Origin of the sequence: Streptomyces sp. NPDC047315 (genome assembly GCF_040643215.1) — a bacterium.
Classification (GTDB): domain Bacteria; phylum Actinomycetota; class Actinomycetes; order Streptomycetales; family Streptomycetaceae; genus Streptomyces.
The window spans coordinates 1-115,343 of sequence record NZ_JBEYTZ010000020.1; the positions used below are offsets into that span (position 1 = coordinate 1).

Sequence of the window (115,343 nt, forward strand, 5' to 3'; positions counted from 1 at the left end):
GCTGAAAACGGCCGCGGGCACCCCCGCTACACCCCTCCCGTTTACAAAGAAACCGGGGGTGCCCGCGGGCCCCCCCCCCCCCCCCCCACAGCCATGTGTACGGGCAGTGGCTACCAGGATCCCTCGCCCGGCACCAGCCGCCCCGCCTTGCGGTACTCGCGACGCGCCCCCTGGAGCAGGTCCGCGGCCGTCACCAAGCCGTCGCGGCCCGCGGCGAGATACGCCGCCGTCACCACGGCGCTGCGGATGGAACCCCCCGCCAGCTCGAACCCGCCCGCCAAGGGCGCCAGGTCGATCTCCCCGGCGCACGGCACCCGAGACAGGCTGTGCCGCCACAGCGCGCGGCGCTGCTCGGCGTCGGGGAACGGGAAGTCGACGATCATGTCCAGGCGACGGGTGAACGCCTCGTCGACGTTGGCGCGCAAATTGGTGGTGAGCAGCGCGATCCCGTCGAAGGACTCCAGGCGCTGGAGCAGATAGGCGCTCTCCATGTTGGCGTAGCGGTCGTGCGAGTCCTTCACCTCCGACCGCTTCCCGAACACGGCGTCCGCCTCGTCGAAGAGGAGTACGGCGTCGGTGCGGTCGGCCTCGGTGAAGACGCGTTCGAGGTTCTTCTCCGTCTCGCCCACGTACTTGTCGACCACCGACGACAGTTGGACCACGTAGAGGTCGAGGCCCAACTCGGCCGCGATGACCTCCGCCGCGAGCGTCTTGCCGGTGCCGGAGTCCCCGGCGAACAGACCGAGGACGCCCCGGCCCCGCCCGCCGCCCGCGCTCAGCCGCCAGTCCCCCAGGACCCGGTCCCGGTGGCGGGCGCGCAGGGCGAGCTCGTGCAGGTTCTCCAAGGGCGGTCCGGGCAGGACCAGGTCCCGCCAGTCCACGGCGGGACGGATCCTGCGGGCGTGCCGCTCCAGCCCCGACGTCGACTGTTGACGGGCCGCGAGCCGCACGTGAAACGGGGCGAGCGGAACGCCGTCGAAACGGGCGAGGTCCTTGGCCGCGCACGCCGCACGGGCGATCGCGTCGCCCCCGAGGTGGTACGGGGCGACCGTCGTCGCCAGGTCGAATCCGGGCTCCTCGCCGAGCGCGGCCGACCAGGCGCGCACCGCGTCCCGCGTCCGGCCCGGTGGAGTCTCCAGGACCAGCGGGTCGCGGTCGCACCACTGGGGGTCGTACGGCAGCGGGCTCACGATCAGCACGGGCACGTCGCTTGCCGCGGCCAACCCGCGCACCACCCGGCCCGGTTGCTCGCCCAGGTCGTCGACGACGACCGCGCGACCGCGCAGCCGGGCTTCCAGCAGCAGGTCGGGGATCCGCTCCGCGGGACCCGAGAAGCACAGGGCCGCCACGTCCGCGGCGTGCAGGGCCGCGGTGACCGCGGCGAACGCATCGCCCGCCCGGCCCTCGCGGACGTAGGCGGTCAGCGCGGTCCCCGTGGCGAGTCGCGCCGCCAACCGGTCCACGAACCGGGCGAAGTCGGCCTCCCGGCCCGCCCCCTCTCCGTCGGACTGCTCCTGGGGCGCGGGCAGCGGGCGCAGGTGCCCCGCGAGCGCCGCCTCGGGGGTGTCGTCGCCGAGGAGATGCGCCACGAGCCGATCGGGTACGCCCAACGACCTGCTCAAAAAGGGGCGCTCCAACTCCGCCACGTCCAGCAGGCCGAACGCGCGCAGCGGGGCCGTGGGGTGCAGCCGGGCGCGTGCCCCGGCCTGGTGCCCGGGCACGCCGCACAGGTCCAGAGCGAGGGCGACGGTCGCTCGCCGCCTGCTGACGTCGTCGTTGAGATAGCCGTACAACGGCTCGAAATCGCGCTCAAGATCGGGCGCGAGGGCGATCAGCAGCACCTCGACGTCGAACGCCGTCAGTCCCAGGCGCGCGGCGAGAAGGGCCAACCGGTCCATCCGCTGCCCCGTGTCCTGGTACGGCGGGAGGCGCTGCGGCGGCGCGGGCCGCAACAGACGCTGCACCGACTCGTGCGACAGATAGAGCCCGCGCAGCGGATCGCCCGCCGTCGGGTCGTCGGCGGCACGGCGGTCGACGAGCAGCGCGGTGCGCTCCCGCAAGACGCCGAGCCGATCGAGGAGGTGGACGGCCGGCTCGGACTCCGTGCTCCCGTCCGCAGGGGCCGTGAGCGTCACGTCGCCCTGCCCGGGCGTCGGTTGCGGCGGGCCGCGGAGCGGACCTCCCGGGCCGCGCTCACCTGCCGCGGCCGGTGCGCCCGCTCCTCCTCCGGCGGCGGATCGCCGCTCAGGGCCCGCAGCCGGACCGCCGCGCCCTCGGTGACCGGCGGGCCCGCGTCGTACTCGGGGCCCGCCGAGAACGGCGCCGTGACCACCAGGTCGAGCGACGGCTTCAACTCGCCGCCGAGCGCCGACCAGATGTCCGCCAACGACCGCGACTCCACGTGACCGACGGCCACCGACAACTGCACCGTCAGCCCCAGCGCACCGAGGGAGCCCGGCAGGTCGCGGGGGGCCAGCAACTCGCGGGGCAGCAGCGTGGCGAGCACGGCCGACAGCAGCCGGTGCTCGTCCTGCGGCTGCCGCGTCCACGCCGTCAACAGATACGACAGCCGGAACCAGCGCGGCGCCTGACGGTGGCGCACCGTCACGTCGCGTTCGTCGCGGACCGGGAGGTGGCCCCGCTGACGGCGGCCCACGTCCTCCCTGATGTCGTACAGATACGCGTTGATCGTGGGCGCGTTGCGGCGGGCGGCCCAGTCCCGGGTGGGGGCGTCGAAGGCGACATCGATCCCCGAACCCGTCAGCGCACCCCCACTCAGCAGCCCTTTGAGGACATCGTCCACCTCGTGGATCACCGTCGAGCTCCCCGCATCGCCGAACCGGGGTCGACCCCCGCGCACCGTTCCTTCGCCGCAGTCGATCCTGCCCTGCGCCCCGCCCGCACCCGCAGGCACGCCGGGGACGGCGCCGGGGCACATCCGCGTGCCCCCGTGCGCCGCTGAATTGCCCCTCCGGTCAGATGTAGCCTTCACGCAGGGCATGTGCCACGGCGTGCGCGCGATTGCGCAGGTGCATGCGGGTGGTCAGCCCGTGGATCACGTTCTTGACGGTGCGTTCGGAGTAGGACAACTTGCCAGCGATCTCTTTGGTGTCCAGCCCCTCGGCGACCAGTCGCAGGACGTCCACCTCGCGCGGGGTCAGCCCGGACAGAGGTGCAGCGGCCGTACCCCGGTGCAAGGTGCCCACCCGGTTGATCAGCCTGCCCAAGAGGTCCGCCGGCAGGTCCCCGTCGCCGCGGGAAGCCGCGAGCACCGCCTGCACCAGCCGGGTGGAGGTGGCCTCGTGCCGCCACACGATGGCACCGACGCCGCATTCGATCACGTCGAGCAACTCCGTCTCCCGCAGCGCCCCCACCACGAGCACCGCCTTCGTGCCCTCGCTGCGCACCAACTGGCGCAGCCGGGTCAAGGCGCCCTCGTCCAACGAGTCCTCGACGAGCAGCGCCACCGTGCCGGGGCCCGAAGCGGCCCCCTCCCGGATCACGACCTCCGGGAACAAACGCAGTTGGCTGAGCGCCCCGGCCCGCGAGAGCGGGTCCCGGGAGTGCACCGCCACGGGGATCGCATCCGTGGGATCCACCACCCCGAAGCGCTCGGGAACCGAGGTGCGCGATGAGTTGAACAACCGTCCCCCCTGGGTCGTACTGCCATACAGGTGCGCGCCGCGCCGGCCGAGCAGGCGGACAGGCGCGCCCACCACGTTCCTCGGGGGCACGGGAGCGATGCAACCGTCAGCTACCACGAGCAGCACCACGAGATCGGGACCGCAGGCAGTGCAATCGGCCCGAAACCACCGCCTCTCGCCCATCGACGCACCCGACCGTGCGCGACGCCCCGTGCGGCGTCGCGCACGGTAGAAGGAGGCAGCAATGCTCGAACCGCGGCGTGACCGGCCGCGTGAACACCGGGAAGCCGCCGCGCTGTTGGCGGACGGGGCGGCCCGGGCGAGAGCGGGGGAGGGGGGCCTCGTGCTGGTGCGCGGGGCCACCGGCACCGGCCGCACCACCGTCCTGGACGCGACGGTGCAGGACGCCGCCGCCCACGGCATGCGGGTCTTACGCGTCCGCTGCGCACCCGGCGACACCACCGCCCCCTTCGCCGCCGCCCTCCAACTCCTCGCCCCGCTCCCGGGGTTCGAGAGCCCGGACGCGCACGGCGACGAACGGGAGCGGGCCGCCCAGCTGTGGCGGGCGCTGTGCTCGTACGCGGAGGCGTCCCCGCTGCTGCTGGCCGTGGACGACGTCCACCTCGCCGACGGCCCGTCGCGCCGCTGGCTGGTGGAGGCCGCCCGGCAGGCGGACCGGCTGCGACTGCTGCTGGCCGTCACCGAACGCAGCCAGTACGACGTCGATCCGCCCGCGCCCGGCTTCGCCCACACCCTGCCGCCGGCCCGCGTGCGCACCCACACCCTGCCCCCGCTCGACCCCGCGGCGGCGGCCGGGCACGTACGCACCGCGTTCCCGACGGCCACCGACGCCTGGGTCGACGACTGCGTGCGCGCCGCCGCCGGAAGCCCGCTGCTGCTGCGCGCCCTCCTCGACGACCTCGGAGCCCTCGGGGCTCCCGGCCGGCACTCGACCGTCCCCGACACGGCCGCGGAGCTGTACCCGGGGGCGTACGCCGCTGCCGTCCAGTGGTGGCTGGACAGCGCAGGGCCCGGCACGAAGGAGGTCGCGCGCTCCCTGGCCGCACTCGACGAGGGGTGGGACCGCGCCACGGCGGCGGGCGCCGACTCCGGCTGCCCCACCAAGGGACTCGGCCCCCTGCTCGCCGAACGGGCGGGCGCCGACCCGGCGCGGGTGACGGGCTGGCTGACCGCCGCGGCCCACCTGGGCGTACTGAACGTCGGCCCCGGCGCGCCCGCCGGGCCCACCGCGGCCCTCGGGGTCGGCCACCACCTGCCCAGACAGCGCGAGTACGGCGCGGACCCGCAGCACGCCCGGGGCGGCGCCCGTCAGCTGCGCTACGCCCACCGGCTGCTGCGGGACGCGGTGCTCAGCGGCGTGCCCACGGCACGACGCCGGGCGACGCACCGGGCCGCCGCTGAGGCGATGGTGCACTGCGGTGCGTCCACCGGGACGGTGGCCAGGCAACTCCTGCTGGCCGCCCCGGTGGGCGCCACCTGGACGCCGACCGTGCTGCGCGACGCCGCCTCGCACGCCGTGCGTGCCGGACGCGACGACGACGCCGTCGCCTTCCTGCGCCGGGCACTGGACGAACCCCTCTCCGGCGGCCAGCGGCAACGGCTGCTGACCGAATTGGGCTCCCTGGAGTGCGCGGGCCGGGAAACCGCCGCCGGCATCCCCCGGCTCCGCGAGGCGCTGCGGCTGCCCGGCACCCCGCAGGACAAGGTGCGCGCGGCCGTGGCCCTCGGCACCGCGCTCAGCTGGCGCGGCAGCACCCGCGCCGCCGTGGAGGTGCTGCGCACGGTGGACGGCGAACTCGCCGGCCGCCCCGAGGTCATCGGCCCCCTGCGGACGGCGTCCATCGTGCTGTCCGACCAGGACCAGACGGTCCGCGAAGAGGTGCACCGGTGGCTGAACGAAACCGACGACCACTCGCCGGAGCCGGCCGGCCCGGCGAGCCGGGCGCTGCGCGTACGGTACGACGCCACCGCGGCCCTGACCTCGGCCGACGAGGCGATGCGCCGGCTGCACGCCCTCCTCGCCGAACCGGCCGACCCGGCGACCGAGCCCTTCTTGCTGGGGACGGCCGCCGCGGTCGCCCAGTGGGCCGACCGACTGGACGAGGCCGAACGCCTCGTGGAGCGCGGACTGGCCGGCCAACGGCGCGACGTGCTGAACCCGATGCACCATGCGCTGCTCAACGTACGGGCCGACATCGCGGCGGCCCGCGGCGAGTACGGGCGACTGCCGGACGAACCCCTGGTCGACGGCCCCACCGGCCCGACGAACGTGCACGCCCACACCCTGATCGCCCTCGTGGAGACCGGCCGCCCCGCGGAAGCCGCCCGGCTCGCCGACGGCTTCGACCTGGGGGCGGCCCCCGACTCCTGGGAGCTGAACCGCTTCTTGTACGCACGGGGCGTGCAGCGCGCCGCCGCCGGGGACGCGGCCGGCGCGCTGCACGACTTCCTGGAGTGCGGTCGACGCCAGTCGGCCCGTGACGTGGTGAGCCCGCTGGTCACCCCCTGGCGCTCGGCCGCCGCGGAGTGCCGCCTCGCCCTCGGCGGCCCCGGCGAAGCCCGTGAACTGGCCGAGGAGGAGCTGCGTCTGGCCCGGGTGTGGGGCACGCCCCGCACGGTCGGCCGTGCCTTGCGGGTCCTCGGCACCGTCACCGGCGGTCGCCGGGGGTGGGAGTTGACGGAGGAGGCCGTGCTCCTGCTGAGGGGCGCGCCCGCCGCCGAACGGGAACTGGTGGCAGCGCTGATCGCCCAGGGCCGGCTGCTGACCGCGGTCACGGACGGCCCGGGGGGACGCTCCCGGGCCCGCGACAGCCTGCGGGAGGCGGCCGACCGCGCCGAACGCCTCGGGGCGCCGCGGCTGCGGACCCTCGCGGAAGCAGCCCTGCGCGACAGCGGCGCCCGCCGCCCCACGACCGCCCGCACCGGCTCCCGGTCCCTGACCCCGAGCGAACGCCGCATCGCCGGCCTCGCCGTCGACGGCCTCACGAACACGGAGATCGCCGGCCGGCTGTACCTGGCCAGACGTACCGTGGAGACCCATCTGACCAGCACCTACAAGAAGTTGGGCATCCGCCGGCGGTCCGAACTGAAGGAGGCCCTGGCCGCCGGGTGAGTGACGGCGAGCCCGCCGCCCTCGGGGAAGGTGACGCGGGCGGCGCGGCGCTCGTTGTCACGACATGAGAACGATGACCCGGCGCGCCGGCCTCCGGTCCGGACTGACGACGGCAGCGGCGGTGCTGGCCACCTTCACGCTGGCCGCGCCCGCCGCTCCTGCAACCGCCCCCACCTTCGACCAGCAGGTGCTGGAGCGGACCAACACCCTCCGCGCCCGACACGGAGTGCCCCCGCTCGCCCTGGATGCGACGATCACCCGCTGGGCCCAGGAATGGGCCGACCACCTGGCCTCGATCGACGACTTCGAGCAGCGGAACAACAACAAGTACGGCGAGAACGCGTACTACGCCTGGGACTCCACCGGCGCCACGCCGAGCGGAGCCGACGTCGTCGAGGGTTGGTACGGCCAGATCAACGAATACGTCTACTTCGGCCGTGAACCCGACATGAACACCTTCTCCCGGTGGGGCCAGTTCACCCAGGTGATCTGGAAGAAGTCCGCCAAGATGGGCGTGGGCAGGGCGAAGGCGGCGAACGGCGGGACGTACGTGGTCGTCAACTACGACCCGCCCGGCAACTACCGCGGTCAGTTCGCGGCGAACGTCCCCGCGCCGAAGTGATCGGGTGATGCCCGGGTGCGCCCGAAATGCGGCACGTGATCGACGATCCCGATCACGTGCCGGACGACTTTCCTGCACAGGAAAGTGCTGCACACGGGGAGTATCGTACGAAGTGTGCGCTCCATGGAGACGGCATCCCCTGTCATGGCTCTAGGCCAGCCCCGCCGGGCCCGGTGATCAGGTGATCAGGTGATCAGGAGGAAGACGATGAGCGCCACCCCGACAACGACTCAGGAATGGTATCTGGCCGGCGTCATCTTCGGGTGGGAAGCACCCCAGTGCACCGCCCAGGCGCCTGCACCACTCGATGATCAGACCCTGAGCTCCTACTTCCAAGGAGTTCAGGACGGCGGCGTCGCCCGCCTTGACTTCGAGGACCAGAAGGCCGCCGAGGCGGACAATCCGCCGCCGGTCTCCTATCCGACGATCGGGCCCATTCCCGGTGGAAGCGTGTCCTTGGACGACTACGTCAAGGACAATCGGGAACTCCTCGAAGGGCTGTTCCACCAGCACATGCCCCATGTGGATCTGCCGGAATACGAACCGTGGTATCCGCCGATGGGCGGCATGACGCAGCAGCCCGTTCCCTGACGCGTTCCCGACGGCGACTGCACACACCCGGATCGACTGGGGCACGACGATGGACGGCGCCTGGACGTGCGACTACTGCGGGGCGGACGCCCCGCAGGACGCACAGCGCTGCCGCGAGTGCGGCAGATGGCTGGCGGCGTACGACGAGTCCGAGGACGGAGCGACGAGGGTGCACCCCCGGCCGCGGAAGCCTTACATGCGACCGGAGGCACCACCGCCGAAGACCCGGCCCGACGAGCCGGCACCACCACAACCGCCTTGGCGACCGCCCGAGCGGCCTCGCGAGCCCGAGCGGCCCCCGCAACGACCCCCGCCCCCTTCGTATCCGCCGCCGGTCGAACCCCAGCCGTCGGGCCCCGGTCACGTCGAAGGCGTGGCGCGCAACGTACAGATGCGCACCGAGACCAGGGGGAGCAGCGGAAACACCAGCACCACCGTCGTCTGCAACTTCCGAGTGGAGGTGTACGACCGCGAGGGCCGCCCCGTGCGACTGGTCCCCGTCGAGATGAGCGGCAACTCGTTCAGGGGAGCCGTCACCGAAGGGGACCGGGTACGCGCCGAAGGCAAGGTCAAACGCGGAACGCTGCGGGTCAACCGGCTGTACAACCTCACCACCGGCGCCGAGGTCACCACCGGAAACCCGCACTGGGCCCTGGTCACGCTCGTCGTGCTGCTCTTCGCCGCCTGGGTGCTGATCCTCATCTTCGTCCTGTGAGCCCTGATCCGTAAGACGCTTCCTAGCGTCGTTGCCGCAGCGGCACCCGTAGGTCCACCAGCCGGAAGTCGCCGTCGTGGGGATCGACGTAGGCGAGCGGGGCGTAGTGGTAGGCCACCCCGTGCGGGCGACGCCGCAGCGGCTCCCCCTCGCGGTCGCGCGGCCACTCGACGCCACCGGTGAGCACCCGCGCCGGAATGAGCCAGTAATCGCCCCGCCGGTAGACGCGGGGCCAGTCCTGGCCACGGGAGAAGCGGATCTGCACCCCCTCCTCCAGCGTCAACCACCGGCCCTCCTCCACGGGAACGCCCGCCTGACCGCCTCCGTACGCATCGTCCCCATCGCCCGAGCCCTGGTCCCAGCGGCGCAGGAAGGGGTGCAGCCCGCGGCGCCGCCCCGTCCTCGACTGGCACGGATCGTCCGCGGGGTCGGCGTCGAGCTCGACCCGGTAGCCCGCGTAGTCGACCGAGCAGACCCGGTACAGCCGCCCGCAGTCCGTGTCGGGCCGGTCCGACGCCCCGCGGCACGCCTTCGCGTCGTCGACGAGCTCCACCACGTCGCCGACGTCCACCCCGAGCTTGTCGTCCCGGCCCAGCGTCTCCAACTCGACCTCGACGCCGGAGATCCCCCGGACGGGCAGCACCACCGAGCCGTTCTCCCGCGACCACTTGAACGTCGCCGTGTCCGCCGTGCCGCCCCGGTGCACCTCGACCCGGTACAGCTGGTTCTCCGGGCCCCGGTAGCCGAAGGACGAGGACGCGACCTCGCCCTCCGGGGTCTCGTCGGGGCGCTGCGTCCGGGCCGCCAGCAGCGCCCGCGGCTCGAAGTCCGCCCGGATGCGCTCCCGCAGGAAGCCGGCGGCGCTGCGCATGTCCGGCGTGGAGGAGTCGCGCTCCAGGGGCAGTCGGCACACCTGCCAGACCACGCGGGTGCGCGCGGTCGTGTCCGGTCCGCCCGGCCCGAGCGCGACCTCGCGGATCCAGGGCGCCTCCACCGCCGTGATCAACCGCTCCCACACCCGCAGGTACACGAGGAACGGCCCGGACGGCAGCTGGTCGTCCTCCTCCTCGGGGTCGAGGTGACCGTCCGGCTGGTCCCAGTAGTCCGTGCCGTCGCACTCGCACAGGATGCCGTCGACGTACATGCGGCCCGGCGCCACGCTGAAGGTGTCCCCGTCGAAGCCGTCGACCCCGAACCCGCCGAGGGCGTCCTCGTCCGGGTCGGGCGGGTACGCGGCCGGCCCCAACAGGTCGGTCGCGAGCGTGCGCACGTAGTGCAGCAGGATCGCCGTCTGTTCGTTGATCTCGGCGTCGAGTTGCACGCGCCCCTGCTGGGAGAGGACCGCGGAGAAACGTCGGGCGGGGTCGAACAGTACGCGGGAGAAGTCGCCGTGCATGGTTGCTTCCTGCCTGGGCCGAAGGGAGGGGTGGGGGCGCCGGCCGGCGCGGTGCGGCCGGGTTCACGTGACGAAGAAGAGTCCCGCGTCGCAGCCGGCGGGGGTGTACTCCGCCAGCCGGGTGCGGAGGTTGTCCTCGCGCTGCGGCTCGAAGAGGTCGTGGAAGGCGCCCGGCTCGCAGCCGTGAGCGGCGCCGCGCCGGATCTGCGTGGCGCATCCGTCGGCGAGTCGTGCGTAGTTCGGCGAGCCGTACCGGGTGGCGGCGAAGCGCACCACCACCCGTTCGGCGTCGCCGCTGTGTTCGGGCTCGCAGTGGAACCGGGACGGGGTGCGCGAGTGCAGGGGCAGCCAACAGAACCGGAGGGACCCCTCGTCGCACCGTCGGACGTGCACCTCGCCGTCCAGCAGACAGTTCTCCAGCACGTCCACCGCGCGGGCGTGCACCGCACCGAGGACGGTGGTGCGGCGCGCGGTGAGGACGACGCCGGCGGGCCCCTCGCCAGGACCGCCGATCGCCGTCGCGTCGCGCCGGGTGGCGTCCACGACGCTGTCGCAGATCTCGACGCGGTTGTCCCCGCGCCCGTCGACGTGCAGCGCGCCGACGATGCTGTGCTGGATCTCCGTGTGCACCGGGCTGTCGGCGATGTCCAGCCCGGGCGCGCCCGGCGCCAGCGGCGTGCCGCCGGACCCCAGCAGCCAGCCCGGTACGAACGTGCAGTGCCGGACGACGAGACGGGCCACCCCGCCCCGCACCCGCACGGCGCCGCCGGACACCAACAGCCCGTCGAGGACGATCCGCGCCGTCGGGGCGCCGCTGCCCGTGATGGTCAGGGCGCGCTGACGGTCCTCGCCGCGCCGCCCGGACAGCCGCACGACGGGCCGCACCCCGTCCGCGGCCCGCAGGACGAGGTGGTCGCCGGGGTCGAGGAGGATCTCGGTGAGGTCGTCGTACACCTCGTTGGCGGTGATCTCCACGATCGCCGCCGCCTTCTCGGGGTGGGCGCGCTTGCCCGCGCGCCAGTGGTCGAGCGCGTCGGCGATGCTCCGGTGGGGCTCGTCCGGCCCCACCCGGTAGCGCTCCGCGCCGGCGGGCGGCGGGGGCTCGGGGCGCGGGTACTCGCCGCCGCCGAGGTCGCCGGAGAACGCGTGGTGGTACGTCACCCGGACCTCGCCGGCCGGCGCCGCGCCCGCCGGCAGCAAGAGCCGGCCGAGGACCGGATCGATCAGGACCCGCCCCCGTGCACGGCCGGGGTTCCAGTCGGACAGGTCGGCGGCGACGATCCGGTCCGGCGGCACCACGTCGGCCTCGACGTCCGGACCGGTCCACACGCACAGGCTCCGGCCCGGCCCGTAGAAGTCGTACAACCGCTCGGCCAGGGCTCTGCGGCCGATGGGCTGCGGCACGTTCGTCGCGTCGGCGACGTGACCGCTGGAGGGCTCGGGCACGGGGGAGGTGTACAGGGGGGTGTCGACGGCGAGCACGTTGAAGGCGTAGCAGGCCCGGTCGCGGTCCAGGCAGTGGGCCGGGGCCCGCGTCACGGACTGGGCGCGCAGCCGCCACAGGTGCAGCCCGACGGAGTGGACGCCGTACTGGCCGGCGCGCCGGGTCGAGTCGGCGCGCGGCACCTCCACGGTGCGGGCGACGTCGTCGAAGGGGCCGCCGAACTCGGCCAGCGCCCCGGCGCGGCGCACGTCCACCAACCCGCCGCGGGCCGCCCTGCGGCGGGCGTCCCCGCCGTCGGTGGAGTAGCGCCGCACCGGCTGGGTGAGGCAGAGCAGCCGGTGGTACTCGACGACCCGCGCCGGCCACCCCGTCACACCGGACGCCAGGTCCTCCAGCAGCGCCAGGGACCCCTTGCGGCGTCGGTTCGCGACCGTGTCGGCGACGTCCCGGCGCGGCACCGCGGCGGCCGGCAGCCCGGTGGCGCGGGCCGTGTCGTCGGACAGGGCGGCGGCGATGTGGGGGAGCGTCTCGTACCCGACGAGGTCCCCCAGATAGGGCACGACCCAGTCGTCGCAGGTCTCGATGAACCAGTTGTCGTACAGCCGATCGATGTCCTCCTGAACCACCGTCACCTGCTCGGCGACGATCGCCAACAGCGCGCGCAGCGGACCGCCCTGCTCCGCGTCGCGCCTGCGGTGCACGGCGGGCAGCAGCGCGTACAACTCGTCCGGGGTCATGGAATCCTCCGCAGGATCAGCGTCCCGGGCACGGCCGGGTCCAGCAGCACGAGTTGGGCTGGGCGCAGCACCAGCGGCGGGGGCTGCCGCCGGGGCCGGTCCGGCGCGCCGCCGCGGCCGGTGAGGACGACCGTCGGGGCGTGGTCCGCGCTGACTCCGGGAGCCGGCGCCGGCGGCGCGGGCCGTCGCTCCGCCCGCGGCCCGGCCGGCAGGGCGGGTACGCAGGAGAGAACGGAGGAACCCGCCACGACGCGCGCCACCTCGCCCGGGTCGGCGTCCTCCCGGACGCCGTCGAAGGCGTCCACCCGTACGAAGTCGACACCGGTGACCGTGTGCGCGGCGGCGACGACGGCGCTGAGGTACACGGGCTGCGCCAACTGCGCCCCGGCGAACCCCAGCCGGGCGAGCAGCGCCGCGCGGACCCGGCGTTCGACCTGCTCCGGCAGGTGGTCGGGGGCCGTGCGGACGCCGAGCACCACCACCAACCGGACCCGTTCGCAGGGTTCCACCCGCACCGGCAGCGCGGGGTCGCCGTAGCGCCGCAGCGCCGCACGCAACCCGGCGAGCAGCGCCGAGGCGGCGTTCAGCGGGGCGTCGTCGGCCGCGGCGAGGGTGACGTGCACGACCGGACGCCCGCCGTCCAGACAGCGCAGGGCCGCCGCCTTGTCGACGCCGGCGAAGGCCAGCGTGAAGGACTCGTAGTCGCGCACCGACACCAGCCGGTCGAACGCGGCCAGCCGCAGGGGGATCGAACGCCGCAGCTGATCGGGACCGTCCGCATCGGCCCCGCCGGTCGCGGGCAGCGGATTGCCGACCTGACTGACCCCGGGCGGCCGGCTCACCACCTGGCCGATCCGCCCGGCCGCCACGTTCCCGGCGCGTCCGCCGCCGCCGACGCGGTAGCGCGCGGTGACGTTCTCGATCCCCGACGGGAGCCGGGCGCCGCGCACGCCGTCGCCGAACTCCACGACCGCCCTGCCGTCCGGACCCGCGCGCAACTGGAACACCTGGGCGGCCGGCCCCGCGTCGCCCAGATCGGGGGTGCGCTGCCACGCCACGCCGTCGACGCGTACGGTCAGCGCCTCCTCACCGCCGTCGGCCGTGGTCGACGGCAACCACACCAACGGGCCCTGCCGCAGCGGCAGGGCCTGCCCCGCCCGGCCCGAGTCACCGCTGCCGAGGACCTCGTCCACCGTCTCGCCCGCGGTCGCCGCGACGACGTTGCCGTAGACGACGACCGTGGACCGGCGGTAGCGGTGCGCGAGCGGCGCGGTCAGCGACAGCGTCGTGCCCGAGCCGTCGTGGTGCAGGCCCCCGAGGACCGCGAGTTCACAGCCCGCCGCGCCGCCCGGAGCGGCCCCCTCGGCGACGTCCGTACGCTCCCCGGCGACGATCAGCAGCCGTCCGGGGGCGAGCCCGTCGCGCACGCCGTCCAACACGAGGGCCGCGCCCGTCACATCGGAGGGGTCGGGCGCCGCGGCGAGGGCGATCGGCTCGCCCGCGGCCCACACGGTGGTGGCGCGCCGGGTGGCCACGTCGTCGCAGTCCTCGATCCACGGCCCGGCCAGCCGCAGCCGCGTCACCCGTACGCCGTCCACGTCGTTCGCCACCGACAGTTGGTCCACGTCGACGACCCGGACGACCCGGACGCGCGGGCGGCCCACCATCCGCACCGCGAGCCAACTGCCCGGCTCGATCTCCTCGTGCACCGCGTCGAGCAGCAGGACGTTCGCCGCGAGGGGGGTGCTCCCGTCCGACTGCGGCCGTACGGCGGCGCGCAACAGCCGCCGCACCCGCTCGTCGTCCGGGACGGAGGCGCCCAGCGGGGCTGCGGTGACCCGGAAGCGCTGGACGTCCGGACGGGCCACGGTCTCGGGGACGGCGGCGGGGGCAGGGACGACGGATGGTGCCTCCTTTTCGGCGGGGCTCTTGGCGAGCCGGCGCACGGCGTGCTGCACGGTCGCGAGCCGCACCGCGGTCCGATCGGCCAACGCGTCCGCGTCGGCCCCGCCGCCGAGTTCGGCCAGGCGCTCCCGCAGCCGGTGCAGACCGCGGTCGAGCAGCGGCGCGAGCGTGTCCGGGTCGCGCAGGTCCTCGACACGGCCCCGCAGGTCGCGCACCAGACTCAGCAGTTCCTCGAAGGGGCCGCGGGAGTGCGCCCGCCGGGCCGCCTCCTCCATGTCCTCCTGCAACGCCTCCACGGCACCGTCCAACTGCCGCGTCGCGTCCGGCACCCGCAGCCGTACGAGCGTGCGCGCCCCGGCAGGGTCCGGCTCCGTGCCGCCCACCACCCGCGTCAGGTTCAGCCGGGCGTCGGGATAGGTGAACAGCAGCCGGTCGCCGGGGCGCAGGGCCGATGCGACCCCGTCGACGGTCACGGACGCGGTGCGCACGGCGACGTCCGCCGGGAGCCCGGCCGGGCCGGTGGTGCGGACCGGCAGCCGGTTCCACTCGGCACGCGCCGTGAGGTCCTTGACGGTCTCGAACACCAACGGCAGCCCGCCGGGCTCCGGCTCGCTGCGTACCTGGGAGCCGGCCGGCACGACGCACGAGGCACCGGGATCCAGCGCGTACGCCAGATGGGCGGAGGCCGCCAGCGCCGGACGCGGCCGATGACCCACCAGGCGGCCCAGCCGGACCAGGGACTCGTGCTCGGTCGCGGTGCGCAGGAACCCCTCGTTGGCGATCCGCTCCTGATAGAAGGTCAGCACGTCGCCGACCACGGCCCAGGCGTCGAACAGCGCGATCGCCGGGTCGTCGGGCTCCCGCGTCGTCAGCGCGGCCAGCCGTCCGGCGTCCAGCTGGGACAGCCGGGCCAGCATCACGTCGAGGAACTGCTGGTGAGTACCGACGAGATAGGCCAGCGCGGGCAGCCCGGGACGGTTCCACACGGGTGTCGCGTACGACTCCGGTTCGCTCATCGACCACCCCTCAAGCGCAGCACCAGCTGACCGTTCTCCGGGCGGGTGACATCGCCGTCGAGCCGGGGGACCTCCAGCGGACGCATGCGCAGCTCACCGGAGGGCGGCACGTCGCCGTCTGCAGGGCGGTGCCCGGCGCCCGGCTCGCCCGTGTGGAGCCTGCGCAGCCGCGTCACCTCGGCGTGCCGTACACCGGGCACCGCCATACAGGCGGCGACCAGCGCACTGGTGCGCACGGGAGTGCCGAAGGTGAGCGCCGCCGGGTCGAAGAAACCGCCGTCCCCCGGCAAGAAGCGCCGCTGGAGCGCGTCGCGGACGTGTTCGGTGACGTGGTGCGGATCGACCAGGACGTACACGGCCACATCCAGCGGCACCAACTGCGCGGGATGGGTGACGACCTCGTGGCCGATGCGACGGTACGGGCGCAGCGCTGCGCGTACGTCCTTCAGCAGGTCCGGCGACGGCACCGCACTGCCCTCCGGGTCGACGGCCACGTCCGCCTCGTACCAACTGCCGTTCCAGCGCAGCGTGGCAGCGGCCCGCTGCACCCCGGGCAGGGCCTGCGCGAGCACGGCGTAGTCGTCGGCGGTGACCGCGCGCAGCAGCGTGCGGAAGGGGGCCCGGGGCGCGGCCAGTCGCACCTCGGCCACCGGCTCCGGATCGGTTCCGCCGGTCGCCGGCACCGGATTGCGCACCCGGACGACCACGCCGTCCAGGGCCCCTTCGCGGTGCACGACGCGGTTCACCGCCTCGCTGCCCGCGTTCCCGACGCGCCCGTTGCCCACCCGGTAGTCGGCGCGCAGCGACGAGTCGGGGCGCGGCGCCCGCCCGTAGCGGTCGTCGCCGAAGCGCAGGGTGAGCACGCCCTCGTCGTCGCTCTCGCACACCACGTGCCGATCGCGCGGGCCGCTCTCCAACAACGTCCGGCGCGGCGCCCACCGGGCCGTCTCGTCGTCCGCCTCCACCAGATCCAGCACGGGGAGCGCTTCGCGGGCGTCGGGGCGCAGGGCCGTGCTCACCGGACCGTGCAAGGCGGGGTTGTCGGGGTGCAGTTCGGCCGCCGCGCCCGCACCCCAGGTGTGCTGGATCTCCCAGCCGACGTCGTCGGGCGTGAGCACGCTCCCGCCGGCGGCGCGGCGGGCGAGGACGTTCAGCCGGCGCAGTTGGGGGGCGAAGACGTCGTCGAAGCGGGCGAAGAGGCGGGTGGGTCCGCCGAGTTCGTCGAGATCGTCGAGGTCCACGGTGCCGAAGAGCGCCAGCAGCAGCTCGCGGTCCTCCTCGGCGAGCGTGTCCGGCCCCTGGTAGAGGTCGCGCAGCAGTTCACGGGCGCGGGTGGCGAAGCCGATCAGGTGCTGTGCCTGCGCTGCTGCCAGGTCGGTCGGGCGGGGGTGCGGCGGTGACCAGGTGACGGGGGAGCCGTCCAGCGTCGTCGTGAAGGGGCGGGCCGTCCGCGACACCGCGATGCTCTCGCCCCCGTCACCGTCCGGCAGCCAGCAACTGTCCAGGCCGTGCTCGACCAGGAGAGCGTTGCCGCGGGCCACCACGGTGGAGCCCGGCCGACCGTCGGGACCGGGCGGATTGCCCACCCACAGCGGGAAGACGAGTGCGTCCTCCTCGGCCCAGGCGACCTTTACCACCGGGGTGCTGGTGTCGGCGTCGTGGTCGCGCATGACGCGGGTGAGCCGCACCGCCTGCCGGTGGCCGGGGTCGGGCGCGCCGCCGGCACCGTGCTGCTCCTCCAGGACGAGGAGGTCACCGGGTGCGAGGCGCAGGCTGCGGTCCTCGTCGAGGAGCGCGGCGCGGGTGGTGCCGACGGGCAGCGGAAAGGGGTCCTGGCCCCACCCCCACAGCGGGATGCCGTTGTGTTCCGGCCGCAGCCGCACCGTCCGCCGCTCCAAGGGCCGGTAGACCGTCTGCACCCCCGGGGCCAGCGCGCCGACGGGCAGCACCGGTCCGCCGTCCGGCCGGAGCGGGTCCTGCGGCAGCGCGACGAACGCCACGTCGTCCGTCTGCACCTCGCAGCGCAGGCACGTCTCCACGCACACGACGGTGCGGGCCGCGCAGCCGTCGTGCATCGGATAGCCGACCAGCCGCGCGTGCCGCCGCACCGAGGTGCGCAGCCGGGCGGTGTCCAGGTACGCCTCCGTGGCGACGGCGTCCTGCTGATAGCTGAGCCGGTCACCGACGTGGGCCAACAACTCCACCAGGGTGATCCAGAGGTCGGGGGCGTGCTGCTCGCGCCAACGCGGCAGGGTGAGGGACAACCGCTCCAGGATCAACCGGCGGAAGCTGGCGTAGTCCTTCGCCAGGTAGTCGACGACCGCAGCCGCGGGAGCCGGCGGCCGGGGCGGCGTGGACGGGACCTCCGGTCGGCCGCCGGTGGGGTCGAAGGTGAAGGCGGCCTTGTCGTACGCGCCGTGGAATCCGGCGCCCAGGACGCACAGCCGATAGGTGGAGTCGTCTCCCGGCCGGTCCAGGAACAGGACGAACCGCTGTGTCGGCGCGCCGTCCTCGGCGTGCTCGCCGCGCTCGCGCTCGACCCGCAGCACCCGGATCCCGACGACCTGCTGTCCGCCTTCGATCACGAACCGCGTGCGGTCCACGACCTGCGGCAGCTCACCGACGAAGGTGACGGTCAGGGTGCGCCGGTCCGGGTGCGCCCGGACCCCTTCGATGCGGGCGGGACCCCGTCGGCGCTGCTCCGTCACGGTCATCGGCCGCTGCCTCCGCTCACGGTGAGGGTGTGGTTCTCCCCGGTGGCGTTGAGGGCGTACGCCACCCGCACGTGGAGCGTCGCCTCGTCGGCGGACACGGTGAGCGACTGGACGGTGAGCAGGTCGCCCAGCCACCGCTGCAGGGCGGCCCGGGCCGTCATCTCCAAGGTGGCGGCGAGTTCGGGGCTGTTCCCGGCGAACACCAGGTCCAGCAGGCCGCAGCCGAAGTCGGGCCGGTTCACCCGCTCTCCCGGGCTGGTGAAGAGGACCAGTTCGGCCATGTCCCGCACGTGATCGGCGTGCGGGGTCGTCGCCGTGCGGCCACGGGCGTCGACGCGGTACGGGAAGGCGACGTCCACCGCGCTCACATCCCCTGCACCCGTGGCTGCACGGACAGCACCAGCGGGGGGTTGGGCGGTGGAGTGCCCACGCCCATCGCCGGCGCCGTGCCGGTCGGCGTCGGCTGGAGCAGCACCGGCAGACCGCCGACGAACACCCGCGCGGAGGTCTGCAACCAGACGACGCCCGTGCACGGGGGCGCCCCGGCCGAGGCCGCCGGGAAGCTGCACCCCGCCACCAGGAACGTGTCGGCGCTGGTGAGCACCGGGTTGGCGCCGACCAGGACACGCTGCTGCACCGGCGCGGGCACGGTCACCAGGCCGGGCGGATGGGCGCACATCATGGACGCGCCGAAGTGGAGCAGCAGTCCGGGCATCGCGTCCTCACAGCACCCTCAGGGCGTCTTGGTTGACGGTGGCCATGGGCCCCTCCAGCCGGATCGTGGCGAGCCCGGGGCCGCAGGAGATCTCGATCGACGTCTCCGTGATCTCGATGAACGGCCCCTGCCCGCCGCTCAGCTGCAACTTGATGCCGCCCAGCGGACCGGGCGCGTCATTGATGACCAGGGCGTGCCCGGACGGGGTGGCCAACACGATCTGCGGAACGCCCGGCAGCGCGGAGCGCGCCACCGGCGGCACGTCGTCCGACCCGCGCCGCCGGAACCCGACGCACACGGCCCGCTCGGGGTCCCCGTCGAGGAACCGCACCCACACGCCGGAGTCCTGCGGCGGCACCACGTACATGCCGCAGTCCGACCCCGCCAGCGGCGTGAGCGGGGCGGCCCACACCTGCGCCTCGTTGCCGAGGACCTCAGGAACCCGCACCTGGAGCCGGCCGACCCCGGTCGGGTCCACCGCGCAGACCACGACGCCCTCGTACAGACCGTGCCATCCGGGCACGTGCGTTGCCGTCATGCGGTCACCACCTGGGTGTCGGCGCCGAGCCCGTCACGGGCCAGCGCGAAGTGCTGCTTGAACGAGTCCCGGGTCAGGTCGTGGGTGACCTCGGCCACCAGATAGCGCCCGTCGTACGCCGGCCCCGCCCCGCGCACGCCCACCAGGGAATGAGGGGTCAGGACGTGCCCGTAGCGCAGCACGTCGAGGCTCCCGCGCCCGGTGACGGCGTCCGCGGCGACCTCCCGGCCGAGCCCGGCCAACAGGGTCCGGTTCAGCGGGCGGCCCGTCTGCCCGGTGAGCGCACGCTCGCACAGCGCCTGGGCCGGGCTCGCGGCCAGGGGGCCACGCAGCACCGTCGGTTCGGGCGCGACCACCTCGGACGCGGTCGACGACGGCGGATCGAAGCGGTACGTGCCGTAGCGGGCGGCTGCCAGTGCGTCGAAGGAGAACGTCAACTCCGCCACGTTGTCCGCGGCGCCGCACCCGGTCGTCAAAGCGGGCTGGAGCGCCCCCTCGCGACGCTGCGGACCCCAGTACGCGGTGCTCACCCCCGGACTGGGCCCCGGTACGAGATGGAAGACGTGCCCGACGTCCGCGGCCGTCGCCCGCAGATAGGCGAGGTCGGTCGCCGCCTGCACCGGCACGTCGACCAGCGGATTCGGCAGGTCCGTCAGCACCGGTGCCACGGCCTGCGGCGCGATGCCGTACTGCGCGTACGCGGCACAGATCGCCGTCGCCCGCAGGTGCGGCGCGAGCCCCGGGAACGCCCGCCGGACGTGCCGCAGATCCATCAGCAGCGACAGGTCCTCGCCGGTGACGACGAGGAACGACGCCCCCGGGGCGCGCGCCGCGTGCACCTCCTGATGCGTGATCACCCCGTCCACCAGCACATGGCACCGGCCCACGAAGACGACGGCGACCACGACCCGCTTCTTCGCGTACAGCGCACCGCCCGGTCCGACCGCCCGGGCCACCGGTGACCCCGCGGCCAGCGAGAACGTCAACTGGAAGCCGCTCGTGGCCCCGCTGGCGGAGGTGATCCGCACCCCGCGCAGGGCGTCGAGGAACGCCGCTGGGGCCGGCGCCGGCACCGTGTCGCCGAGGAGCAGCATCAGCTGCGGGCCGTCCGCCATCAGCGGGTCCGCTCCCCGCCGGCCGCCGACGCCTCGGCGGGCAGCGCGATCCGCAGCCTCCGGCCGGGCACCGCCGTCAAGTCGTCCGGCCGCACCGCCCGGTTCGCGTCCGCGATCCGCCACGACTGCTCCGGGTCGCCGTACCGCCGCGCCGCGATGTGGTCGAGCCGTTCGCCGGCGGTGACCACGTGCTCGCCGACGGCCGTCAGCTCCTCGGGCTGCGGCAGGAAACGACGGCGCAGATGAGTGACGGTCCGGCCGTCCGCGAGGGTGCGGGTCGCCGTGGGGACCGCGTGGTACCTGCTGCTGGGCTCGAACAAGCCGACCTCCTCCGGCTGGTGGTGGGTGCACGGCACTCGGGCGGCTCAGCCGCCGGAGTAGCCGATGGTTCCCGGGCCGTACGTGACCGCTGCCGCGAGCCGCTCCCGGTCCTGCTGGTACTGCAGGTACAGGCCGCCCGCCTTGTGACCGAACCCGACGTCGTCGACGGTGAGGATCCGCACCGTCAGCACCACCCGGGCCCGGATGGGGTTGAGCTCCCCGTCGTACGCCTCCTCCGTGACGTCCACGTCCTGTATCCGCACCGGCAGGACCCGGTGCTGCCCGAGGACCAGGACGGACAGCGGCGACTGCGCCGGGGCGATCTCCAAGATCCCCTGACCGGCCAGGTCGTTCTGCCGGGTCAGCTGCGCACTCGTGGGGGTGACGGCGCTCTCCAGTGCGGCGAGCGTCGCGAAGAGGCCCGAACCCGCGGGCGGCGCCGGCACGGCTTGGGAGGCCGACTGGTCGACCGCGTCGAACTCCACGTCGATCCGGAACGTCTCGCGCGCCGGCCCCTGCAACCGGAGCGCCTCCAGCCGGTCACCGCCGCCGCTGCCGCGCGGCTGGACGGTGCGGACGATGCCGTCGGGGTTGTACTGGAACGGCATGACGCGCAGGACCCGGCCCTGCTCGGGGTCGAGGAAGACGAAGCCGCCGCGGCGGGGGACGGGGCTGGTCACGGCGCCGGCTCCGCTGGCTGCGAAGGGGTGGCGCCGGTGTACGGCGCAGGGCCGGCCCGCAGCGCCGCGTGGACGGCGCGGGCGATGCGACGGGCGTGCACGGCCACCGCGGGATCCGTCGGTACGGGCCGCTCGGCGGTGGGGCGGATGCCGAGCGCCACGGCGAGTTCGGCCTCGACGGCGGTGCGCAGCCCGGCGCGCGCGGGCGGATCGGCTGCCTCCCACACCAGCCGGCGGATGTGCAGCTCGAACCGAGGAGTCGCCGTCATGTGATCACCACCGCCGCGTCGGGGTCGAACCGACCCGCTTCCGCGTCGATCGAGGGGCTGTCCACCCCGTCGACCCGCAGCCGCAGGAGGTAGCGCCCGGGAGATCCCGCGGGCAACCGGAACCGCAGCGCGCGGGTCACCCGCGCGAACGGCTCGGCGGGCACGGGCAGGTCAGCCACGAGCAACTCGACCCGCTGCCCCGGGTGCACGGCGGGCACGCACTCCACGTCCAGCACCGCCACCCCGCTCCTGTTCCGCGCGGCGGCCATCGGCAGGGCGCTGGTGATGCGCGGGGCGATGAGGAAGCGGCCCGGCTCGGTCGTCCGCTCGCCGCCGTCGGGCGTGGCGAGGACGACGACGGCCGACCACTGCCCCGCGCCGAGTTCCCCGTCGAGCGCGGCCCGCAACGAGGTCGTCCCGTCCGGCTCCGAAACCGTGGTCACCGGCAGCACGACCGGACCGCCGAGCAGGGGGTGCGTCAGCCGCAGGCTCGGCGTGCCCGCGTCGAACCCGCTGCCGCTGACCACCACGTCGGAGCCGGGGGCCGCGACCGACGGCAGCACGGACCGCAGCACCGGCCAGTCCGCCGCGGTCGGCAGCGCCGTGGGGCCGGTGTCCGCCGCTCCGCGCCGCAGCACCGGCAGGGGCGCTCGTCCCGGCGCGGCGGCGTCGATCAGCACGATGCGCGCCTCGTACTCCACGGACAGCCGGTAGCCGTGGCCGATGGCCGCCCACAACCGGCACAGCTCGTCGGCCGTCGTCAACGCGGGGGTGACCTTCACCGGCTCCTGTTGCAGGTGCAGATCGCTGAAGCCCGCGGCGCCCTTGAGGTCGTCGGCGCGCAGCTCCGGCCGTTCGTGCAGCGCCGCCATCGCGGCGCCGAGCAGCCGTTCGGGAACGGTGGAGTCCTCCCCGGCGGGAGAGTGCGCGGTGAGCAGGTAGTGGAGGACGAGCGGCAGCGCGGGGTGCCGGCTCTCGCCCGGGTGCGCACCGTCGGGATCCGCGTTCCGCCAGGCGGGGTCGATGGCCGTCCGGTGGAGGAAGAGGTTGAGCACGCCCTTCTTGGCTTGCGCGGCGCTGGCCGTGACGTCCGCGGGGTGGCGCGCCATCACCTTGGCGCCGGGCGCGACCTTCTGCACGGCGGCGTCCAGGACGGCCCGCAGGGTCTCGGTCACGGCGGCCAGCGCCAGGGCATCGCTCACGCCCGCCCCCTGGTTCGCAGGTACTCCGCCAAGTCCAGCAGGGGTGCGGGGCGCGCGGCGGGCTGCTCGTCGACGGCGCGGGGCGGGGCGGAGCGGACGACCAGGTGGTCGATGGTGACGCGGACGACGGGCGAGGACGGCGGGGGCTCCGCCGCACGGACGCGGGGCGTCGGAGCGGATCCGCCCGACGAGGCGGCGTCGGCCGCGGGCGGCGGCAGGAACGGTGCAGCACGCGCGGGTGAGGGCGAGTGGGAGTGGGAGGGTGCCGGCTGGGCGTTGGGGCCCGGAGCCTCGGCGTGCACGACGTCGACGCGCGTGCCGTCGATGTGTACGCCGTCGATGTGGACCGGGCGGGCGCGTGGGGCATCAGGTGGTACCGGGGGAGGAGCCGCGGCGGAGCCCGGGGCGGGGTCGTCGCGGTGGCTTTCGGGCTGTTGTGTGACGGAGGCGTCGGGGTCGACCCCACGGTTCTCGGGCACTTCGCCGGCCCCTGCCGAGACGCGCCGGTGAACTGCCGGGAAGGCCGCCGGTCGCTCCTGCGGCGTCGGGGTCGCTGCGCGAGGTCCGCCACCGGTGGGACGCCGTGGGCCGTGGTGAGGTCGTACGGGTGAGGCTTCGGGCGACCGGCTCCTGCTGGGGCTCGCCGGGGGCGGGCCGACCGGCGGCACGGTGCGGCGGTCGACGGCTGGCTCTGCTGCCCGGAGCTGCGATTCCGGTCCCCCCGACGCTTGTCGCGCGCCCGCTGCGGGCCGTGGCCCGACGCGCTCTGCACGGCGATCGAGGTGACGGGACACCGCTGCTGCCGCCGTCGCTGTCGTGGCCGCGGCTCGGGAGGTGGCATCGGCGGCCGGCTGTGGTGACGAGTCGGCCTGAGGACTTGCCCCGACCGGCCGTCTGTCCTTCCCGCCCACGGATCGCTTCGCAGGGGCCTTCTGACGGCCCGGCTCAGGGCCGCCGCCGACGGTGAACGCGCTCGCGGCCTCGGCGGTGGGAGCGGCAACAGCGTCGAGAGCGGGGCCTGCTTCGGCGTCAACGGCTTCAACGGGTTCATCCATCGCAAGAGCCGCCTCGGCGTCGAGAGCGGCGCCGGCCTCGGCTTTGGTCCCTACGGCCTCGGCCTCGGCGTCTACGGCTTCGGCTTCGGTTTCGGTTTCGGCGACTTCGCGCTGCGCGACCTCGACCGGTCGCGCCCGCTGAAGCCCGGTCGCAGGTGTGCCGCCGTCGGCGCCCGCCTCGTACGGACGTGGGCTTCTGCCGGTGCTCACGCTCGGGCGAGGCGCGCGGCTGCCGGCACCGGGGCCGCCTGGCCGAACGCCCTCGCTTGCGGCGGCCCCCCAAGCCGCTCCACCGACCTCGTCCGTCACCACCGCCCCGACCCCACCCGCGCCCCCGACTCCGCCCGCGACCGAGTTCGATCCGGGCCGGAGCGTCGGCGCCTGCACTGCTTCTTCGCCCTCTTCCTCGTACGACAAGGGCTCCAGCACGTCTGCCGGCAGGCGCGGTGCACCCGGGTCGAACACGTTCGGCGCGAGCGGCCTCAACCTCGGCCCCGGCGCATGGAGGAGGCGGTCGACGAAGTCGTTCATCCGGTGCTCGCCTCCAAATAGAACCGCCGCCGCGTCGGACTGATCGCCAGCACGTCGGCCTCCGTCCAGCCGAAGGCCCGGGCGAGGGCGTGCACTTCGTGCAGGAGGCGGTGCGCGTACCCGCAGACGTCGGTCCACAGGTGATCGGCGAGATCCAGCGCGGCGTCCCAGTGGTGCTCGCACTGCGGGCAGTCCAAGGTGAGGACGGAGTCGGCCCCGGGGTCGAGTTCGGCGAGGTGCCGGGCCACGTCCTCCAGGACCTCGTCGGGCACCTCGCCGTCGGGCGGATCCACGCTCAGGACGCTGCGCCGCAGCAGGGTCTGGCGGGCGCGCGGCGCCTCGGGGTCGACGGCGCGCACGTCGCGGCCGGTCAGCGCGCGGTACGTGACCGTCCTGCCGTACGACACCAGGGTCGCCGTGGCGATCGCCGCGGCGCCGCCACCGGCGGGCAGCAACTCGTGCGACGCCACGGTGACGTCGAGGCTCTCGCCGCACCCGGGGCAGTCCGCCGTGCACGGCAGCGCAGCGCCGAAGGCGTCCCGGCGCAGCTCCAACAGCAGGGAGTTGAGCGCGCTCAACGGCAGGTCCGCAACGCTGCGCGGGCTCGGCGCCGCCATCGAGGCGAGGAGGAGCGAACGCGCCGCCGAAGGCCCGGCCAGCCCGCTCTCCCACACGTCGAGGACGTTCGACTCCGTCAGCAGCCGCGGCACTCCGCTCACCCCGCGGTGTCGGTGAACTGCGGCTCCTGCGGCGCGTTGGTGTGCTCCCGCACCCAGCCGTGGTGCTCCACCTTGATGTGCTCGAACGCCACGGCATTGGACCCGGCGTCGAGTTCGGGCAGGCCCTGGTACTCCGACACCCAGCACTCGTGCACCGAGTACGACAGCACCTGCTGTCCGCCCTCGTCGAAGACGTCGATGATGAGGTCGCGCCGGAAGTCCTTCAGGGAGGTCTCCAGCCCGCCGGAGGAGTTCTTCAGGCTCCAGACCCGGTTGGCCCACTCCTCGAAGGTGGTGTCGACGGTGCAGCCGCGTTCGAGGGTGATGGCCTCGTACTCGGTGCGGCCGGGGAGCTTGCGGCTGGTGCCCGGATCGCCGCCGTCGCGGTGCCGGATGACCTCGGTGGTGCGCTTGAGCCCGGTGACCCTGCTGATCCCCGCGATGTAGTCGGTCTGTCCGCTGAACTTCACCCGGAAGCGGAAGTTCTTGAACGGGTCCCGACGCTTGACTTCGGGCATCGGTCGTCCTCCTAGACCTGGATCTGGCCGGCCAGCTGCTGGATGTGCACGATCACGAACTCGGCGGGCTTGAGCGGGGCGAAGCCCACCTGGATGTTGACGATGCCGCGGTCGATGTCGTTCTGCGGGTTGGTGTCCTTGTCGCACTTCACGAGGTAAGCGTCCTGGGGCGTTCGCCCCTGGAACGCGCCCGCTCGGAAGAGGGAGTTCATGAAGGCCCCGACGTTCAGCCGGATCGAGGCCCACAGGGGTTCGTCGTTCGGTTCGAACACCACCCACTGGGTGCCCCGGAACAGGCTCTCCTCGATGAACAGCGCCAGCCGCCGCACCGGTAGGTACTTCCACTCGCTGGCGAGCCGGTCGGCTCCGTTCATCGTGCGCGCTCCCCAGGCCACCGGGCCCGCGGCGGGCAGCCGGCGCAGACAGTTGACGCCGACCGGGTTCAGCCGACCGATCTCCAGGTCCGTGAGCGGCACTTCCAACTCGCTGACGCCGTTCAGCGACGCGTCCGTGCCGGCCGGCGCCTTCCACACCCCGCGCTGGACGTCGGTGCGGGCGAGCACACCGGCCATCACCCCGCACGGCGGGAAGGTCCTCAGGGCGCCGTCGAGCAGGGGGTCGGGAGCGAGCAGCCGGGGGTAGTACACCGCGGCGTTCTTGCCGGGGTCGCCCATCGCCAGGTTCGGTAGCTGGGCCAGGACGTTGTCCAGGGCGCCGGTGTTGTCGTCGGCGCCCGACGGCACGGCGGACCAGGACGCGGGCGGGTCGACGAGCAAGACGGCCCGCCGCTGCCCGCAGAGGTCCAACGCCGCGTCCCGCAGGGGCTTCACGTCCTTCCCGCCGGCCTGCAACTGCGCGTCGAGCCAGTCGTTGTCGGGCAGGCACAGGATGTTGAAGATGTCCGTCTTCAGGAGCTGGTACAGGCCGGTCTTCGTCGGCGCGTCGCCCAGGTACGGCGCCAGCTCCTGCGGACGCTCGTCCCCGGGGCCCTGACCGCCGTTGACGTCGTCCGGCGCGTAGCAGTAGGGCGGCTGAGGCTCGTCCTTGCCCTTGGGCTGGTACGTGAAGGGGTCCGCGCCCTCCTTGGGATCCGTGCTCGCCTGCGGCACCGAACGGAGCGGAGCGTCCGGCACGCCGCGCACGAGCTGCGAGGCGGCCAACAGGTGGTCGAGGGTGCGCGGGCTGCCGTCCTCCACGCTGACGTTGAGGTAGCGCTCCTCCGCGCCGGTCTCCAGGTCGCGGACCGTGAGGTTGAACAGCTTGCGCTGCCCGTCCGGAACGTTCCCCTCGGAGGTGTCGTAGTCGACGCGGGCCCGCAGATTGAGCGCCCACCGCCCGGGTGCGGCGGCCAACAGGGCCGGGCCCGAGGCGTTGGTCCCCGCCGAAGCGGAAGCCGCGGACTTCTTGGCGGCGCCGCCGGACTCGTGCGCGGCGGCCCCCTTCTTCTTCGGCTCGCCGCCGGCGTCCTGAGCGTCGCCGGCGCCGGCCGCGTCACCGCCCTCATCGCCCGCCGCGGGAGGGGGCTGGGGAGGGGGCTGGGCGGCGGTCGCCCTCGCGGGCGGGGCCGTACTCGTACTGAGGGGCAGTCGGACGACGACCTCGCCGTCCTTGACCACCCTGACGATCTCGGCCTCGCTGCCGCCGTTCAGATAGAACTGGTAAACGGCGTAGCTCAGCGGGCAGTTCGTCTGCAGCCCGCCGAACACCGCTGCGTAGTCGCCCCAGCCCGTGATGTGCACCGGCCGGTCGACCGGGCCGCGCGGTGCGTAGCCGACGAACGCGGCCACAGAAGTGGGAACGCCCGTGATCGTCCTGACTGAGCTCCTGACCTCGTCGACGTAGACGCCTGGGTAGGTGACGTTTACCGGCATGCCGGTTCCTTCCGACGCTGCACACGATCGCGATCAACGTATGCGGACGTCGTCACATCCGGCACTCGGGGCGCAGGGCGGGTGCGTCGTTGGGATTACCGGGATCACCCGAGGGCAGGCAGGCACGCCGTCAGGTCGGTGCAGAGCCGCCCTCGCCCGGGGTCAGACGCCCTGAGCCCCCTCGCGGTCGGGCCGCGGTACGGCCAGGACGCGGGCTTCGGCGTCGCGCAGCAGTCCCGGAGCGAGCCGCCGGTGCACGGCGGACAGCGGCGGCCACAGCGCGCGGCCCGGGTGGCGGCGGTAGTGCAGAAAGGTTCCGAGGGCCACCCGGCCGCCGGGCGAGTGGACGACGAGGTTGCCGGCCAGGAACCAGGACGCGGCCTCCAACCGGATCCAGTCCTCACCGCGCCCGGCGATGCGCCAGCCGGCCACCGTCGCCGGCGACGGCCCGCCGCTGAGCCGGAGCCCGAGCAGGCCGCGCCAGATGAACCGTTCGGTGGGGCTCGGCAGGTCGCCGAACATGGCCCGGGCCCATTGCTCGGGCGAGGCGGCGGCGTCCGTCCGCAGGGTGAAGCGATCGGCGTAGTCGAGTGTCGGCAGCGCACTGAGGACACGGAAGGACTCCGGTATCCGGCGCACGCCCACCACGCCTTCCACGCCCTCCGCACCCGCCGCACCTACCGTGCCTTCTACGGGGTGGGTCGTCGACTCGCTGCGGCCCGGCTTGCGACACAAGAGAGGCATGGCGCCCTCCGACTTTCTATACGATGGCGTATAGAGCAACGCTAGCCGATGTATACGCCGCCGTATAGCGGGCGTGAGTGAGGTGGGAAACGGGTGCGTGCGCCACAGACGCCGCGGGAGAGATGGATCGAAGAGGGGTTGCACGCCTTGGCCGCCGCCGGCCCCGACGCCGTCCGCATCGAGGCGCTCGCCAAGAGGCTCGGCGTCACCAAGGGCGGCTTCTACGGCTACTTCGCCGACCGGAACGCCCTGTTGGAAGCCATGCTCGACACCTGGGAGCGGGAGAGCACCCACGAAGTGATCGACCGCGTCGAAGCGGAAGGCGGGGATCCCAAGTCCAAGATCCATCGCGCGGGGATGCTCACCTTCACCGAAGACCGACTGCTCCCCATCGATCTCGCGATCCGCGCCTGGGCCCGGCACGACGAGGCCGTCGCGCAGCGACTGCGCCGGGTCGACAACCGCCGCATGGACCTGCTGCGCGAAATGATCGGCACCTTCTGCCCCGACGCCGAGGAGGTCGAAGCCCGCAGCCTGCTGGCCTTCTGTGCGGCGATCGGCGCCAACTTCCTCGCCGCCGACCACGGAGGGTTCACCCGCCCCCAGGTGCTCGCACGTGCGGCGGATCTCCTCCTGGACCGCCCGGGCCCGGCCGGCGAGGGCGCTCAAGCGCCCTGAGCGCGGCGTCCGCCGCGTTCCGGACGCAACGCACCGGATCGCGCCGCGCCACGTCCTTGAGCCGCCGCCGTGCGTCGCGCGACCCGATGCGGCCGAGGGCCGTGGCGGCGCGGGCCCGTACGCGATGACACGGGTCGCCGAGCACGTCGAGCAGCAGGGGCACGCAGGCGGGGTCGCCGACCAGGCCGACGGACGCGGCGGCACGGGCCCGTACCCCCGAGTCCCGGTCGGCGAGCAGGTGCGCGGCGTGCCGCGTCAGCTGCCAGGTGGCCACGTCGACCTGACCCAGGATCCAGGCGACGGCCCGGCGCTGCGCCGTTCCCGCCTGCCGATTCCGGTACGCGCCCGGAGACAGCTCCTGATACGCGTGTTCGCCGGCCGTGGCCAGGGCGCGGGTCGCCGAGTAGCGCAGGGCTCGGTCGTCGGCCGTCTGGAGTACCTGGATCAACGCGGGCACGGCACGGGCCGTCGCGACCCGTTCGAGGCCGAGCAGCCCTTCCGGCCGCCGCGGCCCGGCGAGGAGTTCGACGAGGAACGGTACGAACCGCCGGTCCGCCCGCTGGGCGAGCGCCCGGGTCGTCGGCGTGTCCCACAACTCGCCCATGACGCCGGTGAGTGCGAGGGTGACGTCCACGGTCCTCGCCGTCCCCACCGCACACAACCCCTGCACGAGGCGCTGCAGGTAGAGGCACTCGTCCCCGTGCGGGTCTTCCGCCGCGACCTGGGCCTGCGCCGCGGCCACGAGGGCGTCCACGGCCTCCGGGCTGCCGATCCGAGCCAACGCCGTGACCGCGTCGAGGCGCGGCGGGGCCTGGTGCCACGCCGGGAGCGCGGGATCCGACAGACACCCGACGAGCGCCGGTACGCCGCGCTCCGCGCGGGCCAGGCCCAGGAGCACCGCCGCGTGACTCGACCACCGCGGATACGGCGGGGTCAGGATCCGCAGGGCCGCGTCCACCCCGGCCGGATCGCCGCTCGCCCCCAGCCTGAGGGCCGCCCGATGGGCGAACGTCCCGATCCGCGCTGTCATCGAACGCTCGAAGTGTGCTGCGAGTTCGTCGACCGACAACCCGTCGATGTACCGCGCGACGGCGGCGTGCTCGCCGCCGAACGGGGTGTACTCACCGGGGTCCATGACGAACGATTGAACAGGAGGGGACCGTCGGACACCAATGGTTCGGCACAGCCTTGTTGGCCCGTCCCCCCGGAGGAACGGCGCGGCCGACCGGACCCGCGCGATGGAGCCTGGTCGCCGGGTGTTCAGCAGCAGGTCCCGCCGCCCTCCGGGACCGTTGGCTCCGTCCGGCAGAAGCAGGACGCCTCGATGGGCACGTCCGCGACGGCCGTCGCCAGCTTCAGTTGCTGCGCGACGATGCGGGCCTCCGCGGTGCGCCCGAGCCGTACCAGGCACTCGTGGAAGCCGTGGAGGGACCACACGTTGCCCGGATGCTGGCGGGCCCGCGGCAGGGTGTCGTCGAGGCCGAGGTCCGCGCGGTAGACCGCCTCTGCCTCCGCGACCCGCCCCTGCTCCAGCAGCAGCGCGCCGTACGCGTGCCGCGTCGGCTGCATCCAACCCCAGGGCTCGTCGTACGGCAGGTCGTCGTCGAGCTCGATCGAGCGCTCCAGCGCGGCGAACGCGGCGTCGAAGTCGCCCTTGCGGTACTCCAGCTCCCCGTCCAGCATCGCGGCGGCGATGGCGAGGATGTCGCGGCAGGTGTTGTTGAAGAGCATCCGGGTCTCCTGGACCCGGCCCGCCGCCTCGCGGAACCGTTCGCGCTCCGCCTCGGCCTCGGCGACCCGACCGGTCGCGGACAGGGCGACGCCCCGCGCGTAGTGCCGCATCGCCGTCGTCGTGCTGTACAGCTCCCGGTCCTGGTCCTTCGGCAGCGGCAGCTCGAGGATGTCCGACCAGCGCCCGAACCGGATCAGCACGTGCACGCGCATGGCCAGGAACGACTCCAGCCAGTCCGCCATGGGCGGGCTGTCCACCCGCAGCAGCTCGTCCGGAATCGACGCCTCCAACTGCTCGGCCGCCTCCAGCGCCACCTCGCGCTGCCCGAGGAACATCGCACCGTAGATCTTGAAGTGGATGTTGTGGCAGCGGTACAGGGTGTAGAAGTTCATCGCACCGGACCGGGCGAGGGCCTTCGCGTCGACGGCGATCGCGGCGTCGTTGTCGGACACCACCCGCCGGTAGTCCCCGCACAGCACCTCCAGGTGCGAGGGCATGTGCGCCAGGTGCCCGGCGTCCGGCACCAGCCCGCGCAGCCGGTCCGCGACGGGCAGGGCGCTCTCCGGGTGCGGGGACATCTCCATCAGGTGCACGTACAGGTGCAGCACGCCGGGATGCCTGAGCCCGCCGGCCGTCGCGAGCGCCCGATCGAGCACGGCCTTGGCCTCGACGGTGCGGGCCCCCTCGGCGGGCCCACCGGTCCGCAGGTCCCACAGCTGCCACGGCGTGAGGTTCATCAGCGCGTCCGCGTACAGCGTCGCCACGTCGAGGTCGTCGGGGTCGACCTCGTAGGCGCCGCGCATGCTCTGGGCGTACGGCTCGTTCCACACCGAACAGTCACCGACGGGCCTCGCCTGCGGATAGCGGGCGCGCAGCGCCCCGATCAGCGCCCGCTCGACGGCGGTGGCTCCGGCGGCCTTCTCGTGCGCCTGCTCGACCGCGGCGTGGGTGCGCTCGACGGTACGGCTGAGGTCCGTCGCGTCGAAGGACTCCCAGGGCTTGTTGTAGTTGGGGCCCAGCGCGTACGCCAGACCCCAGTACGCCATGGCGCAGTCGGGGTCGGCCTCGGCCGCCCTCTCGAAGCAGCGGGCGGCCTCCTCGTGGTGGAAGGAGTACGTCCACACGAGGCCGCGGTCGAACCAGAGTTGGGCCTCGGGGGAGGAGGTGGTCACCCGGCGGGCGTGGGTGCCGAGGTCGAAGTAGGCGTCGGAGACTGCCTCGTCGCCTGCCTGAACATCCATGTGTACCTCTGTGGTGCGTGCGCCGTGCCTACGCCCGGTCGGGCGCAGGCGGTGTGGTGGTGGCCGGTTTGATGCGGTGGCGTCCGATGGGAAGTATCAGCGGCCGGCCCGAGACGGGGTCCTCGATGACCCGGCTGTCCAGGCCGAACACGGCACGGACGTTCTCCTGCGTCAGGACCTCGTCCGGCGTGCCGCTGGTGTGCGGGCGGCCGGGCGTGAGCGCGATGAGGTGGTCGGCGTAGCGCGCGGCGAGGTTGAGGTCGTGCAGGACCATGACGATCGTGGTGCCCCTGGTCTGGTTGAGGTCGGTGAGCAGGTCCAGTACTTCGATCTGGTGGTTGGCGTCGAGGAAGGTGGTCGGCTCGTCGAGGAGGAGGACGTCGGTCTGCTGGGCCAGCGCCATGGCGATCCACACGCGTTGGCGCTGGCCGCCGGAGAGTTCGTCGACGTTGCGGTCGGCGAGGTCGATGGTGTCGGTGGCGGTCAGGGCCGCCGCGACGGCCGCGTCGTCGTCGGCGTTCCAGCGGGAGAATATCCGCATGTGCGGGTGGCGTCCGCGGCTGACGAGATCCGTCACGGTGATGCCCTCCGGCGCGACCGGGGTCTGCGGCAGCAGCCCCAGCGTGCGGGCGAGTTCCTTCGACGGCGTGCGGTGCACCTCCTTGCCGTCCAGGACGACGCGGCCCGCGCGCGGCGCGAGCAGCCGGGACAGGGCGCGCAGGAGCGTCGACTTGCCGCAGGCGTTGGCGCCGACGATCGCGGTGATCCGACCGGGCGGCACGGCGAGGTCGAGGGAGTCGATGACGGTGCGGTCGCCGTAGCCGAGGGTGAGCCCTTCGGCGGCCAGGGAGTGGGATGTGGTCACAGGGAGCTTCCCGCCCGGTTGGTGCGGATGATGAGGTAGACGAGGTAGGGCGCGCCGAGGACGCCGGTGACGACGCCGACCGGCAGCCGGGTGTCGAAGGCGTACTGGCCGGTCAGATCGGCGACCAGCACGAGCAGGGCGCCGACCAGCCCGGCGGGGACGAGCAGCGAACCGCTGGTCCCCGTCAACCGCGCCGCGATGGGCCCGGCGAGGAAGGCGACGAACGCGATGGGCCCGGCGGCGGCCGTGGCGAAGGCGATCAGTCCGACCGCGGCGACGATCGCCGTGATGCGGGTGCGCTCGACCCGGGTCCCGAGGGCGGCGGCGGTGTCGTCCCCGAGTTGCAGCGTCGCCAGGTTGCGGGCCTGCGACAGCACTACGGGCCCCAGGAACGCCAGCGCTGCCGCGGCCGGTGCCGTCTGCTCCCAGGAGGCCCCGTTCAGGCTGCCGGTCAGCCAGCGCATCGCCTCCTGGAGGTCCCACTGCGCTGCTTGCGAGAGCACGTAGGCGACGACGCTGTTGAGCATCGCGGCGATGCCGATGCCGATGAGGATGAGGCGGGTGCCGACCACGCCGTCCTTGAACGCCAGGGCGTACACGAGCAGCGCCACGGCGAGCGCGGCGACGATCGCGATGACGGACACCTCGGTCGCACCCAGGGAGAGGGTGACGATCGCGATCGCCGCCGCCGCGCTCGCCCCGGAGGAGATGCCGATGACGTCCGGGCTGGCGAGCGGGTTGCGGAGCATCGTCTGGAAGGTGACGCCGGCGAGGCCGAAGCTGAAGCCGGCCACCACGGCGAGCACGGCCCGCGGCAGCCTGAGCCGCCCCACGGTGAACGACGCGCCGGGCACCTGTTCGCCGAGGACGACCCGTAGGACGTCGTCGAACGGGTAGTACGTGTGCCCGACCATCAGGGACACGCTGAACGCGACCGCGACGAGCACGGCGAGCAGCCCCGTGAGGGCCCGGCGCCGCAGCGCCCGACGGAGGCGCCCGCGGGCCACGACCGCCGCGGAGCCGGAGGCCGCGAAGGGTGGGGGAGTGCTGGTCTTCACAGGGCGCGCACCTTCTGCCGGCGGACGATCCAGACGAAGAACGGGGCGCCGATGAGGGCCGTCACGATGCCGACGTCGATCTCAGCGGGCCGGGCCACCACCCGACCGACCACGTCCGCCGCGGTGAGCAGCGCCGCGCCCACGACGGCGCAGAACGGCAGCAGCCAGCGGTGGTCCACGCCGACGAGGAGACGACAGGCGTGCGGGACGACGAGTCCGACGAAGCCGATCGGCCCCGTGACCGCGGTGGCCGCGCCGCACAGCACGATCGAGCCGAGCGCCGCCCCGCCCCGGACCACGGCGACCCGGGTTCCGAGCCCCGCCGCGAGTTCGTCCCCGAGCGCCAGCGAGTTCAGCGCCTTGCCGGACAGCAGGCAGATCGCGAAGCCGACCGCGAGGAACGGCAGGACGTGGCCGATGCGTTCGAAGGAGGCGCCGCCGAGGCCGCCGACGTGCCACAGCCGCAGGCTCCCGGCGATGTCGCCGCGCGGCAGGGTGATGGCGGTGACGAGGGAGACGAACGCGGCCGAGGTCGCGGCCCCGGCGAGCGCGAGCTTCAGCGGCGTCGCGCCGCCCCGCCCGAGGCTCGCGACGCCGTAGACGAAGGCGGCCGACAGCGCCGCTCCCGCCATGGCCACCCAGATGTAGCCGATGGGCGACACGAGGCCGAAGTACGCGACGGCGATGGCGACGGCGAGGGAGGCGCCCATGGTGACGCCGAGGATGCCGGGATCGGCGAGCGGATTGCGCGTCACCCCCTGCATCACGGCGCCGGCGAGGCCGAGCGCCCCGCCGATGAGCGCGGCGAGCAGCGTTCGGGGGATCCGCTTGCTGGCGGCGGCCTGCTCCAAGGTGGCGTCGGCGCCGTGGAGCGCGGCCCACACGTCGGACCAGGCGACGTCCCGGGAGCCGAAGGCGAGGGAGGCCAGCGCGAGCGCCGCGAGGACCAGCACCGCGGCGACGAGCCAGAGGGCGCGTGCGCGCACCGGACGCCGCCGCGGCGAGTGCACCGCGGCGGCGTCCGGTCGAGGGTGTGCGGAGGTCGTCATGCGACCTTGTCCGCGGCCTTGGCGAGCGCGGCGACGTAGTCCTCCAGCACCCACGAGATCGACAGCGGCGTCGGGTTGGCCGCCGTCGCCAGGGGCGCGCTGCCGGGCAGCAGGTAGGTGGAGCCGCGCTGGATGGCGGGGAGCTTGGACACCAGCGGGTCCTCGCGCAGCGCCTTGGCCAGCTTGCCCTGCTCGTCGCCGTAGCCGGTGACGATGTCGACGTCGTTGAAGAGGTCGATCTGCTCGGCGCTGCGGGTGAGGGCGAACTTGTCCGTGCCCTTGGACGCGGCGGCGATGCTGGCGGGGGTCTTCAGCCCCAGGTCCTCGAAGAAGAGGGTCCTGGTGTCGTGCGCGGTGTAGAAGCCGATCTGGCTCACGTCGCCGGGGTCCACGTGCGTCATGAACATCGCCGACTTCCCCTTCAACTGCGGGTACTTGGCGACGGTCCGCCCGATCTGCCCCTCCAGGTCCTTGATCAGCTTCTCGCCCTTGTCGGCCAGTCCGATCGCCTTGCTGTTGGTGCGGATGATCTCCCGCCAGGGCGTGGCCCACGGAGCGTCCGGGTACGCCACGACCGGGGCTATCTGGCTGAGCGTGGCGTAGTCCTGCTTGGTGAGGCCGGAGTACGAGGCGAGGATGATGTCCGGCTTGGTGTCGGCGACGGCCTCGAAGTCGATGCCGTCGGTCTCGTCGAACAGCACCGGGGTCTTCGCGCCCAGTTCGCCGAGCTTCTCCTCGACCCAGGGCAGCACCTTGTCGCCGTCGTCGTCGCCGAAGGTCGCGGCGGCCATCCCGACGGGGACGACGCCGAGCGCCAGCGGCACCTCGTGGTTGGCCCAGTTGACCGCGGCGACGCGCTCGGGCTTCTTGTCGATGGTCGTCTTCCCGAGGGCGTGCTCGATGGTCATCGGGAACGTGCCCGAAGCCGACGAGGAACCCTTGTCGCCGCCGTTGTCGCCGTTGCCCTCGGACGAGGACGGGCCGCCGCAGGCCGCGACGGCCACGAGGGCGGCGGCTGCGGTGAGCAGCCGCAGACGAAGTGAACGCATGATGGTCGAACCCCCACTGATCCGGATGCCACAGGGTGCTGGTTCTCGCACGCCCGGGACCCGGGATGCCGTCGTGGAGCGTGTGCACCGCACTGGAACGCAAGCGCTTAGGTAAGGCTTACCTTTGCACTCTAGGAGGGGATTGATCAGTGTCGCAATCGACCTTTTGGGACAGTCGATGTAGCAATCGGGACAGGCGTCCCGTGGTGAAGCGCTTCTCGATGCAGGTGGAGGGGTGCTTCAGTCGATCCGGAACGTCCCCGGAGTGAGCCCGGTGGTCCGTCTGAAGGCGGCGCCGAAGGCGCTCGCCGACCGGTACCCCACTTCCTCGGCGACGGCCTCCACCTCCCAGCCGCGACTGAGGAGGGCCACCGCGTGCTGCGCCCGCACCGCGGCGACCCAGCGCGCGAAGCTGGTGCCGGTCTCCGCGGTGAACGCCCGACTGACCGTGCGGGCGCTGACCCCCAACTGCGCCGCCCAGTCGGCGAGCGTGCGCTGATCGCCCGGGTCCTCGTCGAGCGCCCGCGCGATCGGGCGCAGCAGGGCCGACGTCGGCGCGTGCACGAGGAGTTCCCGCGGCGACGGCTCCAGGACGTCGAGCACCATCGCCTCGGTGGTCGCCCGGGAGGCGGGGGACAGGCGTGCGTCGCCGAGCCGCTCCAGCAGCAGCCGCAACAGCGGGGTGACCTCGACGGCCACCGGAGCGTCGGATACGGGCGGGGTGCCGTGGTATGCGAAGAAGGTGGCGCGGAACCAGGTCCCGGCGACCGCGGACCCCGAATGCAACGTGCCGGCGGGCATCCACAGCCCCAGTGCGGGCGTGACCGTCCACACCCGCGCGCCGACGACGGCCGTCGAGGCGCCGCGCTCGTTCCACAGGAGTTCGTGGAAGGGGTGGGAGTGCTCGCCCCAGACGGTGTCGTGCGCGACCACCTCGTCGTACGGCTGGATCGCGAACGGCATGACCTCGGCGCCGGCGGCGACCACCGGGAGCTCGCGCCTCTCGCGCACCGTCTGTCGGGGTCGTCCGTCCGCCCTGCCGGCTTCCCCCCTGTCGGCTTTCCCTCTGTCGGGTTCCCCGGGAGGGCCCGGCGCGACCGGGCGGGGTGTGAGGCGGGGACCGGTCGGCGACATGCCTCCACCCTACGAGGGGTGCCCGGCTCGAAGCGTCCGCCCGCGATGCGCACCGACCGGAGGCGCCGAGGGCGCGCCACCTCACCATCAAAGCAGACAAAACGATAATTTTGTGTCATATGCGAGTAGCGTCAGGCTTCGTGCACTCACGCCACGGAGGCCGCATCGCCTTCGGATCGGAAAGGGTTCCCATGCGCCCCACCCTCAGCCCCGCCACCCTCGCCGAGCTGCGCCGCCCCCGGCCGTATCCCGCAGTGTCGATCGTCATGCCCACGCACCGTCGCGAACCGGACAGCGAGCAGGACCCGATCCGGCTGCGCGGACTGCTGGCCGAAGCGAAGGAGAAGATCGAGGCCGACCCCGAGGTCTCCCGCAGCGACCGGATCGACGTCCTGGAGCAACTCGACCGAGCCCTGACCGAGGTCGACCTGGTGCACGCCGAAGACGGCCTGGCGATCCTCGCCGCACCCGGCGAACACCACATCTGGTCCTTCGGACGCCACGCCCCGGCGCGGGTCGTCCTGTCCGACACCTTCCTCACCCGCAACCTGGTCGCCGCCCACGCCTTCGAGCGCCCCTACTGGGTGCTGGCGGTCGCCGCCGATCGGGTGGTGCTGTGGAGCGGCGACCAGGCGCGGGTGACCGAGGAGAAGGACCACGGCTTCCCGGTGGTACGCGTGTACGACGAGCCCGACCCCGAACGGCGCGAGCAGATCGGCGACGTGCCGAGCACCTTCCGCGACGAGGAGACGAAGACGTTCCTACGGGAGGCCGACACCGAGGCCGGCAAGGTCCTCGCCGTCGATCCCCGCCCGCTGTACGTGGTCGGCGAAGGCGCCGCCCTCACCCTGCTGGACGCCGGTGGACCGATCGCCCGCGCGACCACCGCGCAGATCCCGCACGCCGGCCTCGCCGGCGCCGACCCCGCCACCGTCCACCGCGTGGTCGAGCCCGCCGTCCGGGCCCACGCCGAGGGCGAGATCGGCGACGCACTCCGGCAACTGGACGCGGCCCGTGGCCGCAAGGCGTTCACTTCCGGACTGGACGACGTCCGGCAGGCCGCGGAGTCGGCCACGATCGCCCACCTCGTGGTCGAGGAGAACTTCCGCACCACCGTCCGCGACGCCGCCGAACACCTCGTCCCGGCCGAGCCGGGCGACCCCGGCGCGCGCGAGGACGTCGTCGACGAAGTGATCGAACGCGCCCTCGACACCGGCGCCCAAGTCAGCTTCGTCCCTGACGACACCCTCACCGACGAGGCCCGGATCGCCGCCGTGCTGCGCTACTGACCCGCGGTCGGTCGACGTTCCGTCGACGCTCTTCGGCCGGTTCGCCCCCCCCGCCGACTCACACCGTGCTGGCGATCCAGCCGATCGTCTCGGAGGTGTGTGGTCCGTCGGAGAGCGCTCTGCCGGTGCCCACCAGTTCGTTCATGCGGATCTTGAAGCCGGTCGGGGTGACGTCGGCGATGCGCAGGCCCGGGGTGTCGGGCCCGTTGAAGGTCTGGACGAAGGGAACGACGATCACCGTCGCGTTGTTCGGGAAGGGTGAGGGGAACGTGACCTGCGTGAACGTCGAGGTGGCGCCGCCGGTCACCTCCGAGGCGTTACTGGAGCTCAGCTGCAGCTTGCCGGTCTGGATCAGGCTCATGGCTTGTGCCGCCTCTCGGTCGATGGGTGCGGGCCCGCGTCCGGCCGATGTCTCTGAGCTCGGCGGCGGACTGCTCCCATACGAAGAACTTGGGGGTGAGTTGCCCGTGTTGGCGGATGTTTAGTGCGGAAGTCGCTGATGCGGGGTAACTCTTCCTGAATGCCTTGGCCATGCCTTGGTGATGACTCATCAGGGGGCAGGGCGCTGGAGACGAGATGGCACCCAGGGCCGAGGTGGTGGACCGCAACCCGGGGCGTACGGCTGAGAGGTCGGCGTACCACCTCAGTTGCGGCGCACTCGCAACTGCCGGCCGATGTTCGCCTGCCGCGACTGCGGCAGTGTGAGAGGCATCCACTCCCTCCCCGGTGCGGGCCTCGCACCGGAGACATCACAGGGAGCCTCTTGAGGGGAGCGCAAGAACATGCCGAGTCGACGAAGCCTTCTCCTGGCCGGAGCCGCCGCCATCGGAGTCGGACAGTGGTCCGGCGTGCCTGCCGCACAGGCACGGACACGGGACCGCCCGCGATCGGCACAGGTGCTGCACATCGTCACCGGCGAGGACGGATTCACCTCACCTGCACACGCGTTCGCCGGCCCCGTGGCCTTCCAGTTGAGGACCACCAGCATGCGCACCGGGCATGTCGGCGTCGCCCGGCTGCGGGCCGGGGCGACGGAAGCGCAGTTCCGAGCCCGGCTCCGACGGGTCTTCGCCACCGAGGGCCAGGACACCATCAAGGCCGCCCGCGCCCTGATGGCGACGGCCGAGTTGTACGGCGGGGGCATCACCCACCCCGGCACGGACACCCGCTTCACGGTGCCGCTGCCCCCGGGCCGGTACCTCGTCTACGAATACCTCGACTTCGAGGGCCCCCGTGGCCGCGACCCGCAGCCCGGCCAAGAGCACCTGCGCCCGCTCACGGTGCATCCACCGACGGCCGCTGTTTCGCGGCCTCCCTGCGCCACCCTCACCGCCGTCGACATACCCGACCAGGGCCCGCGCTTCCTCCTGGACGGCCACGCAGCCTCAGGCGCCCCACTGCGCTACGTGAACCGCATGCAGGACCAGGTCGACGAAGCAATGTTCTGCCCGGTCACCGACGACTCGGTGACCGAGAAGGACATCCAAGCCTTCTTCGACGGCACCGGCGGCGCACCCCCGTTCGACCTGAGCAAGTGGCTGGGCACACCACCGCTGTCACCCGGACGCGAGGTGCTGCTCACCATGCCGCTGCCCCCCGGCCGGTACGCGGCGATCACCTGGGTCTCCAGCATCCACGACGCCCGTCCCCTCAGCATGCACGGACAGCACCGCATCGTGGTGGTCCGCTGAAGGCGAGCCGACCCGTCGCCGAAGCCGCTGCCCCTTGGAGCACCCCGATGTTGAGTGGAGTGTCAGTGCAGACGTCTACTGTGCGGCCCATGGAGACGATCTACCAAACATGGGCGGAGACGGTCGCGCTGTTCGAGCGGCGTGGCTTCCCGCAGGAGACGTACAACACCCTGGACGAGGAGGAGTACATCCTGCACCCGGGGCCCGCGGCGCTGCCCGGCTCCCTCTGGTTGGACGACCACCAGTACCGGCACCAAAACCCCTGGATCAAGGCGGGCGGTCGACCCGAGTACGAAGGAATCGACGGAGCCGTCACCGGCTACGTCATCGACGGCGACCTCCACGTCGGCGGAAACGTCCTCAACCTGGACTACGGCAGCCCGTCATTGATCGTGCTCGGAGACCTGAAGGTCGCCAACCTCGTCCTGACCGGCACCTCACACCTCCTGGTCCAGGGCAACATCGAGGTCGAGACCTTCCTCGGCAACTCCACCGAACAACACGTCGAAGTCCTCGGCGACCTGCGTGCCACGCTCGCGATCATGTGGGACGAGTTCCTTCCCGAGATCGCCGGACGCCTACACGGTCGGGCCCTCCTCCCCGACTACGTCGACCTCGACGGCTGCGGCCTGACCGTCGAGGACCCGACGCCCCACGCCGGCCTGGCCGACCTCCTGCTGCCGGAAGTCCTCCTCGCCGCCGGCCAATCCCCCGGCGAGGACCTCTACCTCGCCGACGCGGGCCTGCGCTACGACCACATGATCGACCGCATGGTGCAGGGGCTCCCCGTAACCCGCGGTGGGCGCACCGTCGCCCCGTTGGAGGAACTGCCGCCACGGGGATAGGAGTTCACGAAATGAGCCGATCGAAGGGCCGCGACCAACTCGATGCGCGACGTCACACGGCCCCGTCGTCCTTCGGCTGCGGCGCGGTGCTGAGCTGTTCGTCCAACTCGTCGAAGACCAGACCCTCCCGGCCCGCATACCCCGTGCGGTACGCCACCCGAGCCACCAGGTGCGCCGCCACCGGCCCGGTCAGCAGTTGGAAGAAGCCCACCAGGCCCAGGGTGCCCAGGTCGATGCCGCTGCGCAGCCGGAGCGCCACCCCCATCAGCACCAGCAGCATCCCCAAGGCCTGCGGGTTGGTCGCGGCATGGCTGCGGGAGAGCACATCGGGCATGAGGACCATGCCGAGTGCGCCGAACAGGCTGACCGCGGCCCCCACGAAGAGCAGCACGGCTCCCGCGGTGTCCGCGGCCTGGGCCCAGTTGTTCATCGCCTTCCCTTCCTGCTGCGCGGCTGGTCCGGTGCACGGTCTCGGACGGCGATGAAGCGGGCGATGCCCACCGACCCGGTGAAGCCGAGGAAGGCCAGCACGAGCATCGCGGGAAAGTAGAAGGAGTCCCGACTCAGGGCCGAGCGGACGCCGATCCCCGCGATCATCAAGGCGGCGCACACGTCGAGGGCCATGGCCCGGTCGAGCATGGACGGCCCGCGCCACACCCGGTAGAGCACCAGCGCCCCGGCGATCAACAACAGTGCGGCGGCGGCCACCAGCAGGACCCGGTCCACGGTCTGTGCGGGCGTCATCGAGGGCTCCGGGGCTGAGGCGGCGGCTGGCGCACCCGGGCGATCTCCGCCCGGTCGCCGAAGGCGCGAACGACCAGTTCCTCCATCCGCCACACCCCCTGCCGTGCCCGCTCGGGCGTCGCGGGATCGTCGGCTTCGAGGACGTGTACGAACAGCGTGGCCTGTGAGCGGTGCACCTCGACGACGGAACTGTCGGGCACGTTGGACACGGCGATGGCGGTCGCGGTGAGCATCAGATCGCCGCGGCAGCGCAGCGGAACGGCGAGCACTCCCGCTCGAAACGGCCGGCGGTCCACCATCTGGTGCGACACCTTGACCCCGGCCGTGTACATCTCCCACAGCAGTCGGAGCGTCAACCGGGCGATGCCCACGGGATGCAACCGCAGCCCGATGTTGACCTGCGGCAGCGGGAACACCAGACACACCACGACCGCCACCACCACTCCGGTGATCGCGTTCGGGAGGCTGAGCGTGCCCCACAACAACATCCACACCACGGTCAGCCAGGCGATCAGGGGCAGGTCGAGGACCCGGCGTCGGCGCCCCACCACCACACAGCTGAAGGGAGGCAGGTTGGGGTCGCGAAAACGCAGCGAGATCACGGGAGCTTCATGGGCCGAGCACCGCCTCGATGTAGGGGGAGCGTTGCAGGAGTTCGGCTGCCGCCCGCTCGGTGAGGGCAGTGAAGGGATCGCCCAACACCGTGTAGGCCAGCGACAGCACGACCAGGGCGAAGGTCGCCCACGTCATGCTGCGGGGCAGCCGGTCGGTGGTCGTCGTGATGGTCCGCCCGGACAGCGTCGCCGTGACCGCCTGCCCCGCGGGCGCCGGCCGCCGCGCGGACGCCCCGTCACCCGAGCCGGCGTCCGTGTCGGCGTCCGTGTCGCCCTGGTCCTCGTCCGGGTCCACCTCCTCCAGCACCGTGCCCCGGGCGGGCCGGCCAGGGGGAGCCGCGCGCCAGAACGCCAGGTTCCACACCTTCGCCATCACGTACAGCGTCAACAGGCTGGTCAGGGACGCCGCGGCGACCAGCAGGTACGGCAGGACCCCGCCGTCCGCGACGCCCGCGCGCAGCAGTTGCAGCTTCCCGATGAACCCGGACATCGGCGGAATGCCCGCGAGGTTCAGCGCGGGCACCAGGAACAGCGCCGCCAACGCGGGCGCAGCCCGGGTCAGCCCGCCCACCCGGGTCAGCTCCGTCGTCCCCGTACGACGTTCGATCAACCCCGCCACCAGGAACAGCGCGGTCTGCACGGTGATGTGGTGGACGACGTAGACGATCGCTCCGCCGAGTCCGGCGCGGGTACCCACCCCGATGCCGAAGATCATGTAGCCGATGTGGCTGATCAGCACGAAGGACAGGACCCGTTTGAGATCGGTCTGCGCCACCGCGCCGAGGATGCCGATCACCAGCGAGGCGAGGGCCGCCCACATCAGCAGGTTCGCCAGCTGGTTGCCGGGGAACAGGAGGGTCTCGACGCGTAGGACGCAGTACACGCCGACCTTGGTGAGGAGTCCGGCGAACACCGCGGTGACGGGCGCCGGCGTCGTCGGGTAGGAGTCGGGCAGCCACGCCGCGAGCGGGAAGACGGCGGCCTTCACCGCGAAGACCGTCAGGAGCGTCGCTTCCAACAGGGTGCGCACCCCGATGGGGAGTGCGGTGAGGCGCTCGGCGAGTTGGCCGAGGCTGACGGTGCCCGCCGCCGCGTAGGTGAGCGCGACCGCGGTGAAGAACACCATCGAGGAGACCAGGGACACCAGGACGTAGGTCGCGCCGGCCCGCAGGCGTGCGGCCGTGCCGCCGAGGGTGAGCAGGACGAAGCTCGCCACCAGCATGATCTCGAAGCCGACGTAGAGGTTGACGAGGTCGCCGGCGAGGAAGGTGCAGGACACTCCGGCCACGAGGACCATGTACGCGGGATGGTAGATCGCCAGTGGCGACTGTTCTTCCCGGTCGGCCATGCCCTGGCCGATGGAGTACACCAAGACGCACAGGGTGACTGCTGCCGACACCGTCAGCATGAGTGCCGAGAGCCGGTCCGCGACGAGGGTGATGCCCACGGGCGGGGCGAAGTCTCCGAGGTGCATGGCGAGGGGGCCGTTGCGGTCCGCCGCGATGAGCATGGCCAGGGAGAGACCGAGGACGGCGCTGAGGACGAGGACGCCGACCGCGCGTTGCGCCCGGGGGAAGCGGGTGCCGAGGGCCAATTCGAAGCCGGCCGCGAGGAGCGGCAGGAGCACGGGCAGGGGGACGAGCGCGTTCACCGGTCGGCCCCCTCGGACGTCTCACGGTCGGCGGGGTCTTCGCCGAGGATGTCGTTCCACAGGTCCCCCGACGCGTCCCGGGCCCGTGCCTGCAGCGCCCGGTCCTCGCGGAGCACCCCCCTCAGCCGTCGGCGCTCGGTGCGGTAGGCGTCCCGGTCGCCCTCTGGCCCCCGCCCCCGGGGGCCGTGCTGTTCCCGCAGCGCGGAGCGTTGCTCCTGGACGTCGGCGCGCAGCGCGATCCGACGGTCTTCGATGTCGTCCATGACCTCGTCGGTTCCGTTCACCCGCTGGCTGCGGTAGGCGATCGTCAGGAGGAACGCCGTGGTGGCCAGGGTGATGACGATGGCGGTCAACGCGATGGCCTGCGGCAGCGGGTCGCTGACCCGCGTCGGATCGATCCTGGGGTAGAGCAGTGGCGCTGACCCTGCGGGCCCGCTGGCGGCCAGGAGGAGCACGTTGATGCCGTTGCTCAAGATCACCGCGCCGATGAGGATGCGGGTCAGCGCGCGCATCAGCAACAGGACGCCGCCCACCGCACACAGCAGGGCCCCCGTCACCAACAGGGTGAGGCTGACGCTCACCGGCCGGACTCCTTCGCCTTCTCGCGGGCCTCCCGCTCGATCTGTCGGTCGATGCGCGCGCCGAGGGCCCGCACGATGTCCAGGACCACACCGAGGACGAGGAGGTAGACCCCGGTGTCGAAGAAGATGGGCGTACCGATGTGGATGTGTCCGAAGACGGGGAGCCGGGTCTCGTAGGTCAGCGGGTGGAGCACGGCGCCCTCGACGAGCCCGAGGGCGGCGACGGACGCCGACAGCAGGAGCCCGAGTCCGGTCAGCAGCCCGGGGTGGCCGGGTGCCGCGTCGGCCAGTTCGTATCGGCCACCGGCCAGGTAGCGCGCCATCATCGCGAGCCCCGCGACCAACCCCGCGACGAACCCGCCGCCGGGGAGGTTCTCCGCGCACAGCAGCAGGTACACGGAGAGCACCAGGATCGGGTGGAACACCAGCCGGGCCACCACTTCGAAGACCACGGAGCGGTACTCGGGGGCGAGGGTCCGTCCGGCGGCCAGCCAGGTCCGCTCGGGTGCGGTGTCGTCGGCCACCGGCCCGCGGACCTCGAAGTGCGAGCCGTACGACCACGCGGTGGGGGCGCCCGCCGCCCCGGGCTCGACCGGCTCCACCTGCTCGGCCCGCTCCGGTGCGCCGGTGCGCCGGTGTACGTAGATCAGGCTGGTGACGCCGACCGCAGCGACGGCCAGGACCGCCGATTCGCCGAGGGTGTCCCAGGCCCGGAACTCCACGAGGGTCGTCGCCACGACTTCCTTCACTCCGTGCTCGGCGGTGGCCGTCACCAGCGCGCCGCCCGTGGGTGTGGCGTTCCGGGCGGCGGCCACGACCCACAGGGTGGTCGCGACCACGGCGGAGGCGATCAGGGCGAGGGGAACGCGCATGAGGAGCCTGCGGCGGCTGATGGTCTCCTGGAAGTACACCGGCATCCTGCGCAACACCAGGACGAAGACCAGCAACGCGACGGTCTCGACGCAGAACTGGGTGAGCGCCAGGTCGGGCGCGCCGTGCACGACGAACAGCAGGGCGGTGCCGTACCCGGTCAGGCCGGCCAGCACCACCACCTTCATCCGCCGCTGCACCGGTAGGCACAACAGGGCGGCGGCGCACGTCAGTAGCGCGATGGCGCCCTGCGCGCCGGAGTCCCACAACCTCGGCGCCACGGCCCCGGCCCAGGGCTCGTCGACCAGGAGCACCGCGATCTGCCCACCGAGGAGCACGCTCAGCACGGTCGCCAAGTACACCGAGACGGAGCCACGTTGGAAGAGTCCGGTCACCTGGAGGGAGAGCCGCTCCAGTCCCAGCAGCCCCAGCCCGAAAACCCGGTCCGCGGTGGGCCAGGCGAGCCGACGGGACAGCCGCACCACGGGATCGCGCAGCAGGAACAGCACCACGCCTCCCGCCCACGCCGCGGCCGACAGCAGCAGTGCGGTGCCCAGCCCGTGCCACAGCGACAGCGAGTACGGGTGCGCCGGCGCCGGGAACGCCGACGCGTAGGCCCCCAGCAGCCCGTTCCACCACGACACCCCCGGACCGAAGACCACGCACGCCAGGGCGAGCAACGCCGGGGGACCCAAGAACGCGGGGCTCACCCGATGGACCGGGGTGTCGTCGAGCCCCGGTTTGCGGGCGAAGGCACCCCACAGAAAACGGAGGGTGTACGCACAGGTGAGGGCCGATCCGACGGTGGCGACGGCGAGGACCCAGCGGTCGGTGGTGTTCCCGTGGAGGAGGGCCTCGAAGGCCGCTTCCTTGGCGGCGAACCCGAGCAGCGGCGGGAGCGCCGCCATCGACGCCCCGGCGACCACCGCGGTCGCCGCCACCCACGGCAACGCCCGTCTCACCCCCGACAGTCGCCGCAGGTTGCGGGTGCCGGTGGCGTGGTCAACGATGCCGGTGACGAGGAACAGCGGGGCCTTGAACAGCGCGTGCGCGAGGATCAACACCGCGGCGGCGAGCGCGGCGTCCCGGTTACCGATCCCGGCGAGGACGGTGAGGAAGCCGAGTTGACTGACCGTGCCGTACGCCAGGACCAGCTTGAGGTCCCCCAGCCGCAGCGCCCGCCAGCCGCCCAACAGCATCGTCGCCGACCCGAGCACCAACAGCACCGGCCGCCACGGGGGAACGTCCGCGAAGGCCGGCGCCAACCGGGCCACCAGGTACACCCCCGCCTTCACCATCGCCGCGGCGTGCAGGTAGGCGCTGACCGGCGTCGGCGCGGCCATCGCGTTGGGCAGCCACACGCTGAACGGCCAGATCGCCGACTTCGACAGGGCCCCCAGGAGCACCAGCACGATGGCCGCGGACACCGTGGCGGAGGCCGCGGGAGGGTCGGCGAGCAGCTCCGAGATCCGGTAAGTGCCCGCTTCCTGCCCGAGCATCAGGAACCCGACGAGCATCGCCAGGCCGCCCAGCGTGGTCACCGTCAGCGCCTGGAGCGCGGCACGACGGTTCTGCTTGCGTTCGCTGTCGTAGCCGATCAGCAGGTAGGAGAAGACGGTCGTCAGTTCCCAGAAGACGTACAAGACGATCAGGTCGTCAGCGAGCACCAGGCCGAGCATGGCGCCGGCGAAGGCCAGCAGATTGCCCGCGAACCCGCCGAGCCGGGGCGCCCCGTCGTCGAAGTACCGCACGCAGTACAACAGCACCAACGCACCGACCCCGGCCGCCAGCACCACCATGAGCAGCGCCAACGCGTCCAGCCTCAGCGCGATCCACACGTCGTACGCCGGAAGCCATCCGATCGACCAACTCACCGCCCCGCCGGCGGCGGCCGTACCCCACTGGGCGAGGGCCCAGCCGAGGGCGGCGGCGGGCGGCACCGCCAGCAGGACGAAGGCCCGCGTACCCAACCGCCGCACCAAGGGACCGGCGAACGCGGCGAGCAGGAAGTGAGCGAGGATCAGCGCCGCCATGCGGCCCCGGGAACCGACGGACCGCGCACAGCGGTCCGATCAGGGCGAGGGACAGCGAGCATGGAGCATTGCTATAAGCCCCGCACGCATTTCGCGCTTTGACGCGCCGTCCCCGCCCTCGACCCGTGATGAGGTGCGTTCTTCTGGCCCAGCCGCGCTCCTCGTGCGGTGCGGGAACGCGGGCTCGGCTTCACTCCATCGTGGACAGGGCCCGTAGCTCGTCGGCGGTGCAGGGCAGGCCGTTGTAGCGGAGCACTTCGTTCATGTCGACGTTGATGACGCTTCCGTCGCCGGCGTGGTCGGCGAGGACCGTGACGACCTTGCGCTGGTCGTCGGTGAGCGGTGCGCCCTCGGCGTAGGCGTCCGTGGGGAACACGATGTCGAGGAGGGACCGGGCCAGCGAAGGAGCGGTGAACGAGCTCGCCTTCCCCAACAGGGCGCACATCTCGTCCAGACAGTCCCCGGAGTGCTCAGGCGCGAGTCGGGCGAGGGCGCTGAGCGCATCGGCGGACGCGTCGCCTTCGGCGAACCAGTGTGCGCCGAAACCATCGAGGTCGGACGGGTCGCTGAGAGCGTCGGTGAGCAGCGGCAGCGCATCGGGCAGCGGATGCGCGCCGATGCGGACCCAGGTGAGTGCGGCGCAGAAGGCGAGGAGCGGGTCGTGGTCCTTGAGGAACGGCTCGACCAGAGCGCGCGTGGCGTCACCGGGCGCAAGGCCCAGGCAGAGCAGCAGATCGGCGAGGATTTCCCGATCGCGCTCGCCCTCCTGGGCCGCTTCGACGGCCAGACGGTCCCGCAAGGCGGCGGTGGCCTCCTCGCCCGGGGCGGCTGCCAGGAGATGGACGGCTATCTGCCGGGTCTTGCGGGGCTTGCCGGCATCGCCGGCGAGTCGGGCCCAGGTCGGTGTCGCGGCGCTGAGCCGGGTGTAGATCTCGTGGTACGCGGGCTCCACGCCGGCCTTCCCGAAGTGCGCCGGCGGATCCTCCACGTCGACGGCCGCGGCGTGGAGTTCCTTGAGCTGCCGCGCGGAATCGGGGCTGCCGTCACGGGTGACGACGCGCAGGACGAACTCCAACAGGTCCTCGTCGTCGGGCCGCTCCGCGACCAGCGCGATCACGAACCGCAGCACCGGGCCGGCGACTTCGGAGACGGTGTGCTGGTGCAGCACGTCGTCCCAGAGCGAACCCAGGGCGTGCGCCGAGGCGAGTTGGTTCGGGACGGCGAGCCCTTTGAGGAGGAAGGGGAAGTCGCCGCCGCCGAAGAAGGTCTCGTACGCGTCCCACTCGACGTCGGCCACGCCCGCCAGGACGTCCGGAAGCGGCATCGTGCGCCAGGCGTGGGCGGCGTGGGCGAAGTCCCCCAGTTCGCCGCTGCGCCGTACGGTCAGTCCGTCGAGGCTGACTTCGGCGTGTTCGGCGCCGTCCGTGCCGTACAGCTTCCACTGCCCCATGGGTCTGCCCTTGCGGCCGGGGCGGACCGGGCCTTCGGCGATCACCGCTCCGGAGGCGTCCAGGCCGCGCCACCATTCGACCGGCTCGTCCTCCACCAGCGCGTTCGACGGCGCGACCTCGCCCCGACGCGTGCCGTCCTCGGCGAACCAGACCTCCGACACCAGGGCGTCGCCGCGTTCGACGCGCTCGACCTCCAGCGCGTCGTCGTGGTGGAAGCGCCGGTGAGCGACGGCGCCGGAGGCGTCCGGCAGGTACTCGGTCTCGGAGTCCCGTCGGCCCCTTTCGTACTCCCGGAGCAGACGCACGGAGCCGTCGGGGGCGTAGCTCCACTCCTTGCTCAGCCGGTCGTGGTTCCAGGGCACGTACTCGCGGCGCAGCGTGGGCAGGCCGGCTGTGAACTCGACGACGATCGGCTGGACTTCCTGGAGGTGCGGCTTGTCCTCCCACAGCCGCCAGGTGCCGAGGGCGGCGCCGGTGCCCGCGTCGACTTCGCCGACGGCCCACGCGTTCAGGCCGGCGACCCACACCGCGTCGTCGGGTACGACGTCGTGCCGCTCCGGCTCGGTGCGCGGATCGGTGAACCCGGCGTGTTGACGGGGAGTTCGTTCGCTCAGCAGGCGTAGCGCGAGCGCAGTACGTCCCTCGTGGGCCGCGTGCAGTGCGGCGCCCGGTGAGGTGCCCAGGCCCAGGGCGAGACACTTCTCGACCGACCGCTCGTCGCCGGCGAGGTCCGCTGCGACCAGGGGATTGCCCTTGCACCTGGTGCTCGTGCAGATGTTCGCGATGAGCCCGCCGTCCAGGGTGTGGTACTCCGCCCCCTTGAACGTGCCGTCGGTCTCCCAGAACCGGTGCAGCCCGGCTTTGCGTTCCTCCCCGCCCGGCTCGAACCGCTGGTCGTACCAGTGGCCGTGCCGGGTCGCGTGCTGGGCGCCCTCGGGAACGTTCGCCGGTCGGGGCGGTATCGGCTCGCCGTCGAGGTCGACCTCCGAGCCGTCGCCGGTGTAGAACCGCTGGCGGACGAAGTACCCGTCGTCGTCGAAGTCCTGGACCATGCGCCGGACGGACTCATGGAGCTGATCCATGGTCGTCTCCTGGGACGGGGCGTCGGCCCGGTGGAGGACCGCGGTGCGCCGCCTGCCCTCTTCCCACTGCCCGTCCATCGCGACGGATCCGTCGTCGTGGTAGCGCAGGTGCCGGCCGTGCATCGCGCCGTCGACCCAGTGGCTGCTCTCGGCGAAGGTCCCGTCGGGCCGCCAGTACCGCCACGCCCCGGTCTTCCCCGCGGCGCCGGTCACCCCCAGGGCCCACCCCCGATCGTCGTCCTCCACCCACACGGCCTCGGCGGGCACGCCTTCGGGACGGTCGGGGATGGTGGATCTGTCCATGCTCATGCTCCTCGTTCCTGCCGAACCCGTCGTACCTGTCGTGGCCGACGATGTGACGGGATGTTAGGCCCACCCACCGACAACGCGTCATCACCAGGGGGAAGGCGCAGTTCGAGGTGGACTCACCCGTGGTCGGGGGCGCACGTACGAACCAGCCGCCGACGTCGTCCCGGACGCCGTGGCCATCAGCGGAAGGGGAGATTCCGAACGGAGCCGCTACCGACGAGTACGGGCACGGAAGACGGGCGGGGACGACCGTTCGGGCACCACGGGAGCGACCGTGTAACGGAACTGTCCTGGCGCCGTCCCAACTGGGCTGCACCAGCGGGTTTCCCGTCCCGCGGGCGTCACCCGGATGGCGTAAGCTGCCGAAGCGCGGCGGGCGGAAGGGGAGTTCCGTGCGCGAACTCCCGGACATGCCGTGCATCCCACACCGAACGGCGTCATCAGGAGGTGGCCGGCTCTCGTGGACACCCGTGACGGTTCCCCCCTGCGATACAGCTTGCTCGGCCCCGTGGAGGTACAGCGCGGTGCCACCGCGCTCGACCTGGGGCCCCGGCAGCGACGGGTGCTGCTGACCCGTCTGCTCATCCAGGACGGGCACTCGGTCTCGCTCACCCAGATCTGCCGCGACTTGTGGGAGGGCGACCAGCCGACGGCCGCCGCGTCCTCGGTGCGCGCCCACGTCAGCCGACTGCGCTCGGCGCTCGACCCGGGGCGACGTGGCCGCTCGGACGTCCTCGTCAGCAGCCGGGACGGGTACGCCCTGCGGATTCCCCGGGAGGCGCGGGACACCACGGTCTTCGAAGAATCCGTCTTAGCGGCCCGCACCGCGTTGCACGCAGGGCAACTGGACCAGGCCGGGCGGCAGCTGGACCGGGCCCTCGGGCTGTGGCGCGGCCCGGCCCTCGGCGAAGCGGCCGACCACGCCTTCGCCCGGCGGGAGAAGACCCGGCTCGACGCCGCCCGCCAGGACGCCCTGGAGCTCCAGGTCACCATCTTGATCAAACAGGCGGACGTGGACCGAGCGGTGCCCGCCGCCATGCGGCTCACCGCCGACGCCCCGCTGCGCGAGACGTCCTGGGCGCTGCTGATGCGCGCGCTGTACGCGGCCGGGCGCCCGGTGGATGCGCTGCGCCAGTACGAGCGGTTCCGCTCCCTGCTCGCGTGCGAGTTGGGACTGGACCCCAGCCCGGGGCTGCGCGACCTGCACACGGCCGTGCTGCGGCACGACATCGATGTCCTGGGCCCTGCGCTGGGCGCGCCGGCGCCGCACCGGCTGACCACCGTTTCGTCGGCCACGGCGCCCCGAGGGCCGCACCTGGTGGGGCGGGCGGAGGAGGTGGCCCAACTCGACGGGCTGCTTGCAGCGGTGGCCGCGGGCGGCACCCAGTGGGCCGTGATCTCCGGCGAGGCCGGCTCCGGCAAGACCCGGCTGTTGGACGAAGTGGCGGCGCGCGCCGCCGACATGGGGCTGCCCGTGGTGCGCGTACGGGGCGGCCGTACGGGCGCCGACGACGGCCAAGGGTCCGCGCCGTCGTGCCCGGTGGTCCGGCTGCTGGACGCGCTGTTGCGGCGGGCGCCCGAGGAGAGCGGCAACGGCGGGGGAGCGGCAGCGCATCCGCACCCGGTGGAGGCGCTCGCCCGCGAGCTGGGCCGGGCGCCCGTGCTGTGTCAACTGGACGACCTGGACGGGGCCTCCCCGGAGAGCTACGCACGGCTGCGACGGCTCGCCGCACTGCTGCGGGACACCCCGGCGGCCGTGGTCTGCACCCTGCGGGACACCGGGACACCGCAGGTCAGCGGCTTGCTCGCGGACTTGGCGCGGCACGGCACGGCCTGGCTGCACCTGGAGCCGCTGACCGACGGCGACGTGGCCGAGCTGCTCACCGTACGCGGGGAGGACCCGGCCGAGGCCCCCGCCCTGCACCGGCGCGCTGCGGGCAATCCGTTCGTCCTGACGGAGCTGTTGCGGCTCGCGCCGGGGCGGCGCACCGGGCCCGGCGCCCGGGTGCCGACGGCGGTGGGCGCCATCGTCCACGCCCGGCTGGCGGGACTGTCCGCGAAGGCCCGCTCCGTCCTCACGCACACCGCCGTCGACGGCGGACGGCTGGACCTCGGGCTGCTCGCCGGGGTCCCGGGCATGGCCCCCGAGCTGCTGCCCGCCCTGGTCGACGACGCCGTCACCGCCGGACTGCTCCTGTGGCACCCGGAGGACGGCGACCCGTTCGCCGGCCACTACCGGCTCCCCGAACTCGTCCAAGAGGTGCTGCTCGACACCCTCACGCCCTCCGGGCGGCAGCTCCTGCACGCCGCGCTGGCCCGCGCCCTGACCGAACGCGACGACACCGACCCGACCCGGCTCGCCGGGCACCTCAGGGCGGCGGGCCCCCTGGCGCCGGTGCCGTCGACCGTCCCGGCCGCCCGCCAAGGGCCCTCTTCGACCACGGGTCGCGACGGACCCTGACCCGAGCACCGAACCGAACCCTCCCACCCTCGTATCCGCATCGCCCCGGGGCAGCGCCGCCGGGACCAGAGGAGAAGTACATGTCCGACCAGCAGAAGGCATCGGGCGAGCCCTCCAACAAGCCGGCGGAATCCGCCGCCGCCCCCGAAGCCGCCGAAGAGAGGCAAGCCGCTGGCGCTCCGGAGCCCGGGGCCGGGGAAGCGGCCCGCTCCGGTGGCAGCCCGCGGGGCCAGGAGTCCCGGAGCACCGAGTCCGGTGCCGCGGGGGCCGCCGAGACGGAAGGCGAGAACGCCAGGACGGCCGAAGCCGCCCGGAAGACCGAGGCCGCAAGGACGTCCGGAGCGGCTGCGAAGCCCGACGAGCCAGAGACCGCGACGGAGCCCGACACCGCCGCGAGGGCAGGGGCGGAGGGCGCCACGGCGGGCGCCGCGCAGACCGGAGCGGCGAGCACCACCACCGTCAGCGCCGGCGGGACGCGGCAGACGGCCGTGGCGGCCCGGACCCGCGAGGGACGCACCGCTGCCGCCGCAGCCGCCGGTTCCGGCGGCGACGCGACCGGCCCCGACGCCGGCGCACCCGGCCGCCCCGGCAAGCCGGTGCTGGCCGGCGCGGCCATGGTCGGCGCCATCCTGGTCGCCGTCCCGCTGCTCATCATGGCGACCGGCAAGGACGAGGAGAAGCAGACTGTCAAAGCCGGGGCGGCCGAGAACATCCTGAAGGACGAGGACGACCCCGCGGGTGACTTCGTCGCCGAGTCGCCCCCGCCCTCGCCGACGAAGTCCGCGCCGGCGAAGGGCAAGGACAAGCAGGCGAGCGGCGCGAAGGCCGACCCGAAGAACGCACAACCACCCGTCGGCCCGGCCGCCCCGCCCAGCCCTTCCTCACGCGCGATGGAGCAGAAGGCGGCGAAGCCGAAGAAGAAGGTGCCGCCGAGCAATCTGCCGTCGGTGCTGACCCGGGTGCTCATCAAGAACAACACCAACGGCACCTGCGTGGACATCCCCGGCTACTCCAGCGGACGCCCGGACACCGAGGTCCACCACTTCACGTGCAACAACAGCCCCAGCGGTGACAACCAGCTCTGGAACGTGGAGCAGCGCTACGCATCGGCCGGGCCCGGCGGGGCGCCGCTGTTCCAGATCCGCAACGTGATGGACAGCATGTGCCTGGACCTCCCCGGTAACGGGGGCGTCGGCGCGGCCACCAAGGTCACCGAGTACCCCTGCAACGGCACCACCAAGGACAACCAGCTCTGGTGGCTGGACAAGCGGGCCGACGGCAAGTTCTGGATTCGCAACGCCGCCAGCAACAACATGTGCCTGGACTCCTACAGCCGCAGCGACAAGGAGCGCCAACTCATCATCTGGCCCTGCGCGCCGGAGGGTCAGAACAACCACGAGTGGCTCTTCACCCGTTCTTGAGCGGACCGGAGTGCGGGGCGGACCCCGGGGCGGCGGCGCACGCCGGCGCCCCGGGGGACCGCCGCCGGGTCAGGAGTCCCGCTCGACCTCGTCCTCGGCGTCGAGCAGTTCGGCCAGTGCGGTGCGCAGTTCGTCGGCGGTGAGCAACCGGGCCACCGGGGCGGAAGCGCTGAGGAACAACACCCCCCGGTCCTCGGGTAGTCGGTCGAGGAGGACCGGCACCGGCATCACGCGGTGCGGCGGCAGCCGGTCCGCGTCCGGCCCGGGCGCGGGGGAGAACACCGGCACGGCGGGCGTGCCGTCGGGCGCCTCGGTCACGGCCAGGGCGCCCGCGGCGTCCACGCAGACCGCGACCTCGCCATCGGCGAGCGCCAGGGCGAGCAGGTCCTCGGTTGCGTAGCCGGTGGCCACCAGACGGACCGCGGCGTCCGCCGGGTCGACCGGCGGGGCCCAGCCGTAGGCGTCGGGGGAGGGCCGGTAGCCGGGGTTCTCCTCCCACTCGACGATCTCGCCACGGGCGTCGCTGCGCCAACGGCCCGGCACGGCCCACTGCGGCGGTGACTCGCCGTCGTCGCCGTCCCAGTGCCGGTCGACCAGCGAAAGCCAGTGGCCGGGGGCGAGCCGGCCGGCGGAAACGTACTCCTCCGGCGGTTCGCGGAAGGCCGGGTGACCACGCGGAACGGGCCCGGCCACCGGCTGCCGCTGGTCGACCGGGGGCGCCGCGTCGTCGCCGGGCACGGACCCGGCGCCGGCGGCCGTCGGGGTGTCTTTCATGGATTCCTCGGCAGGGGGCGGGGTCGTTGGTCCAGTATCCGCTCCGGGCGCTCGAGTTCGGGCGGCCCGACGAACCAGCGGTCACCGTCGCGGAGCAGGAGCACGAACGGCGGCGCGGAATCCCCGGTCCTGCCCTCCTCGGGCACGTTGACGAAGACGACGGCGCCGTCGGCTCCGGCCTCCGCCACCGCCACGGTCACGTCGAGGGCGCGCGCTGTGGCGGTCAGCAGCAGGAGCAGCGGCAACTCGGCGCCGGGGCCGCCGAGGGCGGGGTCGGCCAGCAGCAGCCGCAGCCGTACGGCGGAGCTGACGGTGACGTCGCCGGCCGGGAGCAGGTTGCCGAGCAGGGTGCCTTGGGTGCGCTGGACGTCGGTGAGGACGTGGCCCGCGTCCTCCAACTGCGACAGCGACAGCGTCGCCGACGGGTCCAGCGACGGGACCTCGGCATCGGTGAGTTGACCTCCGTCGAGGGCGCCCGCGAGCCAGGCCCGGAAGGCGGCGCTCCGTTCGGGCTCCGCCGTCGGCAGCAGTTCGGCCAGCGTCGGGTGGTCGCCGACGGCGGCGAGCACGACGGCCTCGTTGGCGCGGCCGGGGCCTTGGGGCACGGGGAGCAGGGCGTACGGAACGCCGTCCAAGGCGGCGCCGCCGTCGTCAGTGCGCTGCACCGTCCCCGGGGCGGTCGGGCCGGCCGGCTCGTCCGGGCCGTCGGACGTCAGGGTGACGGACGTCTCGTCGTCGGACGCAGGGGCGTCGAACGCGAACAGGGCGACTTCGCGTTGCGTCGCGTCCGGCCGGCTGCGTTCGCCGGTGGTCCAGTTGCCCGGGCCCTTCGTCGTCGGGTCCAGCAGCAACAGGACCGTGCGCGGCGCGTCCTCAGCACCGGCCAGCATCATCGGCCCGGCGGCGGCGTGCGCCGGGCGACCGGTGCGCTCGGCGAACCGCTGCGCGAACCCGGCGGGCAGCGCGCCCGGACCGGTGGTGAAGAACACCGCGGGCACGCGCAGCGGCAGATCGCGCAGCATCGGGTCCATGCCCAGCAGGGCCATGAACTCGCCCTCGGTGAGCAACGCCTGCGTCCCGTCCGGCAGTTGCAGGCCGATCCGCCCGCTCTGGTCGACGTGGACCAGGTAGACGCGGGGGTAGGGCAGCCCGGGGCCGGACCAAGGGGCCGACGACGGCTGGACGGAGGTACCGGTCGATCCCGGCACGATCTGCCGCGGCGCCTGCCAGGCGACGCCGTACGGGACGGGGGTGCCGCTCCAGTTGACGCCGCCGGCGGGGGACTGCGGCCCGGTCGCCCACTGGGCCGCACGGCCGAACGCGCCGCCGTCCAGCAGACGATAGGCGGTCAGCACCTCCGGGTCGGCGATGTCCAGACCCTGCGCAGCGGCGCGGGCGGTCAGCGCCCAGACCTCCTGGCGCCGGTCGCGGTCCCACGGGACGTCGGGCGCAAGCCGCAGGATCCGCCGGCCCAGCGCCTCCCGCTCCTCCTTGGGCGGGGTGACGAACAGCCGTTCGGCGGCGCGCGCGCTGGCCCACAGGGTCGACGCCCACTGCTGCGGGGTGGGCGTCGCGCCGGGCCGCACCGTCTGGACGTAACGCAGCATGGCGTCACCCTGTTCGGCCAGCATCTCGAAGGTGGCGTCGATGACGCGGGAGGGGACCGCGGTGCTGAGCTCGGCGTTCGGGTCGGCGGCGAGGACGGCGCGGGCGTGGTCGAGCAGCGCCGTCCGCCCCGCCCGGTCGGTGGGGCTCCCGGAGTGCTGCTCGGCGTAGAAGTCCCACAGGTCCAGACGGAACGGGGTGGTCGCCTTGAGCCTCTCGTCGTTGGCGCGCAGCCGCTCCAGCGCGGTGATGCCCTGCCACAGCGCGGTGTCCTGGACGGGGTCCTTCGTGCCGCCGCCGTACTCCCGGCGCAGCGCCCGCACCAGGCGCAGGGTGGTGCGCCGGGTCTCCTCCGACACCGGTTCCGGGCCGGTGTGCAGACCGCCGGAGCGGGCCAGTTCGTCGAGTTCGAGGAAGATCGGCTCGGGGAGGAACAGCACGCGACGTCCGGGGACGCCGCTGGCCGAGGCCAGCAGGAGGCGTACTTCGTCGTTGAGGCCAGTCGGACGGGTGGCGGCGTCCACCTCCCGGCGGGTGACGTTGGCCAGGAGCTGCCCCAGCGGCACGTCGTCCAGCGGGTCGTCCAGGTGCGGCGCCTCCGCGTGCAGGAACGGATAGGACTGGTCCGGGTCGCCGTCCGTGGCGCTCCAGCAGACCTCCAGGTGGATGCGGCCACCGCGGGGCAGGTTGCGCACCTCGTGCAGTCCGCTGAGATAGCGGACCGCCTCCAACTTGCCGAGCCAGTAGGTGCGGCCGTCCTTCAGCGCCACGTGCAGGCGGCCGGGCTCGCCGTGGCCCGCGTAGACGAAGACGGCCGAAGGCGGCGGGCTGATCGGCTCCTCGCTGCCGTCTTGAACGCGGCCCGCGGCGGGCGTCAGATGGACCAGCTTGCGCAGGTGGCGGAAGCGGCGGAAGCGTTCCTCGTTGCGGCGGGCCTGCGGGGTGCGGCCCACGGAGGTGCGGCCGAGCTGCCGGTCCTGGTCGTCGGAGAACGGCCTGGCGTCGATCTCGCTCTCCCGCAGCCGAACGCCGTCGACGGAGGTGAACTCCCGGTCCTCTTCGGACGGTGCCGGCAGCGCGGGGTCGGCGGGCAGCCAGGAGCCGACGGTCGCGCCCGGGACGCGGTCGGCCAGCGCCGGCACGTACCGGTCGCCGTCGGGCACCATCCTGGTGTCGCCGCTGGTGCCCCACACCACCCGGCCCAGCCGATGCGCGACGGTCCGCAACAACCTCTGGTCGCCGTCGGCGCCGTAGGGCAGCACCAGCAGCACGGGCACGTCGGCCGGGAGCCCCGCCAGTTCGGGGTCGGCGGCCAGCAGATCGGCGAGGGCGTCGGGGCCGAGGACCCGGCCGTCGGGCAGCCACGCCTGTCCGGCGCCGCCGGGCGCGGCGACGACGTAGGCGTTCTCGGGCCAGGGCGCGGGGCGGGTGGAGACGTGGGACGGCTCGCCCGGGTGGATCCGTATGGTGCGGATCGAGGTGAGGTCCGGGTCCTTGACGGGCTTGCCGGTGAGGTTGCGGCCCCGAGCCTCGCCCGCGGCGTTCCTGATCACCGTCCCGGGCGCGAGCAACGGGTCCTTGGCGCCGGTGAAGTTGCCGGCGGGCGGTCGGGCCGCCAGGGCGAGCGGTATCGCCGGGGGCGCCGCCGTCGGGGCGGGTGCGGGCGGAGCGAAGAGGTCCACGGCCGGGTCGGACGGCCCGGTGCCCTGGTCCTCCTGGTCCTGACCCTGGTTCTCGTTGTGGTCCGGTGCGTCGGGCGGTGTCGACAGCCACGCGCTCGGGGCGTGGTGACGGGGGGCCGGCGACAGCCCGGACAGCTCCGGCAGCTCGACCCCGGCCCGCCCGGCCGCCGCGGCCAGCAGCACCGGCAGCCCGATCGGCGGCGCCGGCTCGGTCTGCCCGTCGCCGGTGAACTCGGCGGCGATCGACTGCCGTAGCTCCCGCCACGTCAGCGGACCGGTGACGCCCCGGTCCGCCCGGCCTTGCTCCAGGGCCTGGAAGCCGCGCAGCAGCGTGAACAGGACGCTGCGGTCGTCCTCCACGTGCGGTCCGTAGATCAGCCGCACCGCCCGCAGATGGCCCAGCACCTGCGGGGCACGGGCGGGGTCGCCCGTCACCTCGGCCGCGAGCCGGGCCAGTGCGGACGCGGTCGGCTCGGGCCGGAAGCCGGCCCAGTCGTCGCCCTCGGCGAGCTGGAAGCGGGTCGGCGCGTCCGCGTCGGGACCGACGAGCACCGGCTCGTAGCCGCCCGCCGTCGCCCACGCCCAACGGCCCAGGCCGTTGGCGACCGCCTGGCCGGGCAGCGGTTGGAGCAGCGGGTCGTACGGGGCGGGCCCGGCGAGGTCGGTGGAGGGGAAGAACACCGGGCGCTCGGACGGGAGGTCGGCGAGCTCGGGCGCGGCGGCACGCACCAGGTCGACGAGGCCGTTCGGGCCGAGGAGCACGGGTGCCTCGCGGTCGACGGCGGGCGCGAAGCCGGAGGCGTCGCCGCGCAGCCCCACCAGGAAGGGCTCGCTGAACGGCAGCGGCTCCGGGGCGCTTTCGACCGGAATCGGGCCGGGGCGCACCCGGGTGAAGCTGTCGGTGCCCGGCAGCAGCCCGTACGTCTGGCCGTGGGCCTCCTGCCGGTCCGTCTGCGGCCTGGACGAGAGGCCGATCAGACCGCCCTGCGCGTCCTGGTGCCGGAGCAGGGCGAAGGTCTCGAACGGGACCTCCGAGCCGTCGGCGGTGACGATCACCGGGGCGGGCCCGCCGGCGCGGTGGGCCTCGGTGACCGCGTCCACGGTGCTGGACGCGGTGCTCTGGCTTGGGGAGGGCGGAAGGGTCGGCGACGACGGGCCTTCGAGCACCTGGCCCGACGGGTCGACCACCACCGCCCGCGCCTCGGCGACGGCGGCCGAAGGCGGCTGCGAGGACAGCATCCGGCCCGCGGGCTGTGACAGGTCGAGCCACCCCACGCCCTCAGCGCCGAGGTGGTACGCGGCCCAGGTGCGCCCCGTCGCCCCGTCCGGACCGCGGGTGACGACGAACGCGACGGCACCGGGCCCGGCGGCGGTGACCGCTTCGGCCAACGACCGCCAGGACGGCACGCGGCGCCAGCCCGGGCCCGGGGCGATGCTGCCGTCGGAGCCGTCGTCCAGGGTGATCCCCGGGCGTGCCCCGACCGGGTACAGATCGGCGCCCAGCGCGTCGAGGAGCCGCAGGCAGTGCTCCAGGGACAAGTCCCCCGCGGTGTCCCGGGCGGTGACCCGTTGGGCGATGCGCAGCAGTGCGGCGCGGCCGTGGGGACGGGGGCGCGACGCGGCCCGCCGCGGCTCCGGATCGATGGTGACGCCGGCGAGCGGCGCCGGGCCGGGGCGGGACGAGCGGGCGGGAGCGCTGCGGGCGCCCGGCACGGCCGCAGGTGCGGCGGACAGCGAGCCGAGTAACGACCCCGAGGCGCCGGTGCCTTCCGCGCGGCGCAGCCCGTCCAGGGCACCGGTTGCCCGGGCCAGGGCGCGCAGGGCGTCGGTCTGCTGCGCGGCCCGGGCGGGCTGGTCGGCGCGCAGGTCACGCAGGGTCAGGTCCACGTCGTCCAGCCGGACGCGGTGGGTGTCGCGGGAGCGGGTGCGTTCGGCGACGGTCTGCGCGGCGGCCTCCTGCACGCGGACGGCCTCGGCCACCGCGGCTTCGCCCTCGCGCCGCAGGCGCTCCTGCTCGGCGCGGGCCACGTCCAGGGCGCGTACGGCCTCGGTACGGGCGGTGTGCGCGGCGGACACGGCGGCATCGCGGCCCCGGCCCCGGGCGGCCAAATCCTGCCAGGCGCGGTGGGTGACGCCGACGCGTGCGCGCAGTTCGGCGGTCGGGCCGGGGCCCTCAACCCCGGCGCTGCGCGCCTCGGCTTCTGCCTGCTGCCAGGCCGCCCTGGCCTGGTCGATCCGCTCCTGAGTCGGCATCGCCTCCGCGGTGCGCACGGCGGCCTCAGCCCGGGCGTGCGCTGCTTCCGCCTCGCGTACGGCCCGGGCGGTGGTCCGCAGCGCGGTGTCGGCGGCCAGGACCGCGTCGCGATGGGCCCCCTGCGCACCCTCGTGCGCGGTGCGGGCGGCGGCGAGTTCGGCCTCCGCGTCGCGCAGCGCGTCCGTGGCGGCCACCGACTGCGCGGCGTACTCCTGCACCAGGGCCGCGGACTGCTCCTGGGCGTCCACCGCGTCGTCATAGGCCGTGGCGGCCTCCTGCCAGGCACGCCAGGCGGCGCGGGTGCCCGCAGTGGCGTCGGTGGGTGTGCCGTCCGCCGCGAACGGCCAGAGCCGGGGACCGTCGGCCGTACGGACCGCGAACTCCACCGGGCGGCCCGCGAGCACGGCGGTGCGGGAGGCGGCGTACACGGCGTGCGCCAGCCGCCCGCCGTCGGCGTCGTCGCCGAGGCTGAGCCACAGCCGGGCGGACGGGTCCTCGGGGTCGAGCCCGGCGGCCAGCGCGGCCGGCAGGTCGGTGAGCGGGTGTCGGGCCCAGTCGCGCAGGTCGTCCGCGGCCTGCCCGGCGAGCAGCGCGGGCACGTCGTAGGCCCGGTCGACCGGGCGGGCGGGCAGCACGCCGAAGCCGATCAGGTCGTACTCCCACAGGTGGATGTCGGCGGTGCCGGTGACCCAGCGGGTCCCCTTCGGCCCGTGGACGGTGAAGACGGCGTCCACCGAAGTCGCGTGGGTGCGCGTGCCGATCCGGTCGACGGGGGCCGTGGAGCGGGCGGTGCGATGCCGGTTCAGCCGGTTGCCGGTGGCGCTGCCGCCGTAGCCGGAGGCGTGCGCCTGCTGGGCGACGAGCGGCACCACGAACGCGAGGAAGTACCGGTTGCCGGAGTCCAGGGCGTGGGTGCTCTGGTAGGTCAGAGCGGCGGATTCGGCCGCGGACCCGGTGGTCGTGCTGCCCGCGCCCTCGCGGCGGACCCGGTCCATCGCGATGTCGGCGCTGCCGGTGACGGGGCGCGGATCGTACAACGCCACGGAGAGGGTGGGCGGTTGCGCGGGGGAGGTCAGTGGCGCCCGGCCCGGAACGTGCGGGGTGAGACCGGCGGCGGTGCGGGGCGCGTCGATGCTCAGCTGCCCGGTCTGCACCAGTTCCCCGATCCGGGCGGCGTTGGCCTCGGCGGAGGCCACGGCGGACAGGCCCCAGGAGGCGGCGGTTTGCGGCGCGACCGCGAGCAGCGCCCGTACTAGTTCGTCGGAGCCGTCGAAGTGGAAGACCGGGGTGGGACCCGTGGGCGCCAGCCGGGGCGAGTCGAACGCCGGCGCCGGCGGGACGGGGCCGGCGGTCGGGCGGGGCACCAGGGGATCCGCGGTGTGCAGTGCGGGCGGCAGCGGGGCGCGCCCCGGGGTCGGCGGCACCGACTGCGCCCCGGCGAACCGGACCACGGCGGCTGCGGGCACGGAGACGCTGGTGCCGGGGCGGCCCGCCAGCAGCCGCCGCATCCAGGTGGTGACCCTTTCGGCCACCCCGCCTTCCAGGCCGGGCAAGGACAACAGCCCGGCCTGGAACACCCCGCCCGGCACGTTGGCGGGCCACTCGACGATCAGCTGGGACCGCACCGTGGCGGTGATCACGTAGTCCACGTCGAAGTCGCCGACGGTGTCGGTGCGGGTCCACAACCTGTCTTCACCGGTGAGGTCGTTGCGCACGGTGCCCACCCGTTGGCGGGTGAGGGTGACGACGGCGCCCTCGCGGTCGGTCTGCCCGTTGGCCGAGGGCCGTGGGTAGCGGGCGACGGGGGCCACCGTGGTCTGGTGGGTACGGGTGACGGTGTGGGTGGCGGACCGGTTTTGCGGGGCGTGGCTCTGGACCTGTTCCAGCCCGCCGGGCACGACGGGCCGGCCGCGCAGCTTCCGCAACCCCGGCGTCTGCTGCACGGGCTCCGCGACCAGCACGATCTCGACCAGGCGGGCACCGCCGTACCCGAAGTGCACGAACTGGGCAGCCGAACCGGCACTTCCACGGCCGGGCAGCGTCCGCAGCGCCGAGGGCTCGGTCAAGCGGGCGATCTCGGCGGCGACGCCGTCCCGGTACGAGGAGTGCCCGGGGCCGGTGATGCCGTACGCCTCGTGCTCCACCAGCTGCGACAGCTCGGTGCCCAGCCGGTCGCGCTGCTCCCTGCGGTGCCGCAGGTCGTCGAGTTGGGTGAGCGACAGCACGCTGCCGAAGGCGAGCGTGCGGGTGCGGGCGAAGACGTCCGGCGGTGGGAGGGTCGGCGCGGGCAGCGCCGGGAGCGTCACCTGGGGGAAGGCGTAGAACCGGGGGTACCGCAGGAGGACCGGCTCCGGCGCGAGGACGGCCATCCCGCTGGGGACGTCGACGGCGACCACGACCGGCGCCGACGCGCCGAGGCCCACGGTGTTCCCGAAGACGTTGCGCACGCCGCGGCGGACGGTGAGCAGCAGGGTGATGTCGGTGGCGATCAGGTGGTGGACGCCGGTGTGGATGTGGACCCGGGAGACCTTGGTGCTCGCGGTGTGCGCGTCGATTGCGTCGTTGCGGTGGCTGTAGGCATGGCGCAGGGTCGGGTTGAACTGGGCCACCGGCTTCGCCGGTTTGGCCGGCGCGTTCCGCAGGCCGGTGAAGGCACCCGTGAACTGGTGGACCTTCGCCACGCCGTGCTGGTCGACGGCCAGGACCGTGGACAGCTCGGACTGCTCGCTGTAGAAGACGGGGTTGCCCAGGTGCCGGGGGTGGTGCAGATAGCCCTCGATCCTCACCTGGAGGACGTCGTCGGCCGCCATCCCGGGCAGCGTGAGCGCGTCCAGGACGTAGTGTCCGGCGAAGATCTGATGGGCCCGGGTGGTCAGTTGGCCGGGCCGGATGCCGATGTGCTGGGTCTCGGTGGCGAGGGTGCCGGCGTCCTTGCGGTCGGCGCCGAGCGCGGCGACCGAGAGCCGCTTGTAGGCGGCGGAGCCCCAGTGGTGGGAGGTCTCGGTCACCCGGGACAGCGGGGGACCCAGCACTCCGGTGGCAAGGGCGGTGGCCCGGTTCACGGGGCCCAGCACTCCGGCGGGGACGGCCTGACGGGCCAGGTCACGGGTGCGGCGTGCGCCCTGGCCGAGCGTTTCGCCCGTGCTGGACAGGGCGGTGCCGGCGGACCGTACGGCGCGGGTCAGACGCCCGGGCGGGACGTGACCGGGATGGGTCCTGGCGAAGACCTGGGTGAGGGCGTCCATGATGGCGGCGGTGGCGCGCACGCTGTCCACCACCATGCCGTCGGCCAGCGGGACCACGTCGGGCAGCGGGCGCCCGGTCGCGTCGACGATGCCGAGCCGCCTGAAGTCGTCGTTGTCCGAACCGTCGGTGACCGGTCGGCGCACGACGTGCCCGGCGCTGGCCGCGGGCGCTTCGGTGGCGGGCCGGGTGAGGAAGTGCCGTACGAAGAGCGAGACGGTGCCGGGAACGCCGCGCGGGGCGGGCGGCCCGAGCGGCACCATGGCGATCGCTTCGCCGTCCCCGTCGAGTGCGGGCGGAGGCGAGTCGGCCCTGTCGTCGACCACGGCGGCCGTGCCGGTGACGTCGTCGGCGAGGCCGTCGGCGAACCGGATCAGGGGGGTGTCGCCGGAGCCCTCGTACAGGTCGAGCTCGAAGAGGGCGGGCACGTCGAAGGCGTCGCCGCCCTCCTGCGTCTCCAGCAGGAGGTGCTCCTCGCCCGTGACGTCGCCGACGGAGACCGCGTTGGAGTCCTGCACGCTGCCGGTCCACTCGGGACCGAAGGTCACCGTGCCCTTCCCGTCGACGACGGGGATGCTGACGTTGAAGCCGAAGCCGAGGGAGCCGGTCAGCGCGGTGCCGCGCTGCCGCTTGCCGCCGGCCTCGAAGCCGCTGAAGCCGAGCGGGTGGGCGTCCGGCAGTCGGCGGGTGTGCTCGGTGGGGCGACGGGTGTCCCGTCGCGTGGAGAGCCGCAGTTGCACCCGGCGGGTGGGCCCGACGGCGGCCGGCTGCTCGAAGAAGAGGGGGTGCCCGCCGTCGACCGCGTTCTGCATCGCCATGGCGCGGCCGAGTCGGGTGCGCAGATCCCCGAGCCTGCGCAGATTGGCCAACTGGGCGCGGCGCAGCCGCTCGTTCCGCGAGGCCGACTGGCGGACGCCGCTGGGCCGCTGCACGGGCGGCAGGAAGCCCTCGGTGCGCAGCCACCTCTCGGCGTCGTCCAGCATGGCGTCGAGGCCGGGGCTGTCGACGCGGAACGGCAGGTCCGCGTAGCCGATGCTCGCCAGGTGCTCCAGGCGGTCGATCAGGGTCCGCACCTCGGAGCCCTGCGGGCGGTGCCCCGTCAGGGCGCCGCGGGGAGGCACCAGCAGATGCAGCCCGTTCGGCCAGGGGCCGAAGGTGGCGCGTTCCCGTCCGCCGTCCGCCAGGTGCAGAACGAGTTCGTAGGTGACGGTCGCCGGGGTGAGCAGTTGGCCGCCGGTGGTGAAGCCGCCGTGCTGCTGGGTCGAGGTCGCGGTGCCGATGAGGCTCTCGTCGACCTTCCAGGCGCCGCCGCCGCGGAACTGCGGGCCGATGCCGACGCCGGTGCCGGCGGTGCGCTCGTTGGAGTCGTCATCGGTGAAGGTGGGGCCGCCCACGACGTCCAGCCCGAGCCCGCTGGTGACGTGGGCCGACTGCTCCACGCTGGTGCCGCGGGCCAGGTAGTTCTCCAGGGCGAGCTTGTTGTCGGGGCTGCGCAGCAGGGGCCGTTGCGGGTCGACGTGCGCGATGAGTTGGAGGACGCCGACCGTGTTCTCGCCGGCGTCGCCGAGGACCGGGGAGTAGACGTTGCCCTCGGTCTGCTGGAGTGCGCTGCCGCGCAGGTTCCGTTCCGAGAGGAAGTCCTCCAGGGCTTGGAGGGAGCCGGGGCCGAGCGTGCGCAGCGAGGGGAGGTCCCGATGGGCGAGCGCTTCGACGTGCAGGCGGCGCGGCTCGCCCACGCTCTCCGCGCCCCACAGCGGCAGGTCGTCCAGCGGGCCCGGCGCGGGCAGGCCGGCCGGGTCGCTGTCGTCGCCGACGGCGCGGTGCTCGGGGAACCAGCCGGTGAGCGTCCCGTGCGAGCGGGGGCGCTGCCAGCGGCCGGAGCCGTCGTTCGGTGCGTCCACCCGCACCTGCCACAGCCCGTCGAGGTCGAGCGGGCGCGCCGGTTCCTTCGCGTTGTGCTTCGTGGTGACGTGGAAGGTCTCGCCGACGATGATGCTCTGCGTGAGCTGGTTGTGGGTGAGGCTGGGGGTGACGGTGACGTCGCCCGAGCGCACCGGACCGGCGGCGATCGACCGGGTCATCGACCAGGGCAGCGAAATCGTCCGGTAGGTACCGGAGCTCTCGACCGCGGTGAACCCCTGGGCGCCTTCCCCACGCCGCTCCACCTGGGTGTCCGGCGGGATCTGGTCCCCGGAGCCGTAATAGCGCGGTGAGTGGCGGACGTCGCGATGGGCGAGCCGGACGTCGACCGTGCGCGTCCGACCCCCGTGCCGCACCGTGATCCGGTGGCCCAGGCTGCCGCGCAGCTCGGGACGGTGCCTCTCGACGGCCTCGGCGGACAACTGGTCGGCGAGTTGGGCGCGCACCTCCTCGGCGTCCGGCGTCCCGTCGCGCACGCCGAGGGCGTCGGCGATCTGCCGGTACAGGCCGTCGAGGACGGTCTGCGGCGTCGGCTCGAAGAGGACGAGCCCGACGTGGCCGTCGTGCCGGGCGCCGTAGGTGCGGGCGTAGGCGGACAGTTCGGGGAGTTCGGTCGGCGCCGGGGCACCGGAGGTGCCGCGCCGGGCGGGGGACGGCGGAGCGGCCTGGGGGCGGCTGCCGGTGGCGGTGCGCCACAGGGCGCGCGCCTTCTCGTACCTCTTCTTGCCGCCCGCGGCCGGCGCCGGAACGTCCGGATGGGGCTGCGGGCGGTGGCTGCCGGTGGCGGCGTGCCACAGGGCGCGCACCCCGTCGTACTTCTTCTTGTGCTTGCCGTCGGTGGGGGAGGGCGTCGCAGTGCCCGGGTGCTCCTGCGGGGAGTGGCTTTCGTCGGGCTCGCCCCACAGGGTGCGGGCGTGGGCCAGCGACTCCTTCTCGGTTCGGGTGGCGTGGACCGGGTTGACCTGGGAGGGGCGCCCCGAACCGGGGCCGTACAGCCGGTGCAACAGGGGATAGAGCTCCGGCTGGTTCTCCTTCACCCACTGCGGGCCGCCGTTGTTGCGCGGCAGGCCGGTGTACAGGTCGGTGCCGCCGTTGGCCCACAGGTACACGTTGGTGAGCTGGGCGAAGAACTCGAACTCGTTGAGACTGCTGTAGTTGGGCCTGCTGCGTTCGCCCTCCTCGTCGTACGAGTACAGCGCGCCGTCGGGCCAGGCTCCGTCCTCGCCCAACTGGTCCGTGGCGTTGAAGGCGTCGAGGATCAGCTGACGGTCGGCGGCGTCCAGGCCGTGCTGGTGAACGGTGTGCGCGACCTCGTGGAGCGTGGTGGAGTAGCCGTCGTCGTAGGGTTCCTCGTCGCCGACCGAGGTGTCCTCTCCCAGCAGGTTCTCCTCGGTGACCGCGGCGCTGTGCAGACCCGCGCCCCGCACGTCGTCCCAGAGCCGGCCGTCGTCCGTCCGCTGGCCCTTCAGGTGCTTGAAGGCGTCCAGCGACGTCATGGACTCGTCCCGGGGCACCACCACGACCCGTGATCCGCCCTTGACCAGCCGGGCCGTCACCTCGGGGTCGTGCAGCAGCCGGGCGACCTCGGTCCGCGCGGTCTCGCGGGCGGAGACCGGCTGTTGGGAGCCGGGCGGCACCTGGACCATCAGATGGGCCGCGACCGAGGCGAAGTCGGCGGGCGTGAGCACGTCCCGCAGCGCGTTCACCAGGGCGGGCCCGCCGGCCAGCCGCTCGCGCAGGTCCGGCGTCAGGTCGTCGACGGCGTGGGTGATCTCGGCCGTGGACATCCCCGGCAGCCGGGCGGCGAGCGTGCGCACCGGGTCGGCCATGACGTCCGGCCTGGTGCGCAGTTCGGTGGCGAGCGCGACCAGTTCGGCGCGCAGCCGCGGCAGATCGGCCTCGTCGACCCCGAGCTCCGTCCAGACCTGCTCGTGATCGGCCAGCGCGTCGGGGTCCAGGGCCGCGTCGAGCACTTCGCTGAGCTGTACGGAGAAGGCGGGGGCGGCGCCGGGGAGCGCGGTGGCGCGGTAGGCGTCCTCGCCGGCCCGGATGAGCGCTGCGGCGCGGGGGCCGTCGGCGGGGGTGTGGCCGAGCGCCCACAACAGGTCCAGGAGGTCCCGCCCGCGCAGGTCCCGGTCGGACCCGGTGGCCAGCGCGAGGGCGGAGTCGACGACGGACTCGGCCGGTGCGGGCAGGGTGAACCCGTCGGCCGTGACGGTGCGGGCGGGCGGGCTGCCGGCGGCGATCCGGACCGTGACGCCGTCCACCGAGACATTGAGGGTCCCGCCGCCGTCCGGGCCGGGCAGGGCGTGGATCCGTGCGTCGGGCAGTTCCCGCTCCAGCGCCCGACGGATGTCGTCGACCGAGGGCAGGTCGGCCGAGTCGAGCCGGAAGTCCACGGCGTCCAGCGGGCGGGGGTTGTCGAACTGCACCACGGCGCGCGCGGCACCGGCCAGCACCGCCGGACGGCCGAGGTCGTGCAGCGCCCGGGCGACGTGCTGTCCGACCTCCAGCACGGGGTCGGGGTGGGGCTCGACGAACGGGTCCGCCGACTGCGTCGGCACCGCGAGCGGAGGGTACAGCCCGGGGCGCGCGGCCGGGGTACGGGTGTGGCGATCGTCTTCGGGCGGCGGGCGGTCGGCGTCGAGGTCCGGGGTGCGGTCCGGGTCGCTGACGCTGCCGTCGCCCAACAGGGCACGGGCCTGGGCCAGCCCTTCGTTCAGGGCCTGGGTGGCGTCGACCGGGTTGAGCTTCAAGGACCGTTCGGGACCGGGGCCGTACAACCGCTTCAGCAGCGGGTACAGCGTGGGGTGCTTCGCCTTCACCCACTCCGGACCGCCGTTGTTGCGGGGCGCCCTGGTGACGGGGTCGTCGCCCGTGTTGGCCCGGAAGTAGACGTTGGTGAGCTGGGCGAAGAACTCGAACTGGTTCAAGCTGCTGTAGTTGGGCCCCAGCCGCTTGCCCGTCGCCTTGTCGTACGCGTACAGCACGCCGTCGGGCCAGGCGCCCTTCTCGCCCGCCTTCTTCGTGGCGTCGAACACCCGGTTGATCCGTCCGAGGTCGGTGTAGTCCAGGCCGACCCGGTGGACGATGTGGGACACCTCGTGGAGCGTGGCCGAGTAGCCGTCAGGCAGGCTCTGCACGGTGCCGATCGAGGTGAGCTCGCCGAGGAGGTTCTCCTCGCTGATGGCCGCGTGGAGGGTGGCGAGGCCGCGCATCGTGTGGAAGCACCGACCGTCGGTGCTGACCTGGCCCTTCAGGTCGTGGAAGGCCTCCAGGGAGGTGACGGCCTGGTCCCGGGGCACCACCACGGTGCGCGAGCCGAGCTTCACCAGCCGGGCCGTCACCTCGGGATCCTGCAGCAGTCGACTGACCTGCTTGCGCGCGCTCTCGCGGGCGGAGACGGGCTGGTGGACTCCCGCCGGCACCTGGATGATCAGGTCGGCCGCGACCGAGGCGAAGTCGGCGGGGGCGAGCGCGTCCCGTAGCGCGTTCACCAGGGCGGGATCGCCGGCCAGCCGTTCGCGCCGGTCCGGCGTGAGCCCGGCGAGCGTGCGGGTGATCTCGTCGTGGGACATGCCGGGCAGTCGGGCGGCGAGCCCGCGGACCGGATCGGCGACGACCTCGGGCAGAACGCGCAGTTCGTCGGCGAGCGCGACCAACTCGTGCGTCAGCCGCTGTTCGTCGTCCTCGGACGCTTCCCTGTCGGCCCAGAGTCCCTCGTGCTGGTGCAGGGTGTCGGGGTTCAGGGCGGCGTCGAGCACTTCGCTGAGCTGGACGGAGAGGACGGGGGCGGCCCCGGGGGGCGCGGCGGCGCGGTAGGCGTCCTCCCTGAGGCGGAGGAGGGCTGCGGCGCGGGGGCCGTCGGCGGGGGTGCGGCTGAGCGCCCACAACAGGTTGAAGAGGGCTTCTTCACGCGCTGCCCGGTCCGCGGCGGTGGCCAGGGCGAGAGCGACGTCGGCGAGGGAGTCCTCGGGTGAGGACAGGCTGAAGCCGGGGGCCGTGGTGTAGCTGGCGGCCGGAGTGCCGACGGCGATCCGGATCTCGACGTCGTTCACCATCAGGACGGCGGTCCCTGCGCGGTCCTGGTCGGGCACGGTGATGACCGCCGGTCCGGACAGCGGCGCCAGTTGCGCTTGGATCTCCTCGGCCGTGGGCAGCGCGGTCCCGAGCAGTTCGAAGTCCACGTGCAGCAGCGGGCGGGGGTTGGCGAACTGCACCCGGCTGCGCGCGTCGCCGGCCAGCACCACCGGATACCCGAGGCCGTACAGCAGCCGGCCGACGCCGGATGCGACCTCCAGCATGTAGTCGGGAGGGTGCCGGTGGATCAGGCCCTGCGGCTGCCGCTGCGACCGGGGCTGGGCGGTACGCGGGGCGGTCGCGGCGACGGAGGGGTGCTCGTCATCGGACTCGACGTCGCTGTCGTCGTCCGATGACGTCTCTTCGCTGTTGGAATCGGCCTCGGACGGCAGCCCCAGGGCGGTGACGAGCGGACGCGGAACGTCCAGGCCCGTCGTCACCGGACGGACGGGCGGCTCGGAGTCGGTCGAGAGCGGCTGAACCGGACCGAGACCGGGGCCCTCGGACTCCAAGGACGGACGGACGACGGCAGGCACGGTGGCGGCGTCGGCCCGGGTGACGTCGGTCTGCGCATCATCGGTCAGCGTGGTGTCGGTGCGCACGACGTCGGTGACGGACTCCGCGGTCCGCAGCGCCTCCGGAGTGACCAGCGGACCGGTCGCCGGGTCGGCGGTGGGGGTGAGGCCCGCCCTGGTCAGCAGTTGGCGCAGGACGGTGACGGCGTTGTCGGCCCGACGGCGATCGCGATCGGCGGGTGCGAGCGCGGGGTCGTCGCCGTACAGCCGGATGTGCTGCCCGTCGGAGGGCGCGGGCTGCGCCGTCGCGGAGAACTCGACGGCTTCGGCGGCGCCCGGATCGATCACCACGGAGAGGTCGACGTGGAGTTGGTCGCCGGAGTTCGGCAGCAGCAGCCCCTGGTTGACCTCGGTGTCGAGCAGGACGCGCACCCGCTCCCGTAGGTCGTCGAGGTCGACTCCGTCGAGCCCGGGGCCCGGGCGGACGGGGACGTCCAGGGTGAGGGAGCGCACCCAACGGCCGTCGTCGGCCTGGACGCGTCGCACTTCGGTGTCGACGGTGTTGGACTCGCCGCTCCGTACCGGCGCGTCGGCCCCTTCCGTTCCGCCTGTCCTGTCCGTCGCGTCCGTCCCGTCGTCTTCCGGCGCGACCGGCACTTCGGTACGTACGACGGTGACCGGCGCTGCGTCCATGCGGGGCCGCCACTGCTCGGACCGGATCGGATCGGGGGTCTGCGACGGGACGCCGGGGGGCGCGGTGACCGCAGGCGTGACGTCGTCCTGCGCGGGGCTCTCCTGAGAGGAGTCCTCCGGCGTCCGCGACGACGACGGCGACGGCGACGGCGGCGAAGGTGTGAAGGAGGACGGCGGGTTGGCGGTGCGGTCGACCCCGGAAGGGGAGACCGGGGCCGTGACGGGCGTCGTGGTGGTGCCGGGGACGGGGGTGGCCGGTGACGGTGAGGGGGAGGAGGTGTCGAGGAGCGGCGGGGGGAGCGGGCCGGGGGAGTTGATGACGAGCGGCGTGTCACGGACGCCGTTCCCGCCGGTGGCGACGTGCGGGGACGTGCTGCCGGGCAGCGGGTCGACCCCGCCGGTCGGCAGGTCGTACGGCGGGACGTTGAGCGGCGTCGGGGGGTTGGAGACCAGCGTCGGGTCGACCACCGGCGGCCCCTCGGTGTGCACGTTCACGTACGGCGGCGGGGGCGGCGGCAAGGAGCGGTTCGGGGCGAGGGGCGACGCGGGACCGTCGGACGACGTGGTGGTGACGGCGTTCGGTCCGGGTGGCGAAGTCCTCGGGGGGTCGACGACGACGTTGCCGCCCCCGCCACCGAGGACGGTGTTCGGGCCGGGCGGCGGGTTGTACGTGGCGAACACGTTCCGGCCGTCGAAGAACTTCTTGTTGAGGTCCTTGGTGATGTGGTCCAGGGCGCCGCTGAGGATCATCTCGGTGACGGCGCTGACGCTGCCGCCCGCCATCGACAGGAGGTCGAACTTCCAACGCCCGTCGAAGATCCCGTTGACGAGGAACTCGGCGAAGCCTTCGCTCGGGCCCTCGCTCGCCGCGTTGCGGAAGACGTTCCCGCCGAAGACGGCCCATTTGTTGTCGCCGAAGTTCTTGAACTGGTTCTTGAAGATGTCACCGATGTACTTGGAGATGACGTCGCCGAAGAACCCGGCGAAGCCGCCCACCACGAACGCCTTGAGGATGTCGCGGCCGTCGATGCCGTCGGGGCGGCGCTTGCCGTCGTTGAGGGCGATCATCGCCAGCCGCACCGCGAGGGCGGTCAGCGCCTCCTGCACCGCCTCGCTCAACGCGGACAGCAGATGGGTCTGGTTGAGCAGGCGCTGCATGATGGTGAGGACGGCCACCGTGGTCCGCGCCTTGGCGGTGGCGGTCTGGGTGAACGACAGACCGCCGGTGAAGACCGAGAGCGCCGCGATGATCGCCAGTTCGGCCAGCAGGATCAGGGCCTCGGCGATGATCTCGTACTTGGACTCCATGATCTTCTGGGACTGCTTGACCCGGTTGCCGGAGACCTTGCGGATCTCTTGCGCCAGATCGCCGAGGACGTCCGAGCCGCCCATGCCCGTCAGGGGGGCCAGCGCCTCCTTGAAGCTCGCCGCCACCTGCGGGGGTAGCGCCCCGTCGACCTTGCCCAACAGGTCGATGAGCTCACCGCGCAGCGTGAGGACCTGCCCCGCCTTGTCGTCGTACGGGGTGGCACTGGAGAACGCCATGTCCGACGACGCCTGCAACGGCAACTCGCCGAGCAGGACGAAGAGGATCCAGCGGGCCTCTTCCGGGAACTCGATGCTGTCGGGGATCAACGGTCAGTGCTTTCCGCCGCCCGAGCCGCCGCCCTCGCCCACCGAGCCGAGCTGTCCCTTGAGCTCACCGATGCCGTCCAGGTTCTCGGACTGGGTGGACTTGATCTTCCGCAGCGCCAGGAAGTGGCCCTCGGTGGAGGCGTCGAAGCCGTCGGCGACGCTGTTCAGACCGTCCAGGACGTACTCGAACTCGCGGTCCGCCTGCGGACGCATCTCCTGCGCGTACTCGTCGTCGATGCCGGGCCACATCGAGGTCGACGCCACCTCGCCCGGGAACTCGTTCGCGACCTGCTTGAACCGCCGTGCCAGCGAGCGGGTTTCGGCGATGAACGCCGACAGCTTGGCGGGGTCCCCCTCGAAGTGCGAACCGTATCCGTAGCTCATCGCTGCCCCTTCTTCCGGTCCTCGGGACGGGCCGCGGGCCCGGTCTCCTCGCCGTCCTCGGTGATCTCGTCGCGCAGTCGGTCGCTCGCCGCGCCGCGGGCCGCGCCACCCCGCTCGACGGTCTCCAGCAGCGGGCCGAAGACGTCGCCCCAGTCGACGCCGGACCCCTCGACGTGCGGCCGGTCGCCGACCGTCTCGGAGAGCGGCTGGAAGACGTCCAGCACCGTACGGGCCATCTCCGCCTGCCCCTGCCGGGCGGCTTCGATGACCGCTGCGGCGAGCTGGGCCGGGCCCATGGTGCGGTACTTGCCGTCGAGGAAGCGCAGATCGGCCAGGTGACCTTGGGAGTTGACGGTGACCTCCACGCTGCGGTCCCGGGACCGCACGGTGACGCTGGAGGCGCGCAGCCGCTGCTCGGCGACGGCGACGGCCTGTCGCGTCTGCTCCAACTGGGCCACGGCCTTGGCCAGCCGCTCCTGGATCGGTTCGTTCATCCCTGGTCTCCCCTGGTACTGGTCTTCGATGCGGTCAGCGTCCGATGACCGCGGGGGCGCCGCCCTCGTCCGTACCCCACACGTCCTCGTCCTCCTCCACCCAGGACGCCCGCTCGCGGTCCTGGCTCTCGGTCTGCTGGCCGCCACCGCCCATCGGCGGCATGTACGGCATGCCCCCGGACGCCGTGGCGAGGGAGCCCCGGTTGGCGACCGAGACGTCGTCCTGGCCCCGGCCGCTCGCGGAGCGGCGGGTGGTGACGGCCTGGCCGTCGTCGACCGTGCCGCGCACGCGCTCGCCCTCGGCGCCACCGCTGGTCGAGCCGTTGATGCGGGTGCCCATGGGGAGCATCGGCATCCCCGCCCCGGCGCCGTTGCCGGCGCCCAGGCCGCGGTCCGAACCACCGCCGGGGGAGTCGACGGACTGGTCGTACAGCTCCTCCTCGTAACCGCCGCCGGAGTAGTCGGGCGAGTACAGGGAACCGCCGCCGGAGGTGCCCGTGCCGCCGGACGTCCCCTCGTCGAGTCCGGTGGGGAGGGTCTCGCCCGGATCGATGGGGGAGCTGATCGTGGTGCCGTCGGGCTGGCTGGTGGTGAGCGTCCCCCGGTCGGGGTCGAGGACGCTGCGTGAACCGTCGGGCAGGGTGGTGGTGAGGCTGCCGTCCTCGCCGAGCCGGGTGACGCTGCCGTCGGCGTTGGTGATCGAGTCGCCCGGGCGCAGGTTGTCGGTGACGGTGGAGCCGTCAGGCAGGGTGGTGACCACTTCGCCGCCGGTCGGGTCGATGGTGCGGGACGACCCGTCGGGGTAGTCCAGGGTGACCGTGCCGTCCGGGTTGAGCGTGGTGGTGCCGGACTCCCCGCCGATCCGGGAGCCGTCGGGCTGGCGCAGACCGTCGGGGACCGGAGCGTCCTGCGAGCCGGGGGAGCCGGAACCGAGGTCCGGCCCGTCGAGCCCGAGGTCCCGCATCTGCCGCTCCGCGCGCGCTTCCGCCTCCGCCTGCTTGGCTTCGGCTTCCCGCTCCTGCTCTTCCCGCTTGGCCTCCGCCTCGGCCTGCCGCTGCTCGGCGCGCTGTTCGGCCTCCGCTTGTTTGGCTTCGGCCTCCTTCTCCTTCTGCTCCTGCTTGGCCTCCTGCTCCGCCTGTTTGGCCTCGGCTTCCCGCTCCTTCTCCTCCTGCTTGGCCTGGTACTCGGACTCCGTCTGGATCCGCCGCTGCTCGGCCTCTTCTTGCTTGGCTTCTTGTTCGGCTTCTTTCTCGGCCTGCTTGCGTTCGGCTTCGGCCTGTTTCGCCTCGGCCTCGCGCTCCTTCTCCTCTTGCTTGGCTTCTTGTTCGGCTTCCTTTTCGGCCTGCTTGCGTTCGGCTTCGGCCTGCTTGGCCTCGGCCTCGCGCTCCTTCTCCTCTTGCTTGGCTTCCTGCTCGGCCTCCTTCTGCTCCTGCCGGGCTTCAGCCTCCTCCTGCTTGCGCTCCTGCTCCTTGCGCTGCCGGTCCTGCTCCGCACGGGTCTGATTCATCAACAGGACCTGCCGGTCCTGGGCCTCCTGCTGCAACCTCTCCTGCTTGGCCTCCTGCTCCGCCTGCTTGGCTTCGGCCTCCCTCTCCTTCTCCTCCTGCTTCGCCTCCTGCTCGGCCTGCTTCTGCTCGGCGCGCTGCTCTGCTTCGGCCTGCTTGGCTTCTTGTTCGGCTTCCTTCTCGGCCTGCTTGGCCTCCTGCTCCGCCTGCTTGGCTTCGGCCTCCCTCTCCTTCTCCTCCTGCTTGCGTTCGGCTTCGGCCTGCTTCGCCTCGGCTTCCCGTTCCTTCTCCTCCTGCTTGGCGTCCAGCTCCGCCTGCCTCTTGGCGGCGCGCTCCTCGGCCTCCCGCTGCCGCTGCTCGGCACGGGCCTCGGCCTCCCGCTGCCTGCGTTCGGCCTCCTCCTGCGCCCGGCGCGCCCTCTCCTCGGCTTCGCGCTGCTTGCGCTCGGCCTCTTCCTGGGCCAGCCGCATCTTCTCGTCCAACTCGCGCTGCTTGCGCTCGGCCTCCGCCTTCGCCGCGGCGGCAGCCGCCGCAGCGTCAGCCTTTGCCTTCGCCGCGTCGGCGCGGTCCCGGGCGGCCTGGTCCTTGGCGAGCTGATTGCTCAGGCTGATCGTCTCGGTGGTGATCTTCTCGGGGAACTTCTGGTCGTTGAGGGAGTTCTCGACGTCGATCAGGGCCTGCTTGCCGGCGGCGGACAGGACGTCCTGCACGGACTTCTGCCAGCGCCGGATCGCCTCCTCGCCGATCTTCTTCCAGGTCTCCTTCTCCTCCAACATCCCGTAGGGGCTGACCGCACCGGAGAAGCCGTCGTACTTGACGTAGTGGTAACCGCCGGTGCTCATGCCGCGGGCGCCGTAGGTCGCCTTGAAGCGGACCTTCTTGATGTTGTTGTGCCAGATGTGGTCGGTGACGTCCAACAGCACGTCGTGGAGCCAGCGCAGCGGGTTGCCGGTCAGGAGCTGCCAGGTGTCCCACTTGCCGTGGAGCTTGTCGGCGGCGTTCTTGACGTCACGCTGGAAGCGGCGCAGGTCGTTGCCGTAGGTGGAGTTGACGGTGCCGGAGACGGGGAACTGCTCGCTGTAGGACTCGTAGGTGCGCACCAGGGCGTGGATGAGGTCCTTGAAGACCCCGGCGGCCTGTCCCTTCCAGGCCGCCTCCTGCTTGCCGAGGTCGAACTCCCAGTCCTTCAGCTCCCGGGTACGGGCGGCGAAGAACTGCGCCACCCGGTCGAACGCCTGGGCGTTGCGGGCGAAGGAGTCCAGGTCCACCGCGTCCGCGTCCTTCACCGGAAGGTCGTTCCAACTGAAGTGCAGGGTGCTGCCGTGGTTCAGCAACTGCTCCAGGGCCTTGCCGCCGCCGTAGCTGTACTGGGCCAGGGCCTTGTTGCTCCAGGTCGTGTCCTTGCTCTGCCCCTGGAAGTCCTTGCCGAGCCCGCTCTTGAACTCGCCCCCGAGCACCACGCCGCCGGCGGGCGCGTCGTCCGTGCCCGCGGTGCCGAGGAGGGTGATCCGGGCCTTCTTCATCTTGACCTTGGTGCCCGTCGGGGCCTCTGCGATCGGCCCGCTCTTGCCCGAGTAGAACGGGACCACGAAGTCGGTGTTCTCCACCCGCCAGCCGGAGTTCTCGCTGCGCCAGCTCAGGTCGTTGACGGCGTCGAGCACCGCGTTGGAGGGCTCCCCGTCGTGGTCGGAGAACTCCACCCGCATCAGGGGGATCTTGTCGTTGCCCACCAGGGAGCCGAACAGGAGCTCCCGCTTGGGCATGACGTAACCGGTGAGCACCTGCACGGCGGTGTGCCAGTAGTCATCGACGGAGTCTGCGGGGTAGACGACGTTCTCGGCCACGAGGGGACTCTCCGGACGTGAAGACGGGGCGGGGCGAGTTGGGACGGGTGGGACGGGCGGTTGCGACCCGGCGAGCCGGGACGACGTCGAGGGCGGTGACGGTGCGGCGCGCGGTTACGACGTGGCGCGGTCGGCCGTCACTTGTCGTCGTCCTTGTCCTTGCCCCCGCCCCCACCGCTCTGTCCACCGTTCAGACGGGACTCCACGTCCTCGAAGACGTCCAGGAAGTCCTGGCCGTCGATGCCGACCAGATTGCCCGACTGGGCGCTGAAGAGCGTCTCGATGCTGGATTCCAGGTTCTCGCGGAGGTCCTTGAAGAGTCCGCCCTGTTCGCCGTAGATCTTGGTGAGCCGTTCGGCCGACTTGCCGATCGCCTGGTTGAGGGCGAGGCCCTTGCCGTGCAGGAACTCCTCCTTGAGCATCGGCCCGAGCATCAGCGGACGGGAGGCGCCGTAGGTGGCGAAGTCGCGTTCGCCGGAGTAGTCCGCGTCACCGATGAGCTTGCCCATGGAGGGGCCGAACGTCGGATCGTCCAGGGCGATCTTGCGCAGCTCCTCCTCGAACGGCTCGACCCGGTCGCGCTGGAAGGCCTGCAGGCCCGCCTTGTCCATGCTGAGCTTGCCGGTGTCCTTGTTCGGGTCCTTGTTCGGGTCTTCCTTCGCCATGGCGCGTCTCCTGAGGGTCGGGATGGTGCACGGCGGGCCGCCGGGCCGCGGCCCGCGGGCCGGGTCAGCGGCCGATCTTCACCGAGTCCCACATCTGGGTCAGGGACCGCTCGCTGTACTGGTAGTTCTCCGAGACGCTGGTCAGCAGCATGGAGTGCTTGGTGAGCAGCTCCTCCATCGCCTGGACCGCGCTGTTCCAGACCTGCTGCTTCTGGCTGTACACGTCCTTGTCGTCACCGATCCAGGAGTTCTTGAGCTCGTTGAGCTCGGCGTCCAGGTTGGTGAGGATGCTGTCGATCGCCTTGGTCTGGCTGATCATGTCGTCCGCGGCGTTGCTCATGTGCGAGTAGTCGACGTAGATGTAGCCGTCGGAGAAGTCCGTCATGTCGTGTCCTCGTCTCGCGTGCGTGCTGGGGTCTGGGGGAGTACGGGCCGTCGCGCGGGGATCAGCCGCGCAGCGCGTCGAAGACGGCGTCGGACTGCGCGTACTCCTGGTTGATCGAGTCGACCGCGGAGCCCTGCTGCTTGCCGTGCTCGACGAGGGTCTGGTTCAGCGTCTCGATCATGTCCTGGACGTTGACCAGGATGACGTCGGCCTTCTCCTCCCAGGCGGTGACGAGGTCCATGAACGCCTTGCCGTCGCTGCCCTTGTAGTGGGACATCAGGTTGTTCTTGGTGTTCTCCACGTCCTGGCGGCACTTGGTGATGCCGCTGAAGGCCATCTCCAGCGCCTGGACGCCGTTCCGGGTCGCCGACTCCTCAGACTGCTGCATTCCGTTGGCGGCCATGCCTCGCCCTCTCCATCGTTCGGTCCGGGAACCCGATGCTAGGAACTCCGGCTTGCACGACGGCCTTGCTTTCTTGCCGTCACCTTGCTTTTGCGTTGTCGCCCGCCGTCGACCTGCCGCGGCCCTCGGCTTCGAGGCCCGCGCCGACGGGCTGCGCGGTGCAGCGCGGGGCGGTGACCGAAGCCCGGCCCGCCTCGGCGGCCTCGGGCGACAGATCGGGCCCGGAGGGCAGCATCGCCAGCATCAGCGCGGGCATCTCGCCGGGCTTGACGTCCTGGTACCCGAGGGCCTGCACTGCCGCCGACGAGGCCAGCCGGTACTTCACTCCGGTCTCGGTGACCAGGTAGAGCGTGCCGCCGAGCTCACCGCCGCCCGCACCCACCAGCCGCACCAGGGAGCCGCGTCCCGGCCGTACGGCGACCCGGTCGACGGGCAGACAGGCGGCAGCCGCGACGCCCGCGGAGTGCTGGGCGAGCGGGCCGAGTTCGGCGGTGGGGGCCAGCGCCACGCCGAACCGGGTGCCCTCGCCGTCGGGGGTGACCAGCGCACAGGGAGTGCGGTCCCGGGGGACGCTCACCGCCTTCGGCGGGGTCTCCGGCGCCCGGCCGGGCCGCGCGGCCCGCCCCGCGTCCGGCGCCAGGTTGCCCTGCAGCGCGTCCGAGGTCAGGGCGGCGGGCGTCGGCGTCGCGCCGTCGTACGCCTTGGCACGGGTACGCGGATCGGCCAGCAGCAGGGCGAGTTCGGTGGCCGTCAGGGGAGCGAGGCCGTCGGCGCGCAGGACGTAGTGGCGCTCGTCGGCACCCGGCACGGCCAGCGTGAAGAGCTGCCCGACCGCGGTGGCACGGCCCCCCAGCTTCGGCCCCGGCTTCCCGGCGCCCTCGATGGCGGGGGCCGCGAGGTCGGGCCCGGCGGGCAGGGCGTTGAGGAAGGCCGCGGAGACCGGCACGGGCCGCACCGATGCGTAGCCCAGGGCCTCACCGGCGGTGGAGTCGCGGTCGATGCGCAGCCGGCTGCCCTGCCAGATCAGGTAGTCGCTGCCGTCGGGCCCGGCGACCAGCAGCCCCTGCGTGCGACCCAGCCGGTCGCCTGCGCCGTCCAAACCGATGGCGAGCGTGGTCACCGCCTTGGTGCCGCCCTCGCGCGGGGCCTCGGTGACGCACACCTGCCAGGGCGCCCCGGACAGGTCGCCCGCCGACGGCAGTTCGTCGGGGGCGCCCTCGATGCCGACGGGGGTGCCGCGCGGGGTGCCCTTGAGCGAGCCCGTGCTCACGGTGGTGGTGGAGAGCTTGGCGCCACCGAGCAGCTTCGCTGAGGCGTAGTTGCGCACCGGGCGCAACCGGCCGTCCAGATGGAGGTAGCGGGCGCCGGTGGCCTTGTCGACGATCAGGTCGCCGGAGGTCTTCCAGGAGTTCTGCTTGCCGGGGCTGACCAGGCCCACGACGAACGCCCCGACCGCCACCAGGACGGCGACGATGATGCCGATGGCTATCCCGCGGTTGGTGCGCCCCTGGGGGCTCTCCGGGGCGTCCGGGTCGGAGCGGAGCATGCCCGATGTGAGGCGGCCCATCAGGAACATGTGGGCCTGGACCTGGTCGCGCTTGTTCTGCATGGGTGGGTCGGTCCTTCGAGTCGGCGGTCCGGCGGTCGGCGAGCGGCGTTCGGTCGGCCTCGGTCGGCCAGCGGCGTTCGGTGGGCGTTCGGTCAGCCGTTCATGGCCCGTAGCCAGCCGTAGACGCCGAGCACCCACAGGGCCAGCGGGAGCATGCTGATGGCCATCGCGGAGTGCAGGATCTCGGCCGCCCGCCCCCAGTACGGCACCAGGCGCCGGCCGGGAACGGTCCAGGAGGCGATGGCGAGCGCGGCGGCGACCGCGGCGAGCCCGGCGACCAACAGCAGCCGCTGGACGGTGTCGGCGTGCACGGCCGTGCCGTGGACCAGCAGCGCCGCGCCCCAGACGCCGGCCGCGATCAGCGAGAGCCGCTGCAGGACGTTGCCGAGGGCCCGGCTGTGCAGGAACAGCAGCAGCGACAGCGCGAGCGACAGCAGCACGGTGGGCAGGGTGAACCGGTGCGCCAGACCGTACAGGCAGGCCGCGCAGACGGCGGCGGTGGCGGCGTACAGGCCGGTCATCCAGCCGTCGGCGACCACCGTGCGGGCGGCCACCGCGGACGGCGAGTGCGGCTCGATGCCCTCCTGGAGCTGCTCGGCGTTGGAGGGCAGCGGCGGCATCCGCAGCCCGGACAGCCGGAACGACATCGACGGCACGAACGCCCCGAACACCACCGCGGCCAGGGCGACCAGCCCGGCCGCATGGCCGGGCCCCAGGTCCGTGGTCATCATCAGGGCTCCCGCGAAGACCCCTGCGGAGGCCACCACCACCAGGGCCAGGAACAGCGCGGCGAACGCGGCGACGGCGGCCACGGCGAGCATCGCCCCGCCGGCAGCCGCGGCCCCCGCCGCCAACAGCCGGGCCCCGAGCACCTCCCACTGGTCGGGCCCGCCGAGGGAGCCGCCCGGCAGCAGCCAGCCGGCCAGCGTGAAGTACGGGACGGCGGCCAGACCGAGCGCCGCGCCCGCCTCCGCGTCGCCGACCGCACGGCTGGCGGACGCCGCGCCGCCCAGCAGCAACAGCCCGGTGGCCGCCGCGGCCACCGCGCGCAGCCCGCCGGAGGGTCCGGGCCAGGCGAGGACGGCGAGCCCGGCGGCCAGGGCGAGCACCAGCAGGCTCAGCAGGGTGCGACGCGAGGCCGGCGCGGTCCAGGCGAACGGCTGGGTCTCCATGGTCTGGGCGACGCCTTCGACGAGGTCGTCCAGGAGGACCTCCGGCAGGGCGTCGGTGTGCGGCCTGAGGTGGAGCGTCTCGCCGTTGAGCACGCCGAGCGACTCCAGGCTGGCGTCCTCGTCGAGCGGGGCTTCGCCCAGCCGCTGGAGCACCCAACCGCCGTGCTCCAGGCCCCGCTCGGCCAGGTCGTCGCCGGCGTACCGCACCAAAGTCGGCAGCAGGTCGGCGACCGGGACGTCAGCGGGGACCGCCAGATCGATGGCTTTGGCCGGAGCGCGTACGGTGACGCGGCACAATTCGGACGTGGTGCTGTCGGTCATGGGAGAACTCACGCTTCGTCGGGAGACCCCGTCAGGTCTCCAGAGGGTCGGTCGATCGTTGGACGTGTGCGTGGTCGGGCTGCACACTACTGGTGGAACCGGTTCCTCATTCCTCGCGAACGTCCGCACGAGTGAACCGTCAGGTGGATCGTAGACTGCCCGTGGCCGGTGGGTTCGCGCCCACGGGGTCGGCCGCGGCCATCCACACACTTCGTGGCGGTCTGTCCAACTCACCTGTTCCGTCCGCCTGTCCACCGTTTCGCGGGGCCCAGCCGGCGTCGCCCCGCCCCCGAGTCCCGCCGTGCCGCCACGCGGCGCCGGGAAGGAGAGCGCTCGTTGAGTACCGTCCTTTTCCGTCGGCCAGCTCGCAGACGCGGACCCGACATGCCGGACGGGGAGTTGAGCCTCCAAGAGCCCCCCGAGCTGCCGGAGGTCACCCCGGACAGCTCCGCGGTGTGGAACTACCTCCCGATGGCGCTGATGTCGGTCTCCATGGTGCTGATGTACATGCGCCCCGGCGGCTCCCGCAGCGGGGTGTTCATCTACTTGGCGCTGGGCATGATGGTGGTCTCCGCCGCCGCGATGGTGCTGGGCCAGTACGTGCGCCGCAGCAGCGAACGCAAGCAGCGGCTGAACGGTGAACGGCGTGACTACCTGCGCTATCTGCGCCAGGTACGGCGCAAGGCGCGCACCGCGGTCGCCGAGCAGCAAAAGGCCCTCGCCTGGCGGCACCCGGCACCGGAGACCCTGTGGTCGCTGGTGGGCACCAGCCGACTGTGGGAACGGCGTCCGACGGACGAGGACTTCGGCGAGGTGCGGGTCGCCGTCGGCGACCAGAAGCTGGGCCTGAAGCTGAACCCGCTCTCCACCAAACCGGTGGAGGACCTGGAACCGCTGAGCGCCCACGCGCTGCGCAGCTTCACCCGCGCCTACTCCACGGTGCCCCAGCAGCCGATCGCGGTGTACCTGCGCACCTGGGCACGCGTGCTGTTCCGCGGCGACCGGGCGGAGATCCGCGCGCTGGCCCGCGCCATGGTGTCGCAACTCGCCGTGGTGCACTCGCCCGAGGACGTGTGGATCGCGGTCTGCGCCGCCGACGACCGGCGCGCCGACTGGGAGTGGGTCAAGTGGCTGCCGCACAACCTGCACTGGTCCGAATCGGACGGCGCGGGCGCGGTGCGCATGGTGGTCACGTCGGTGAACGAACTCGACGAACTCCTCGGCCCCGAGTTCGCCGAGCGACCCCCCTTCGATCCGGAGGCCCGGATCGGCCGGGAGGAGCCGTATGTGATCGTCGTCCTCGACGGCGTCACGGTCCCCGGCGGACACCGGATGGACGGCCCCGGCTTCCGCAACTCGGTCCTCCTCGACCTGGACTCCGCGCTGACCTGGCGGCCAGGCCGGGTGACGCTCCGCTTCGACCTGACCGACGGGGCACTGCAGTTGGTCCGCACAGACCGGGACCGCAAGGAACAACTGGTTCCGCTGGGCCGGCCGGACGCGATGGGCACGTCGACCGCGGTCTCCCTCGCCAAGCGGCTCGCCCCCTACCGGATGGGGGTCGGCCGGGAAGCGAGCGAGCCGATGGCCGCCGACACCGAGCTGACCGCCCTGCTCGGCATCGCCGACCTGTACCGCCACGAACCCGGGGCCCTGTGGCGCCGGCGCACCCGCACCGAGCGGCTGCGGGTGCCGATCGCGGTCGGCCCCGGGGGCACCCCGGTGGAGCTCGACATCAAGGAGTCGGCACAGGGCGGCACCGGGCCGCACGGCATGCTCATCGGCGCCACCGGCTCCGGCAAGAGCGAACTGCTGCGCACCCTGGTGCTGGCCCTTGCGCTCACCAACTCGTCCGAGACGCTGAACTTCGTCCTGGTCGACTTCAAGGGCGGCGCGACCTTCCTGGGCCTCGACGAACTCCCGCACACCTCCGCGGTGATCACCAACCTGGCGGACGAGGTGGAGCTGGTGGCCCGCATGCAGGACGCCCTGCACGGCGAACTGATCCGCCGGCAGGAGCTGCTGCGGTCCGCGGGCAACTACACCTCGGCGCTGGAGTACGAGAAGGCCCGGGCGGACGGCGCGCCGCTCGCCCCGCTGCCCAGCCTGTTCGTGGTCGTCGACGAGTTCAGCGAGCTGCTGGCCGCGCACCGCGAGTTCATGGAGCTGTTCGTGATGATCGGACGGCTCGGACGCAGCCTCGGGGTGCACCTGCTGCTCGCCTCGCAACGGCTGGACGAGGGCCGGATGCACCAGTTGGAGTCCCACCTGTCGTACCGGATCGGGCTGCGGACCTTCTCGGCGATGGAGAGCCGCGGCGTGTTGGGCGTGCCGGACGCCTACGAGCTGCCGCCCACGCCGGGCAGCGGATTCATCAAGACCGGAGTGGAGGCGCTGACCCGGTTCCGCGCCGCCTACGTCTCCGGGCCCTACCGGCGGCGCAGTGGATCGGCGCACCAGGCGCGGGTGGCGAGCCAGGTGGTGCCGTGGACCGCGGGCTGGGTGGTGCCCCGGCAACTGCCCGAAGCACCGGCCGAGGAGACGAGGTCGGAGCGGCCTGAGGAGGAGAGCCAGTCGCTGCTGGCGGTGGCCGTGGAACGGATGCGGGACGCCGGGCCACCCGCCCACCAGGTGTGGCTGCCGCCGCTGAACGAGCCGTCCTCCCTGGACGAACTGCTCGCCCCGCTCGCCCCGCACCCGGAGTACGGGCTGACCAACACGGCACTGCGCGGGAAGCTCAGCGCGCCGGTCGGCATCGTCGACCGGCCCTTCGACCAGCGCCGCGACCCCCTGATCGTGGACCTGTCGGCCGCCGGCGGCCACGCGGGCATCGCGGGCGGCCCGCAGAGCGGCAAGTCGACGCTGCTGCGGACCCTGATCACCTCGCTGGCCCTCACCCACACGCCGCGCGAGGTCCAGTTCTACTGCCTGGACTTCGGCGGCGGCACCCTGGCAGGACTGGCCGGGCTGCCGCACGTCGCCGGAGTCGCGGCGCGGATGGACAAGGAGCGGGTGGGCCGGGTGATATCCGAGGTCACCTCGCTGCTGGCGCACCGCGAGCGGTTCTTCCTGGAGCAGGGCATCGACTCGATGGCGTCCTACCGACGGCGCCGGGCGGCCGGGGAGTTCCCCGAAGAGGCCCACGGTGACGTGTTCCTCGCGGTCGACGGCTGGTCCACCGTCCGCCAGGACTACGACCAGCACATCAGCACCTTCAACGCGCTGGCGGCGCGCGGCCTGAACTACGGCATCCACCTGCTGGTCACCACCTCCCGCTGGGTGGAGCTGACCGCGGCGGTGCGCGACCAGACGGGGACCCGGCTGGAGCTGCGGATGGGTGATCCGATGGACTCCACGATCGACGTGCGCAAGTCGGCCACGGTGCCGCGGGTGCCGGGCCGGGGCCTGACCCGCGACTCCAAGCTGCACTACCTGGCGGCGCTGCCCCGCATGGACGGCCGCACCGACGCCTCGGACCTCTCCGAAGGCGTGGCCGACCTGGTGGCACGGGTGAACGAGAGCTGGTCGGGCCCGCCGGCGCCGCAGGTGCGGATGCTGCCCACGGTGCTGCCCGCCGCCGAGTTGCCCCCGGCCGAGGCCGACGGCCTGCGGATCGCCCTCGGCGTCGAGGAGGAGGGCATGGGCACGCTGTGGCACGACTTCTCGGCGACCCCGCACCTGATCGTCGTCGGCGACGCCGAGAGCGGCAAGACCAATCTGCTGCGACTGGCCGCGAAGGCGATCACCGACCGCTACAGCCCCGCCGAAGCGCGGATCATGGTGGTCGACTACCGACGCGAACTGGTCGAGGCCGTACCCGACTCCCACCGCCTGGGGCACGCGGTGTCCCTGGACGCCCTCAAGGAGCTGGTGGACGGCGCGGCACGAGCGGTCAAGACCCGCGTGCCGGGCGCGGACATCGCACCGTCCCGGATGCGCACGTGCGACTGGTGGACGGGACCGCGGCTGTTCGTCCTGGTCGACGACTACGACATGGTCGGCGGTGGCGGACCCCTGAACCAGCCCTTCGGCCCGCTGATGGACCATCTGGCGCTGGGGTACGAGGTGGGAATGCACCTGGTGGTGGCCCGCTCGGCGGCGGGCGCGGGACGCGGACTCAACGATCCGCTGCTGCGCCGCATGCTGGAGGTCAACACCCCCGGCATCCTGCTGTCCTGCCCGCCCACCGAGGGCTATGTGTTCGGCAACGTCAAGGGGCGCAACCTGATCCCCGGCCGCGGCACGCGGATCACCCGCCGCAAGAGCGTCGACGTCCAGACGGCGCTGGTCGACGAGGGGTCCTCGTGACGGTCTTCGCCGGGACGGTCTCCGTCCCCCGCGACGTGGCGGTGGCGACTCCAACGCCGCCGCCACGGCCCGGCAAGGCCGTGGCGGTGCGCCCGCTAGCGCGCCGGGCGCCAGCCGCGCGCCTTGCCGAGCGGCACGATGACCATCGCCGCACCCACCACCAGCACCAGGGCCAGGGCGCCGCCGCCGATCCACAGGGCGCGGTTCTTGGGGCCCTCGGCGGCGGAGGCGGGCAGCACCGCCGGCTCCGGGCTCTTCTCGGCCGGGGCCGGGTCCTTCGCGAGCAGCGCGGTCAGTCCGGCGTACACGTCGAGCCGGGGCGTGTGGTCGGGGTAGGCGGCCTCGGTCAGCCGGCGCGCCGTCGCGGCGGCGCTGAGGTCCGGGTGGTAGGCGCGCAGCAGCGCCGCCGCCCCGGCGACGTGCGCGGCGGCCAGCGAGGACCCGGAGCCGATGAAGTGGCCCGAGCCGCGCGCACCGATGCCGACCACGGCGCCGCCGGGGGCGGACAGGTCGGGCGAGAGCGCGGCGGGCGCGTCCTTGGACCGGCCGCCGTCCGGCCCGTGGTCGACCACCGACAGCACCTCGGGCAGCCGGGCCGGCCAATAGGCGCGGGCCCGGGTGTCGGGCCGGCCGTCGGCCCCCTTGGGCGCGACGTCCGGCACGGCGGGCGCCACCACGAGCACGTCCTTCTTGGTCGCGTGCGCCACCGCCGCGGTGAGCTCCCGGTCGTCCGAGTCGAGCACCTGCCCCACGTAGACGACCTGGGCGCCCTCGTCCACGGCGGTGCGGATGCCGCGCGCGATCAGCCCGGCTTCCGGGACGCCCTGACGGTCTGTGCCGCGCACGGCGAGGATGCGGGCCCCGGGGGCGACGCCGGTGACGGTGCCCTGCCCGGTGGGCGCGGCGGCGATCAGCCCCGCGGCGAAGCTGCCGTGCCCCACGCAGTCCTCACCCGCCCCGCCCACCGCGGTCACCCGGTCGGCGAGCGCGGGCACCCCGGTTCCGACTCCGGTGTCCACGACGGCTACCGTGACCCCGGCACCCCGGGTGAGCTGCCAGGACCGGGAGAGTTGGAGCGCCCGGTGGGTCCAGGGGCTACGCCCCGCGGTCTTGGTCGAGGCGGTCGCACAGGAGTCCCCGGCCGCCATCCGCAGACGCAGCGGCGGCAGGCTCTCGGGCCCGCCGCCGTCGGCACGCGCGGGCGGTGCCAACAGCAGGGTGGGTATCACGGCGACCGCCGCGAGGCTCATGACACGACGGCAACGGTCAATCGGCATGCGGGACATGCTAGGGCCTTTCTTATGGGTCGGGCTGGATCAGGGAGCGGGGTCTGGTGTCGTGGATCTTCCCCCTGTGCCCTGCGGGCACGGGGGGACCCCCAGCGGAGGAGGGAGTCGGCGCGGAGTGTCGGCGACCGACGACAACGCGGAGTGGGGGCACCTCCCGGGCCGAAGGCCCAGGGGGAGCGGCATCAGGGCACGCGAGCCCAGCAAGATCTGTAAGACGGGCCCTGGGCGACGCGAGGACGCGACCGGACGGGGCGAAGGCCCGTGCAGGACATTGGAGGGGCAAGCGTGTCACGGCAAGTACTGACGGTGGGTCAGGAGCAGTCGGACGAGTTCCGGACCATTGGCGAGGCGCTGGCCGCGGCGCGTACGGGAGCGGTCATCCAGGTCGGACCCGGCCGGTACGTCGAGAACCTCACCGTACGCACCCGGGTCACGGTCGTCGGCGAGGGCGATCCGGGATCGGTGGAGATCTGCCCGCGCCGCGGCACCGCCCTCACGCTCGTCGCGGACGCCGTGCTCCTCACCGATCTGGTGCTGCGCGGCGGTAGCGAGGACGTCGCGGTGGTGGACTCGCCGCGCGGCCAGATCGCACTCGACCGCTGCACCGTCATCGGCTCGGGCTGGACGGCGCTGCTCGCCCGGGAGACCGGATCGCTCGCGATGCGCGGCTGCCGGGTCACCAACCGGGAGGGCGCCGGGATCGTCGACACCTCCACCACCCCCAGCGTCATCGAGGACTGCGTCCTGGAGAACCTCGGCTCCTCCGCGGTGGTCCTCAGCGAGCAGGCCGGTTCCACCGTGCGCAACTGCCGGATCCGCGACGCCCGCGGCAACGGCGTCCTCGCCAACGGCGACGCCCAGGGCACCGTCGAGTCCTGCGAGATCAGCGGCACCGACAAGCCTGCCCTGGCGCTGGAGGGCAGCAGCACCACCCGCGTGCTGCACACCACCGTGCGGGACAGCGCCGTCGGCGTCCACCTGACCAGCGCCGCCCGCCCGGTCCTGGAGGACGTCACCGTCCTCGGCACCTCGGGCCCGGGCATCGCCCTGTCGGCGGGCGCGGACCCGCTGCTGCGCCGGTGCACCACCACCCGCACCAAGGGGCAGGGACTGGTGGTCACCGAGCGGTCCCGCGGCACCTTCGAAGACTGCGCCTTCGACGCGGCGGCCGGGCCGGCGATCCGCGTCACCGACGCCGGCTCGCCGACCTTCCTGCGCACGACGGTGCGCGACTGCACCGATGCGGAAGCAGCCGTACAGCTCGCCGAGGACTCCACCGCCGAGTTCGACCGCCTGGAGATCGTCGACCCGCGCGGCAGCGGCGTCTCGGTACGCTCCCGGGCCAAGCCGCTGCTGCGTCGCACCCTGATCACCGGGGCGGGACGGCACGGCGTGGAGGTGGGCGACGACGGCCGCGGCCGGCTGGAGTTCTGCGTCGTGGAGCGGGCCGCCCAGGCCGGCGTGCGGGTCGCCGACGGTGCGCAGGTCCAGTTCGACGACTGCGCGCTGCGCGCCAGCGGCGACGCCGCCGTCTCGGTGGGCCGGGAGGGCCTGGCCACCGTCCGCGACACCGAAGTGGAGGGCTGCGGCTCCTCCGGGCTGCTGGTGGAGGACGGCGGCGAGGCGGCGCTGACCCGGGTGCGGATCTCCGGGGCCGCGGCGCACGGCGTGCTGCTGGTCGCCGGCGCCCGCGCCGAACTGCGCGCCTGCGAGGTGTCCGGCAGCGTCGGCGACGGCGTCCGGGTGGACACCGCCGAGCCGGTGACGGTCCACGGCTGCACGGTGCGCGACAACCGGGGCGCCGGCCTGACCCAGACCCGGGCCGGTGACCGCCTCGAAGTGCTGGAGTTGACCAGTACGGAGAACGGGGCCCCGGACGCCTGGGGCGTGGACGCGGCGACCGGCGGCGCCCCGGGCGCCGTGGGCCAGCAGGACGACGGCCCGCAGGACCCGCTGCAGGAGTTGGAGGCGCTGATCGGCCTCGACGGCGTCAAGCACCAGGTGCGCACCCTGGTCAACCTCAACCAACTCGCCGAGCGTCGCAAGCGGTTGGGCATGCCGGTGCCGTCGATGAGCCGCCACCTGGTCTTCGCGGGCCCGCCCGGCACCGGCAAGACCACCGTGGCCCGGCTCTACGGCTCGATCCTGGCGCAGCTCGGCGTGCTGCCGGAGGGTCACCTGGTGGAGGTCTCCCGCGCCGACCTGGTGGCCCAGGTGATCGGCGGCACGGCGATCAAGACGACGGAGGCGTTCAAGAAGGCGATCGGCGGCGTCCTGTTCATCGACGAGGCGTACACCCTCACCTCGGGCGGCTCCTCGAACGACTTCGGCCGAGAAGCGGTGGACACCCTGCTGAAGCTGATGGAGGACCACCGGGACGAAGTGGCGGTCATCGCCGCCGGCTACTCCTCGGAGATGGACGACTTCCTCTCCTCCAACCCAGGTCTCGCCTCGCGCTTCACCCGCACCATCGAGTTCGACAACTACTCGATCGACGAGCTGGTGACGATCACGGAGACCATGTGCCGCTCCCACCAGTACGAGCTGGGCCCCGGCACCTCCCGGGCGCTCGCCGCGCACTACGAGACGATGGAGCGCGGCGCCGCCTTCGGCAACGGCCGGGCCGCGCGGCGGGTGTTCGAGGAGATGGTCGACCGCCAGGCGTTCCGGCTGGCCACGATGGACGAGCCGGCCGAGCGGGACCTGACGCTGCTGCTGCCCGAGGACGTCAGCGAGTCGACGTCGGCCCCGCAAAGGGAGGCGGAGGACCGGGAGGCGATGCTGGCCAAGCTGGACGACATGGTGGGGCTGCGCGCCGTCAAGCGCGAGGTGACCGACCTGGTCAGCCTGCTCACCACGGCCAAACAGCGCGAAGCGGCGGGCCTGCCCGTGCCCCGGATCAGCCAGCACCTGGTGTTCTCCGGCGCACCCGGCACCGGGAAGACGACGGTGGCCCGGCTCTACGCGGGCCTGCTGGCCTCGCTGGGAGTCCTCTCCCGCGGCCAACTGGTGGAGGTGGCCCGGGCGGACCTGGTCGGCCGCTACGTCGGCCACACCGCGCAGCTCACCAAGGAGGTGTTCCAAAGCGCCCTGGGCGGCGTCCTGTTCATCGACGAGGCGTACACCCTCACCCCCGAGGGCGCGGGCTCCGATTTCGGTCGGGAAGCGGTGGACACCCTGCTGAAGCTGATGGAGGACCACCGGGACGAAGTGGTGGTCATCGTCGCGGGCTACACCGAGGAGATGCGCGGCTTCCTCTCCTCCAACCCGGGCCTGGCCTCCCGCTTCTCCCGGTCCGTCGAGTTCGAGGACTACACCACCGACGAACTGCTCACCATCATGGGACGGCACGCCGAGGAGACCGGCTACACCTGCCCCGCCCCCACCTTGGAGGCGCTGCGCGTCCGCATCGACGCGACACCGCGGGGCCGTACGTTCGGCAACGCCCGACTGGCCCGCCAGTTGCTGGAGACGATGGTCACCCACCAGGCCCGCCGGCTCACCGCCGTCGCCCGCCCCACCGTGGACGACCTGCGCACGCTCCTGCCGGAGGACCTGCCGGCGGGGGAGTGGGGCGTGAGCGGCTGACGTCGGCGCGGTCACGTCCCGGCCAGGCGTGATCGCGCCGCAGGTGCGGACGTTCACCGCTCCTCGTCGAAGGCGGCGCAAATGCCGTGCCAGAAAAACTTAACACTGCTCATCCCTGTTGTAGCTCGCTAGCGTTGTGTGACGTCGTCAAAGCGGACCGCAAGGCAACAAGGTCCCGTTCCGTGCGTGTAAGGCGCAGCTCGCCCGCACTGTCCGCAGCCAAGTGCGGAAGGGCAAGACGGTCAGATGTGGTGTTCCGTACGGAAGCGGGTGCTGTGCGCGAAGCCTGTCGGTATCCCCTTTTCAGCGACATTCAGTAGTTCGCCATCGTCATTCCTGGAGGATTACGTGTCACGTAGCGCATCGCTGTCTGCCGCACTGGTGACCGTCGACCGCCTCACCGCACCTCGTCTTGGCCGAGCCCGTCTTCGGCCCGTTCGAAGGCGCCGGGATCGCCTTCGAACGCTTTGACGTCGCCCCGCTGCTGGTTCAGCGACGACGGCAACGTCCGCGTGTGGCCCGTGCAGAACAACGACGACAGCATGACTCGGACTGAACTCCCCGTCGGATGCTGCACGGCCAGCGCGTAAATCCTCCCCGCCACGCGAACGACACCGTCGTGGACTGTCTGCTCCCGTCCATGCCTGCTGCACCCCCCGGGGGCAACGCGCAGGCGTGACCTTTCGTCGCAGCCCACGCCTTGAGGCCGATCGGGCTGCCTCTCTCGCGTGCCCCGTCAAGGAGCCTGCTTCAGCCGTGGCGGCTTCAGGAGGAGTGCCCCCCACGACGGGGCGGCGCCATCACGTGCGCCCGCACGGAGCAGAGCCCCATTCGCAGCCAACCGAAGGGCCCCTTGTGTCGAACTGCCTCACGACGACCACGCCCACGACCCCATCCATACCCGCATCCGCACCCGTATGCGGGCCCGTAACAGCCAGCAGCCACACCCCGCAGCCGTACACGTCCAACTGCCGGCGGCTCCTGCACGAGGCCGATCACCTGCTGATCGGGGTGAGCCCGGGCAACGGCTACTTCAGCATCCCCACCCTCACCCGCATGTTCCGCTGGGCACACACCACCTTCCGGCAGGTGGACGTCATCGTCCCCGACCGCTCCCTGGCGTCCAACTACCGAGCCCAGGGCTATCCGGACAAGGCGGCGCACAAGAAGGCGCGGGCGGAGGTGTCCTGTGTCCGCAGGCGCATCCGCCGAGCCTGGGAGCGCAGCGAGATCCCCGAGGAGCACCAGCGCACCCACCTGCTGTCCGACCTCGCACGGTCCGACGCCTACGAGCGACTGCACCAGCGCGTCCGGGACGCGCTGACCACCGACGAACGGATCCACGCCGTCTGCCGGAACCTGTCCGCCCGTGCCGTCCCCGTGGCCGCAGCCGACTCCGCCGAGGACGGCGGCACGAACGCGTCGGCCACGGACACGGACGGCGACGCCACCGCCCTGGCCCTGGAGTACCTCATCGACGAGCTCCCGTTCTTCATGGACACCCCGAGCATCATCGGCGTCCCCTCGTCACTGGTCAGCTACCACGCGCCGGTGGGGTTCGCCGATCTGCTCTACACCGAGGACGGCCCCCTGCACGCCGCGCCGAACCAGGGCTTCATCCTCCTTGAGGACCACGCGACCCCACACTGACCGACCGCACCCCGCACCGGTCCCGCACCCTGCACTGGCCCCGCACCCCGTCAGGAGCGTCGCACCGTGACCATCGCACGAGACCCCCTCACCCTCACCTTCCCCTTCCACGACTGGAGCCAGGAGCTGTCACCGCACCACAAACGGCTGCGTGAAGCCGACGCACCGGCGTGCCCCGTCGTCTCCGAGTACACCGGGGACCAGTTGTGGCTCGTCACCCGGTACGCCACCGCGAAGCGGCTGCTGGAGGACCCGAGGTTCAGCTCGACCGCCGCGATGGCCCCCGGCGCTCCCCGCCAGGAGCCCGTGGAGCTGCGTGCCCCCGGCACGACCGGCGACGGAGTGTCGGTGCTGCGCCAAGCCGGCCTGCGCTCGGTCTTCACCGAAGGTCTCGGACCGCGTGCGGCCCGACGCCACGAGAAGTGGCTCCGCAACCGTGCCGACGCGCTGCTGCGCGACCTCACCGAGCACGAGGGCCCCCTCGACCTCGCGGCCGGCTTCGCACAGCCGCTGGCGGTGGCGATGACCTCCCGCGTCCTGCTCGGCGAACTCAAGCCCGAAGAGGCCGCGCTGCTCCGCGACCGGACCGACCTCGCCCTCCAGTTCTGCGGCGCGACCGCCGACGAGCAGCGCCAAGGTCTCATCGACATCCACCGGTTCTTCACCACCCACGCCCGCCGGCTTGCCGAAGGGCCCGGCGACCACCTGCTGAAGCGACTCGCCGAAGCCCCGGCCGAAGGCGGCCCGCTCGGCGACACCGCGCTGTCCGAGATCGCCGCGCTGCTGCTGATCGCCGGATACCCCACGTCCTCAGGTTTCCTGTGCGGCGCCCTGATCACCCTGCTGCGTCACCCGGAAGCCGTCGCGCGACTGCACCGCGACCCCGCGCTGATTCCGGACGCCGTCGAGGAACTCCTGCGCCACACACCCCTGTCGACCGGCGCCGCCAAGCGGATGGCCACCGAGGACGCGGACATCGACGGCGTGCCGATCCGGGCCGGAGAGGTCGCGATGGTCTCGCTGGAGGCCGCCAACCACGACCCCGACGCCTTCGACGACCCCGACAGCTTCATCCTCCAGCGACAGGGCCCGGGCCACCTCGGCTTCGGCCACGGCCCGAACTTCTGCCCCGGCAATCGCCTCGCCCGCTGCCTCGTCGACGCGATGGTGCGAGCGGTGGCCCACCGCCCCGGACTCCGCCTGACCGTGGGCCCCGAGGAGATCCCCTGGCACGAGGGACTCTTCTTCCGCCGCCCGAAGGCAATCCCAGCCTCCTGGTGACGGACGGGCACCGGTTCCGGTAGCTCTGAGCTAGGGGGCGAACTGGTACGCGCCCGCGTCGGGCCTTGTGCTGGACACGGGGTCCCCCGCGAGGTCCGTGGTGTACGCGACAGGTACACCACGGGCGATCGCGGGGCTGGCACCGGTCAGCCGGAGATCGGTGGCGGAGACGAAGGCCGGGTCGGCGTGGACGGACAGGGGACCGGGCTGGAACTGCGTTTGGGCGCCGAAGTGGACGCCCGCGTCCTCGTCCGCCCCGGTTCCGTCTTCGTAACCGGTCTTTCCGACCGCTTTGATGATGTTGTTGCGAAGGGTGAGGACAGTCGGTGCGCACCCCGCGTAGCAGACCCAGCCTTCGCTCCGCAGTCCGGTCAGGTTCACGGAGTTGTTGATCGCCTGAGTGCCGTTCACGGGACCCGTTTCGGTTCCCGCTCCCCGGGTGACCAGGAAGGTGCTGGCAGGGTGGACCGATGTGACGGCGTTGAAGGCGAAGGTGTTGCCGTCGGCGGTTCGGCCCGGCCCTCGGCCGAGTTCGGTGAAGGTGTTGTTGTCGCGGGCGGTGTTGTACTCGACCCGGTTGCGGTCGCCGTTGAAGACCTCGACTGCCGCGCCGTCGTGGCCGAAGTCGTAGCTCGTGGCGCGGGAGCCGGTGATCAGATTCCGCGTCACGACGTTGTCGTCCCCGTTCAGCAGGACACCGAAGGCGCCGGAGTCGTCGTAGCCGCCCGGGGTGTTGATGCTCATCTTGTTGTTGTCCGTGAGGGTGCTGTTCTGCAGGGTGTTGTGGTGGGCGTCAGGGAGGACGGATACGCCTGCGACGTTGTTGTCCGCCCATACCGAGGTCAGGACGTTGTGGCTGCCCTGGACCTCGAACCCCGCCCACAGGCAGTTGCTCGCGCGGATGGCGCCGATGCGCCAGTAGGAACCGGTGACGCGGACGCACTCGGGAACAGCGCCGCCGATGACGGGCGGCGAAGCCGGGTTGCCGCCGTACGCGGTGATGGTGATGGGTGCGGAAGGCGTGCCGCTGGCGGACAGCACCAGCGAACCCGTCCACGTCCGGCCGCGACGGAAGGCGACGGTGTCTCCGGGGAGCAGGGCCGCGGAGTTGACCCGGTCCAGGCTCTTCCACGAGGCAGCAGCGGTCGTTCCGCCGTTGCCGTCGTGGCCGGTCACGGCGTCCACGTAGTAGGTCGTCCCGCTCAAGCCTCTCGCCACCGCCGGGGTGGTGCGTCCTGAGGCGGTTGCTTGCCCGACGGCGAGCGTGGCGACGAGTAGCCCGGCGAGGGACAGCGCGAAGGAGAAACGGACGCGGGCGGTAGGGGCAGTCATCTTCATGGTGCCTCCGAAGTCCGGGGAGGTCATCTCGTCGGAGTCCCGCACCCCGACGACGCGGGCAGCCCGTGATTCAGGCGTCTGGCGAAGGCGGCCGACTGGGCTCAAAGCTGAACTCCTGGTCCTCGCCGCCGTCGCAGTCCTTCTGGGAGAGCTCGGCGCCGTTGTCCGTGTCAGCCTCTCCCCCGAGGGAGCCCAGACACAGGCTGGAGTGCAGGGGCCTCAGGCGGTACACATTTCCCTTTCCGGGCCGGGCCGACTCCATCGCAAATCGCTGATGAGTCGCCCCCTTGCAATCGAGCGGGGCCAGCAGCGCACCGGAGACCCTGTAGGCGAGATCCACGGTCAGGCATCCGACGCCGTTGTGAGGGTCGTGCCACTGGATCTGGTACACGCCCTCACTGACCCGTTCCAGATACATGGCAGGCTTCACTGATCGGCATGGACGCTGCACCGCGAGCGGCCGTTGCGTTTTGCCGTTGCGTTCGCGTCCTTCGCCGATGCACAGCCGCTGTTCCAGGACGTGCTGGGGTCGCATCTGGTACCAGCCAGCGGAGGGGAGGGATTCCACCGACGGGGTGTCGCGCTCCTCCGAGAGCATGGACGTCGTGCCGATCGCCACAATGACCGCAAGGACCACCGCACCGGCAACCGACAGCCACAGTCCACGGCGGCGCGTTCCGCCCCGGGGGCCGGAGCCGCCCGTTGCGGGAGCGCTGTGCCCCTCCGCGACGTCATCCACTGCCGATGCCCCCTGGCTGCCTTCCCCGGCCAGGACCGTCGCTGCGACTGCCTCCCGCACCTGCTGCCGGGCCCGCAGCCAGCAGGCGACCGCATCCTCGTCCAGACCCACGCCCCGCACCAAGGACGCGACCAACTCCGGCCGGGGCAGCGTGTCACGACGGAGCGCGGACGCAAGAGTGCTCGTCGGCAGCACCTCGCCAGCCGCCATGGCCTTGGCCGAGAGCTGGCGATAGGTAAGGCCCGACCAATCACGTAAGTCCCTGAGCGCCGCTACGTACTGCAGTACGGTCAGCTGACCGCTGGGACAGGCAGGATCATCTTCGCACCGATGGCTCACGCCAGAAGGATCGGAGCCTCGATGAGGTGCATCAAGACGACAATCCAGCCGTTCACCACATGTCCCGAAGAGCACATGCCGATCACTCGGTTCCAGCGGACTCGACGCCGGCTGATCATGGGGGTGTGCCCTTGGGGCACACTGCCATGATCAGGTGATGAGTGAGCGCATGGCGCCATCCTGGACGGCGGTCAGGGCCTTGCGTCAGGACGCGTCGCGTACGGTTCCGGTCACCACCGGTCCCTCCGAGGGGCCCAATAGCTCGCCAAGCGCAGCCGCAGGGTCTCCGCGGGCTCGCTGACGCCGTCGCCCACCGTGGGCACCTGGACCTCCACGCTCGTCTGTCCCGAGGGGATCTCGATGTCGAGCGCGGCGTGGTCGACCACGCGCGACAGCGGGCGCTGGGGCAGCGGCGACGCCGCGAAGCGGCTCTCCAACCACGGCGCCGGTACGTCCGTCGTGGACAACTCCGGTTCGCCGGTCGTCGTCAGTACCTCGAACCTCTTCGGCTCCTTCCACTCCTCCTGAGTGCTGATGCTCACTCCCCCAAAGAGCGGGGAGGGATACCCCCGGCGGTCGACGCGAGCGGCCTCGGTGGTGGATCAGGCTTGAACTCCGTTGCGCGAAGTGGGAGTTCCCGTGGATCGATGGGATCAGGCCGGGCGGGTCGCGGCATACGGGGCGGCGCTGGCACTGATGCCGTGTGGGCTGATCAAGGTGTCATGGGTGGTCGGATCACTCGTGGGGCTGCTGCCGGTCGGGACTGGATTCGGCAAGGTGGAGTGGGCGGTGCTGAACAGCGCGACGATCGGCATGGCAGGGGGCGGGATCACGGTCGCGTTCGCGCTCGTGAGGCCGTGGGGGATGCGCATACCGGCATGGCCGTTGGCCTTCTGCGCCTGGGTGGGGACGGGGTTCCTCGTCCCGGTGCTGCCGTACGCCGTTCTCAGCTCGCTGCTGGGTTCGGCGGACGACCATCGAGACGGCGGAAGCGACGCGGGCCCGTCGATGCCGGCCTGGGAGGCCGCGTTGGTTCAGATCGGGTTCGTGGGCATGGGGTTGGGTCTCGCCGTCGCGCTGCCCGTGTACGCACGACGGCGCTGGCCGGACGCGTTCGCCGGCCGCCTCGGAGACAGCGGAGCGGGCTCCCCGAAGACGCCGCCGTGGATGGCTGTGGTCGGCGGCGCTGTCGGCCTCAGCTGGCTGTACTGGGCGGCCGGCGGCACCACGGGCATCGCCCACCGCGGCGAGCGCACCCCGGACTGGCATGTGCTGTCCGGCGTCCTCGGGCTGTGGGCCTTGGTGGCTTCCGCCGCCACCTGGGCCGCCGTCCGAGGACGGCCCGCACGGGTTCCTCGATGGGGTCCGTTGGCGCTCGGCTGGCTCGGCTCGGGTTCGTTGTTCGCCTGGAGCGCCTGGAGCGCCTGGAAGCCCCCTAGGCGTCGGGGGTGTGCTGGTGGGGGTTGGTGCGTACGTGGCTACGTACTCCTTGCAGGCCGAACAGGATGAGGAGCTCGACCGCGCCGCCGTCGGCGCTGCCCAGCCAGTGGGGCAGGGACGTGTCGAATTCGGCTGCCTCACCGGGAGGGAGTGTGAGGTCGCGCTCGCCGATGACGAGCCGTAGGCGTCCGCTGAGCACGTAGAGCCATTCGAAGCCTTCGTGCGTCTGCGGGGTCGGTTCGAGTGGTTTCGGCAGCGCGGGAATGATCATCTTGAAGGCGTGGATCCCGCCCGGCCGCCGGGACAAGGGCACGAAGGTCATCCCGAACCGCTTGATCGGCTTGAGGTGGATCCGGGGGTCGCCGGTGCGCGGGGCGCCGACGAGGTCGTCCAGCGGGACGTCGTAGATACGAGCGAGGGGGAGCAGGAGTTCGAGGGTCGGTCGCCGTTGTCCGCTCTCCAGCCGGGACAGCGTGCTCTCCGACACGCCGGTCGTCGCCGCGAGGTGGGCGAGGGTGATGCCGCGGTCTCGACGGAGCCCACGGAGGCGGGGGCCCACCGCGTCGAGCACGTCGTCGTCGGTCATGGGGTCCATGAGGCCCATCTTGCCGTAACCGCAAGATTCCGTGCCAGCCGTGCGGTGCCTGGTGAGACTCGGCAGGACCGGCCGTCGCGCAAGCCACGTGGACATCCTCCGGGACTCGTCGACGGCTCGACCGGCCGCTGATCCACCTCCTCCAGGACGGGAACACATGATCACAGCACCAAGGCTGCAGCCGCGCCGCTTCCTCCGTCCCGCGCACACGGTGACCACCGTCCTCCTCGCCCTCCTGCTGACGATCGGCACCGCCGCCTGTGCCGCGCCGACGGCCGACAACGACGTTCCCGCCCATGCCGCCGTCACCCAGGACGATCCCCGGTTCGCGAACACCTTTGAGCACGAGTTCGCGGACGTCGACGGCGTCCGCATGCACTACGTGACCGGCGGCAGCGGCTCGCCGGTCGTCCTGCTCCACGGTTGGCCGCAGACCTGGTACGGCTGGTGGCCGATCATGCCCGAACTCGCCAAGCACCACACCGTCTACGCCGTGGACCTCCCCGGGCTGGGCGACAGCACGGGTAAGCCGACCGGCTACGACAAGGCCACGCTGGCGCGGTACGTGCACAAGCTGATCGCCGAACAGCTCGGGGTGCGCGACGCCCGTGTCATCGGGCACGACTTCGGCGCCGCGGTGGCCTTCCAGTACGCCAGCCAGTTCCCCGACGACACCGCCCGCCTCGGCTACCTCGACCTGCCGCTGCCGGGGCCCGCCATCGACGCACCCACCTACCGATCACTGAGCTGGCACATCGCCTTCCACTCCCAGCGACGGGTTCCGGAGGCGGTCGTCAGCGACGACGTCCGCGATTACCTGGCGCTGTTCTACCCCCAAGTGTCGTTCGGTGGCACCGCGTTCGGCGGCACGTCCGACCGATCCCCCTTCACCGACGCCGAAGTCAACGAGTACGCACGGACCTACAGCCGGCCCACGGCCCTGTCGGGCGGCTTCGAGCTCTACCGAGCCCTCGACAAGGACGTCCGCGACACCGTCGCGGCAGCACCGACGAAAGTCCCGGCCCTGCTCATGACCGCCCAAGGACAACTCGACGCGATCCGCGGCACGGTGGCCCCACGCATGACCAACATCGTGCAGGCGGTGGACGTGCCGAAGGCCGGCCACTGGCTCGTCGAGGAGAATCCCCGGTTCGTCACGACCGAGTTGCTGCGCTTCCTCGACGGATGACCGCGCCACCCGGGCGGAAGGCCCCCACAACCGGTCGTCACCATCTCGTTCGCTTACTGACCACGTTCTCGCCCGCGTCCACTCCAAGGAGCACCCTGTTATGCACTCATACGATGTCACCGTGACCACGAGCGCTCCGCCCGAAGTCGTTTGGAAGCTGCTGGTCGATGCCGCGAGCTGGCCGCTGTGGTCCAAGGTGGACAGCCTGGACACGGCACGGTCGAGCGGCCTCGACCCGGACGGCGACGACGGCGTCGGCGCCGTCCGGGCGTTCCGCACGGGCCGCACCGTGACCGGGGAGCGACTGACCGAGAAGGTCGAACATCGCCTCCTCGCCTACGAGGACGCGTTCATCGCGTCGATGCACAACTATCGCGCCCGCATCGAACTCACCCCGACGGCGACCTCAGGCACCGTCATCCATTGGCACGGCGAATACGACACGAGTTGGCTGATGGGTTGGATCATGCCGCGCTACCTCCAGAAGTTCATGCAGGGCATGGCGGAAGGACTCGCCCGCTACGCCGAAGAGCACAAGCCTGCTCCGTGACGCCTGTGTGATGTTGCCTACGGAGCGCCGTCGCGCGGCAGCGGTCCCCACACGAGTGCCCCTTGGTGTAGCCCGGGGGGGCATCGCCCGTGAGCGGACCGATGCCTCGGGTGAGGGCTTCGGCCAGGGCGCGGAGGAACTCGGCGAGGGTTCGCTGGCGGTTGGTTGGGGTGGTGGTTGGCTTGCTTACGGTTTGCGGCCGATCGCTCCCCAGCCTGCTCGTTTGGTCGCGGTGCCGGTGGTGGAGTCCGGTCGCCAGTTCGGCCACGACACCAGCCCTGGTTCGATCAGGTCCAGTCCGTCGAAGAAGCGGGCGATCTGCTCGGGTGGACGCAGGATGTAGGGGATGGCGCCGGTCGCGTTGTACGCGTCCTGGGCTGCGATGTGTTCGGGTCCGTCGGCTGTGCAGTGGCTGAGGGCCAGGTGGCTTCCGGAGGGTAATTGCTGGACGAGCCGGTCGATCAGCCCGAGTGCTTCGTCGAAGTCGACGATGTGTCCCAGGACGTCGCAACAGACCAGGGCGACGGGCTGGGTCAGATCCAGTGTCACGGCCGCTCCTGCGAGGACCTTCTCCGTGTCCTGCATGTCGGATTCGACGTAGTGGGTGGCTCCTTCGGGCGTGCTGTCGAGGAGTGCGTCGACATGTCGGATGACGACGGGGTCGTGGTCGACGTAGACGATGCGGGCGTCGGGCGCGATGCGCTGGGCCACCTCGTGGGTGTTGTCGACCGTTGGTAGACCGGCTCCCAGGTCGAGGAATTGGCGCATTCCTGCCTCTCCTGCGAGATAGGCGATCATGCGCCGCAGGAAGTGCCGGGACTCCTGCGCGAAGGCGCGGGACGGAGGGAACGTCCTTTCGTAGGCTTCTCCGGCTATCTGGTCGGCGGCGTAGTTGTCCTTCCCGCCGAGCCAGTAGTTCCAGACGCGGGCGGAGTGGGCGACAGAAGTGTCGATGCGTCGCCGAGGGCTGTTGTCCGTCATGGGTCCTCCGAGAGGGAGAAGGAGCGACACTCGGGCCACCGGGGGCCCGTCGGGATCAACAGCATGCGGCAGGCACCACGGTGACGGTGTCGTTCCAGACACATCGCCCCCACCAGGCATGCGCCCTCCCAGGACACACCGCAACGCCAACCACCCCGCCGGTGGCGGCCCGGAGGCTCACCCGGGGGATAACCCCCTTCGTCTTTGGGGGAGCATCGGATCGCGCGCCCCCGTCCGCCGAAACTAGCGTCTCGGCCATGGCCTCGACTCTCCACTTCGCCACGGCGCTTGGCGTCGCCACACTGCTCGCCGCCCACGTGACCACTGCCGCCGCCCACCCGGCGACGCCGTCCCCCGCGGAACGGCTGAAGCAGGACGCCGCAGCGATCCACGCTCTCGGCGTCAGCGGGGTGCAGGCCCGCATGCTCACGCCCACCGGCCGCCACCACGTCGCCACCAGCGGCACCGCCGACCTGAGGACCGGCCGCCCGGTCCGCCCCGACGGCTACTTCCGCATGGCCAGCACGTCCAAGACCCTCATCGCCACCGTCGTCCTCCAACTGGAGGCCGAGCGCCGGCTGTCCCTGGACGACACGGTGGACCAGTGGCTGCCGGGAGTGGTCCGGGGCAACGGCAACGACGGCAGCAAGATCACGATCCGGCACCTGCTCCAGCACACCAGCGGCATCCACGACGACCTCCCGGGCTACACCACCCCCGAGGAGTACTACCAGCAGCGCTACGACCTCCACACCCCCGAACAACTCGTCGCCCGCGCCATGGCCCACGCACCGGACTTCCCGCCCGGCGAACGCTGGAAGTACTCCAACACCGGATACGTCCTCCTCGGCATGCTCATCGAGAAGGCCACCGGGCGCCCCGCCCACCAGCAGATCGAAGACCGCGTCCTGCGCCCGCTCGACCTCGACCAAACCCATTGGATGGGCACTTCCCCGACCCTGCCCCACCCACATGCCCGGGCGTACCAACTCTTCGGCCCCGGCTCCCGGGTGGACGTCACCCGCCAGATTCCGGTGGCCCCCGAGAAGCTGTCGTGGGTCACCACCACGCGGGACGTGAACGACCTCTTCCGCGCACTGCTCTCCGGCCGCCTGCTCCCGGCCCGGCAGTTGGCCGAGATGAAACGGACCGTCCCCGTCGACAAGGAGACCGAGCAGATGTGGCCCGGCGGCCGATACGGCCTCGGCCTGGTCGAGCGCCCCCTGACCTGTGGCGGAACATACTGGAGCCACGAGGGCGGGGACGGCGGCTACGTCACCCTCAACGGAGTCACCGAAGACGGCAGGCAAAGCGCCGTGGTCTCCATGTCCGAAGCGCGCGGCGACACCCTTGAGCACATCCTGGAGCAGGAGAACGCGGCGAGCGCCCTGATCGACAACGCGCTCTGCGCCCGGTGAGCGGTCCCAGCGGCGTGACTGCCCCCGCGAGAGGCTCGTCAGAAGTCCGGGCGGCCCGTCAGGCGATCCAGACGAGGAGCCCCTGCCTCAGACGGGCCGTCGTCTGGAAGAAGGCTTGGAGATCCTGGTACGCGAGCGCCGCGTCGTCCAGCCGTCCCTCCGGGTCCGAACCGGAGTACGGGTAGATCCCCGCATCCGCGAGCTCAGCCGGTGCGACTCCCTCGACGAGCCCCTCCGGGGTGATCGCAGCCATCGCCCGGGCAGCTGCCTGCACCTGCTCCGGGCTGATGGCGCGAGGCGGGCCGTACCCCCAGTCGTCCGCGCCGGGAAGCTCTTCCTCGCCGTGCACCACGTTCACCTCGACCCCACGGAGCTTGAGCAGGTACTCCAGTGCGTGCCACATCTTCCCGGTGCTGTGGAGACGGCCGCCGGCGACGGGCGTGCCGTCGCCCGGAACCGCCGCCAGGTGTTCCTCGACGAAGTCCCAGGCCCAGTCGGGGTCCTGGATCGCCCGCTCCAGCTCCGCGGGGGCGAGGCGGGCGTACTGTCCAAACATGCTCATGGCCGGATCGTAGGCGCCGCCACTGACAACGCGTCGAGCAACCCCCTCCGGGCTAGGACGACGCGTTCATCTCGTCCATGCACAACTACCGCGCGCGCATCGAGCGCACCCGGCCACCGGCCTCCAGCCGTGCGCCTGCAGGGTCGGGGCTCGGGTTTATCTCGCTGCAATGTTCTGTGCGGTTGGCTTCGGCGCATGAAGTCTGCATCGAAGTGGAGAGCAGGAGCAGGAGCAGGGCGTCGTCTTCGGGCGCGGCTGGTCGCAGGGGTCGGAGTGGCGGTGGTGATGGCTTCGGCGGCGCCCGCGTCGGCCATCAGCGGCGGCGAACAGGCCACCGAGGTGTATCCGTTCATGGCGTCGTTGCAGGAACGCGCCGATGGCGAGCACTTCTGCGGCGGCACGCTCATCCATCCACAGTGGATCGTCACCGCCAAGCACTGCCTGGTGGACGCCGACGGAACCCGCAAGGACCCCAGGGCCGTCCAGGTGCGGCTGGGCAGCAACAACCGCACCCAGGGAGGCGAGGTCCGTCGTGCGGTGCGGTTCGAGACCACGCCGGGAGCCGATATCTCCGGGCAGGAAGTGGCGCTGATCAAGCTCGACTCCCGAGCCAAAGCCGCCCCCGCGGCGCTGCCCCGGAGCGAACTGACCCCCGGCGATGCGGTGCGCACGATCGGCTGGGGCGACCATGAGATCCCGGAGCCGGGCGAACCCTGGCCGCCGTTCCCGACCCTGCTGCGACAGCTCGACACCCACATCACCACCCCAGAGCGCTGCAAGGGGTTCAGCGGCGAGCCGATGGCCCCGAACGAACTGTGCGCGGCTGCCCTGCCCGGCAAGGGCAAGTGGCCGCAGACCACCCGCGCCGGCGATTCCGGCGGCCCGCTGCTGACCGAGGACGACGGTACCTGGACCGTGCACGGAGTAGTCTCGCGCGGCACGTCTCCGCAGCAGAACTCCATCTTCGGATCCACCCACGACGCACGTCGGTGGATCGCTCGCGTCATGACCCGGTGCTGACCACCAAGGTCCGTCAGACCTGCGACGGCCGGGGACTGACCCCGGACCGTCGTCGTCACACCGAACAACGTCGACGACTCCACCGTCGCTACGACGAACGGGCCCACCGCAACCGCGCCAGTGATCGCGTGCGACAGGGCCTCGCCATGCCGATGCAGCCTCTACTAGCCTCCGGCCATGACCACGAGGAGCAAGGGAGCCCTACGCCACCGCCCCCTCTACGCCACGCTGTTATCCGTCATGGCCTTGGTGACCACGGCGCTTACCGCACCGTCCGCCGTCGCGGCCCCGGTCGCGGCGGCGGCGAGGCCGGGGACTTGCGAGGAGAGCGGGAACTACGAGGTCTGCTTCACCTACGCCGACAACGGAACCCCCGACGATCTCATCGCCCGCAAGATCAAGGCCAAGATCGACGCAACCGCCACCACCCCGGGTCCCGACGACTACATCCGGGTCGCCATGTACATGTGGCGGGTCGACGGTCAGGGAGATGAGATCGCTTCCTCGCTGATCCGGGCCGCCCAGAACGGCGTCAGCGTCCGGGTGGTCCTCGGCGGCGAGAACACCACGATCAAGAACCGGTTCACGGCTGCCGGCATCGACGTCCAGGAGTGCGTCAACGCCTGCACCGGCGAGACCGGCTCGATGCACAACAAGTTCTTCCTGATCCAGAAGGGCACCACCAAGCTGGTGCTCCAGACCTCCACCAACCTCACCGACAGCCAGATGAAGCACGCGCAGAACCTGCTCATCAGCCGGGACGACCCCGAACTGTTCTCGCACTACGTCAACTACTGGCGCCGGCTGTACGACCGGGACTGGACCTGGGGCGGCGTGACCTGGGGCGAGGAGCAGCGGGCCCGGGCCGGCACCAACGATCTGTCCCGCGCCTACTTCTACCCCATGCCGACCAAGACCCCGCTGGTCGGCGTCCTCCAGAACGTCACCGCCTGCGCGGCCGGCAACGACCGCGTCTGGCTGGAGGCCAGCCTCTTCGACAGCAGCAGCTTCTCCGCCGAGGTGGCCAGGGAGCTGAACCGGCTGCGCGGGATCGGCTGCGACGTCAAGGTCGTCCTCCAGAAGGAGCCCGGCCGCGCCCAGCTGGAGAACCACGGATTCCCCACGAGCCGGATCCAATGCGACGGCCAGCATCACAACAAGCTCCTGCTGATCGACGCGTTCTACGCCAGCCAGTGGCGCAAGGCCGTGTTCGTCGGCTCGTACAACATCACCCAGAACTCGCTCCGCAACTCCAACGACACCATGCTGCGGATCATCAACGGATGGGTCGTCAACCGCTACATCAACCAGTTCCAGGAGCTGTGGACGAACCCCCGCGCCTGCGACGCCACGTAGGCCACTTTCGGGTGACGTTCGCCTGTGGTGGTGCTTCCCGGCCGCGTGAGAGCGGTGTCAGCCTCAGAGGCCGCGCACGATCTGGACCGCCGTGACCGTGGTCACGGAGTCGGACACGTAGTACTGCACGATCGAGCCCGCGACGGTGGCCTGCCTTCGGTGTTCCTCCTGGCCGCGGCGGACGGGGCTGGAGCCGTGGCCGTACGGCTCCTGCCCCAGGCTGCGCCGCATCGCCGTGTCGAAGCGCTTCCGATAGTCGCTGTCCATTCCGGCGTGGACCTTCTCGGCCTGCCCGGCGTACTGGATCCGGTACGCGGCCACGTCAGGCCACCGCCTCGTCGCCGTGCCCACCCGCGGTGGGCCGGAGCTGGGCCACGACGGCGTCGGTCTCCGCCGCGACCTCGGCGGGGGTGGCGTGCTGGAGGATCGTGAAGGGGAGCTGGTGCGCCGGGGTGGAGGCGACCTCGGCGTCGAACGCGGCCCGCCGGGTGCCGTCGAGGCGTTCGTGGACGCCGGCGATGGTGGCGGGGACCTCCACGGTGCCCTGGCCGGTGTAGGGGATGAACCAGACCGGAGAGTCACCGTCGATCTCGGGCAGGTGAACCTGCTCGCCGGTCTCGTCCGTGACGCCGGTGAAGTCCCCCTCCATCAGCCGCGCCATGGTGTCTGGGTCCCGTTGCCGGACGGCGGGCGGCAGCCCCGCGTCGAGAACAATAAAGACCAGGCGCTGCCCCGGGGTTCGTTCGAGCCTCTCCTCAAACGCGGGCAGTTCCCCGGGGTCTAGGCGGGCCCGAACCCCAGCCGGGGTCGAGGGCACCCTGACCGTGCCCCCTGCCAGGGGAATGCTCCAGAACGGCTCCGTCTCCATGGTCCTCTCCCTGACGGCCAGTGCTACGGCGAAGAAGCCGCAGGAGCCACCGTAACGATGGCCATCGGCCCAGGAGGAGCCGAACCGGTCTTCCTCCACGCGATCGTGTGCGCGTCCACGCCTTGCGGCGCGCTCAGCCTTCTCGTCAGAGCAGGTTGAGGCCCTGCAGTCCGCCTGCGGCCTGCAGGACCAGGAACTCGGGGCTACGCGGGTCGCGCGGACCGTCTGCGGGCGGGGCATAGAAGGGCGCGGGCCAGGAGTACGACACCGCGGCGGTTCCGACGCCGGCCACTGCGCGGCCCCCATCGATGATGTTCCAACCGGCTTCGTAGCCTCCCGGCGCAGCATGTGGTCGGAGGGCACGTAGCAATCGGTGCCGTTGCTGTGGGCCATCACCCGCAGTGCCCCGGGAAAACGCTGCTTCATCGCGAGGTGGTAGCGGCTGACCACCTCGTGGTTCATGGTGAGGATGGTCAGGCCGCCCAGGGGCCACCGCTGGAGCCACATCGGCACGAACATCGGCAGCCGTTCGGGGTGGATGAGGGGAAGCATCCGCTCGGCGTGCCGGGCCGCCGCTCCTTCCCCGTCCGGCTTGTCCATCCAATCTGTGCAGCGCCTTTGGCAGATGTCACGCAGCGCCTGCAGTCCGGGGTCGCTGTTGTCCAGGGCGAGAGGCAGGGCGACGCGCGCCAGCTGGCAGGAGATGCCACCGGTCACCGGGAGATGGGCGCGGTTGCGGACGATGGCGGTGATCGCGTGCGCCAGGCGTGTTCCGGCCATGCCCGGATCGACCTCGGGGTTGAGGCCCCCTGCCGTGCCCTGGAAGAACAGTGTCGGTGCGCCCAGGGCTTGTTGGACGCGTTCGGCGGCGTGACCGCAGTAGTCGGCGCTGACCCGATAGCGCTCGCGGCTCCTTAATCCATCGCCGCCGTCGCGGACGGGGTGGCAGGAGTGTCCGGCCAGGACGGCGAAGGGCGCTCCCGTGACGGCGTTGCGTGCGACGAGGACCGGGGTCTCCGTCGGCTGGTCCGCCACCTTGCCCCCGGGTTCGCCGTCGCCGGGCTCGTGCCGCCGGGAACCGTCTGCCAGTACTGGACGAGTCGCCCGGCGCTGTCGGAGCCGAAGACCGACATCGTGCCGTTCCAGGCCACGGCGGCGGCCAGTTGGCCTGACATGGCCGGGCCTGGGATCTGCACCACGGGCGTCCAGACGTCGGCGGGGTTGACCTGCCAGGTGTGGAACAGTGCGCCGTTGTGAAGCGTGAACAGCACCTTCACGGTCGACGTCTCCTGCAAGGTTCGCGAAGAGGTCACCAACACCGCCACCGTCACCGGAGGCGGTGACCCAGCCACCCACACCGCCACCGACCCCACCACCGTCAAACACAACAAGCACGGCTGCCACCACAAGTAACGGCAGGACAGCAGAGGGGCCCGCGAGGACGAACCGCGGGCTCCGTCTCCGTTGCGGCCCGCACGTCAACAGCCAGTTCGCTCAGCCACCACGTCCCTCGACACGAGGGTGCCGGGCGCCGACTCAGTGAGCGATCGGCCGCCGTCACTTGTCGTCCTGTGGCCACCAGACACCACCGCATCGCTGCTGAACACGGTGATGCGCCAGCTCACGGCGAACGGCCATAGACTTCACCGAGGCGGGAGGTCTGTCATCAGGACTTCCGGGTAGGCGGGGCTGGAAGCCGTAGGCGTCCGGCTCCTGGGCGGGCGGCGGTCGATCCCCCGGGAGGGCACGTGGCGAAGAAGGACCGGACGGACGCGTCGAGGGAGAAGGACCGCGAGAAGTGGCTGGCTCGTTTCCAGGTACGGCTGGCCATGCAGCCGGGAGTGGACCGAGCAGTGGTGCTCCAGGCGGTCAAGGAAGTCACGACACACTGCGCGGATACGGGAGAGGACCCGCGGACTGCGTTCGGCGACCCGGACGCCTATGCCGTGCAGGCTGCGGCCCGACTGGTGCCGGCGGACCGGGCAGCGCGCGCGAGGCAGCACGGTGCTGTAGTGGACACGCTCGGTTCCGTGCTGAAGAGGGCTCGGGACGTCTCTGGTCTGTGACCGGCTGAAGCGACGCCCGCCACGGCTCGGCGCCGCACGGGTGGTGACGTAACCAATTGGCCTGGACTCGCTCGCGCATCCGCCGTTCGACTACGGGGTCTGGCCGGCTCGAAGCGGGCAGAACGGGCCGTCAGCCGCCCTCGCGCCGCCGCACCCACCAGGAGTGCCGAGGTGCGGTGGCCGCGTTCACGGCCCACCCCAAGGTCGCCGGCGCCTCCTCCAGGCGAGTGGTGTTCTCCACGCTCCGCCGTCGGTCGCCGGATGACAGGACGACTTCCCAGAGTGGCTGAGGGTTGGGCCAAGCGGTGGCCGAAGCGTTGGCCAGCAAGCCGGACACGCAGCTGCACCGGGAGCACTGCCGAAGGTGTGAACCCTCTTCCGCGGTGAACGCCTGTCTCCGTTGACCGGACCCCAGGGGACCCTATGGGCAAGCCGCCTGCCGCTGCCGACACCTCTCTCTTCGGCGTGAACGACGCCTGACGGTGCGGGCCATCACTGTGGGCCGGCGTCGATATCCTCGCGGACGTGATCTATGAGGGAACGATAGGTATGGATGAGGGCGCTCCGACAACGGCGCGCCTCCGCGATGTACTCGACCGTGCTGGGCGTGTCGTGATCGCCGAGGGACCTCCTGACGAGGCGGACTCCGCCAGCGTGGCGCGGATCATGGTGACCGGTGCTGAGATCGCAGACCTGGCCCAGGTGTTGGCCATCGTGGATGGCGGTACCGGCGACCGGTGCCTGTGCAACGGCTGGCCGACGATCATGGTGCACGACGTCAAGGGGGAACTGATCGCCTGCTGGACGCTGCACCATCAATCCGGTCTGCGAGGCATCGGTGACTGCGATGCCGAACTTCAGGATGGTCTGGCACTCACCGAGTGGCTGGCGGAGCGCGGCCTGACCGGATCACGGGAGGTTCAGGCAGAGCTGGCGGTGCAGGAGGCCGAGGAGGACCGGCGCCGACTGCGTTGGCTCCAGGCCGCACCCGCCGGGTTGCGCGACGCGGCCATGGACGTATCCAACCCGCCGGGGCGGGACCGGGAAGCCTGGTCGGATCGGCTTCGCGAGGCCAAGGCACGGCTCGCCAAGCTCGTCCGAGACGGCTGTCCCGACGGGATCGAGCGGATCCGTGCCCTGCTGGCATGGGCCGGGGTTTCCGCCAGGGAGTCCACTGGCGGCCTGAAGTGGTACGACCTGGTGGTCGAGGAGCTACTGCTCGCCGAGGATCCCGACCTCGTCCTCGCCTCGCTCGCCACGGGCTCGCCGAGCCCGGCTCAGCTCGACGGCGCGGCCCAACTCTTCGGGTCCCTCGAATGGACCGGAGCGCACGGCACGGACCTGCCCGAGCCGCTGCGGTCGATGCTGATCAGGCACATCCAGGCAGACGGCACCGACCCCATGAGGTTCAGGATGCGCCACGGCTCCTACGGTGCCGAGCGAACTGCCTGACCGGACTGTGCTGCTTTTGGACGGATCCCCGCCAACTCCTGTGTCACGGGCAGCGACCACGGGCCGCGGCCCCTCGCTGTTCTGGTATAGCAGCGGAATCCCGTCGTCCTCGATCCAAGTGCAGTACCTAAGGGCTGTCCCGTAATCCCTGGCGGGCGCGCGACGACAGCTACGGCACTCCCCCTGTCGGGCATGGTGGGACCCCCACGCCGCGTTGTCGGAATCACCACATACATCCGGTGTGCGGTGCCCCCTCCGCCTTGCGATGCACCGTATCTGACGCCGCGCGCTGATCCACCAGGGATTACGGGACAGCCCTTAGCTTAAGGTCGACCTCGTCACTGTGGTTCTGCCTTACGGGGCGTGAGCGCACCGGAAAGGATGTCCGGCATGTCCCTGCTCGATTCCTGGGATCAGATCGAGTCTTGGCTCCAAACCTATGCACCGGCGAGCTATGCGTCTCTCCCTGCCCCGGCGGACCCGGACGCAATCAGGTCAGCGCAGGACACCACAGGCCTCACCTTCCCCGAGGAACTCGTCATATCGCTCTCACGTCACGACGGTTCCGGCGAATTCATCCTGCCCGTGTTCCACCGCCTGAGCAGCGCCCGCACGGTGGCGGACGAATACCAGCGATTGTGCCTCGTGGAGCGTGAACGCCACCAGCAAGCCGCAGGCCGGCATGGAGCAACATCTGGGGAAGCCGTCCTGCCTCCCGAAGAGGGCCACTACTACTGGAACCCCCACTGGATCCCCTTCGGCTACGACGAGAGCGGAAACTCCCTGTTCATCAGCCTCGCTGCCGATGAAACAAACGGCAGGGTAGGCGTCCACGAGAAGGACGGGGGCGGATCGCTCAATCAGCACCCTGTATTCGCGTCACTCGAAGCACTGCTCAAGGCCGTCGCGGACGGCCTCAACAAGGGGACCATGGAAATCTGGGGCGAGTGGCAGATGCAAGTGGATCACGCAGGATATCTGGACTGGCGTTCACTGGACGGCGACACCGACACGACGTGAAGGGCCACAAACACGCTCACCCAACGCCGTTGACCCGATCAATCCGGGTAGGAGCAACTCCCCCGTCCAGCAGACAGCGCCGAGCCGCGCAGCTGCCCGCTGTCCAGGTCGCGCCGGTCGTGGTATCCGTGCCGCGTCCATCCTGATCGTCGGCGTCCCGCCACAGTTGCTGCGGCGTCATGTCGAAGGTCAGTGGACGGCCTCTTGGCTGTCGTGCCGACGGCGAGGCCGCAGCCTCCCGACTCTCGGCCGCCCTCGGCCCGCGCCGGCCGGACGCCCGCACCGCACCCCGGGGGAGGGGGGGCTACCAGCCGAAGCCGAGGCGCTCGCTCGGTCTGCGGCCCCCGCCGGGCCCCGGCTTCGGGCGGGCGCTCGGCCGGCCGGGTGCCGCCTGGGCACGGCCGGACAGCGGAGTCTCCGTGACGCGAAGTGACCACCTCATGCGCGGGACACCCGGATGACGTTGAAGTCGGGGCGGTGGGTGGGCTTGTACCGGACGCTGGTGGAGTCGGTGCCGCCATGGACGTTGAGGCCGGGTTTCGTCAGTTCCACCGGCTGGTCCTCATGCGATTCAAGCTCCTCCACGGTGAAGGTCAGGGGGATGTAGCCCTGCGTCTGGCCGTTCTCCGTGTTGATCTTCTTGATCCTCGCGGTGAGGTGCTCCGCGAACCCCTGGAAGGGCTCGTTGTCGGTCAGTACATAGGCCCTGCTCGCCGTCCCCATGACATGCTCCAGGCAGGAAGCGAGATCGTCCGGCGGGGTCCTCGTGACCCACGGTCCCGGGTGCGGCACGAAGATGTCGGTGTGTGACCTGTGGTGACCGAATTCGGTGATGGACCCCTTGGTCACCTCTACCGCACCGTCGGGCACCCCTGCACGTTGCAGGACCGACGTCGCCAGCGGCATCATGTCCGGGTCGTAGACCCCTACACTTCCGCGTTTGCGCGCCAGGTCAGCGATGAGCTGACCCTCGTTCGGGGTGATGAGGTTGACCGCGCCGGTGATCGTGTGGCGTGCTCGCGCCATCGCCTCGGCAACCGTGTAGTACTCCTCCTCGGATCCGGCCGCGTCCCGCAGTCCCTGCATGATCTCTTCAGGCAGACCTTGCCCCGCGAAGTGCTCGTCGGCCTCCTCCGGCTCCATCAGCCCGAAGAGCGGGTCCTTGGTCTCGGGGTCCACTTCCATGATCACCCGCTGGACCGTCGGCTGCCCGGCATCGTGCCCCCCGCCGGCCTCGGCGAACTCCTGGACCGGCACGGACGGGGAGACGGCAGGCCCGCGCATCACTCGGGTCGCGTTGGCCTCGGCCTCCCGCTCGAAGCGGTCGTCCGGGTGGGAGAGGCTGAGGCCGTCGCCGCGGTCCGTGCCCGCGACGGGACCCCGGCGCTGCTGGATGACATGGGTGAGTTCATGGGCGAGGGTGTGCTTGTCGCTTCCCCCGTCACCGAGGACGACGTCGCTGCCGCTGGTGTAGGCGCGGGCGCCGATCCCGGCGGCGGAGGCACGAGCGGCCTGGTCGTCGTGGATGCGGACATCGGAGAAGTCCGAGCCCAGGCGGGACTCCATCTCCTCGCGGAGACCGGTGTCGAGCGGGCGGCCGGTGCCGGACAGGACGTCGTGGACGGCGGAGCGCTGGACGGCCGGTGCACGCCCGGCGGCCTGCTGCTGATGACCGCAGCCCGCGCCGTGGGCGTGCTGGTCCCTGCCCTGGGCGTAGGAGTAACCGGAGAGCTGGAGCATGCGCACCACAGCGGCGTTGCCCGCGGTGCGCTGAAGGGCGAAGATTCCCGTCCGGTCCGGGGGAGCAGGCTTGACGGGTGCCGGGGACCGCTTCCCGGTGGCCTGATCGGAACGGTGCTTGCGTGACGACAACTGCGTTCCTTTCGGAGACTGCGCACCGTCAGAAAAGCGTGTCCGGCGGATCACCGGCAAGGTCCGTACGGGCAGCCCGGGGAGCACTTCCCGCTGTCTGGCCGGGCGCGCCCACGGCCCGCTGGGGGCGTGGTGTCAGCGGGAGGCTCGGCGGCGTCGATGGTTCTGTGCCGTTGGCCGAACTCCTGCGGGGGCCTCACTCCTGCGGGGGCGGCTTCGGAAGTGCGCCTCCGTGCCCGGAGTCGTCGCCCGGTGCGGGTCCGGTACCCGCACCCTCGTGCCTGACCGGCGCGGCCAGATGCGTTTCCGGCCGCGCCGTGCAAACCCGGTCCCGGGCGTGGACTACGCCTCGGCCACCGGCCGGTAAGTGCACACATGCACACCCGTGCTGCTGACCTCGGTCGAGACCAGCTCAAGCGTGCGCAGTCCAGCGTCGGCCGGGTAGATCGTCTTTCCGCCGCCGAGGAGCACTGGCATGATCATGAGCCGCAGCTCGTCGACCAGTCCCTCCGTCAGGAGGGTGCGGGCGAGCGAGAGGCTGCCCATCACCATCAGGTCCCGGCCCTCGGTTCCGTGCAGCTCCCGGATCTGGTCCAGAGCCCGGTCCCCGGGGATGCGGGTGGTGTTGTTCCAAGTCAAGTCGGGTTCGCCCAGTGTGCTGGAGACGACGTACTTGTCGACCGAGTTCATGTGGTCGGCGAAGGGGTCACCGGCCCGGCCGGGCCATGCTGCGGCCATGATCTGCCACGTGCGGCGCCCGAAAAGCAGGGCTTCGGTATCGGCGGCCCACTCGGCGAGGGCGCCGCCCATCACCTTCGGGTCGAAGAAGGGGTGCGTCCAGCCACCGTGGGCGAACCCGCCGTCGGTGTCCTCCTCCGGGCCGCCCGGCGCCTGCATGACGCCGTCCAGGCTGACGAATTCACCTATCACAATGCGCATCGAACTGTCTCGCTTCCTTGCTTGGTTGTAGCTGGTCATCAGGTTCGTCAAGTCGTTGGGGATTCATCGGTTCCGGCGCTCTCTTCCGGTGAGCACCACAGCAGGTGATCTTCAGCCGCCCGCTTCCGACGACGAGTGCGTCAACGCGGCGTCGATCGCAACCGGGCAGTGGCTGCCCCCGCTCACCGGAGCCCGGGGCGCTTCGGCCCGCTCGGTGAACGCGCGCGGGCTTGCCCGAGGGCTGTGCCCGCCGGCCCGGGGCGTCCCGGGGCCGGCGGTGGTGTTCCTCAGACGGTGCGCCGGTAGTGCACGGACACGAACGCGAGGAGCGCGAACATGACGGTCGTGCCGGTGGCTATGGTCAACGCGCCGGCCGGGCCGCCGCCCATCGCCCACGCGTCGCCGGTCAGCTTCACGGTGGCGGCGACGCGGGAGACGACGGCCAGCCGCTGGTTCCCGAGCCGGGAGAAGTGCCGGCCGAGCAGATAGCCGGCAGCGATCAGTGAGGCGAAGGTGACCGAGCCGGCGATCATGTGCCCGTACGCGTGCCAGCTCATCGACTCCGGGACGCCCTTCGGTGTGCCCACGGGGAAACCGTCCGCGGGGTCCATCGTCAGCAGTCCGGCTGTGACCATGCCGATGCCGATCACCCGGACCAGCCACGGCACCGCGACGCCGCCGGCCGTTCCCCTCATGACCCGGCGCAGCCCGGTCGCGCCCCCGGTGGCCAGAATGCCGGCGATCACGAAGTTCGTGATCTGCAGCCAGCCGAGTGAGCCGGTGGCCAACTGGCTGAGCGGGTGCCGGGTCGGCTCGAAGCCTTCGCGGGTGAGTGCCTGGGCGACCGACACGGCCACCCACAGCGGACCCGCGACGGCGGCGCAGGCGAGCAGCGTACGGGTGCCGGTCGCGCCGCGCGGGGCGGCGGCACGGGTCCGGCCGGTGGCGGCTCCGGTACGCGGAAGACGGGTGGTGGTGGTCACGGCGGGCTCCTTCGAGGGACGGGCGAGCCTCGGACTTCTTCTGCGGGGCTCACCTCTACGTCGATCAACCGATGTGACAGGGAACGCGTGACTTCCCGTCCATCGCCCGCCATGCCGGTGCACTCTGGTGACGCGCCCGGCCGGGACTCGCCGAAGGGGACGGGGCAGAGGCTGCGGGCGGCGATGTCGCCGTGGGCGGTGGCGGCGCGGATGCCGAGCCCGGCCGTGCGTCGTTCTTCAGGGCGTTGCTGACGCGGCCGTTGCCGGTGCCGACCTCCGGAGCCGTGCGCGCACGTTCGAATCCTGCCGGAGCACCCCCTGGCCCGGATCCCCTTCGACACCGCCACGGCCAAGGTCGGCCGTCCGCTCAAGGTCGTCGACGCCGCCGGCAACGCAACCGGCGGTCCGCGGCCGGTAGCCCCTGCCTCGGTTCCTTCTTCGGCGGGAAAGCACCTGGATGTACGTCCTGCCAGCGGACGACGATGCTGATCGTGTGAGCTGCCCAGCGCGCTGTACCCGACCGTGGAGCGGGAACAGGAGGTCGCGCCCGCATGACGCCCCAGAGAGGCGGCTTGGCCGAGTTCCTCCGCTCGCGCCGGGAACGGCTCAGCCCCGAACAGGTGGGGCTGTCTTCGCTGGGCCGACGGCGAACTCCCGGTTTGCGCCGCGCGGAGTTCGCCACGCTCGCCGACCTGAGCGTCGAGCATCTGGAACGCCTTGAGCAGGGCCGGGGCACCAATCCGTCCAGCACGGTGCTCGCCGCGCTCGCAGGTGCCCTGCCTCTGACGGTGGAGGAGAAGCGGCACCTGGCCCGCCTCGCCGCGTCGCAGCACGCCGTGCCGCTCCTTGACGCGGCGTCCTGGTCGGCCACGGCCGACCAATGCGTCGGGTGGCTGCGGGCCGCGGAACAGGGCTGGGGCCGCGACGGCGCGTTCCGCGAACTGCTCGACGACATGCGCGCGGTTCCCGAGTTCGCGGCGCGCTGGGCGGCCCACCCGGTCGCGTCGCGACGGCCGGTCAGCAACCGAGTCCGCCACCCCGGGGCCGGCGAACTCGGCATCCGCGTGGAGGTCCGAAGTCCGACGGAGCGCCAGGGCAAGGTCCCGTGGACATCAGCGCCACGGCGCTCGCGGACGCCGCATCCGCGCGACCGAAGAGGAGACGGATGCGTGGGCACGCTCCCACGCACCACCAAACGATGGCCCCTGTACGCCGCCGCCGTGTGCCTGGCTCTCGGCGCCGTCGTGGTGCCGAACGGAGCGATGCAGGCCGCC

The 115,343-nt window shown here is 72.3% G+C and carries 83 protein-coding genes (1 of these 83 running past the window's edge); 25 read left to right on the plus strand and 58 right to left on the minus strand.

Features of this window, described 5'->3' with window-relative positions; all coding sequences use genetic code 11:
* Window positions 1-110 precede the first annotated feature (110 nt).
* The 3 genes from ABZ842_RS22815 to ABZ842_RS22825 all read right to left on the minus strand — a co-directional run bounded on the left by ABZ842_RS22815 (window position 111) and on the right by ABZ842_RS22825 (window position 3,644).
* Window positions 111-2,135 carry an ATP-binding protein gene (locus ABZ842_RS22815; RefSeq protein WP_361539482.1) on the minus strand — a complete coding sequence of 675 codons (2,025 nt, stop codon included), beginning with the start codon at window positions 2,133-2,135 and terminating at the stop codon, window positions 111-113.
* A complete protein-coding gene (locus ABZ842_RS22820; protein WP_361539485.1) occupies window positions 2,132-2,815 on the minus strand; it encodes a DUF4255 domain-containing protein in 684 nt (227 codons plus the stop codon). The genes ABZ842_RS22815 and ABZ842_RS22820 overlap by 4 nt, the downstream gene beginning before the upstream one ends.
* A 160-nt stretch (window positions 2,816-2,975) precedes the next feature.
* Window positions 2,976-3,644, minus strand: a complete 669-nt coding sequence (locus ABZ842_RS22825) for a response regulator transcription factor (RefSeq protein WP_361539838.1) — start codon at window positions 3,642-3,644, stop codon at window positions 2,976-2,978.
* Between the two features lie 244 nt (window positions 3,645-3,888).
* Between ABZ842_RS22825 and ABZ842_RS22830 the strand changes: the two genes are divergently transcribed.
* The 4 genes from ABZ842_RS22830 to ABZ842_RS22845 all read left to right on the plus strand — a co-directional run bounded on the left by ABZ842_RS22830 (window position 3,889) and on the right by ABZ842_RS22845 (window position 8,705).
* Window positions 3,889-6,777 carry a LuxR C-terminal-related transcriptional regulator gene (locus tag ABZ842_RS22830; RefSeq protein ID WP_361539488.1) on the plus strand — a complete coding sequence of 963 codons (2,889 nt, stop codon included), beginning with the start codon at window positions 3,889-3,891 and terminating at the stop codon, window positions 6,775-6,777.
* Between the two features lie 64 nt (window positions 6,778-6,841).
* On the plus strand, window positions 6,842-7,399 hold the full coding sequence (locus ABZ842_RS22835; RefSeq protein WP_361539491.1) for a CAP family protein: 558 nt from the start codon (window positions 6,842-6,844) through the stop codon (window positions 7,397-7,399).
* Between the two features lie 207 nt (window positions 7,400-7,606).
* Window positions 7,607-7,990, plus strand: coding sequence for a hypothetical protein (locus ABZ842_RS22840; RefSeq protein WP_361539494.1), 384 nt, complete (start codon window positions 7,607-7,609; stop codon window positions 7,988-7,990).
* A gap of 373 nt (window positions 7,991-8,363) precedes the next feature.
* On the plus strand, window positions 8,364-8,705 hold the full coding sequence (locus ABZ842_RS22845) for a hypothetical protein (protein WP_361539497.1): 342 nt from the start codon (window positions 8,364-8,366) through the stop codon (window positions 8,703-8,705).
* Window positions 8,706-8,727: 22 nt separating this feature from the next.
* Here ABZ842_RS22845 and ABZ842_RS22850 read toward each other — a convergent pair whose 3' ends face one another.
* From ABZ842_RS22850 to ABZ842_RS22930, 17 genes are all read right to left on the minus strand, one after another.
* Window positions 8,728-10,101, minus strand: a complete 1,374-nt coding sequence (locus ABZ842_RS22850) for a DUF6519 domain-containing protein (RefSeq protein WP_361539500.1) — start codon at window positions 10,099-10,101, stop codon at window positions 8,728-8,730.
* A 63-nt stretch (window positions 10,102-10,164) separates the two neighbouring features.
* The gene (locus tag ABZ842_RS22855) at window positions 10,165-12,282 is read right to left on the minus strand and encodes a hypothetical protein (protein WP_361539503.1); all 2,118 of its coding nucleotides are present in this window, start codon (window positions 12,280-12,282) and stop codon (window positions 10,165-10,167) included.
* Window positions 12,279-15,203: a putative baseplate assembly protein gene (locus tag ABZ842_RS22860; protein ID WP_361539506.1), complete on the minus strand. Its 2,925-nt coding sequence runs from the start codon at window positions 15,201-15,203 to the stop codon at window positions 12,279-12,281. The genes ABZ842_RS22855 and ABZ842_RS22860 overlap by 4 nt, the downstream gene beginning before the upstream one ends.
* Complete coding sequence (locus ABZ842_RS22865; protein WP_361539509.1) at window positions 15,200-17,917, minus strand: putative baseplate assembly protein; 2,718 nt, start codon at window positions 17,915-17,917, stop codon at window positions 15,200-15,202. Before ABZ842_RS22865 ends, ABZ842_RS22860 begins: the two co-directional genes overlap by 4 nt.
* Window positions 17,914-18,285, minus strand: a complete 372-nt coding sequence (locus ABZ842_RS22870; protein ID WP_361539512.1) for a GPW/gp25 family protein — start codon at window positions 18,283-18,285, stop codon at window positions 17,914-17,916. The genes ABZ842_RS22865 and ABZ842_RS22870 overlap by 4 nt, the downstream gene beginning before the upstream one ends.
* Window positions 18,282-18,632, minus strand: coding sequence for a hypothetical protein (locus ABZ842_RS22875; protein WP_361539515.1), 351 nt, complete (start codon window positions 18,630-18,632; stop codon window positions 18,282-18,284). The genes ABZ842_RS22870 and ABZ842_RS22875 overlap by 4 nt, the downstream gene beginning before the upstream one ends.
* 7 nt (window positions 18,633-18,639) lie before the next feature.
* Window positions 18,640-19,170: a phage baseplate assembly protein V gene (locus ABZ842_RS22880; RefSeq protein WP_361539518.1), complete on the minus strand. Its 531-nt coding sequence runs from the start codon at window positions 19,168-19,170 to the stop codon at window positions 18,640-18,642.
* Entirely contained in the window at window positions 19,167-20,285 is a 1,119-nt protein-coding gene (locus ABZ842_RS22885; protein WP_361539521.1) for a hypothetical protein, read from the minus strand. The genes ABZ842_RS22880 and ABZ842_RS22885 overlap by 4 nt, the downstream gene beginning before the upstream one ends.
* Window positions 20,285-20,605: a LysM domain-containing protein gene (locus ABZ842_RS22890; protein WP_361539524.1), complete on the minus strand. Its 321-nt coding sequence runs from the start codon at window positions 20,603-20,605 to the stop codon at window positions 20,285-20,287. The genes ABZ842_RS22885 and ABZ842_RS22890 overlap by 1 nt, the downstream gene beginning before the upstream one ends.
* A 45-nt stretch (window positions 20,606-20,650) precedes the next feature.
* Window positions 20,651-21,286, minus strand: a complete 636-nt coding sequence (locus tag ABZ842_RS22895) for a hypothetical protein (protein ID WP_361539527.1) — start codon at window positions 21,284-21,286, stop codon at window positions 20,651-20,653.
* Window positions 21,283-21,555 (minus strand): hypothetical protein, encoded by a 273-nt coding sequence (locus ABZ842_RS22900; protein ID WP_361539530.1) that lies wholly within the window; start codon window positions 21,553-21,555, stop codon window positions 21,283-21,285. Before ABZ842_RS22900 ends, ABZ842_RS22895 begins: the two co-directional genes overlap by 4 nt.
* The gene (locus tag ABZ842_RS22905) at window positions 21,552-22,757 is read right to left on the minus strand and encodes a DUF4255 domain-containing protein (RefSeq protein WP_361539533.1); all 1,206 of its coding nucleotides are present in this window, start codon (window positions 22,755-22,757) and stop codon (window positions 21,552-21,554) included. The genes ABZ842_RS22900 and ABZ842_RS22905 overlap by 4 nt, the downstream gene beginning before the upstream one ends.
* Window positions 22,754-23,236, minus strand: a complete 483-nt coding sequence (locus ABZ842_RS22910; protein ID WP_361539535.1) for a hypothetical protein — start codon at window positions 23,234-23,236, stop codon at window positions 22,754-22,756. The genes ABZ842_RS22905 and ABZ842_RS22910 overlap by 4 nt, the downstream gene beginning before the upstream one ends.
* Before the next feature lie 1,103 nt (window positions 23,237-24,339).
* The gene (locus tag ABZ842_RS22915; RefSeq protein WP_361539538.1) at window positions 24,340-25,062 is read right to left on the minus strand and encodes a hypothetical protein; all 723 of its coding nucleotides are present in this window, start codon (window positions 25,060-25,062) and stop codon (window positions 24,340-24,342) included.
* A complete protein-coding gene (locus ABZ842_RS22920; RefSeq protein WP_361539540.1) occupies window positions 25,059-25,580 on the minus strand; it encodes a phage tail protein in 522 nt (173 codons plus the stop codon). The genes ABZ842_RS22915 and ABZ842_RS22920 overlap by 4 nt, the downstream gene beginning before the upstream one ends.
* Before the next feature lie 11 nt (window positions 25,581-25,591).
* Window positions 25,592-27,451, minus strand: coding sequence for a phage tail sheath C-terminal domain-containing protein (locus ABZ842_RS22925; RefSeq protein ID WP_361539543.1), 1,860 nt, complete (start codon window positions 27,449-27,451; stop codon window positions 25,592-25,594).
* Window positions 27,452-27,613: 162 nt separating this feature from the next.
* Window positions 27,614-28,195, minus strand: a complete 582-nt coding sequence (locus ABZ842_RS22930; protein WP_361539545.1) for a hypothetical protein — start codon at window positions 28,193-28,195, stop codon at window positions 27,614-27,616.
* A 93-nt stretch (window positions 28,196-28,288) separates the two neighbouring features.
* Here ABZ842_RS22930 and ABZ842_RS22935 point away from each other — a divergent pair, with 93 nt between their 5' ends.
* A complete protein-coding gene (locus ABZ842_RS22935) occupies window positions 28,289-28,873 on the plus strand; it encodes a TetR/AcrR family transcriptional regulator (protein ID WP_361539548.1) in 585 nt (194 codons plus the stop codon).
* On the opposite strand, the gene ABZ842_RS22940 is transcribed toward ABZ842_RS22935, so the two are convergent.
* From ABZ842_RS22940 to ABZ842_RS22970, 7 genes are all read right to left on the minus strand, one after another.
* Complete coding sequence (locus ABZ842_RS22940) at window positions 28,788-30,008, minus strand: HEAT repeat domain-containing protein (RefSeq protein ID WP_361539551.1); 1,221 nt, start codon at window positions 30,006-30,008, stop codon at window positions 28,788-28,790. The two genes, ABZ842_RS22935 and ABZ842_RS22940, sit on opposite strands and share 86 nt — an antisense overlap.
* Window positions 30,009-30,133: 125 nt before the next feature.
* Window positions 30,134-31,846 (minus strand): hypothetical protein, encoded by a 1,713-nt coding sequence (locus ABZ842_RS22945; protein ID WP_361539554.1) that lies wholly within the window; start codon window positions 31,844-31,846, stop codon window positions 30,134-30,136.
* A gap of 28 nt (window positions 31,847-31,874) precedes the next feature.
* On the minus strand, window positions 31,875-32,711 hold the full coding sequence (locus ABZ842_RS22950) for an ABC transporter ATP-binding protein (protein WP_361539556.1): 837 nt from the start codon (window positions 32,709-32,711) through the stop codon (window positions 31,875-31,877).
* Window positions 32,708-33,769, minus strand: a complete 1,062-nt coding sequence (locus ABZ842_RS22955) for an iron chelate uptake ABC transporter family permease subunit (protein ID WP_361539559.1) — start codon at window positions 33,767-33,769, stop codon at window positions 32,708-32,710. The genes ABZ842_RS22950 and ABZ842_RS22955 overlap by 4 nt, the downstream gene beginning before the upstream one ends.
* Window positions 33,766-34,818, minus strand: a complete 1,053-nt coding sequence (locus ABZ842_RS22960; protein ID WP_361539561.1) for an iron ABC transporter permease — start codon at window positions 34,816-34,818, stop codon at window positions 33,766-33,768. Before ABZ842_RS22960 ends, ABZ842_RS22955 begins: the two co-directional genes overlap by 4 nt.
* Window positions 34,815-35,867 (minus strand): iron-siderophore ABC transporter substrate-binding protein, encoded by a 1,053-nt coding sequence (locus tag ABZ842_RS22965; protein WP_361539564.1) that lies wholly within the window; start codon window positions 35,865-35,867, stop codon window positions 34,815-34,817. The genes ABZ842_RS22960 and ABZ842_RS22965 overlap by 4 nt, the downstream gene beginning before the upstream one ends.
* Window positions 35,868-36,107: 240 nt before the next feature.
* Complete coding sequence (locus ABZ842_RS22970) at window positions 36,108-36,830, minus strand: AraC family transcriptional regulator (protein ID WP_361539841.1); 723 nt, start codon at window positions 36,828-36,830, stop codon at window positions 36,108-36,110.
* A gap of 362 nt (window positions 36,831-37,192) precedes the next feature.
* Between ABZ842_RS22970 and ABZ842_RS22975 the strand changes: the two genes are divergently transcribed.
* On the plus strand, window positions 37,193-38,290 hold the full coding sequence (locus ABZ842_RS22975) for a chemotaxis protein (protein WP_361539567.1): 1,098 nt from the start codon (window positions 37,193-37,195) through the stop codon (window positions 38,288-38,290).
* 58 nt (window positions 38,291-38,348) lie between these two features.
* Here ABZ842_RS22975 and ABZ842_RS22980 read toward each other — a convergent pair whose 3' ends face one another.
* Window positions 38,349-38,651, minus strand: a complete 303-nt coding sequence (locus tag ABZ842_RS22980) for a hypothetical protein (RefSeq protein ID WP_361539570.1) — start codon at window positions 38,649-38,651, stop codon at window positions 38,349-38,351.
* Between the two features lie 535 nt (window positions 38,652-39,186).
* Here ABZ842_RS22980 and ABZ842_RS22985 point away from each other — a divergent pair.
* Together ABZ842_RS22985 and ABZ842_RS22990 are read left to right on the plus strand one after the other, a co-directional pair.
* Entirely contained in the window at window positions 39,187-39,981 is a 795-nt protein-coding gene (locus tag ABZ842_RS22985) for a hypothetical protein (RefSeq protein ID WP_361539573.1), read from the plus strand.
* An 89-nt stretch (window positions 39,982-40,070) separates the two neighbouring features.
* A complete protein-coding gene (locus ABZ842_RS22990; RefSeq protein WP_361539576.1) occupies window positions 40,071-40,826 on the plus strand; it encodes a hypothetical protein in 756 nt (251 codons plus the stop codon).
* A gap of 52 nt (window positions 40,827-40,878) precedes the next feature.
* Here ABZ842_RS22990 and mnhG read toward each other — a convergent pair whose 3' ends face one another.
* The 7 genes from mnhG to ABZ842_RS23025 all read right to left on the minus strand — a co-directional run bounded on the left by mnhG (window position 40,879) and on the right by ABZ842_RS23025 (window position 50,155).
* A complete protein-coding gene (mnhG, locus tag ABZ842_RS22995; RefSeq protein ID WP_361539579.1) occupies window positions 40,879-41,256 on the minus strand; it encodes a monovalent cation/H(+) antiporter subunit G in 378 nt (125 codons plus the stop codon).
* Window positions 41,253-41,570, minus strand: coding sequence for an MrpF/PhaF family protein (locus ABZ842_RS23000; protein WP_361539582.1), 318 nt, complete (start codon window positions 41,568-41,570; stop codon window positions 41,253-41,255). Before ABZ842_RS23000 ends, mnhG begins: the two co-directional genes overlap by 4 nt.
* On the minus strand, window positions 41,567-42,172 hold the full coding sequence (locus ABZ842_RS23005; RefSeq protein ID WP_361539585.1) for a Na+/H+ antiporter subunit E: 606 nt from the start codon (window positions 42,170-42,172) through the stop codon (window positions 41,567-41,569). Before ABZ842_RS23005 ends, ABZ842_RS23000 begins: the two co-directional genes overlap by 4 nt.
* Before the next feature lie 7 nt (window positions 42,173-42,179).
* Entirely contained in the window at window positions 42,180-43,835 is a 1,656-nt protein-coding gene (locus tag ABZ842_RS23010) for a Na+/H+ antiporter subunit D (RefSeq protein ID WP_361539587.1), read from the minus strand.
* Entirely contained in the window at window positions 43,832-44,416 is a 585-nt protein-coding gene (locus tag ABZ842_RS23015; RefSeq protein ID WP_361539590.1) for a Na(+)/H(+) antiporter subunit C, read from the minus strand. The genes ABZ842_RS23010 and ABZ842_RS23015 overlap by 4 nt, the downstream gene beginning before the upstream one ends.
* A complete protein-coding gene (locus ABZ842_RS23020) occupies window positions 44,413-47,319 on the minus strand; it encodes a Na+/H+ antiporter subunit A (RefSeq protein ID WP_361539593.1) in 2,907 nt (968 codons plus the stop codon). The genes ABZ842_RS23015 and ABZ842_RS23020 overlap by 4 nt, the downstream gene beginning before the upstream one ends.
* Window positions 47,320-47,509: 190 nt before the next feature.
* Window positions 47,510-50,155 carry a hypothetical protein gene (locus ABZ842_RS23025; protein WP_361539596.1) on the minus strand — a complete coding sequence of 882 codons (2,646 nt, stop codon included), beginning with the start codon at window positions 50,153-50,155 and terminating at the stop codon, window positions 47,510-47,512.
* 514 nt (window positions 50,156-50,669) lie between these two features.
* On the opposite strand from ABZ842_RS23025, the gene ABZ842_RS23030 reads away from it, so the two are divergent.
* Both ABZ842_RS23030 and ABZ842_RS23035 read left to right on the plus strand, forming a co-directional pair.
* Window positions 50,670-52,622, plus strand: a complete 1,953-nt coding sequence (locus ABZ842_RS23030; protein ID WP_361539599.1) for a BREX system ATP-binding domain-containing protein — start codon at window positions 50,670-50,672, stop codon at window positions 52,620-52,622.
* Between the two features lie 80 nt (window positions 52,623-52,702).
* Window positions 52,703-54,043 (plus strand): RICIN domain-containing protein, encoded by a 1,341-nt coding sequence (locus ABZ842_RS23035; protein ID WP_361539602.1) that lies wholly within the window; start codon window positions 52,703-52,705, stop codon window positions 54,041-54,043.
* Window positions 54,044-54,112: 69 nt separating this feature from the next.
* On the opposite strand, the gene ABZ842_RS23040 is transcribed toward ABZ842_RS23035, so the two are convergent.
* The 10 genes from ABZ842_RS23040 to eccD form a co-directional block, all read right to left on the minus strand.
* Window positions 54,113-54,817 (minus strand): type VII secretion system-associated protein, encoded by a 705-nt coding sequence (locus ABZ842_RS23040; protein WP_361539605.1) that lies wholly within the window; start codon window positions 54,815-54,817, stop codon window positions 54,113-54,115.
* Window positions 54,814-72,444: a lonely Cys domain-containing protein gene (locus ABZ842_RS23045; RefSeq protein ID WP_361539608.1), complete on the minus strand. Its 17,631-nt coding sequence runs from the start codon at window positions 72,442-72,444 to the stop codon at window positions 54,814-54,816. Before ABZ842_RS23045 ends, ABZ842_RS23040 begins: the two co-directional genes overlap by 4 nt.
* Before the next feature lie 3 nt (window positions 72,445-72,447).
* Window positions 72,448-72,828: a hypothetical protein gene (locus ABZ842_RS23050; RefSeq protein WP_361539611.1), complete on the minus strand. Its 381-nt coding sequence runs from the start codon at window positions 72,826-72,828 to the stop codon at window positions 72,448-72,450.
* Complete coding sequence (locus ABZ842_RS23055) at window positions 72,825-73,322, minus strand: YbaB/EbfC family nucleoid-associated protein (RefSeq protein WP_361539613.1); 498 nt, start codon at window positions 73,320-73,322, stop codon at window positions 72,825-72,827. Before ABZ842_RS23055 ends, ABZ842_RS23050 begins: the two co-directional genes overlap by 4 nt.
* A gap of 34 nt (window positions 73,323-73,356) precedes the next feature.
* Entirely contained in the window at window positions 73,357-76,671 is a 3,315-nt protein-coding gene (locus tag ABZ842_RS23060; RefSeq protein ID WP_361539616.1) for an AAWKG family protein, read from the minus strand.
* A gap of 137 nt (window positions 76,672-76,808) precedes the next feature.
* Entirely contained in the window at window positions 76,809-77,336 is a 528-nt protein-coding gene (locus ABZ842_RS23065; RefSeq protein ID WP_361539619.1) for a type VII secretion system-associated protein, read from the minus strand.
* Between the two features lie 64 nt (window positions 77,337-77,400).
* Entirely contained in the window at window positions 77,401-77,721 is a 321-nt protein-coding gene (locus ABZ842_RS23070) for a WXG100 family type VII secretion target (protein ID WP_361539622.1), read from the minus strand.
* Window positions 77,722-77,782: 61 nt separating this feature from the next.
* Window positions 77,783-78,124 (minus strand): hypothetical protein, encoded by a 342-nt coding sequence (locus ABZ842_RS23075; protein ID WP_361539625.1) that lies wholly within the window; start codon window positions 78,122-78,124, stop codon window positions 77,783-77,785.
* A gap of 79 nt (window positions 78,125-78,203) precedes the next feature.
* Window positions 78,204-79,733, minus strand: a complete 1,530-nt coding sequence (eccB, locus tag ABZ842_RS23080) for a type VII secretion protein EccB (RefSeq protein ID WP_361539628.1) — start codon at window positions 79,731-79,733, stop codon at window positions 78,204-78,206.
* Window positions 79,734-79,825: 92 nt separating this feature from the next.
* Complete coding sequence (gene eccD / locus ABZ842_RS23085) at window positions 79,826-81,226, minus strand: type VII secretion integral membrane protein EccD (RefSeq protein WP_361539631.1); 1,401 nt, start codon at window positions 81,224-81,226, stop codon at window positions 79,826-79,828.
* Between the two features lie 384 nt (window positions 81,227-81,610).
* Between eccD and eccCa the strand changes: the two genes are divergently transcribed.
* The gene (gene eccCa, locus ABZ842_RS23090; protein ID WP_361539634.1) at window positions 81,611-85,534 is read left to right on the plus strand and encodes a type VII secretion protein EccCa; all 3,924 of its coding nucleotides are present in this window, start codon (window positions 81,611-81,613) and stop codon (window positions 85,532-85,534) included.
* Window positions 85,535-85,629: 95 nt separating this feature from the next.
* Here the strand turns inward: eccCa and ABZ842_RS23095 are convergent, their stop codons facing one another.
* A complete protein-coding gene (locus tag ABZ842_RS23095; protein ID WP_361539637.1) occupies window positions 85,630-86,811 on the minus strand; it encodes a S8 family serine peptidase in 1,182 nt (393 codons plus the stop codon).
* Between the two features lie 297 nt (window positions 86,812-87,108).
* On the opposite strand from ABZ842_RS23095, the gene ABZ842_RS23100 reads away from it, so the two are divergent.
* The gene (locus ABZ842_RS23100) at window positions 87,109-90,411 is read left to right on the plus strand and encodes a right-handed parallel beta-helix repeat-containing protein (protein ID WP_361539640.1); all 3,303 of its coding nucleotides are present in this window, start codon (window positions 87,109-87,111) and stop codon (window positions 90,409-90,411) included.
* Between the two features lie 397 nt (window positions 90,412-90,808).
* Here the strand turns inward: ABZ842_RS23100 and ABZ842_RS23105 are convergent, their stop codons facing one another.
* Complete coding sequence (locus ABZ842_RS23105) at window positions 90,809-90,955, minus strand: hypothetical protein (RefSeq protein ID WP_361539643.1); 147 nt, start codon at window positions 90,953-90,955, stop codon at window positions 90,809-90,811.
* Between the two features lie 311 nt (window positions 90,956-91,266).
* Between ABZ842_RS23105 and ABZ842_RS23110 the strand changes: the two genes are divergently transcribed.
* Together ABZ842_RS23110 and ABZ842_RS23115 are read left to right on the plus strand one after the other, a co-directional pair.
* Window positions 91,267-92,061 (plus strand): tRNA-dependent cyclodipeptide synthase, encoded by a 795-nt coding sequence (locus ABZ842_RS23110; RefSeq protein ID WP_361539645.1) that lies wholly within the window; start codon window positions 91,267-91,269, stop codon window positions 92,059-92,061.
* Window positions 92,062-92,127: 66 nt separating this feature from the next.
* Window positions 92,128-93,342 (plus strand): cytochrome P450, encoded by a 1,215-nt coding sequence (locus ABZ842_RS23115; RefSeq protein WP_361539648.1) that lies wholly within the window; start codon window positions 92,128-92,130, stop codon window positions 93,340-93,342.
* Window positions 93,343-93,372: 30 nt separating this feature from the next.
* Here the strand turns inward: ABZ842_RS23115 and ABZ842_RS23120 are convergent, their stop codons facing one another.
* The 3 genes from ABZ842_RS23120 to ABZ842_RS23130 form a co-directional block, all read right to left on the minus strand.
* The gene (locus ABZ842_RS23120) at window positions 93,373-94,674 is read right to left on the minus strand and encodes a hypothetical protein (protein WP_361539651.1); all 1,302 of its coding nucleotides are present in this window, start codon (window positions 94,672-94,674) and stop codon (window positions 93,373-93,375) included.
* A 76-nt stretch (window positions 94,675-94,750) separates the two neighbouring features.
* The gene (locus ABZ842_RS23125) at window positions 94,751-95,530 is read right to left on the minus strand and encodes an RICIN domain-containing protein (RefSeq protein WP_361539654.1); all 780 of its coding nucleotides are present in this window, start codon (window positions 95,528-95,530) and stop codon (window positions 94,751-94,753) included.
* Between the two features lie 458 nt (window positions 95,531-95,988).
* Entirely contained in the window at window positions 95,989-96,300 is a 312-nt protein-coding gene (locus ABZ842_RS23130; protein ID WP_361539656.1) for a hypothetical protein, read from the minus strand.
* A 184-nt stretch (window positions 96,301-96,484) separates the two neighbouring features.
* Here ABZ842_RS23130 and ABZ842_RS23135 point away from each other — a divergent pair, with 184 nt between their 5' ends.
* Complete coding sequence (locus ABZ842_RS23135; protein ID WP_361539658.1) at window positions 96,485-97,267, plus strand: hypothetical protein; 783 nt, start codon at window positions 96,485-96,487, stop codon at window positions 97,265-97,267.
* Here the strand turns inward: ABZ842_RS23135 and ABZ842_RS23140 are convergent.
* The gene (locus ABZ842_RS23140; protein ID WP_361539661.1) at window positions 97,194-97,793 is read right to left on the minus strand and encodes an XRE family transcriptional regulator; all 600 of its coding nucleotides are present in this window, start codon (window positions 97,791-97,793) and stop codon (window positions 97,194-97,196) included. The genes ABZ842_RS23135 and ABZ842_RS23140 overlap by 74 nt on opposite strands.
* Before the next feature lie 157 nt (window positions 97,794-97,950).
* Between ABZ842_RS23140 and ABZ842_RS23145 the strand changes: the two genes are divergently transcribed.
* The gene (locus ABZ842_RS23145) at window positions 97,951-98,982 is read left to right on the plus strand and encodes an alpha/beta hydrolase (RefSeq protein ID WP_361539663.1); all 1,032 of its coding nucleotides are present in this window, start codon (window positions 97,951-97,953) and stop codon (window positions 98,980-98,982) included.
* A gap of 100 nt (window positions 98,983-99,082) precedes the next feature.
* Window positions 99,083-99,532, plus strand: a complete 450-nt coding sequence (locus ABZ842_RS23150; protein WP_361539666.1) for an SRPBCC family protein — start codon at window positions 99,083-99,085, stop codon at window positions 99,530-99,532.
* A 186-nt stretch (window positions 99,533-99,718) separates the two neighbouring features.
* On the opposite strand, the gene ABZ842_RS23155 is transcribed toward ABZ842_RS23150, so the two are convergent.
* On the minus strand, window positions 99,719-100,513 hold the full coding sequence (locus ABZ842_RS23155) for an SAM-dependent methyltransferase (protein ID WP_361539669.1): 795 nt from the start codon (window positions 100,511-100,513) through the stop codon (window positions 99,719-99,721).
* A 257-nt stretch (window positions 100,514-100,770) separates the two neighbouring features.
* Here ABZ842_RS23155 and ABZ842_RS23160 point away from each other — a divergent pair, with 257 nt between their 5' ends.
* Window positions 100,771-101,931 carry a serine hydrolase domain-containing protein gene (locus tag ABZ842_RS23160; protein WP_361539672.1) on the plus strand — a complete coding sequence of 387 codons (1,161 nt, stop codon included), beginning with the start codon at window positions 100,771-100,773 and terminating at the stop codon, window positions 101,929-101,931.
* A 58-nt stretch (window positions 101,932-101,989) separates the two neighbouring features.
* On the opposite strand, the gene ABZ842_RS23165 is transcribed toward ABZ842_RS23160, so the two are convergent.
* Window positions 101,990-102,493, minus strand: a complete 504-nt coding sequence (locus tag ABZ842_RS23165) for a YfbM family protein (protein ID WP_361539675.1) — start codon at window positions 102,491-102,493, stop codon at window positions 101,990-101,992.
* Between the two features lie 285 nt (window positions 102,494-102,778).
* On the opposite strand from ABZ842_RS23165, the gene ABZ842_RS23170 reads away from it, so the two are divergent.
* Together ABZ842_RS23170 and ABZ842_RS23175 are read left to right on the plus strand one after the other, a co-directional pair.
* Window positions 102,779-103,513, plus strand: a complete 735-nt coding sequence (locus ABZ842_RS23170) for a serine protease (protein WP_361539844.1) — start codon at window positions 102,779-102,781, stop codon at window positions 103,511-103,513.
* Between the two features lie 240 nt (window positions 103,514-103,753).
* Window positions 103,754-104,869, plus strand: coding sequence for a phospholipase D-like domain-containing protein (locus tag ABZ842_RS23175; RefSeq protein WP_361539677.1), 1,116 nt, complete (start codon window positions 103,754-103,756; stop codon window positions 104,867-104,869).
* 63 nt (window positions 104,870-104,932) lie between these two features.
* On the opposite strand, the gene ABZ842_RS23180 is transcribed toward ABZ842_RS23175, so the two are convergent.
* Together ABZ842_RS23180 and ABZ842_RS23185 are read right to left on the minus strand one after the other, a co-directional pair.
* Window positions 104,933-105,136 carry a hypothetical protein gene (locus tag ABZ842_RS23180; RefSeq protein ID WP_361539845.1) on the minus strand — a complete coding sequence of 68 codons (204 nt, stop codon included), beginning with the start codon at window positions 105,134-105,136 and terminating at the stop codon, window positions 104,933-104,935.
* Between the two features lie 55 nt (window positions 105,137-105,191).
* Window positions 105,192-106,772, minus strand: a complete 1,581-nt coding sequence (locus ABZ842_RS23185) for a hypothetical protein (RefSeq protein ID WP_361539680.1) — start codon at window positions 106,770-106,772, stop codon at window positions 105,192-105,194.
* 225 nt (window positions 106,773-106,997) lie between these two features.
* Here ABZ842_RS23185 and ABZ842_RS23190 point away from each other — a divergent pair, with 225 nt between their 5' ends.
* The 4 genes from ABZ842_RS23190 (at window position 106,998) to ABZ842_RS23205 (ending at window position 110,275) form a co-directional block, all read left to right on the plus strand.
* Entirely contained in the window at window positions 106,998-107,150 is a 153-nt protein-coding gene (locus tag ABZ842_RS23190; protein ID WP_361539683.1) for a hypothetical protein, read from the plus strand.
* 335 nt (window positions 107,151-107,485) lie between these two features.
* The gene (locus ABZ842_RS23195; RefSeq protein WP_361539686.1) at window positions 107,486-107,803 is read left to right on the plus strand and encodes a hypothetical protein; all 318 of its coding nucleotides are present in this window, start codon (window positions 107,486-107,488) and stop codon (window positions 107,801-107,803) included.
* A gap of 525 nt (window positions 107,804-108,328) precedes the next feature.
* Entirely contained in the window at window positions 108,329-109,255 is a 927-nt protein-coding gene (locus ABZ842_RS23200) for a hypothetical protein (protein ID WP_361539689.1), read from the plus strand.
* A 390-nt stretch (window positions 109,256-109,645) separates the two neighbouring features.
* Window positions 109,646-110,275: an SMI1/KNR4 family protein gene (locus tag ABZ842_RS23205; protein ID WP_361539692.1), complete on the plus strand. Its 630-nt coding sequence runs from the start codon at window positions 109,646-109,648 to the stop codon at window positions 110,273-110,275.
* 438 nt (window positions 110,276-110,713) lie between these two features.
* On the opposite strand, the gene ABZ842_RS23210 is transcribed toward ABZ842_RS23205, so the two are convergent.
* The 3 genes from ABZ842_RS23210 to ABZ842_RS23220 all read right to left on the minus strand — a co-directional run bounded on the left by ABZ842_RS23210 (window position 110,714) and on the right by ABZ842_RS23220 (window position 114,069).
* Complete coding sequence (locus ABZ842_RS23210; protein WP_361539848.1) at window positions 110,714-112,015, minus strand: DUF4157 domain-containing protein; 1,302 nt, start codon at window positions 112,013-112,015, stop codon at window positions 110,714-110,716.
* Window positions 112,016-112,489: 474 nt separating this feature from the next.
* Window positions 112,490-113,086: a dihydrofolate reductase family protein gene (locus ABZ842_RS23215; RefSeq protein ID WP_361539695.1), complete on the minus strand. Its 597-nt coding sequence runs from the start codon at window positions 113,084-113,086 to the stop codon at window positions 112,490-112,492.
* A 287-nt stretch (window positions 113,087-113,373) separates the two neighbouring features.
* A complete protein-coding gene (locus ABZ842_RS23220) occupies window positions 113,374-114,069 on the minus strand; it encodes a DUF998 domain-containing protein (RefSeq protein WP_361539698.1) in 696 nt (231 codons plus the stop codon).
* Window positions 114,070-114,620: 551 nt separating this feature from the next.
* Here ABZ842_RS23220 and ABZ842_RS23225 point away from each other — a divergent pair.
* Window positions 114,621-115,343 carry the beginning of a helix-turn-helix domain-containing protein gene (locus tag ABZ842_RS23225; protein WP_361539701.1) on the plus strand. 822 nt of this gene lie beyond the right edge of the window, so 723 of the gene's 1,545 nt are visible here — the first part of the coding sequence; it begins with the start codon at window positions 114,621-114,623; its stop codon lies off the right edge, out of view.

Coding starts and splice junctions, on each gene's coding strand:
- ABZ842_RS23170 (WP_361539844.1), top strand. CDS start 102,779: ATGGCTTCGGCGGCGCCCGCGTCGGCCATCAGCGGCGGCGAACAGGCC.
- ABZ842_RS23215 (WP_361539695.1), bottom strand. CDS start 113,086: ATGCGCATTGTGATAGGTGAATTCGTCAGCCTGGACGGCGTCATGCAG.
- ABZ842_RS22840 (WP_361539494.1), top strand. CDS start 7,607: ATGAGCGCCACCCCGACAACGACTCAGGAATGGTATCTGGCCGGCGTC.
- ABZ842_RS23210 (WP_361539848.1), bottom strand. CDS start 112,015: ATGCTCCAGCTCTCCGGTTACTCCTACGCCCAGGGCAGGGACCAGCAC.
- ABZ842_RS22900 (WP_361539530.1), bottom strand. CDS start 21,555: ATGACGGCGACTCCTCGGTTCGAGCTGCACATCCGCCGGCTGGTGTGG.
- ABZ842_RS22885 (WP_361539521.1), bottom strand. CDS start 20,285: ATGGCGGACGGCCCGCAGCTGATGCTGCTCCTCGGCGACACGGTGCCG.
- ABZ842_RS22830 (WP_361539488.1), top strand. CDS start 3,889: ATGCTCGAACCGCGGCGTGACCGGCCGCGTGAACACCGGGAAGCCGCC.
- ABZ842_RS23140 (WP_361539661.1), bottom strand. CDS start 97,793: ATGGACCCCATGACCGACGACGACGTGCTCGACGCGGTGGGCCCCCGC.
- eccB (WP_361539628.1), bottom strand. CDS start 79,733: ATGCAGAACAAGCGCGACCAGGTCCAGGCCCACATGTTCCTGATGGGC.
- ABZ842_RS23025 (WP_361539596.1), bottom strand. CDS start 50,155: ATGGACAGATCCACCATCCCCGACCGTCCCGAAGGCGTGCCCGCCGAG.
- ABZ842_RS23095 (WP_361539637.1), bottom strand. CDS start 86,811: ATGCCGATTGACCGTTGCCGTCGTGTCATGAGCCTCGCGGCGGTCGCC.
- ABZ842_RS23180 (WP_361539845.1), bottom strand. CDS start 105,136: ATGGACAGCGACTATCGGAAGCGCTTCGACACGGCGATGCGGCGCAGC.
- ABZ842_RS23040 (WP_361539605.1), bottom strand. CDS start 54,817: ATGAAAGACACCCCGACGGCCGCCGGCGCCGGGTCCGTGCCCGGCGAC.
- ABZ842_RS23105 (WP_361539643.1), bottom strand. CDS start 90,955: ATGCTGTCGTCGTTGTTCTGCACGGGCCACACGCGGACGTTGCCGTCG.
- ABZ842_RS23065 (WP_361539619.1), bottom strand. CDS start 77,336: ATGGCGAAGGAAGACCCGAACAAGGACCCGAACAAGGACACCGGCAAG.
- ABZ842_RS22920 (WP_361539540.1), bottom strand. CDS start 25,580: ATGCCCGAAGTCAAGCGTCGGGACCCGTTCAAGAACTTCCGCTTCCGG.
- ABZ842_RS23155 (WP_361539669.1), bottom strand. CDS start 100,513: ATGACGGACAACAGCCCTCGGCGACGCATCGACACTTCTGTCGCCCAC.
- ABZ842_RS22835 (WP_361539491.1), top strand. CDS start 6,842: ATGAGAACGATGACCCGGCGCGCCGGCCTCCGGTCCGGACTGACGACG.
- ABZ842_RS23205 (WP_361539692.1), top strand. CDS start 109,646: ATGTCCCTGCTCGATTCCTGGGATCAGATCGAGTCTTGGCTCCAAACC.
- ABZ842_RS22980 (WP_361539570.1), bottom strand. CDS start 38,651: ATGAGCCTGATCCAGACCGGCAAGCTGCAGCTGAGCTCCAGTAACGCC.
- ABZ842_RS22990 (WP_361539576.1), top strand. CDS start 40,071: ATGGAGACGATCTACCAAACATGGGCGGAGACGGTCGCGCTGTTCGAG.
- ABZ842_RS23055 (WP_361539613.1), bottom strand. CDS start 73,322: ATGAACGAACCGATCCAGGAGCGGCTGGCCAAGGCCGTGGCCCAGTTG.
- ABZ842_RS22960 (WP_361539561.1), bottom strand. CDS start 34,818: ATGACGACCTCCGCACACCCTCGACCGGACGCCGCCGCGGTGCACTCG.
- ABZ842_RS22865 (WP_361539509.1), bottom strand. CDS start 17,917: ATGACCGTGACGGAGCAGCGCCGACGGGGTCCCGCCCGCATCGAAGGG.
- ABZ842_RS22940 (WP_361539551.1), bottom strand. CDS start 30,008: ATGGACCCCGGTGAGTACACCCCGTTCGGCGGCGAGCACGCCGCCGTC.
- ABZ842_RS23120 (WP_361539651.1), bottom strand. CDS start 94,674: ATGACTGCCCCTACCGCCCGCGTCCGTTTCTCCTTCGCGCTGTCCCTC.
- eccD (WP_361539631.1), bottom strand. CDS start 81,226: ATGACCGACAGCACCACGTCCGAATTGTGCCGCGTCACCGTACGCGCT.
- ABZ842_RS23175 (WP_361539677.1), top strand. CDS start 103,754: ATGGCCTTGGTGACCACGGCGCTTACCGCACCGTCCGCCGTCGCGGCC.
- eccCa (WP_361539634.1), top strand. CDS start 81,611: ATGCCGGACGGGGAGTTGAGCCTCCAAGAGCCCCCCGAGCTGCCGGAG.
- ABZ842_RS23075 (WP_361539625.1), bottom strand. CDS start 78,124: ATGGCCGCCAACGGAATGCAGCAGTCTGAGGAGTCGGCGACCCGGAAC.
- ABZ842_RS22860 (WP_361539506.1), bottom strand. CDS start 15,203: ATGAGCGAACCGGAGTCGTACGCGACACCCGTGTGGAACCGTCCCGGG.
- mnhG (WP_361539579.1), bottom strand. CDS start 41,256: ATGAACAACTGGGCCCAGGCCGCGGACACCGCGGGAGCCGTGCTGCTC.
- ABZ842_RS23050 (WP_361539611.1), bottom strand. CDS start 72,828: ATGAGCTACGGATACGGTTCGCACTTCGAGGGGGACCCCGCCAAGCTG.
- ABZ842_RS23160 (WP_361539672.1), top strand. CDS start 100,771: ATGGCCTCGACTCTCCACTTCGCCACGGCGCTTGGCGTCGCCACACTG.
- ABZ842_RS22970 (WP_361539841.1), bottom strand. CDS start 36,830: ATGCCGTTCGCGATCCAGCCGTACGACGAGGTGGTCGCGCACGACACC.
- ABZ842_RS22880 (WP_361539518.1), bottom strand. CDS start 19,170: ATGACGGCAACGCACGTGCCCGGATGGCACGGTCTGTACGAGGGCGTC.
- ABZ842_RS22850 (WP_361539500.1), bottom strand. CDS start 10,101: ATGCACGGCGACTTCTCCCGCGTACTGTTCGACCCCGCCCGACGTTTC.
- ABZ842_RS23150 (WP_361539666.1), top strand. CDS start 99,083: ATGCACTCATACGATGTCACCGTGACCACGAGCGCTCCGCCCGAAGTC.
- ABZ842_RS22945 (WP_361539554.1), bottom strand. CDS start 31,846: ATGGATGTTCAGGCAGGCGACGAGGCAGTCTCCGACGCCTACTTCGAC.
- ABZ842_RS23145 (WP_361539663.1), top strand. CDS start 97,951: ATGATCACAGCACCAAGGCTGCAGCCGCGCCGCTTCCTCCGTCCCGCG.
- ABZ842_RS23165 (WP_361539675.1), bottom strand. CDS start 102,493: ATGAGCATGTTTGGACAGTACGCCCGCCTCGCCCCCGCGGAGCTGGAG.
- ABZ842_RS23070 (WP_361539622.1), bottom strand. CDS start 77,721: ATGACGGACTTCTCCGACGGCTACATCTACGTCGACTACTCGCACATG.
- ABZ842_RS22930 (WP_361539545.1), bottom strand. CDS start 28,195: ATGCCTCTCTTGTGTCGCAAGCCGGGCCGCAGCGAGTCGACGACCCAC.
- ABZ842_RS22965 (WP_361539564.1), bottom strand. CDS start 35,867: ATGCGTTCACTTCGTCTGCGGCTGCTCACCGCAGCCGCCGCCCTCGTG.
- ABZ842_RS22855 (WP_361539503.1), bottom strand. CDS start 12,282: ATGACCCCGGACGAGTTGTACGCGCTGCTGCCCGCCGTGCACCGCAGG.
- ABZ842_RS23035 (WP_361539602.1), top strand. CDS start 52,703: ATGTCCGACCAGCAGAAGGCATCGGGCGAGCCCTCCAACAAGCCGGCG.
- ABZ842_RS22975 (WP_361539567.1), top strand. CDS start 37,193: ATGCGCCCCACCCTCAGCCCCGCCACCCTCGCCGAGCTGCGCCGCCCC.
- ABZ842_RS23020 (WP_361539593.1), bottom strand. CDS start 47,319: ATGGCGGCGCTGATCCTCGCTCACTTCCTGCTCGCCGCGTTCGCCGGT.
- ABZ842_RS22925 (WP_361539543.1), bottom strand. CDS start 27,451: ATGCCGGTAAACGTCACCTACCCAGGCGTCTACGTCGACGAGGTCAGG.
- ABZ842_RS23000 (WP_361539582.1), bottom strand. CDS start 41,570: ATGACGCCCGCACAGACCGTGGACCGGGTCCTGCTGGTGGCCGCCGCC.
- ABZ842_RS22875 (WP_361539515.1), bottom strand. CDS start 18,632: ATGCCCGGACTGCTGCTCCACTTCGGCGCGTCCATGATGTGCGCCCAT.